This window comes from Streptomyces apocyni (genome assembly GCF_009739465.1).
GTDB classification, from domain to species: Bacteria; Actinomycetota; Actinomycetes; order Streptomycetales; family Streptomycetaceae; genus Streptomyces; species Streptomyces apocyni.
This window is the reverse complement of record NZ_WHOM01000065.1, coordinates 115,218-229,004: the sequence shown is the minus strand read 5'-3', so window position 1 is coordinate 229,004 and position 113,787 is coordinate 115,218. Positions and strand designations below refer to the sequence as shown.

General features: G+C 71.3%; 104 protein-coding genes and 2 tRNA genes (1 of these 106 cut by a window edge). 41 read left to right on the top strand and 65 right to left on the bottom strand.

The window, feature by feature from the left end:
• Positions 1-414 carry the 5' portion of an SOS response-associated peptidase gene (locus GCN81_RS19985; RefSeq protein WP_156725976.1) on the bottom strand. Its footprint begins 402 nt before the window's first position, so the window shows 414 of its 816 coding nt (coding positions 1-414); it begins with the start codon at positions 412-414; the stop codon falls past the left edge of the window.
• 102 nt (positions 415-516) lie between these two features.
• Between GCN81_RS19985 and GCN81_RS19980 the strand changes: the two genes are divergently transcribed.
• From GCN81_RS19980 to GCN81_RS19965, 4 genes are all read left to right on the top strand, one after another.
• Positions 517-1,245: a M50 family metallopeptidase gene (locus GCN81_RS19980; RefSeq protein WP_156725975.1), complete on the top strand. Its 729-nt coding sequence runs from the start codon at positions 517-519 to the stop codon at positions 1,243-1,245.
• A 97-nt stretch (positions 1,246-1,342) separates the two neighbouring features.
• Entirely contained in the window at positions 1,343-2,689 is a 1,347-nt protein-coding gene (gene aroA / locus GCN81_RS19975) for a 3-phosphoshikimate 1-carboxyvinyltransferase (RefSeq protein ID WP_156725974.1), read from the top strand.
• 4 nt (positions 2,690-2,693) lie between these two features.
• On the top strand, positions 2,694-3,704 hold the full coding sequence (rsgA, locus tag GCN81_RS19970) for a ribosome small subunit-dependent GTPase A (RefSeq protein WP_156725973.1): 1,011 nt from the start codon (positions 2,694-2,696) through the stop codon (positions 3,702-3,704).
• 150 nt (positions 3,705-3,854) lie between these two features.
• On the top strand, positions 3,855-4,178 hold the full coding sequence (locus GCN81_RS19965; RefSeq protein ID WP_156725972.1) for a DMT family transporter: 324 nt from the start codon (positions 3,855-3,857) through the stop codon (positions 4,176-4,178).
• 13 nt (positions 4,179-4,191) lie between these two features.
• Here GCN81_RS19965 and GCN81_RS19960 read toward each other — a convergent pair whose 3' ends face one another.
• Positions 4,192-4,779 (bottom strand): TetR/AcrR family transcriptional regulator, encoded by a 588-nt coding sequence (locus GCN81_RS19960; protein ID WP_156725971.1) that lies wholly within the window; start codon positions 4,777-4,779, stop codon positions 4,192-4,194.
• A 124-nt stretch (positions 4,780-4,903) separates the two neighbouring features.
• Between GCN81_RS19960 and hisN the strand changes: the two genes are divergently transcribed.
• Both hisN and GCN81_RS19950 read left to right on the top strand, forming a co-directional pair.
• Positions 4,904-5,704: a histidinol-phosphatase gene (hisN, locus tag GCN81_RS19955; RefSeq protein WP_156725970.1), complete on the top strand. Its 801-nt coding sequence runs from the start codon at positions 4,904-4,906 to the stop codon at positions 5,702-5,704.
• A gap of 173 nt (positions 5,705-5,877) precedes the next feature.
• Positions 5,878-6,285, top strand: coding sequence for a CBS domain-containing protein (locus GCN81_RS19950; RefSeq protein WP_156725969.1), 408 nt, complete (start codon positions 5,878-5,880; stop codon positions 6,283-6,285).
• A gap of 75 nt (positions 6,286-6,360) precedes the next feature.
• Here the strand turns inward: GCN81_RS19950 and GCN81_RS19945 are convergent, their stop codons facing one another.
• Entirely contained in the window at positions 6,361-7,812 is a 1,452-nt protein-coding gene (locus GCN81_RS19945; protein ID WP_156725968.1) for a catalase, read from the bottom strand.
• A 161-nt stretch (positions 7,813-7,973) separates the two neighbouring features.
• On the opposite strand from GCN81_RS19945, the gene GCN81_RS19940 reads away from it, so the two are divergent.
• Positions 7,974-8,393, top strand: a complete 420-nt coding sequence (locus GCN81_RS19940; protein WP_156725967.1) for a Fur family transcriptional regulator — start codon at positions 7,974-7,976, stop codon at positions 8,391-8,393.
• Between the two features lie 136 nt (positions 8,394-8,529).
• Here the strand turns inward: GCN81_RS19940 and GCN81_RS19935 are convergent.
• The 4 genes from GCN81_RS19935 to GCN81_RS19920 form a co-directional block, all read right to left on the bottom strand.
• Positions 8,530-8,603: transfer RNA gene (locus GCN81_RS19935), tRNA-Met, on the bottom strand.
• 125 nt (positions 8,604-8,728) lie between these two features.
• Positions 8,729-10,888, bottom strand: coding sequence for a tetratricopeptide repeat protein (locus GCN81_RS19930; protein ID WP_156725966.1), 2,160 nt, complete (start codon positions 10,886-10,888; stop codon positions 8,729-8,731).
• Positions 10,889-11,106: 218 nt separating this feature from the next.
• Positions 11,107-11,180, bottom strand: a tRNA-Met gene (locus tag GCN81_RS19925).
• Positions 11,181-11,228: 48 nt separating this feature from the next.
• A complete protein-coding gene (locus tag GCN81_RS19920) occupies positions 11,229-14,117 on the bottom strand; it encodes a UPF0182 family membrane protein (RefSeq protein ID WP_156726293.1) in 2,889 nt (962 codons plus the stop codon).
• 146 nt (positions 14,118-14,263) lie between these two features.
• On the opposite strand from GCN81_RS19920, the gene GCN81_RS19915 reads away from it, so the two are divergent.
• The gene (locus GCN81_RS19915) at positions 14,264-14,821 is read left to right on the top strand and encodes a PPA1309 family protein (RefSeq protein ID WP_156725965.1); all 558 of its coding nucleotides are present in this window, start codon (positions 14,264-14,266) and stop codon (positions 14,819-14,821) included.
• A gap of 159 nt (positions 14,822-14,980) precedes the next feature.
• Here GCN81_RS19915 and GCN81_RS19910 read toward each other — a convergent pair whose 3' ends face one another.
• The 4 genes from GCN81_RS19910 to GCN81_RS19900 all read right to left on the bottom strand — a co-directional run bounded on the left by GCN81_RS19910 (position 14,981) and on the right by GCN81_RS19900 (position 18,253).
• Positions 14,981-16,069 (bottom strand): YlbL family protein, encoded by a 1,089-nt coding sequence (locus tag GCN81_RS19910; RefSeq protein WP_156725964.1) that lies wholly within the window; start codon positions 16,067-16,069, stop codon positions 14,981-14,983.
• Positions 16,070-16,164: 95 nt separating this feature from the next.
• Complete coding sequence (locus GCN81_RS31960) at positions 16,165-16,335, bottom strand: hypothetical protein (RefSeq protein ID WP_197287712.1); 171 nt, start codon at positions 16,333-16,335, stop codon at positions 16,165-16,167.
• 186 nt (positions 16,336-16,521) lie between these two features.
• Positions 16,522-16,983, bottom strand: a complete 462-nt coding sequence (locus GCN81_RS19905) for a molybdenum cofactor biosynthesis protein MoaE (RefSeq protein WP_156725963.1) — start codon at positions 16,981-16,983, stop codon at positions 16,522-16,524.
• A gap of 103 nt (positions 16,984-17,086) precedes the next feature.
• A complete protein-coding gene (locus tag GCN81_RS19900) occupies positions 17,087-18,253 on the bottom strand; it encodes an SDR family oxidoreductase (RefSeq protein WP_156725962.1) in 1,167 nt (388 codons plus the stop codon).
• A gap of 193 nt (positions 18,254-18,446) precedes the next feature.
• Here GCN81_RS19900 and GCN81_RS19895 point away from each other — a divergent pair, with 193 nt between their 5' ends.
• Together GCN81_RS19895 and GCN81_RS19890 are read left to right on the top strand one after the other, a co-directional pair.
• Positions 18,447-19,937 (top strand): zinc-dependent metalloprotease, encoded by a 1,491-nt coding sequence (locus GCN81_RS19895; protein ID WP_156725961.1) that lies wholly within the window; start codon positions 18,447-18,449, stop codon positions 19,935-19,937.
• Positions 19,934-20,461, top strand: coding sequence for an NUDIX hydrolase (locus GCN81_RS19890; RefSeq protein ID WP_156725960.1), 528 nt, complete (start codon positions 19,934-19,936; stop codon positions 20,459-20,461). The genes GCN81_RS19895 and GCN81_RS19890 overlap by 4 nt, the downstream gene beginning before the upstream one ends.
• Positions 20,462-20,556: 95 nt before the next feature.
• Here GCN81_RS19890 and GCN81_RS19885 read toward each other — a convergent pair whose 3' ends face one another.
• From GCN81_RS19885 to GCN81_RS19870, 4 genes are all read right to left on the bottom strand, one after another.
• Positions 20,557-21,315, bottom strand: a complete 759-nt coding sequence (locus GCN81_RS19885) for an AIM24 family protein (protein WP_156725959.1) — start codon at positions 21,313-21,315, stop codon at positions 20,557-20,559.
• Positions 21,316-21,331: 16 nt separating this feature from the next.
• Complete coding sequence (locus GCN81_RS19880) at positions 21,332-22,015, bottom strand: AIM24 family protein (RefSeq protein ID WP_156725958.1); 684 nt, start codon at positions 22,013-22,015, stop codon at positions 21,332-21,334.
• 10 nt (positions 22,016-22,025) lie between these two features.
• A complete protein-coding gene (locus GCN81_RS19875) occupies positions 22,026-23,672 on the bottom strand; it encodes a TerD family protein (RefSeq protein WP_156725957.1) in 1,647 nt (548 codons plus the stop codon).
• Between the two features lie 127 nt (positions 23,673-23,799).
• Positions 23,800-24,393: a M48 metallopeptidase family protein gene (locus tag GCN81_RS19870; RefSeq protein ID WP_156725956.1), complete on the bottom strand. Its 594-nt coding sequence runs from the start codon at positions 24,391-24,393 to the stop codon at positions 23,800-23,802.
• A 207-nt stretch (positions 24,394-24,600) separates the two neighbouring features.
• Here GCN81_RS19870 and GCN81_RS19865 point away from each other — a divergent pair, with 207 nt between their 5' ends.
• Positions 24,601-25,791, top strand: coding sequence for a ThiF family adenylyltransferase (locus GCN81_RS19865; RefSeq protein ID WP_156725955.1), 1,191 nt, complete (start codon positions 24,601-24,603; stop codon positions 25,789-25,791).
• A 41-nt stretch (positions 25,792-25,832) separates the two neighbouring features.
• Positions 25,833-27,224 (top strand): ABC1 kinase family protein, encoded by a 1,392-nt coding sequence (locus GCN81_RS19860; protein WP_156725954.1) that lies wholly within the window; start codon positions 25,833-25,835, stop codon positions 27,222-27,224.
• Between the two features lie 34 nt (positions 27,225-27,258).
• Here GCN81_RS19860 and GCN81_RS19855 read toward each other — a convergent pair whose 3' ends face one another.
• The 5 genes from GCN81_RS19855 to GCN81_RS19835 form a co-directional block, all read right to left on the bottom strand.
• Entirely contained in the window at positions 27,259-27,459 is a 201-nt protein-coding gene (locus tag GCN81_RS19855) for a hypothetical protein (protein WP_156725953.1), read from the bottom strand.
• Between the two features lie 138 nt (positions 27,460-27,597).
• Complete coding sequence (locus GCN81_RS19850) at positions 27,598-27,921, bottom strand: hypothetical protein (RefSeq protein ID WP_156725952.1); 324 nt, start codon at positions 27,919-27,921, stop codon at positions 27,598-27,600.
• Entirely contained in the window at positions 27,918-28,289 is a 372-nt protein-coding gene (locus GCN81_RS19845) for a WhiB family transcriptional regulator (protein WP_156725951.1), read from the bottom strand. The genes GCN81_RS19850 and GCN81_RS19845 overlap by 4 nt, the downstream gene beginning before the upstream one ends.
• A gap of 171 nt (positions 28,290-28,460) precedes the next feature.
• Positions 28,461-28,793, bottom strand: a complete 333-nt coding sequence (locus GCN81_RS19840; protein WP_156725950.1) for a hypothetical protein — start codon at positions 28,791-28,793, stop codon at positions 28,461-28,463.
• A 161-nt stretch (positions 28,794-28,954) separates the two neighbouring features.
• Complete coding sequence (locus GCN81_RS19835; protein WP_156725949.1) at positions 28,955-31,207, bottom strand: ATP-dependent DNA helicase UvrD2; 2,253 nt, start codon at positions 31,205-31,207, stop codon at positions 28,955-28,957.
• A 113-nt stretch (positions 31,208-31,320) separates the two neighbouring features.
• Here GCN81_RS19835 and GCN81_RS19830 point away from each other — a divergent pair, with 113 nt between their 5' ends.
• A complete protein-coding gene (locus GCN81_RS19830; protein WP_156725948.1) occupies positions 31,321-31,563 on the top strand; it encodes a mycoredoxin in 243 nt (80 codons plus the stop codon).
• 83 nt (positions 31,564-31,646) lie between these two features.
• Here the strand turns inward: GCN81_RS19830 and GCN81_RS19825 are convergent, their stop codons facing one another.
• From GCN81_RS19825 to GCN81_RS19795, 7 genes are all read right to left on the bottom strand, one after another.
• Positions 31,647-32,108 (bottom strand): OsmC family protein, encoded by a 462-nt coding sequence (locus GCN81_RS19825; protein ID WP_156725947.1) that lies wholly within the window; start codon positions 32,106-32,108, stop codon positions 31,647-31,649.
• A gap of 26 nt (positions 32,109-32,134) precedes the next feature.
• Positions 32,135-33,052 carry an NAD(+) diphosphatase gene (gene nudC / locus GCN81_RS19820; RefSeq protein ID WP_156726292.1) on the bottom strand — a complete coding sequence of 306 codons (918 nt, stop codon included), beginning with the start codon at positions 33,050-33,052 and terminating at the stop codon, positions 32,135-32,137.
• Between the two features lie 182 nt (positions 33,053-33,234).
• Positions 33,235-34,689: a dipeptidase gene (locus tag GCN81_RS19815; RefSeq protein ID WP_156725946.1), complete on the bottom strand. Its 1,455-nt coding sequence runs from the start codon at positions 34,687-34,689 to the stop codon at positions 33,235-33,237.
• A 10-nt stretch (positions 34,690-34,699) separates the two neighbouring features.
• Positions 34,700-38,479: a UvrD-helicase domain-containing protein gene (locus GCN81_RS19810; RefSeq protein WP_156725945.1), complete on the bottom strand. Its 3,780-nt coding sequence runs from the start codon at positions 38,477-38,479 to the stop codon at positions 34,700-34,702.
• 72 nt (positions 38,480-38,551) lie between these two features.
• On the bottom strand, positions 38,552-39,259 hold the full coding sequence (locus tag GCN81_RS19805) for a hypothetical protein (protein ID WP_156725944.1): 708 nt from the start codon (positions 39,257-39,259) through the stop codon (positions 38,552-38,554).
• A 175-nt stretch (positions 39,260-39,434) separates the two neighbouring features.
• On the bottom strand, positions 39,435-42,806 hold the full coding sequence (locus tag GCN81_RS19800; protein ID WP_156725943.1) for an ATP-dependent helicase: 3,372 nt from the start codon (positions 42,804-42,806) through the stop codon (positions 39,435-39,437).
• A 229-nt stretch (positions 42,807-43,035) separates the two neighbouring features.
• The gene (locus GCN81_RS19795) at positions 43,036-43,464 is read right to left on the bottom strand and encodes an MGMT family protein (protein ID WP_156725942.1); all 429 of its coding nucleotides are present in this window, start codon (positions 43,462-43,464) and stop codon (positions 43,036-43,038) included.
• 128 nt (positions 43,465-43,592) lie between these two features.
• Here GCN81_RS19795 and GCN81_RS19790 point away from each other — a divergent pair, with 128 nt between their 5' ends.
• From GCN81_RS19790 to GCN81_RS19760, 7 genes are all read left to right on the top strand, one after another.
• A complete protein-coding gene (locus GCN81_RS19790; protein WP_156725941.1) occupies positions 43,593-46,334 on the top strand; it encodes a lysylphosphatidylglycerol synthase transmembrane domain-containing protein in 2,742 nt (913 codons plus the stop codon).
• A gap of 154 nt (positions 46,335-46,488) precedes the next feature.
• Positions 46,489-46,887, top strand: coding sequence for a TOBE domain-containing protein (locus tag GCN81_RS19785; RefSeq protein ID WP_156725940.1), 399 nt, complete (start codon positions 46,489-46,491; stop codon positions 46,885-46,887).
• A 28-nt stretch (positions 46,888-46,915) separates the two neighbouring features.
• Positions 46,916-47,683: a molybdate ABC transporter substrate-binding protein gene (gene modA, locus GCN81_RS19780; RefSeq protein ID WP_156725939.1), complete on the top strand. Its 768-nt coding sequence runs from the start codon at positions 46,916-46,918 to the stop codon at positions 47,681-47,683.
• Positions 47,680-49,695, top strand: a complete 2,016-nt coding sequence (locus tag GCN81_RS19775; protein WP_156725938.1) for an ABC transporter permease — start codon at positions 47,680-47,682, stop codon at positions 49,693-49,695. The genes modA and GCN81_RS19775 overlap by 4 nt, the downstream gene beginning before the upstream one ends.
• 93 nt (positions 49,696-49,788) lie before the next feature.
• The gene (locus tag GCN81_RS19770; protein ID WP_156725937.1) at positions 49,789-51,345 is read left to right on the top strand and encodes an alpha/beta hydrolase; all 1,557 of its coding nucleotides are present in this window, start codon (positions 49,789-49,791) and stop codon (positions 51,343-51,345) included.
• A gap of 49 nt (positions 51,346-51,394) precedes the next feature.
• Complete coding sequence (locus tag GCN81_RS19765; protein ID WP_156725936.1) at positions 51,395-52,966, top strand: alpha/beta hydrolase; 1,572 nt, start codon at positions 51,395-51,397, stop codon at positions 52,964-52,966.
• A 96-nt stretch (positions 52,967-53,062) separates the two neighbouring features.
• Positions 53,063-54,592, top strand: a complete 1,530-nt coding sequence (locus GCN81_RS19760; protein ID WP_156725935.1) for an alpha/beta hydrolase — start codon at positions 53,063-53,065, stop codon at positions 54,590-54,592.
• A 63-nt stretch (positions 54,593-54,655) separates the two neighbouring features.
• Here GCN81_RS19760 and moeZ read toward each other — a convergent pair whose 3' ends face one another.
• From moeZ to GCN81_RS19725, 7 genes are all read right to left on the bottom strand, one after another.
• Positions 54,656-55,834 (bottom strand): adenylyltransferase/sulfurtransferase MoeZ, encoded by a 1,179-nt coding sequence (gene moeZ / locus GCN81_RS19755; RefSeq protein ID WP_156725934.1) that lies wholly within the window; start codon positions 55,832-55,834, stop codon positions 54,656-54,658.
• 62 nt (positions 55,835-55,896) lie between these two features.
• On the bottom strand, positions 55,897-56,655 hold the full coding sequence (locus GCN81_RS19750; RefSeq protein WP_156725933.1) for a spherulation-specific family 4 protein: 759 nt from the start codon (positions 56,653-56,655) through the stop codon (positions 55,897-55,899).
• Complete coding sequence (locus GCN81_RS19745; protein ID WP_156725932.1) at positions 56,643-57,596, bottom strand: NAD-dependent epimerase/dehydratase family protein; 954 nt, start codon at positions 57,594-57,596, stop codon at positions 56,643-56,645. The genes GCN81_RS19750 and GCN81_RS19745 overlap by 13 nt, the downstream gene beginning before the upstream one ends.
• Positions 57,597-57,738: 142 nt before the next feature.
• Positions 57,739-59,049: a hypothetical protein gene (locus GCN81_RS19740; protein ID WP_231626861.1), complete on the bottom strand. Its 1,311-nt coding sequence runs from the start codon at positions 59,047-59,049 to the stop codon at positions 57,739-57,741.
• Complete coding sequence (locus GCN81_RS19735; protein ID WP_156725931.1) at positions 59,046-60,821, bottom strand: DUF3492 domain-containing protein; 1,776 nt, start codon at positions 60,819-60,821, stop codon at positions 59,046-59,048. The genes GCN81_RS19740 and GCN81_RS19735 overlap by 4 nt, the downstream gene beginning before the upstream one ends.
• A 209-nt stretch (positions 60,822-61,030) precedes the next feature.
• A complete protein-coding gene (locus GCN81_RS19730; RefSeq protein WP_197287711.1) occupies positions 61,031-62,542 on the bottom strand; it encodes a DUF3152 domain-containing protein in 1,512 nt (503 codons plus the stop codon).
• Between the two features lie 7 nt (positions 62,543-62,549).
• Positions 62,550-63,533: an alpha/beta fold hydrolase gene (locus GCN81_RS19725; protein WP_156725930.1), complete on the bottom strand. Its 984-nt coding sequence runs from the start codon at positions 63,531-63,533 to the stop codon at positions 62,550-62,552.
• 195 nt (positions 63,534-63,728) lie between these two features.
• Between GCN81_RS19725 and GCN81_RS19720 the strand changes: the two genes are divergently transcribed.
• The 4 genes from GCN81_RS19720 to GCN81_RS19705 all read left to right on the top strand — a co-directional run bounded on the left by GCN81_RS19720 (position 63,729) and on the right by GCN81_RS19705 (position 65,619).
• Positions 63,729-63,953, top strand: coding sequence for a hypothetical protein (locus GCN81_RS19720; protein WP_156725929.1), 225 nt, complete (start codon positions 63,729-63,731; stop codon positions 63,951-63,953).
• Positions 63,954-64,152: 199 nt separating this feature from the next.
• Positions 64,153-64,818 carry a TetR/AcrR family transcriptional regulator gene (locus GCN81_RS19715; RefSeq protein WP_156725928.1) on the top strand — a complete coding sequence of 222 codons (666 nt, stop codon included), beginning with the start codon at positions 64,153-64,155 and terminating at the stop codon, positions 64,816-64,818.
• 130 nt (positions 64,819-64,948) lie between these two features.
• On the top strand, positions 64,949-65,176 hold the full coding sequence (locus GCN81_RS19710) for a DUF3107 domain-containing protein (RefSeq protein ID WP_197287710.1): 228 nt from the start codon (positions 64,949-64,951) through the stop codon (positions 65,174-65,176).
• Positions 65,177-65,349: 173 nt separating this feature from the next.
• Positions 65,350-65,619 carry a hypothetical protein gene (locus GCN81_RS19705; protein WP_156725926.1) on the top strand — a complete coding sequence of 90 codons (270 nt, stop codon included), beginning with the start codon at positions 65,350-65,352 and terminating at the stop codon, positions 65,617-65,619.
• A 77-nt stretch (positions 65,620-65,696) separates the two neighbouring features.
• Here GCN81_RS19705 and GCN81_RS19700 read toward each other — a convergent pair whose 3' ends face one another.
• A complete protein-coding gene (locus GCN81_RS19700) occupies positions 65,697-66,461 on the bottom strand; it encodes a ferritin-like fold-containing protein (protein ID WP_197287734.1) in 765 nt (254 codons plus the stop codon).
• Positions 66,462-66,941: 480 nt separating this feature from the next.
• Here GCN81_RS19700 and GCN81_RS19695 point away from each other — a divergent pair, with 480 nt between their 5' ends.
• On the top strand, positions 66,942-69,194 hold the full coding sequence (locus GCN81_RS19695; protein ID WP_231626859.1) for a DEAD/DEAH box helicase: 2,253 nt from the start codon (positions 66,942-66,944) through the stop codon (positions 69,192-69,194).
• 128 nt (positions 69,195-69,322) lie between these two features.
• Positions 69,323-70,189: an alpha/beta fold hydrolase gene (locus GCN81_RS19690; protein ID WP_156725923.1), complete on the top strand. Its 867-nt coding sequence runs from the start codon at positions 69,323-69,325 to the stop codon at positions 70,187-70,189.
• 58 nt (positions 70,190-70,247) lie between these two features.
• Here GCN81_RS19690 and GCN81_RS19685 read toward each other — a convergent pair whose 3' ends face one another.
• Entirely contained in the window at positions 70,248-71,159 is a 912-nt protein-coding gene (locus GCN81_RS19685) for an NYN domain-containing protein (protein WP_156725922.1), read from the bottom strand.
• 163 nt (positions 71,160-71,322) lie between these two features.
• Between GCN81_RS19685 and GCN81_RS31955 the strand changes: the two genes are divergently transcribed.
• Positions 71,323-71,475 carry a hypothetical protein gene (locus GCN81_RS31955; RefSeq protein ID WP_197287709.1) on the top strand — a complete coding sequence of 51 codons (153 nt, stop codon included), beginning with the start codon at positions 71,323-71,325 and terminating at the stop codon, positions 71,473-71,475.
• 75 nt (positions 71,476-71,550) lie between these two features.
• Here the strand turns inward: GCN81_RS31955 and GCN81_RS19680 are convergent, their stop codons facing one another.
• The 4 genes from GCN81_RS19680 to GCN81_RS19665 all read right to left on the bottom strand — a co-directional run bounded on the left by GCN81_RS19680 (position 71,551) and on the right by GCN81_RS19665 (position 74,641).
• Positions 71,551-72,156 carry a MarC family protein gene (locus GCN81_RS19680; protein WP_156725921.1) on the bottom strand — a complete coding sequence of 202 codons (606 nt, stop codon included), beginning with the start codon at positions 72,154-72,156 and terminating at the stop codon, positions 71,551-71,553.
• A gap of 99 nt (positions 72,157-72,255) precedes the next feature.
• A complete protein-coding gene (locus GCN81_RS19675) occupies positions 72,256-73,119 on the bottom strand; it encodes a PHP domain-containing protein (RefSeq protein WP_156725920.1) in 864 nt (287 codons plus the stop codon).
• 74 nt (positions 73,120-73,193) lie between these two features.
• Positions 73,194-73,835 carry a DUF6758 family protein gene (locus tag GCN81_RS19670; protein ID WP_156725919.1) on the bottom strand — a complete coding sequence of 214 codons (642 nt, stop codon included), beginning with the start codon at positions 73,833-73,835 and terminating at the stop codon, positions 73,194-73,196.
• Positions 73,836-74,044: 209 nt separating this feature from the next.
• On the bottom strand, positions 74,045-74,641 hold the full coding sequence (locus GCN81_RS19665; protein WP_156725918.1) for a suppressor of fused domain protein: 597 nt from the start codon (positions 74,639-74,641) through the stop codon (positions 74,045-74,047).
• 487 nt (positions 74,642-75,128) lie between these two features.
• Between GCN81_RS19665 and GCN81_RS19660 the strand changes: the two genes are divergently transcribed.
• Both GCN81_RS19660 and GCN81_RS19655 read left to right on the top strand, forming a co-directional pair.
• Complete coding sequence (locus tag GCN81_RS19660; RefSeq protein ID WP_156725917.1) at positions 75,129-76,253, top strand: magnesium and cobalt transport protein CorA; 1,125 nt, start codon at positions 75,129-75,131, stop codon at positions 76,251-76,253.
• A gap of 47 nt (positions 76,254-76,300) precedes the next feature.
• Complete coding sequence (locus tag GCN81_RS19655; protein ID WP_156725916.1) at positions 76,301-76,852, top strand: hypothetical protein; 552 nt, start codon at positions 76,301-76,303, stop codon at positions 76,850-76,852.
• A gap of 28 nt (positions 76,853-76,880) precedes the next feature.
• Here GCN81_RS19655 and GCN81_RS19650 read toward each other — a convergent pair whose 3' ends face one another.
• Entirely contained in the window at positions 76,881-77,648 is a 768-nt protein-coding gene (locus GCN81_RS19650) for a hypothetical protein (RefSeq protein WP_156725915.1), read from the bottom strand.
• Between the two features lie 223 nt (positions 77,649-77,871).
• On the opposite strand from GCN81_RS19650, the gene GCN81_RS19645 reads away from it, so the two are divergent.
• From GCN81_RS19645 to GCN81_RS19635, 3 genes are read left to right on the top strand one after another with little or no spacing between them, the layout of a single operon-like run.
• A complete protein-coding gene (locus tag GCN81_RS19645) occupies positions 77,872-79,179 on the top strand; it encodes a magnesium transporter MgtE N-terminal domain-containing protein (RefSeq protein ID WP_156725914.1) in 1,308 nt (435 codons plus the stop codon).
• Positions 79,169-79,771, top strand: coding sequence for a DUF1003 domain-containing protein (locus GCN81_RS19640; RefSeq protein WP_156725913.1), 603 nt, complete (start codon positions 79,169-79,171; stop codon positions 79,769-79,771). The genes GCN81_RS19645 and GCN81_RS19640 overlap by 11 nt, the downstream gene beginning before the upstream one ends.
• 42 nt (positions 79,772-79,813) lie before the next feature.
• Positions 79,814-80,962, top strand: a complete 1,149-nt coding sequence (locus GCN81_RS19635) for an Mrp/NBP35 family ATP-binding protein (protein ID WP_156725912.1) — start codon at positions 79,814-79,816, stop codon at positions 80,960-80,962.
• Between the two features lie 125 nt (positions 80,963-81,087).
• Here GCN81_RS19635 and GCN81_RS19630 read toward each other — a convergent pair whose 3' ends face one another.
• The 5 genes from GCN81_RS19630 to sigE form a co-directional block, all read right to left on the bottom strand.
• The gene (locus GCN81_RS19630; RefSeq protein WP_231626857.1) at positions 81,088-81,699 is read right to left on the bottom strand and encodes a hypothetical protein; all 612 of its coding nucleotides are present in this window, start codon (positions 81,697-81,699) and stop codon (positions 81,088-81,090) included.
• 168 nt (positions 81,700-81,867) lie between these two features.
• Complete coding sequence (locus GCN81_RS19625) at positions 81,868-82,362, bottom strand: sec-independent translocase (protein WP_156725910.1); 495 nt, start codon at positions 82,360-82,362, stop codon at positions 81,868-81,870.
• 175 nt (positions 82,363-82,537) lie between these two features.
• Positions 82,538-84,169: a trypsin-like peptidase domain-containing protein gene (locus tag GCN81_RS19620; protein WP_156725909.1), complete on the bottom strand. Its 1,632-nt coding sequence runs from the start codon at positions 84,167-84,169 to the stop codon at positions 82,538-82,540.
• A 114-nt stretch (positions 84,170-84,283) separates the two neighbouring features.
• A complete protein-coding gene (locus GCN81_RS19615; RefSeq protein ID WP_156725908.1) occupies positions 84,284-85,231 on the bottom strand; it encodes a zf-HC2 domain-containing protein in 948 nt (315 codons plus the stop codon).
• Entirely contained in the window at positions 85,228-86,013 is a 786-nt protein-coding gene (gene sigE / locus GCN81_RS19610) for an RNA polymerase sigma factor SigE (protein ID WP_197287708.1), read from the bottom strand. The genes GCN81_RS19615 and sigE overlap by 4 nt, the downstream gene beginning before the upstream one ends.
• Positions 86,014-86,155: 142 nt before the next feature.
• On the opposite strand from sigE, the gene GCN81_RS19605 reads away from it, so the two are divergent.
• Positions 86,156-86,872: an O-methyltransferase gene (locus tag GCN81_RS19605; protein WP_156725907.1), complete on the top strand. Its 717-nt coding sequence runs from the start codon at positions 86,156-86,158 to the stop codon at positions 86,870-86,872.
• 127 nt (positions 86,873-86,999) lie between these two features.
• Here GCN81_RS19605 and GCN81_RS19600 read toward each other — a convergent pair whose 3' ends face one another.
• On the bottom strand, positions 87,000-87,167 hold the full coding sequence (locus tag GCN81_RS19600) for a DUF3117 domain-containing protein (RefSeq protein ID WP_003966491.1): 168 nt from the start codon (positions 87,165-87,167) through the stop codon (positions 87,000-87,002).
• Between the two features lie 346 nt (positions 87,168-87,513).
• Here GCN81_RS19600 and chcB point away from each other — a divergent pair, with 346 nt between their 5' ends.
• Positions 87,514-88,314 carry a 2-cyclohexenylcarbonyl CoA isomerase gene (gene chcB / locus GCN81_RS19595; RefSeq protein ID WP_156725906.1) on the top strand — a complete coding sequence of 267 codons (801 nt, stop codon included), beginning with the start codon at positions 87,514-87,516 and terminating at the stop codon, positions 88,312-88,314.
• A 4-nt stretch (positions 88,315-88,318) separates the two neighbouring features.
• Here the strand turns inward: chcB and GCN81_RS19590 are convergent, their stop codons facing one another.
• Both GCN81_RS19590 and GCN81_RS19585 read right to left on the bottom strand, forming a co-directional pair.
• Positions 88,319-88,924, bottom strand: a complete 606-nt coding sequence (locus GCN81_RS19590; RefSeq protein ID WP_231626855.1) for a DNA-3-methyladenine glycosylase I — start codon at positions 88,922-88,924, stop codon at positions 88,319-88,321.
• Positions 88,921-89,433 (bottom strand): DivIVA domain-containing protein, encoded by a 513-nt coding sequence (locus GCN81_RS19585; protein WP_407697992.1) that lies wholly within the window; start codon positions 89,431-89,433, stop codon positions 88,921-88,923. The genes GCN81_RS19590 and GCN81_RS19585 overlap by 4 nt, the downstream gene beginning before the upstream one ends.
• Positions 89,434-89,751: 318 nt before the next feature.
• On the opposite strand from GCN81_RS19585, the gene folP reads away from it, so the two are divergent.
• Positions 89,752-90,621, top strand: coding sequence for a dihydropteroate synthase (gene folP, locus GCN81_RS19580; protein WP_156725905.1), 870 nt, complete (start codon positions 89,752-89,754; stop codon positions 90,619-90,621).
• 53 nt (positions 90,622-90,674) lie between these two features.
• On the opposite strand, the gene GCN81_RS19575 is transcribed toward folP, so the two are convergent.
• Together GCN81_RS19575 and dapE are read right to left on the bottom strand one after the other, a co-directional pair.
• A complete protein-coding gene (locus tag GCN81_RS19575; protein ID WP_156725904.1) occupies positions 90,675-91,427 on the bottom strand; it encodes an LOG family protein in 753 nt (250 codons plus the stop codon).
• Positions 91,428-91,539: 112 nt separating this feature from the next.
• A complete protein-coding gene (gene dapE, locus GCN81_RS19570; protein WP_156726286.1) occupies positions 91,540-92,619 on the bottom strand; it encodes a succinyl-diaminopimelate desuccinylase in 1,080 nt (359 codons plus the stop codon).
• A gap of 97 nt (positions 92,620-92,716) precedes the next feature.
• On the opposite strand from dapE, the gene GCN81_RS19565 reads away from it, so the two are divergent.
• A complete protein-coding gene (locus tag GCN81_RS19565; protein WP_407697991.1) occupies positions 92,717-93,778 on the top strand; it encodes a heavy metal transporter in 1,062 nt (353 codons plus the stop codon).
• Between the two features lie 285 nt (positions 93,779-94,063).
• Positions 94,064-94,507, top strand: coding sequence for an ATP-binding protein (locus GCN81_RS19560; protein WP_156725903.1), 444 nt, complete (start codon positions 94,064-94,066; stop codon positions 94,505-94,507).
• Positions 94,508-94,650: 143 nt separating this feature from the next.
• Here the strand turns inward: GCN81_RS19560 and GCN81_RS19555 are convergent, their stop codons facing one another.
• Both GCN81_RS19555 and fdxA read right to left on the bottom strand, forming a co-directional pair.
• Positions 94,651-95,745 carry a bifunctional succinyldiaminopimelate transaminase/glutamate-prephenate aminotransferase gene (locus GCN81_RS19555; RefSeq protein WP_156725902.1) on the bottom strand — a complete coding sequence of 365 codons (1,095 nt, stop codon included), beginning with the start codon at positions 95,743-95,745 and terminating at the stop codon, positions 94,651-94,653.
• Between the two features lie 116 nt (positions 95,746-95,861).
• The gene (gene fdxA, locus GCN81_RS19550; RefSeq protein WP_030020287.1) at positions 95,862-96,182 is read right to left on the bottom strand and encodes a ferredoxin; all 321 of its coding nucleotides are present in this window, start codon (positions 96,180-96,182) and stop codon (positions 95,862-95,864) included.
• A gap of 140 nt (positions 96,183-96,322) precedes the next feature.
• Here fdxA and GCN81_RS19545 point away from each other — a divergent pair, with 140 nt between their 5' ends.
• Together GCN81_RS19545 and GCN81_RS19540 are read left to right on the top strand one after the other, a co-directional pair.
• Positions 96,323-97,399: a GNAT family N-acetyltransferase gene (locus GCN81_RS19545; RefSeq protein WP_197287707.1), complete on the top strand. Its 1,077-nt coding sequence runs from the start codon at positions 96,323-96,325 to the stop codon at positions 97,397-97,399.
• 42 nt (positions 97,400-97,441) lie between these two features.
• On the top strand, positions 97,442-98,272 hold the full coding sequence (locus GCN81_RS19540; protein WP_156725900.1) for a transglutaminase family protein: 831 nt from the start codon (positions 97,442-97,444) through the stop codon (positions 98,270-98,272).
• Between the two features lie 88 nt (positions 98,273-98,360).
• Here GCN81_RS19540 and GCN81_RS19535 read toward each other — a convergent pair whose 3' ends face one another.
• The 4 genes from GCN81_RS19535 to GCN81_RS19520 form a co-directional block, all read right to left on the bottom strand.
• Positions 98,361-100,541, bottom strand: coding sequence for a hypothetical protein (locus GCN81_RS19535; protein ID WP_197287706.1), 2,181 nt, complete (start codon positions 100,539-100,541; stop codon positions 98,361-98,363).
• Between the two features lie 163 nt (positions 100,542-100,704).
• On the bottom strand, positions 100,705-101,106 hold the full coding sequence (locus GCN81_RS19530) for a DUF6113 family protein (protein ID WP_156725898.1): 402 nt from the start codon (positions 101,104-101,106) through the stop codon (positions 100,705-100,707).
• Positions 101,103-102,065, bottom strand: coding sequence for an N-acetyl-1-D-myo-inositol-2-amino-2-deoxy-alpha-D-glucopyranoside deacetylase (gene mshB / locus GCN81_RS19525; protein ID WP_156725897.1), 963 nt, complete (start codon positions 102,063-102,065; stop codon positions 101,103-101,105). Before mshB ends, GCN81_RS19530 begins: the two co-directional genes overlap by 4 nt.
• A gap of 85 nt (positions 102,066-102,150) precedes the next feature.
• Entirely contained in the window at positions 102,151-102,345 is a 195-nt protein-coding gene (locus tag GCN81_RS19520; protein ID WP_156725896.1) for a hypothetical protein, read from the bottom strand.
• Between the two features lie 198 nt (positions 102,346-102,543).
• Between GCN81_RS19520 and GCN81_RS19515 the strand changes: the two genes are divergently transcribed.
• Positions 102,544-104,751, top strand: a complete 2,208-nt coding sequence (locus GCN81_RS19515; RefSeq protein ID WP_156725895.1) for a S9 family peptidase — start codon at positions 102,544-102,546, stop codon at positions 104,749-104,751.
• A gap of 120 nt (positions 104,752-104,871) precedes the next feature.
• On the opposite strand, the gene GCN81_RS19510 is transcribed toward GCN81_RS19515, so the two are convergent.
• Positions 104,872-105,330, bottom strand: coding sequence for an Lrp/AsnC family transcriptional regulator (locus GCN81_RS19510; RefSeq protein WP_156725894.1), 459 nt, complete (start codon positions 105,328-105,330; stop codon positions 104,872-104,874).
• Between the two features lie 113 nt (positions 105,331-105,443).
• Here GCN81_RS19510 and GCN81_RS19505 point away from each other — a divergent pair, with 113 nt between their 5' ends.
• Entirely contained in the window at positions 105,444-106,376 is a 933-nt protein-coding gene (locus tag GCN81_RS19505; protein ID WP_156725893.1) for an SMP-30/gluconolactonase/LRE family protein, read from the top strand.
• Here GCN81_RS19505 and GCN81_RS19500 read toward each other — a convergent pair.
• The 7 genes from GCN81_RS19500 to GCN81_RS19470 form a co-directional block, all read right to left on the bottom strand.
• The gene (locus GCN81_RS19500) at positions 106,369-107,535 is read right to left on the bottom strand and encodes an ABC transporter ATP-binding protein (protein WP_156725892.1); all 1,167 of its coding nucleotides are present in this window, start codon (positions 107,533-107,535) and stop codon (positions 106,369-106,371) included. The genes GCN81_RS19505 and GCN81_RS19500 overlap by 8 nt on opposite strands.
• On the bottom strand, positions 107,528-108,505 hold the full coding sequence (locus tag GCN81_RS19495) for an ABC transporter ATP-binding protein (protein WP_156725891.1): 978 nt from the start codon (positions 108,503-108,505) through the stop codon (positions 107,528-107,530). Before GCN81_RS19495 ends, GCN81_RS19500 begins: the two co-directional genes overlap by 8 nt.
• 9 nt (positions 108,506-108,514) lie before the next feature.
• A complete protein-coding gene (locus tag GCN81_RS19490) occupies positions 108,515-109,504 on the bottom strand; it encodes an ABC transporter permease (RefSeq protein ID WP_156725890.1) in 990 nt (329 codons plus the stop codon).
• On the bottom strand, positions 109,497-110,420 hold the full coding sequence (locus tag GCN81_RS19485) for an ABC transporter permease (RefSeq protein WP_156725889.1): 924 nt from the start codon (positions 110,418-110,420) through the stop codon (positions 109,497-109,499). The genes GCN81_RS19490 and GCN81_RS19485 overlap by 8 nt, the downstream gene beginning before the upstream one ends.
• Positions 110,421-110,499: 79 nt before the next feature.
• The gene (locus GCN81_RS19480; RefSeq protein WP_156725888.1) at positions 110,500-112,137 is read right to left on the bottom strand and encodes a peptide ABC transporter substrate-binding protein; all 1,638 of its coding nucleotides are present in this window, start codon (positions 112,135-112,137) and stop codon (positions 110,500-110,502) included.
• Between the two features lie 194 nt (positions 112,138-112,331).
• Complete coding sequence (locus tag GCN81_RS19475) at positions 112,332-113,021, bottom strand: hypothetical protein (RefSeq protein WP_156725887.1); 690 nt, start codon at positions 113,019-113,021, stop codon at positions 112,332-112,334.
• Complete coding sequence (locus GCN81_RS19470; RefSeq protein ID WP_156725886.1) at positions 113,014-113,532, bottom strand: SigE family RNA polymerase sigma factor; 519 nt, start codon at positions 113,530-113,532, stop codon at positions 113,014-113,016. Before GCN81_RS19470 ends, GCN81_RS19475 begins: the two co-directional genes overlap by 8 nt.
• Between the last annotated feature and the right edge of the window lie 255 nt (positions 113,533-113,787).

Genomic DNA, 113,787 nt, shown 5'->3' with positions numbered 1-113,787 from the left:
GTACGGCTGTTTACGCGGCCGCTTCTTCTTCCCCTCGACCTCCAGCTGGCGCTCCGTCTCGCCGGTGACCCACTCGTAGTAGCCGTCGGCCGGGAGGATGCAGCGGCGGGCGGTGAAGGCGCGGCGGAAGGACGGCTTCTCGTGGAGGGTCTCCGCGCGTGCGTTGATCATCCGGGCGCCGCCTTCGGGCGTCTTGGCCCAGGAGGGGACGAGTCCCCACTTGAGCCGGCGCAGCTGGCGAACCGGACCGGGGCTCTCGGCGTCCTTAAGGGGGCGGTCCAGGACCGCGTAAACCTCTTTGGTCGGCGCCACGTTGTAATCCGGGGCGAGAGTCTCGTCCGACTCCCACTTATCGATTTCAAAGATTCCCGCGAGATCCTCGGGCCGACGACTCGACGCATACCTACCGCACATACGTGCCACACTGCCAGGCCCACCCGTCGCCCGGCCACCACCCCGCAACGACGGTGCTACGCACCGGCCAATTTTTCTCGCGGCTAGGAGCTCATCCCCCCAATGGACAGCATCACCCTCGCTTCCGCGTCCCTGACCACCCTGTGGGACCGCGTGTTCAGCGCCCAGCCCGACCCGGAACCGTGGCTGGTGTACATCACCGGCGTCGCGGCCCTCGCCGTGGTGATCACCCAGGGGACCTGGCGGATAGCCCGTAACGCGATCACCATCGCCCACGAGGGCGGCCACGGGCTGATAGCCCTGGTCACCGGCCGCACGCTGGAGGGCATCCGGCTGCACTCGGACACCAGCGGCCTCACCGTCAGCCGGGGCAGGCCCACCGGCATCGGCATGATCCTCACCGCCGCCTCCGGGTACACCGCGCCCCCGCTGCTCGGCCTGGGCGGCGCCTGGCTGCTCGCCGCGAATCACATCACCCTGCTGCTGTGGCTGGCGACGGCCCTGCTCATCGTGCTTCTGGTGATGATCCGCAACGTCTACGGCGCGCTCACCGTGGTCCTGACCGGGGGTACCTTCCTGCTGGTGTCCTGGCTCGCCGACGCCGAGGTGCAGGCCGGGTTCGCGTACGCCGTGGTGTGGTTCCTGCTCATCGGTGGTGTACGACCGGCGTTCGAGCTCCAGGCGAAGCGGAGCCACAGCGGCGCCTCGGACTCGGACGCCGACCAGCTGGCGCGTCTCACCCGGGTACCCGCGACACTGTGGCTGTTCTTCTTCCACGTCGTCTCGGTGTGCTCGCTGATCGGCGGCGGTCGCTGGCTGCTCGGCTGGTGACCTGGCTACCCGGACAGCTACCTGGGCACTGTTTCGACAGGGTTTCGCCATGTTTGATCAAGATCCGGTGTCGGTGCGAGCCATTAAAGTAAGAGGCATGACCGAGAACCCGGCGCACTCCGCCCTCTGGCCCGCCCCGCTCGCGAGCGGAGCCATCCACGCGACGGTCCCCGTGCCCGGCTCGAAATCGGTCACCAACCGCGCCCTGGTCCTGGCCGCGCTCGCCGCCGAGCCGGGCTGGCTGCGCCGCCCGCTGCGCTCCCGCGACACCTTGCTGATGGCCGGGGCACTGCGCGCCCTGGGCGTCGGCATCGAGGAGACCGTCTCCTCCAGTTCGTCGGCCACGGGCGCGAACGGCGCGGGCGAGGCCTGGCGGATCATCCCCTCCGGACTGCACGGCCCGGCCACCGTCGATGTCGGCAACGCCGGTACGGTCATGCGCTTCCTGCCGCCGGTGGCGACCCTCGCCAACGGCGACGTCCGGTTCGACGGCGACCCCAGGTCGTACGAGCGCCCGCTGAACGGCGTGATCGACGCCCTGCGCGGCTTGGGCGCCAGGATCGACGACGACGGTCGCGGCGCGCTGCCGATGACCGTGCGCGGCGGCGGTGCGCTGGAGGGCGGCCAGATCGAGATCGACGCCTCCTCGTCCTCCCAGTTCGTCTCCGCGCTGCTGCTTTCCGCCCCGCGCTTCAACCAGGGCGTGGAGGTGCGCCATGTGGGCGGCCGACTGCCCTCCATGCCGCACATCCGGATGACGGTCGACATGCTGCGCGCGGTCGGCGCCCAGGTCGACTCACCCGAGTCCGGTGGCGAGCCCAACGTCTGGCGGGTCACCCCCGGCGCGCTGCTCGGCCGCGATCTGGTCATCGAGCCCGACCTGTCCAACGCCCAGCCGTTCCTGGCCGCCGCCCTGATCACCGGCGGCCGGGTCACCATCCCGGACTGGCCCGAGCGCACCACCCAGCCGGGTGACGCGCTGCGGGAGATCTTCACCGAGATGGGTGGCTCCTGCGAGCTGACCGAGCAGGGCCTGACGTTCACCGGTTCCGGCGCGATCCATGGCATCGACGTGGATCTGGGCGAGGTCGGCGAGCTCACCCCGGGCATCGCGGCGGTGGCCGCGCTCGCCGACTCCCCCTCGACGCTGCGCGGTGTCGCGCACCTGAGGCTGCACGAGACCGACCGCCTCGCGGCGCTCACCAAGGAGATCAACGAACTCGGCGGTGACGTCACCGAGACCGCCGACGGTCTGCACATCCGCCCGCGCCGACTGCACGGCGGGATCTTCCACACCTACCACGATCACCGCATGGCCACCGCGGGCGCGATCATCGGCCTGGCGGTCAAGGACGTACAGATCGAGAACGTCGCCACGACGGCGAAGACTCTCCCGGACTTCCCCGGCCTCTGGACGGACATGCTCGGGGCCCGGAGCAACTGACACCATGCGCCGCTACGGCAAGAACCCCGACGAGGACGACATCCGGGTCCGCCCCAACCGCAAGGGCAACCGGCCACGTACGAACATCAGGCCCAAGCACGAGGACGCGGCGGACGCCATGGTCCTCACCGTGGACCGGGGGCGGCTGACCTGTCTCGTCGAGGACCGCGTCGTGATGGCGATGAAGGCGCGTGAGCTGGGCCGCAAGGCCGCCGTGGTGGGCGACCAGGTCGCCCTCGTCGGTGACCTGTCCGGCAAGAAGGACACCCTGGCCCGGATCGTCCGGATCGAGAAGCGCACCTCGGTGCTGCGGCGCACGGCCGACGACGACGACCCGTACGAGCGCGTGGTCGTCGCCAACGCCGACCAGCTGGCGATCGTCACCGCGCTCGCCGACCCCGAGCCCCGGCCACGGCTCATCGACCGCTGTCTGGTGGCGGCCTATGACGCGGGCCTCGAACCCCTGCTGATCCTCACCAAGGCCGACCTGGCTCCGCCGGACACGCTCCTCAAGGCGTACGGCGCGCTCGGTGTCCCGTACGCCGTCACCAGCCGGGAGGAACTGGCGGGCGGCGAGGCGGCGGCACGGGTCAAGGAGCTGCTGGACGGCCATGTCACCGCGTTCGTCGGGCACTCGGGCGTCGGCAAGACGACCCTGGTCAACGCGCTGGTACCAGAGGAGCGGCGGCGTAGCACCGGCCATGTGAACGCGGTCACCGGCCGTGGCCGCCACACCACCACATCCGCCCTCGCGCTTCCGCTGACGGACTCCGAGGGCTGGGTGATCGACACTCCGGGCGTACGGTCCTTCGGGCTGCACCACGTTGATCCCTCGCGGGTCATCCACGCCTTCCCCGATCTGGAACCCGGCACCGAGGGCTGCCCGCGCGCCTGTAGCCACGACGAGCAGGACTGCGCGCTGGACTCCTGGGTCGCCGACGGTCACGCGGACCCGGCACGGCTGTACTCACTGCGCAGGCTGCTGGCCACCAGGGAACGACGCGAGGGCGACTGATCCCGCTTGATCCCGCTGATCCCGCTTGATCCCGCGGGTGTTTACCCCCACACGCCGACGGTAAGGGCATAATCTCAACTGACGATCCAGCGATCTGAAGCCCCGCCGGGCGGGCGCAGAGCGGTCACTTGAGCTCGGGAGGGACACACCATGGCGTGGCTGCTGGTCATTGTCGCTGGCCTACTGGAGACCGGATTCGCGGTGTCTCTCAAGCTCTCCCACGGTTTCACCCGGCTCTGGCCAACGATCTCCTTCGCGGCTTTCGCGCTGAGCAGCTTCGGGCTGCTGACCCTCGCCCTGAAGCGACTGGATGTCGGTCCCGCGTACGCGGTGTGGACGGGCATCGGTGCCGCGGGGACGGCGATCTACGGCATGGTCTTCCTCGGCGACGTGGTCTCCACACTGAAGCTGGTCTCGATCACGCTGGTCATCGTCGGCGTCATCGGCTTGCAGCTTTCGGGCGGCGCGCACTAGGGGGACGCCCCCCTTAGGCCCGCAGAGGCAGCAGGTCGCCGACGAGGCGGGCCGCCCCGCCGTCAGCCGGGGCCACCACACAGGACAACGCGAGCCGCATCGCCAGCTCGCAGGTCCGCGCCAACTCCTCCGCCTCGGACCGCGTCGCACCCGGCTGGCCGAGCGCGGCCACCGCACGGTCCCGTACGAGTGCCATCAGCTCCCCCGGTGCCGGAAGCGCGCCGTCCACCCGGCGCTGGGCCGGGACGGCGGAGCCGGACGGCACGGCCGCCAGCGTCGGCGCGGGCAGTCGCGGCCCCCAGCAGCCCGTGAGGATGGCGTACACCAGGGCGTTGTCCCGGCCCATGGCCGCCGTCCACTCCGCCGCGGCCTCGAGTCCGCCGTGGCCGAGCGCCCGGTCGAGCCCGGCCAGGTAGCCGTCGGCCTCCCGGCGCACCAGGGCCCTGGCCAGCCCGTCCTTGCTGCCGAACTCGTTGTACAGGGTTTGCCGGGAGACCCCGGCGGTGGCGGCGACGTCAACCATCCGCACGGCACTCCACGGGCGGTGCAGCAGCGCGGTGTACGCCGCTTCCAGTAAGGCTTCGCGCGCTGCGGGCATCATCGCCTCCCAGCCGATCGGCTCCGCGGCTCGGTGCCAGAGTTGACGCGCCTGACGGCACTGTCAAGGGGCACGACAGGGTCGGGGCCATGTGGCTGACGTGGACGGCGCTCGATACTGTTCGGCCATGTCCGACTTCCACGATGACCTCCGCCTCGCCCATGTGCTGGCCGACGCCGCCGACCGCGCGACCATGGAGCGCTTCAAGGCGCTGGACCTGAAGGTCGAGACGAAGCCGGACATGACGCCGGTCAGCGAGGCCGACAAGAACGCCGAGGAATTGATCCGCGGGCAGTTGCAGCGCGCCAGGCCGCGGGACGCGATCCTGGGCGAGGAGTACGGCATCGAGGGCACCGGACCGCGCCGCTGGGTGATCGACCCGATCGACGGCACCAAGAACTACGTACGCGGCGTTCCGGTCTGGGCGACGCTGATCTCCCTGATGGAAGCGGGCGAGGGCGGCTACCAGCCGGTGGTGGGCGTGGTCTCCGCACCGGCGCTGGGGCGCCGCTGGTGGGCGGCGAAGGGCGCGGGCGCGTACACGGGCCGCAGTCTGACGTCCGCGACCCGGCTGCACGTCTCCCAGGTGTCGCGGATCTCCGACGCCTCGTTCGCGTACTCCTCGCTCAGTGGCTGGGAGGAGCAGGGGCGCCTTGACGGCTTCCTCGACCTGACGCGCGCGTGCTGGCGCACCCGTGGCTACGGCGACTTCTGGCCGTACATGATGGTCGCCGAGGGCTCGGTGGACCTCTGCGCCGAGCCGGAGCTCTCGCTCTGGGACATGGCGGCGAACGCGATCATCGTGACGGAGGCGGGCGGCAGTTTCACCGGCCTGGACGGCACGCCCGGCCCGCACAGTGGAAACGCGGCGGCCTCCAACGGCCAGCTCCACGAGGAACTGCTCGGTTATCTCAACCAGCGGTACTGAGAGCGCGGGTGCGGACAGCCCGGGTACCGAGAGCCCCGGGTACTGAGAGCGCGCACTCCCACTTGTTGCCGTTCCGTTTGCCTGCCACTCTAAGAGCGACCCCACTTGTGAACTTGTGAATCCATTCCCTAGGGGTCTAAGGGATGGGTTCACCAAGGAGGTGGCTCCAGCCCATGCTCGTCCGCGACGCCATGAGCACCCTGGTCCTGACCCTCGGCCCCGACCACACCCTCCGCCAGGCCGCCCGACTGATGTCCTCGCGCCGGGTCGGCGCGGCGGTCATCCTCGACACCGACGCCAGCGCCCTCGGCATCCTCACCGAGCGCGACATCCTCAACTCCATCGGAGCAGGTCAGGACCCTGACCTGGAGACAGCAGGCGCCCACACCACCACCGACGTCGTCTTCGCCGCCCCCGTGTGGACCCTGGAGGAGGCGGCCGAGGCCATGACACACGGAGGCTTCCGACACCTGGTCGTACTGGACGACCGGGAGCCGGTCGGGATCGTGTCCGTACGCGACATCATCCGCTGCTGGACACCCAGCCGACAGCATCACTCGGCGACACTGGCGACGAGCTGAGCGCGACGGCGCCCGGGGGGATCAGGTCCCCCCCGGGCGCCGTACGAACCGGGCGGGTCAAGCACGCGGGGCGGCTCAGGCGCGCAGAGCGGTGACCGCGGCCTCGAGACGCTTGCCGAAGTCGCCGTCCGCCTGGCGGAAGTTGTTGATCGCGCGCTCGGCGATGTCGTCACGGGAGACGCCCGCGATGTTCCCGGCGAGGTTCTCGATCAGGCGTGCCTGCTCGTCCGCCGACATCATCCGGTAGAGATCGCCCGCCTGGACGAAGTCGTTGTCCTCGGCGTGGCTGGGCGCCTCGTGGTTGCCCGTGTCACCGGTGACGGTGACCGGCTGCCAGAGCGGCCTGTCGGTCTGGAACGGGCCGCCGAAGCTGTTCGGCTCGTAGTTCTTCGCGCCCTTGTGGCGGCCGTCGTACAGGTAGCCGTCGCGGGAGTTGGTGCGCGCCTCGGTGGCGTGCGGGCGGTTCACCGGCAGGTGGTCGGCGTTGATGCCGACGCGGTAGCGGTGCGCGTCGCCGTACGCGAAGAGGCGGCCCTGGAGCATCTTGTCCGGGGACGGGCCGATACCCGGCACAAAGTGCGCGGGGCTGAAGATCGACTGCTCGACCTCGGCGAAGATGTTCTCCGGGTTGCGGTTGAGCTCCAGCTTGCCGATCTCGATCGGCGGGTAGTCCGCGTGCGGCCACACCTTGGTGAGGTCGAACGGGTTGAAGCGGTAGCTGGCCGCGTCGGCCGCGGGCATGATCTGGACCTGCACGGTCCAGGACGGGAAGTCACCGCGCTCGATCGACTCGCGCAGGTCGCGCTGGTGGCTGTCCGGGTCCTCACCGGCGAGCTTGGCGGCCTCGGCGGCGGTGAGGTTCTTGATGCCCTGGTCGGTCTTGAAGTGGTACTTGACCCAGAAGACCTCACCGGCCGCGTTGTTCCACTGGTACGTGTGGGAGCCGTAGCCGTTCATGTGGCGCAGCGTGGCCGGAATGCCGCGGTCACCGAAGAGCCAGGTCACCTGGTGCGTGGACTCGGGGCTCAGACCCCAGAAGTCCCATACGTTGTCCGCCTCCTGGGAGCCGGTGTACGGGTCGCGCTTCTGGGTGTGGATAAAGTCCGGGAACTTGATGGCGTCCTTGATGAAGAACACCGGGGTGTTGTTGCCGACGAGGTCATAGTTGCCCTCTTCGGTGTAGAACTTCAGCGCGAAGCCGCGCGGGTCGCGCACCGCGTCCGCCGAGCCGAGGTTGCCCGCGACGGTGGAGAAGCGCAGGAACGTCTCGGTCTGCTTGCCGACCTCGGAGAGGAACTTCGCCCGGGTCCACCGCGAGACGTCACGGGTGAGGGTGAAGGTGCCGTACGCGCCGGCGCCGCGGGCGTGCACGATGCGCTCCGGGATGCGCTCGCGGTTGAAGTGCGCCAGCTTCTCGAGCAGCGACTGGTCCTGGACCAGGACGGGGCCGCCGACGCCCGCGCTCTCACTGTTCTGGTTGTCGGCGACCGGCGCCCCGGCCTCTGTGGTGAGCGGTCCCTGCGTCATGTGCGCCTCCTGCGTCGTCTACTGCGAAGCCTGTCCCTGGCTAATACCGGTTTCGATCCTACAATGGACAATGTCTAAGTCAAGCAAGCATCCACATCGAGGAAGCATCCAGACTCACACCTGTTCAGGACTTAGGCCCCTTGGCTGCTAGGCTGACCCCCATGAGTGACCTGTTGGAACGACTGCGCGGACGCGGCTGGCGTATGACCGCCCAGCGGCGTGTCGTGGCCGAGGTCCTCGACGGCGAGCACGTCCATCTGACGGCCGACGAGGTCCACGCGCGTGCTGTGACGAGACTGCCCGAGATCTCCCGGGCGACCGTCTACAACACGCTGGGTGAGTTGGTCACACTCGGTGAAGTACTCGAGGTATCGACCGATCGCAGAGCCAAGCGCTACGACCCGAACGCGCACCGGCCGCACCACCACCTGGTCTGTGCCCAGTGCGGCGCGATCCGGGACGTCCACCCCTCGGGTGACCCGCTCTCCGACCTCCCGGCGTCCGAGCGCTTCGGCTTCACGATCTCGGGCGTCGAGATGACCTACCGCGGCGTCTGCCCGAACTGCGCGGCCGCCGCCTGAGCCTTCGGCCTCCCGGCCACCGCGAAGCCCCCCCGCACCGGACTGGTGCGGGGGGGCTTCGTCGTCCGTACAGACGCGTGCCGGGGTACGACTAAGGCCCGGATTCTCTTACGAGAATCCGGGCCTTAGCCTTCAGTAGCGGGGACAGGATTTGAACCTGCGACCTCTGGGTTATGAGCCCAGCGAGCTACCGAGCTGCTCCACCCCGCGTCGGTGAACACCACACTACGCGAGGCCTACGACCAGCGCAAATCCCTTCCGGACAGCCCGCGGCGCGGTGTGACGGCGGGCAGGGGCGACCTCTCCCGGCCGCCCCTTGGCTGCTCCTCGCGCCGCTACGCGGTCAGCTCCTGCTGGAGCGCCTCACTCAGCCGCGCCGCCCGCTCGGCCACCTCCGCGGGACCGAGGTCCACGGCGCGATCGCACCAGCGCTGCCCCTCGGCCAGCTCGCCACGGCGCGCGCAGAGCAGCGCGAGGCGGAGCGCCGCGCGCCCGTGTCCCGCCTCCGCCGCGCGGGTCCACCACAGCAGCGCCTCCGGCTCGCTGCCCTCCCGGGCCAGCAGCAGACCGAGGTTGAAGGCGCCGTTGCGACTGCCCGCCTCGGCTGCCGTGCGGTACCAGTGGGCCGCCTCGACCACGTCACCGCGGGCGGCCGCGAGCATGCCGACCCGGACCTGGGCGCGCCGGTGGCCCTGCTCGGCGGCGCGCTCGTACCACTCCTCGCACTCCGATTTCCCGGTGACCGCCTCGCCCAGTACGACATCCGACTGCGCGTGGCAGTCGAGCAGCGTGCCGAGTCGGTAGGCGGCCTCGGGGCTGCCGCCGCCCGCCGCGCACCGCAGATGGCGCTCGGCTCCCTGCCGGTCACCGTCGCGGAGCCGGGCGATGCCGACCTGCAGCGCCGCCTCGGTGTGACCGGCCGTGGCGGCCCGCTCGTACCAGCTGAGAGCGGAGCTCTCCTCGCCCCGGCCCGCGTGCAGGATGCCGAGGTTGAACGCCGCGTCCACGCTGCCCGCCTCGGCGGCCTTGGAGAACCAGGGTTCCGCGCCCGCCGTGTCGCCGACCTGCAGCAGCAGGACAGCCAGCGCGTTGGCCGCCTCACGGTGCCCCGCGTAGGCGGCGCGGCGGTACCACTGGTCCGCCTGGACGGTGCGGCCCTGCCCGGCACAGAGCAGCGCGAGGTTGTACGCGCCGTTCACGTCGCCCGCGTCCATCGCGGCGCGGTACCAGCGCTCGGCGGTCTGCGTCTCGCCGCGCTCGGCGTGCAGCGCGCCCAGCGCGTTGGCGGCGTTGCCGTCGCCGTCCTGGGCCGCCTTGAGCCACCACACGGACGCGCTCTCCTCGTCGCCCGCGTCGCGCAGCAGGAAGCCGAGCGCGCAGGCGGCGCGCGATTCGCCGTCCCTGGCCGCGGACAGGTACCAGCGTCCGGCGTCCCTCAGCTCGCCGCGCTGCTCCAGGATCGCGCCCAGGTGCAGGGCGGCCCTGCGGTGGCCGCGCGCGGCGGCCTGGCGGTACCACTGCTCGATCTCCTCAGCGAGAGTGAGCCCGGCGGCGCCAGGCGCGCCGTGCGCGCCCGTGGCGTGCGACCCGGTCCGGGGTCCCCTGGGGTGGGGGCCGGTCTGATGCGATCCGGTCTGATGCGCTCCAGACTCGTGCCCTCCGGACTGGTGCGCACCGGTCGGCTGCGAACCGGTCCGGTGAGAAGCCGCCGCCTGCGTGAGGCCAGCAGTCGCCCGCAGTCCCCCAGAGACCCGCCCGGGCCCCTGTGTCGCGCCCCGCGCGGGATCGGTGGGCACCGCGGGGTCCTCGACCCCCGCGCCCGGCGCGCCGTCGACGACCACCTGCGCGGTGCGCAGCAGTTCGGCGCCGAACATGACGGCGCGACCCGCCGCGCGGTCCGGTGCGCCACGGCGCACGGTCGGGCGCTCGCGCCCGGCGGGCTCGGCGGCGGCCCGCCGCTCCAGCGCGCGGGCCAGGCGGTACGCGGCCTCCCGGTGGCCGCGCTCGGCGGCGGTGCGCATCCAGCGCTCCGCGCCGACGTCGCTGCGGTGCTCCAGCAGGTCGGCCAGCGCGTAGGCGCCCAGCACATGGCCCTGCTCGGCGGACTGGCGCAGCCAGTACTCTGCGGCGGGCTCGTCGCCGCGCTCGCGGTGATAGCGCCCCAGCGCGTGCGCGGCGGCGGCGGAACCCGCGACGGCGGCGATCCGCCACCAGCCGGCCGCCTCGTCCCCGTACCCACGCTGGTGCAGCAGGACGCCGAGGTTGTTCGCGGCGGCGCGGTCGCCGTCGGCGGTGGCGGCCCGCAGGTAGGACTCGGCACCGTCAAGGTCGCCGCGGCGCAGCAGCAGTGCCCCGAGAACGCTCATGGCAGCGGTGTCGCCCGCCTCGGCGGCGCTCCGATGGCGCGCCTCATCCTCGGCCGCCTCACCGGGGTCCTCCCGGTCGGCGGACCGCGTAAGTCGCCCTGTCTCCAACAGAGTCGTCCTGTCCCCCATACCATCCATCGTCGCACCACCTGCAACCTGGGTACACCTGGTATACCGCGGCCAGTGAGGTCACTTCAGCGTTTTGTCGACATGCCCACAGAGAGATAAGTCAAACACAGATCTGCCAACTGACGGGTGAGCGGCGGCCGTACGGTCGCGCACCCAGGTGGTCACGCACAAGACGAAGGCCCGGATTCTCCGTTGAGAATCCGGGCCTTCGTCGTCAGTAGCGGGGACAGGATTTGAACCTGCGACCTCTGGGTTATGAGCCCAGCGAGCTACCGAGCTGCTCCACCCCGCGCCGTTGTGTTCAAACCGTACCACGGCGCGAGGGGGAGCTCAGACCGCGTCAGTCGCCGCCTGACCCGTCCTCCTTGTCACGGGCCGCGCGACCCCGCTCAAGGGCCTTCTCCAGCTCGTCCATCGCCTTGGCGTACCCGGCCAAGTCGCCGTCCTTCAGCGCCTTCTGGCCCTCCTCGTACGCCTTCTGGGCGTCGTCGAAGGCCTTCTCGACCGTCGGGTCCTGCGGCTCCTCGGCACCCGGCTCCTCACCGGGCTCGGCTGGCTCCTTCGGCTCTTCCGGCTCCTTCGGTTCCTCGCCGTTGGCGCCGAAGACCTTGTCGAGCGCGGACTTCAGGTCGTTCTCGAAGGCCGTCTCGCCGCCGTAGGACACCGCGACCTTCTTCAGCAGCGGGTACTGGGCGTTGCTGCCCTGGACGTAGATGGGCTCGACGTAGAGGAAGTCGTCGTCCATCGGCACGGCGAGCAGATTGCCGAAGATCATGTTCGACTTCGACGTCTCCGCGTTCCGGATGAACTCCTGTACGTCCGGCCGTGAACTGAGCTTGCTCTGCCACTGGACCGGACCGTCGACATTGTCACCCTTGACCCGCAGCAACCTTATGGTGCCGTAGTCCTCGCTGTTGGCATCCGCGTCCACCGCCATGTAGGAAGCCAGGTGTGGGCGTCCACTGGGGGTGTAGGTGCTGGTCAGCGAGAACTTCTGCGCGTCGTCACCGGGCATCCGCAGCGACAGGTAGTACGGCGGGACGGCCGTGTCACCCTTGCTCGTCGGGTCGTTGGGCACCTGCCACACGTCACTCGCGTTGTAGAACTGCGTGGCGCTGGTGACGTGGTAGGTGCTCAGCAGCTCACGCTGGACCTTGAACATGTCCTGCGGGTACCGCATGTGCTCCTTGAGCTCCGCGGGGATGTCGGCCTTGTCCTTGACCGTGCCCGGGAACGCCTTCTTCCAGGTCTTCAGGAGCGGGTCCTTCTCGTCCCACTCGTAGAGGCGCACCGTGCCGTCGTAGGCGTCGACGGTGGCCTTCACCGAGTTACGGATGTAGTTGACCCGGTTCTCCTGGGCGACGACGGCCCGCTGGCTGTCGTCGTCGGTCAGCGAGTCCGCGGTGGTGTCGCCCAGGGTGGTGCGCGACGAGTACGGGTACTGGTTGCTGGTGGTGTACGCGTCGACGATCCACTGGACCTTGTTGCCGATCACCGCCGGGTAGGCATCGCCGTCGATGGTCAGCCACGGGGCGACCGCCTCGACACGCTCCTTGGGCGTGCGATTGTACAGGATCTCGGAGCCCTCACCGATCGCTCCCGAGTACAGGATCTGCGGCTCGCTGAAGACCGCCGCGTACGCCGCGCGGTTGAGCGGGTTCGAGAGGTCGATCCCGCCCTTGCCGGTGTAGCTGTAGGTCTTCTGGCCACCTGCCTGTTCGAAGTCGAGCTCCTTCTGGGGCCCGCCGACGATGGAGTACTGGGTGGTCTTCTCGCCGAAGTAGATCCGCTGCTGGTAGTCCTCGGCGAAGTCGCCGGTGGTCGGCAGACCCGACGACGTGAAGTCCGGGGTCCCCTCGGAACCTTCCTGGATGTCCGTGCCCTTGGCCGCGACCGCGCCGTAGCCGTGGGTGTAGATGAAGTGCTGGTTGATCCAGTTGCGCTGGTCGACCCGGTCGAGGTCCAGCTCACGCAGACCGATCACGGTGTCCTGGCCGTTGTACCGGTCCACGTCCAGCGTCGTCGGGAACTGGTAGTACTTACGCTCCTGCTGGAGCTGCTGGAAGGTGGGCGAGACGATGTTCGGGTCGTTCAGGCGGTAGCTGGCCGTCCCGTCGGCGGTCTTTCGCAGCTCCTCCGGGTCCCGCTTTCCTCCCTCGTCCGCGTAGTCCTCCGCCTTCACATCGGCGATCCCGTAGGCCTCACGGGTCGCGTCGATGTTCTTCTTGATGTACGGCGTCTCCTTGGCCTGCTCATTCGGCTTGACCTGGAACTGCTGCACGATCGCCGGGTACAGGCCACCGATCAGCAGGGCGGAGAGCACCATCAGGCCGAAGCCAATCAGCGGAAGCTGCCAGGTGCGCCGCCACAGGGTGGCGAAGAAGAGCACCGCGCAGATGATGGCGATGAAGAACAAGATCGTCTTGGCTGGCAGGTAGGCGTTGGCGTCGACGTACCGCAGGCCCACCCAGTTGTCGGCGTTCTTCAGGTCGCCCGACTTGACCACCAGGCCGTACCGGTCGAACCAGTACGCGATGGCCTTGAGCGCCACGAAGATGCCGAGCAGCACCGAGAGGTGCCCGGTGGCGGCCGCCGTGGCCCGCGATCCCGGCGTGGTGATCCGCAGCCCGCCGTACAGGTAGTGGGTCAGCGCGGCGGCGATCAGCCCGAGCACCGTGGCGGCGAACCCGAAGCCGAGCAGGAAGCGGTACCAGGGCAGGTCGAACATGAAGAAGCCGATGTCCATGTTGAACTCGGCGTCCCGCTGACCGAAGGCCGTGCCGTTCACCCACAGCATCCAGGTGCGCCACTGGCCCGAAGCGGAGGCACCGGCGATCAGCCCGACCAGGGCGGTGATCCCGAGCAGAATCCACTTCTTGTACGGCGCGATGCTCATGCGGTAGCGATCGAGGCTCTGCTGCTCCATCGACATGGCGCTCAGCGGCGGCCGCAGTCGGTGGGCAAGCCAGATGTTGACACCTACGGCCGCCGCCATCAGCAGCCCGAAGACGGTGAACAGCCCGATCTTGGTCCACAGGGTCCTGGTGAAGACCGAGGAGTACTCGACGGACCTGTACCACAGCCAGTCCGTCCAGAAGCCCGCGAACATGACGAAGAGCATGGCCAGGACGGCCAGCACGCCCAACGTCAGGAGCAGGTTCCGGACCCGACGGGAGGGTCGGCCCACTTTGATCCGTGGCCCGGAGGGGCCTCCGCCGCGGTCCGGCATCTGGAAAGCCAAGGTGCGCACCTCTAAGTTCGCTGTGGAGTCGCTATGGGTGGAGCAGGCTCAGCGATCGTAGAGCCCACTCATGCAACTTACCGAAGCTTTACTCAGTTCCCGTTCCCGGGGCCGAACCAGGCAGGATGTGGGTTATGCCCAACCATTCCCCCTCCGGTCCCCCGATGGCCGCGAGCCCACTCACCCGTGCCGTGCTCGAGATCGACGACTACATCGCCGGACTCGGCTGGGATCAGCCCGCGCGGCTGTTCGCCCTTGTCGACAGTGCGCGGCTGCGTACCCAGGAGCCGGGACTCGCCGAGCGCCTCGGCCTGACCGGCGACGAGTCCGCCGCCAGCCTCACCCCCATCGAGCAGGAGGAGCTCCCGGCCGGGAGCCCTCTGGACGAGTTCCTCGGCACCATCGCCTGGCCCGACGCGGTCGCTGGCTGCGCCCTCACCGTGGAGCGGATGATGCTGCCGCCGTCCGCTGAGGCCTCGGTGCCGGACGGACTGAGCGAGGCGCAGCTCGCCAAATGGGTCGCCAAGCACCCGGACCGCCAGGAGGTCCGGATGACGGTCGCAGTGCTCCGGGACGGCGCGCGCGAGTCGGCGCTGCGGCTGCGCGAGAAGGACTCCCCCACCGAGGTGCTCACCGGGGCGGACCTGGTCCCGGGGCTCGCCGACGCGCTGGCCGCGACGTTCGCCTCATAGGACGTTCGCCTCGTAGCGGGTGGCGGTGTACCCGGCGGGTTCCTCCTGCCGCGTAGACCGCCACTTTCCGGCCTGCCGACTCTCTAGCTCTCCGGCTCTCCGGCTCTCCGGCTCTCCGGCTCTAGCTTTCTGGCTCTCTGGCTGGCCTTCGGGCTCGGGCTAGCCCTTGGTGCACTGGGGCAGCTCGGAGATCTTGCCCTTGGCGATGTCCTCGACGGACTTCCGCGCGTCGTCGATCGTCTTGACCTTGACCAGGGTGAGCCCGTCGGGGACGTTCTTGAGAGCGTTGGTGCAGTTGTCCTCGGGGGTGAGGAAGTACTCGGCGCCGCTGTCGCGCGCGCCCACGGTCTTCATCCCGATCCCGCCGATCGGGCCGACCTTGCCGTCCTCGTCGATGGTGCCGGTCCCGGCGACGAACTTTCCGCCGGTGAGGTCATCGGGCGTCAGCTTGTCGACGATGCCGAGCGCGAACATCAGGCCCGCGCTGGGTCCGCCCACGTCGGGCAGCGTGATGTCGATGGTGAACGGGTACGTGTAGTCCAGGCCCGCCCGGATGCCGACGAGCGCGCGGTCGTCGTCCTCGGCCTTCTGCGTGGTGATGGTGACCTGCTTGGTCTCCGTGGGCTCCCGGTCTTCCTTCTCGGCGGCGGCCGCCTCCTTGGCCGGGACGATGGTGAAGGAGACGTCCTCACCCGGCTGGTGCTTGGTGACCAGCTTCGCCACGTCCGACGGCTCCTGCACCGCCGTACCGTCCACGTTCTTGATCACATCGCCCGCGTGCAGCTTTCCCTGGGAGGGACTGTCCTTGACGACCGTGGCGACGACCACCTGGGACTGCACGGGGATGTCCAGCTCCCGCAGGGCCGCGACCTTGGCGGACTCCTGGGACTGCGTGAACTCCTCGGCATTCTCCTGGGTCGACTCCTCCTCCGTCTTGCCGTCGGGGTAGAGCGTGTCGTGCGGCACCACGAGGTTGTCGTCCGCCAGCCAGCCGTAGAGCGCCTTGAACAGGGTCATCGTGTAGTCGGCGCTGGTGACCCGGACGGTGGTCATGTTGAGATTGCCGGTCGTCTCGTAGGACTCACGTCCGGTGATCTTGATGACCGGCTCGCCGCGCTTCTCACCCAGGGTGTTCTCCGTCGGTCCCGGGCTCATCTCCGAGTACGGCGTCTGGATGAGCAGTCCCGCGATCAACAGGGCGATCAGCATCAAGGTCGAGGCGAGCATCGTCGCGGTGCGGCGTGGCATGGAATGACAGTACGGGACAGGCCTGCGCGCGCACGGTCGGGGCCGGTCCGTCGGTGGTCGGCTGCCGCGCTCCGCGCCGGGCCCCACGGCGCGCCTCAGCCGGCGTCCGAGCCCGATTCCGGCTTCTCCATGGCCGCCCGGAACCGCGCGTATCCGTCGAGCTCCGCGCCATCGCCCGTGCGGCGATGGCTGGCCGCCCAGCTACCCCACATCCCGGCGCCAACCGCAGCGACCAGCGGAATCAGCAACCACGCAAGTACTGCCACGCCGTCCTCCCGACCCCCTGAGCGAACGCAACCGACTGATCAGCAGATAAACCCTCCGCACAGTCAACGCTCACCGTCGTCTTCCGGTTACGCAACCGGAAGCCCGGCCAGAGGTGGGCGGCCATCCGGCGCAGCAGGCGCCCACCCGCCCTCCCGTCGCCCGACCACCACCCCTCAACGACAGCGCTACGCGCCGACCCATTCATCTGTGCCGTCCGAGAACGTCTGGTGCTTCCAGATCGGCACCTCGTGCTTGAGGTCGTCTATCAGCTGACGGCAGGCGGCGAAGGCCTCGGCCCGGTGCGGGCAGGACACGGCGACGACCACGGCGAGGTCGCCGACCACCAGGTCGCCTACCCGGTGCACGGCGGCCAGCGCGCGCACCGGGTGCTCGGCGACGACCTTCTCGGCCACCCGGCGCAGCTCGGCCTCGGCTGAGGGATGGCAGGAGTAGCCGAGCGCGTCGACGTCTGCGCCGCCGTCGTGGTTACGCACCGTGCCCACGAAGAGCGCGGTGCCACCCGCGGCGTCGTCACCGGCGGCCTTGAAGACCTCGTCGAGCGAGAGCGGGGTGTCGCGGATGGCAAGCAGCCGGATCGGGTCCTGTGCTGCCTGCTCGCCGGAGTGGTCATACCGTGCTGCTGCCATGTGGACCATGGTGCCGTACGGGACTGACATCGTGGAATAGCGCTTTCGACCGGCCTGCGGTCCCGGCCTATGGAGCCTCCTACAGAATTCCCCGCGGACGCCGCTACATGCCGCGCCGCTTGCGGACCTTGCGCACCAGCGCGGCGGTGCCCAGCAGCGCGACCGTCGCACCCGCCGCACCCGCGGCCGTCGCGTCCTTGCGGCCCAGCCGCCGACCGGCGACGGTGTGCCGCCCGGCGACCTCTTCGAGCAGCTCCGCGAGGACCTCCTCGTTGGTCCACCGCGGCCGCCAGCCCGCGTCGTGCAGGCCGGTGACGCTGACCACCCAGGGGTGCATCGTGTACGCCAGGTCACCAGCGGGTGACGGAGTGAGGCCGATGCGGTGCAGCCGGGCGGCGGCTCCCAGGGCGACCGCTGAGGGCAGCTCCATACGGCGGATTCCGCTGAGCTCCTCGACCTCCTCCTGCTCCAGCCATCCGTCGCAGCCGACGGCCAGTTCGCCCTCGACCTTCTCGAGCACGGCGTACTCCAGGGCGCTGCACAGGTCCTCGACGTGGCAGAACTGCCACACAGGGCGTGAATCGGCCACGACCAGCAGGCGCGGCGACTCGAAGTAACGGGTCAGCGCCGTGTCGGTGCCGCCCACCAGAACGGTGGGCCGCAGCACGGTGACATTGAGCCCGGGGTGCGCGCGGGGGGCGCGGCGGGCCAGGCGCTCGATCTCCAGGAGATCGGCCACACCGGTGGCCTCCGCGGTCGCGCGCAGCTCGGCGTCCTCGGCGAGCGGCAGCTCGTTCTCCGGGTGGGCCCCGTAGACCATCGCCGATGTGCACAGCACCACCCGGTGCACCCCGGCCGCCGCCGCGGCGGTGAGCACGGTCTGGGTTCCCCGGACGTTGTAGGCCGTACGGGCCGCGGGGTCGGTGTCCAGGTCGAGATCGACGGCGAGGTGCACGACCACGTCCGCGCCGCGCAGCTTCTCGGCAATGGCTGGATCGCGGACGTCGAGGATGTGCCACTGCGCCGCCGCGCACTCCCCTCTCCGTTCGTCGATGGCCATGACCTGCTTGATCTCGTCGGATGCGGCGAGGCGCTCGGTCAGGAGCGCGCCGACCCCGGACGCGGCACCCGTCACGGCCACGACCGGGCCACGCGCGGGCACAGAGCCGCCGGAGCGCGGTGGCTCGGCCGAGGGCTGGTGGCCGGATGTCGCGTGGGTAATAGTTGAGTGGTTTCGCGCTGCGCGAACCTGCGGATCTGGGGAACTCACCGGGCGTCTCCAGCGGTTGTCTTCAGTACGTACGTGAAAGTCACGTACGTACCAGGTGGCGTCCATCCTGCCGCAGCCCGCGAGGCAGCGGAGCACCGAGCCCCGAAGCTGCTCGGGTGTCTACGCTGGGTGGCGAAAGTCGGGCAGCCGCCGTCGGCCAGTCGGTCGACGGCCCTACGAGCCGAGGATTCCCGTGAGTGACACCCCATTCGGATTCGGCCTTCCGCCGGAGGAGCCGGACGACGGCGACGAGGGCAAGAAGAAGGACACCCCCGGTGGGGGGCAGGGCGCCGGTGGCCCGGCGGGGCCGTTCGGCTTCGGTGGTGCGGGTGGCGCCGGTGGCGACAATCCCTTCGCCGCGATGTTCGGCTCCATGAACCCGAACGACCTGGGCGCCGCCTTCCAGCAGCTGGGCCAGATGCTGTCGTACGAGGGCGGCCCGGTGAACTGGGACATGGCCAAGCAGATCGCCCGCCAGACGGTTTCCCAGGGCACCGCTGACGGCACCAAGGACGCGAGCGTCAGCCCGGCCGAGCGCTCCGGTGTCGAGGAGGCCGTACGCCTCGCGGACCTGTGGCTGGACGGCGTGACGTCGCTGCCCTCCGGGGCCGGTACGGCGGTGGCCTGGTCCCGCGCCGAGTGGGTCGAGGCGACGCTGCCGGTGTGGCAGGAGCTGGTCGACCCGGTGGCTGAGCGGGTCGGGGCCGCGATGGGTGACGTACTGCCCGAGGAGATGCAGGCCATGGCGGGCCCGCTGCTCGGGATGATGCGCTCCATGGGCGGCGCGATGTTCGGCCAGCAGATCGGGCAGGCCGTGGGCGTACTCGCGGGCGAGGTGGTCGGTTCGACCGACATCGGGCTCCCGCTGGGCCCGGCGGGCAAGGCCGCGCTGCTTCCGGTCAACATCGCGGCGTTCGGCAAGGACCTGAGTGTGCCGCAGGACGAGGTGCGGCTGTATCTGGCCCTGCGCGAGGCGGCCCACCAGCGGCTCTTCGCCCATGTGCCGTGGCTGCGCTCGCATCTGTTCGGCGCGGTCGAGGGCTACGCGCGCGGCATCAAGGTTGACACCTCCAAGCTGGAGGACGTGGTTGGCCAGTTCGACCCGCAGAACCCCGAGGAGCTGCAGAGCGCGCTGCAGCAGGGCATGTTCCAGCCCGAGGACACCCCGGAGCAGAAGGCCGCCCTGGCCCGTCTGGAGACGGCGCTCGCGCTGGTCGAGGGCTGGGTGGACGCGGTGGTGCACGAGGCCGCCAAGGACCGGCTGACCTCGGCTTCGGCGCTGCGCGAGACGCTGCGCAGGCGCCGTGCCACCGGCGGCCCGGCGGAGCAGACGTTCGCGACGCTGATCGGGCTCGAACTGCGGCCGCGTCGACTGCGGGACGCTTCGCGGCTGTGGGCGTCGCTGACCGACGCGCGCGGGGTGGACGGCCGGGACCACCTGTGGGAGCACCCGGACATGCTGCCGACCGCCCAGGACCTGGACGACCCGGACGGCTTCGTCCACCACGAGCAGCTGGACTTCTCCGAGCTGGACAAGATGCTCGGCGAGGCGGCGGGCGGCGGCCCCAAGGCCAAGCCTGACGCCGAGAAGCCGGACCTCAAGAAGGACGACGACGGCAAGGGCGACGACGGCAAGGGCGACGACGGCAAGGGCGACGACGGCAAGGGCGACGACAGCGAGTGAGCCTGCACGACGACGCCGTCCTCGTACTGAAGGGCTACGAGGACCAGGAAGAGCTGACCCGGATCTATCTCGACCATCTGGCCGCCCACCCGGACGGCATGTGGAAGTCCTGCGAGTCCGGGCATCTGACGGCGAGCGCCCTGGTCATCGACCACGCGCGGGGGCGCGTCCTGCTGACCCTGCACAAGAAGCTGCGGATGTGGCTGCAGATGGGCGGACACTGCGAACCCCAGGACGCCACCCTCGCCGACGCCGCGTTGCGCGAGGCCACCGAGGAGTCGGGAATCTCCGGGCTGACTCTGCTGCCCGGTGGCCCGGTGACGCTGGACCGGCATCCGATCCCGGCGCCCTGTCACTGGCACCTCGATGTGCAGTACGCCGCGCTGGCTCCGGCCGGTGCGGTCGCGGAGATCAGCGAGGAGTCGTTGGATCTGCGCTGGTTCGCCCACGACGAGGTGGCCGATGTGAGCGACGCGTCGGTACTGCGGCTGGTGGCGGCCGCGCGCGCACGCCTTGAGGCGTAGGGGGCATGGGTAAGGGGCGGTCGCCCATGCGACCGCCCCTTACCTCACCTCGTTCGACCTACCTCGTTCGACCTACGTGTTCGCCCCCGGTGGGGTCAGCTCCAGGCGTTGCCCTGGTTCTGGCCGTGTACGCCCTGCTGGCCCATGCCGAACTGCGCGGCCAGGCCCTGCCCCTGAACCATCGCGTTCTGCGGCGGCAGCATCTCGCTGGGCTGGACGAGGGCGAAGCCCTGCCCCATAAAGCTGAGCTCCCAGCCCTCCCCCGTGTTGCCACGGCGGCGCCAGACGCCGGACGAGCTCGTCTGGGACTGCATCTGCACCCGCAGCGACGTGGACCAGGCAACCACCGCGTCAGCGTCGGCGTTGACGTACTTCTCGGGTGTCACCTGCATCATCAGGGGCTGCCCCGAGGTCATCAGGGCCACCTTGCCCTGTCCGCTGATGGCCAGGTTGTACTTGCCGGAGCCGGAGATCCCGTACTGGCTGTCGACGTTGATGACGTCCCAGTGCAGATGCGAGTCCAGGGCCAGGACGTAGGCGCCGTCGACGGTCAGACCATCGTGATCCACATCGACGATGTGGATGCTCTGGGCGAGATTGGCGAGGTAGACGGTGCCCTGCCCTGAGCAGCGCATCAGGCTCAGGCCCTCGCCCGTCATGGCGCGGGCCCGCTGCTGGCCGCCGGTCTGGTACTCGCCGTCGAACTCGAGCATCCCCTGATAGGCGACCATGCTGCCCTGGCGGGCCAGGATGTCCTCGTGGCCGTTCAGGGAGACGCGCAGCAGTTTGTCGTTCTGGAGCGCGTAGCGGTCCTGGCTCTGGACCTCTGTGTGTGCGAAAAGCGGGCTCTGCATGGTGTGTTCGCTCCCCTCAGCCGCGTGCCCGGAGGCGGTCGGCGCTGTCCTCGCTGGGCTGTACGACGACGAACCCCTGGCCCGAGAAGCCCAGCTGGTAGGCCTCGCCGCTGCCGCGGCCGATGATCGATGAGGCCTTGAAGCTGCGCTTGCCCTTGACCTTGAGGTTCGTGGACCAGGCGACGAGGGCGTCCGGGTCGACATAGGTCTCGTCCTCGCCGCGGCCGCAGTCGACCACGATCGGGATGCCGCGGGAGGTCAGAGCGACCCAGCCGGTGCCCGAGATCGAGACGTTGAACAGCCCCTGTCCGGCGAACTTGGCCATGCCCTTGACCCGCTCGACCTGCCACTGGAGCTGGGCGTCGAAGGCCAGCACGTTGGTGCCATTGACGGAGAGGCTGTCGCCCGCCAGGTTGAGGACGACGACATCGGCTCCGTAGTCCGCGAGGTAGAGCAGTCCGTCACCGTGGCAGCGCATCAGCGGGGCGCCTTCTCCGGTGAGCCACTGGGAGGCCATCTGACGGACGGCGGGCGGATTGGGCTCGTACTGCACAAAGCCCTCGTACGCGACCATCGAGCCGGTGCGGGCGAAGAGGTCGTGGCCGCTCTGCATGGCGACCTTGAGCATGTTGCTGCCGTGGTTCTCCATGCGCTGGGCAGGTGGGGTCGGGGCGAAGCCCGCGATCGGCTGCTGAGTCATGACGGGCTCCTCAGACCTCGTAGGGCTGGACGACGATGAAGTTGCCGGGCGCGCCGCGGAACTGAAGGTTCACGCTCTCGCCGCTGTGTCCGGGGTAGGCCTGTCGGCGCAGCCGCACCTGGCTGGAGACGATCACCTGTGAGGCGGCCGACCAGGCGACCACGGCGTCGGCGTCCGCGAAGGTCGTCGGGGTGACCGGGAGGACGACCGGGGTGCCCTTGGTCTTCACGACGACGGTGCCGGTGCCCTGGAACTGCATGGTGTAGAGCGCGCCACCGGGGATGCCGTGGCCCTCGATGCGGCGCACCTCGTGCTGCAGCGCCTCGTCGAAGGCGAGGACGTTCTCCGCGGAGACGCAGATCGCGTCGCCCTGGAGCTCGATGGGGTGCAGATACGCGGCGTCCTCGGCGAAGAACACCTGACCGCCGCCGGTGCAGCGCATGAGCTGCATTTCCTGGCCGGTGGCGTTGCCGGTGATACGGCCGCTGAATCCGGCGCCCTTGTAACTGAAGTCGACCTTGCCCTGGTAGAGGACCATGCTGCCCTGCCGGGCGAGGACGGGTTGCGGGTCGACGCCGAGGTCGGCGCGGGCGAGTTGGCCGTTCTGCAGGGCCCAGCGCTGGCCGGTGGGCGCCTCGCGGTACTTCTCCAACGTGACGCCGAGTCCGGCGCCAGGGCCCTGGGGCATTCCCTGGGGCATCCCGTGAGGCGCACCCTGCGGCATCTGCTGCGGCATCTGCTGCGGTGGCATCCCCTGGGGCTGTCCGTACGGGGCCGGGGCTGGGGTGGGGGCCGGGGGCTGGCCCGGGGCCTGGCCGAACTGCGGCTGCTGGGGCGGCTGGCCGTACGGGGCGGGAGGTGGCGGCGAGGGCGGCGGCGTGGCGCCGCCCTGGGGGGCCAGCGGCACAGCCATCATCGTCGGCGCGCCGTGCATGTCCGGTGCGGCGGGAGCGGGCGCGGGCGCCGGGGGGGCCTGTGCCGGAGGCGGTGCGGCGGGCTGTCCGGGTACGGGCGCCGCTGGGGCGGGCTGGGCGGGCGCGCCGAAGGACGGGGCGGGAGCAGCGGCCTGTGCTGGCGGGGCGAAGCCGGGGGCGGCGCCCTGCGGCTGCTGGGGAGCGGCCGGTTCCTCCTCGGCGACCTCGCCGCCGAAGTTCTTCAGCAGCGCCTCGAGCCCGCCGTCGAAGCCCTGACCGATCGCGGCGAACCGCCAGACGTCCTTCATATAGAAGTCGCCCAGCATCACGGCGCGTTCGGTGGAGAACTCCGAGCCGTCGAAGGAGTACCGGACCACCTCCTCGCCACCCGCGACGATCCGGATGTACCCGGGACCGATCTGGGACATCTGGCCCGCGCCGTCGAGCGTCGCGGTGAACGACAGCCGCTGGATCTGCGGCGGAACGCGGTCGAGCGTCACTCGGAACGACTCGGTGTCACCCGCCTGGGCTCCCAGCAACTGCAGGGACTCCTCGGGGGACTTCGGCTGGTTGAAGAAGATGAAGTAGCGGTCGTCCGAGAGCTGCTCGGAGGCGTCCAGACCAAAGCAACTGATGTCGAAGGTCAGCCCCGGACCGGAGATCTGCACACCGACGTACAGATCCGTACCTGCGGTGAGGTCGCTCACTTTGGCCTTGTGGCCTCGTTGGAATTGCCTGCTCATGCGTACCTACCGTTCCCCACTCCTGACTGTGAACCCGGCACGCCAGGCTAACGGCAAGCAGCGACAACGAGCCAAGCCGGGACATGCTCGGTACAGAACCGTCGCTCAGACCGCCGCTCAGACTGTCTCACTCGTCGCGTGCGGCGGGCAGATGCGGCAGCCGGTCGGCCGCGACCACACCTTCGAGGAATCCGCGGGCCCGCTCGGTCCGTGGGTACGCCTCAAGGAGCTGCCAGAACCCGGCGCCGTGCCCGGGCACCAGCAGGTGCGCCAGCTCGTGCAGGAGGACGTAGTCGACGACGTACTCGGGCATGCCCTGCAGCCGGTGGGAGAGCCGGATGCTGCCTTCGGCAGGAGTGCACGAGCCCCAGCGGGTGTTCTGGTTGGTGACCCAGCGGACCGAGGTGGGCCGGGCCCGGCTGTCGAAGTACTGCTCGGACAGTTGCTCCGCGCGCTCGGCCAGTTCGGCGTCACCGAGCAGCCGCTTGCTCTCTTGCGCGGCCAGCTTGTCCAGCATGACGCCCACCCAGCGTTGTTCCTCCGCCTCGGACATCCGGGCGGGGATGAGCACGATGGTGCGGTCACCCTCGCGGTACGCGGAGACCGTTCTCCGTCGCCGTGCGCTTCTGCGCACCTCGACCGCGCTCACCGCTGAGCCGCGTGGCGGCGGGCTTGTCGCGCTGCGCTGCGGGCTTCCGGCATGCAGTGGATCGGCGGGCACGCCCTGACGTTACCCGCTGGCAGCCGGGGAAGTCCTCACTCCGCGGGGGTTCGCGACCGATCGACCGGCCACACGCATGGCTTGTATGACCATCACCCACCGCCTGTGGATAACTTCGCGCGGACTCTCGGCCGGACGGGCAAGCTGAAGGCGGATCGCAGGTAAGGCGCGAGCACGCACATCCGCACCATGCACGGGGGAGCGACCATGCACAACACCATCAGGCATCCCATGCTGAAGCCCGCTCTGCGGCGCGGCTGGCGGGATCTGCGGACCGCCCAGTTCGGGGTCACGCCCGCACACGCGATAGTGCTGGGACCGCTGGACACCGCCACGGCGAGGCTGCTGCACCTGCTCGACGGCACCCGCGGGCTGCCGTTGCTGCGCGAGGAGGCCAGCAGGATGGGTCTGGCCGACGGGCAGGTGGACCAGTTGCTGGCACGGCTGGTCGCGGCGGGTCTGCTGGACGACGCGACCGGCGGGGGCGAGGCGGCGCAGGCGTTGCGGGAGCGGGGTGGTCCCGCGCTGGACCGGCTGCGTCCGGACCTGGCGGCGCTGTCGATGGTCAGCCGTGAACCGGGCGGTGCGCTAGGGCGGCTGGCGGCCAGGCGCACCACGCGGGTGCAGGTCCGGGGGCTTGGGCGGGTCGGCGCGGCGGTGGCGGCGATGCTCGCCGGGGCGGGCGTGGGCGGAGTCGATGTGCGGGACGGCGGCTGTGTCGAGCCGTGGGATGTGGCGCCCGGCGGACTGCCGCCGGAATCCGTCGGGGGGCGCAGGGAGGAGGCCGCACGACGGCTGGTGCGTCGATGCGCACCCGGCCGGCTCCCCCGGCTGATACGGCCAGGGCGCTCGGCGTCCGCGCCAGGGCCAGGGCCGGGCAGACAGCCACGTACGGAGCCCGGGTTCTCGCTGGTCGTACTGGCGCCGCGGGAGGGACTGGACGGATACGCACCCGATCCGGCCGCCGCCGAGCACCTCATGGCGGCCGGGACACCTCACCTGTACGCGGGGGTGATCGAGGGCACGGGCGTGGTGGGGCCGCTCGTCCTGCCGGGCGCGTCGGCCTGCGCGAACTGCCTCGAACTGGGCCGTGCGGAGCGTGATCCCGACTGGCCGCGGCTGGTGGCGCAGTGGCGCTCGGGCCCGTCGCGGCCCGTGCCCTCTGGTGAGCTCGCGCTGTCGACGGCGGTGGCGGGGCTGGTCGCGGGCCACGCCCTGGCCTTTCTGGACGGGGAGTCACCGGCGAGCACGGGGGCGCGTTGGGAAGCGTCCCTGCCCGATCTGGCCTGGTCGGTGCGGCGAGTGGAGGCGCATCCGGACTGTCGATGCGGAGCGTCTGGGGGTGGTGAGGGGGGCAGCCATGACGTTCGGGAGCAGCACGAGACAATGGCCGGGTAACCGCCCGACAGGGCGCGGCTGTCTGGGTTTTGGAGGGGCGTATGTCTGATCTACCCCGGAAAGCGGTCACCCGTACCGCCAAGCTGGCCGCGCTGCCGCTCGGCATCGCAGGCCGGGCGACATGGGGTCTGGGCAAGCGGATCGGCGGCATGTCGGCCGAGATCGTGGGGCGTGAGCTGCAACAGCGCACGGCGGACCAGCTGTTCAAGGTGCTCGGTGAGCTCAAGGGCGGCGCCATGAAATTGGGGCAGGCGCTGTCCGTTTTCGAGTCCGCGCTTCCCGAGGAGGTCGCCGGGCCCTACCGGGCCGCGCTGACCAAGCTGCAGGAAGCGGCGCCGCCGATGCCCACCAGCACGGTCCACTCGGTGCTGACGGAGCAGCTCGGTACCGACTGGCGGGAGCGGTTCCTGGAGTTCGAGGACAAGCCGTCGGCCGCGGCGTCCATCGGCCAGGTGCACCGGGCCGTCTGGCACGACGGGCGGGAGGTCGCGGTCAAGGTCCAGTACCCGGGTGCTGGGGAGGCGCTGATCTCGGACCTCAACCAGCTCGCCCGGTTCTCCCGGGTGCTGGCGCCGCTCGTTCCGGGGATGGACATCAAGCCGCTCATCGCCGAGCTGCGTGACCGGGTGTCGGAAGAACTCGACTACGGCCTGGAGGCCCAGGCTCAGCGGGCGCACGCCGAGGAGTTCGCCGCCGACCCGGATGTGCGGGTGCCCGATGTGGTGCACCAGGCGGAGCAGGTGCTGGTGACGGAGTGGATCGACGGGATACCACTCGCCGAGGTGATCACTGACGGCACGGACGAGCAGCGCGACCGTGCGGGGCAGTTGCTGGCCCGGTTCCTGTTCTCGGGGCCCGCGCGTACCGGGCTGCTGCACGCCGATCCTCACCCGGGGAACTTCCGGCTGCTGCCGATAGGCGCGGAAGGCGAGGACGGGTGGCAGCTGGGGGTGATGGACTTCGGCACCGTGGACCGGCTCCCCGGCGGGCTGCCGCAGCCGATAGGTGAATCGCTGCGCATGGCGATCGACGGTGAGGCCGACGCGGTGTACAGCAAGCTGCGCCAGGAGGGGTTCATCAAGGAGTCCATCGAGCTCGACCCGAACGAGGTCCTGGACTGCCTGCTGCCGATGATCGAGCCGGTGTACGCCGAGGAGTTCGACTTCAGCCGGGAATGGCTGCGCGCGCAGGCGACGCGGATCGGTGACCCCCGCAACCCCGCCTACCAGATGGGCAAGCAGCTGAATCTGCCGCCGGCGTATCTGCTGATACACCGTGTGACGCTCAGCACGATCGGGGTGCTCTGCCAACTCGGCGCGCGGGTGCGGCTGCGGGACGAGCTGGAGGCGTGGGTGCCCGGGTTCCTGGCTGAGGCGCCGGGAGTGGCGGACAAGGCCGGACCGGAGGCGGAAGCCACCGCCGCCGGGGCCTGAGCGCGTCGCGCGGTGTGGGCCGGAGGCGGGTGGCTCACCACCAGGGGGAGTCGAGTCTGCCTTCGATCGCTCTGAGGTTGGCGCGGGCGCAGTCGTCGCAGAAGTAGCGACGGATGCCGTTCTCGACGGAGCAGGTCCAGGTCAGCTGGGGGCCTTCGGCCACGGCGCCGCAGCGGGAACACACGATGCTCTCGGCACCCGGCTGCCGCGCAGGGTGATGAGTGGGCTGGTTCACTGGGCGACGATATCGCCGCGACGGCGGATCTGGGAGCGCAACGCACCGCGGGGGCCGCTCCGTTCGGTAGCGGCCCCCGCGGGGTGGTGTGGCAGGTGCTCAGCGGCCCCCGTGCCGGGGGCCGTCAGGGCGTGCTGGTCAGTTCATGACCGCCATGGCCAGGGCACGGCGAGCCCGCAGCGACGCGCGCTCGGCGCGGCGCTGCATCCGCCGGGCGGTCACCAGGCTCAACGCCCGGCGCTCGGTCTCGGCCGCGCGCAGTTGGTCGTGCATATGCGCACGGGCCAGGGCTTCTGGTTGGAGTTGCATTTCTCGGGTCCTGTTCTGGCGCGAGGCGTTCGCACCGGTGTGGCTGGTATCGGGGGTCGCGGAGCCGACGGGCTCACAGCTGACGGGCTTCATCGGGGCCTGCTTCATGGGGTCGTGCGTGTGGGGGCGGTCGATGGTTCCGGCGGCGTTCATGCGGCGACCGGGTTCTTGCGCGGGCGACCACGCGGCCGCTTGCGGGCGACGACCACGCCCTGGACGAAGAGCTCGCCGCCCCAGACGCCCCAGGGCTCACGCCGCTCCTTGGCGCCGGAGAGGCAGGCCTCCATCAGCGGGCAGGTGCGGCAGAGGGACTTGGCGTACTCGACGTCGGCCGGGGACTCGGCGAAGAAGACCTCCGGGTCGTAGCTACGGCACGGGACGGGCTCGCCAAGGTTCTCGATGGCGTCGTCGAGGGCGGTGAGCGGAGTGAGCGGGCTGAGCGAAGTCAAGGGGTTCTCCAGGCCAGGGGGCGGGTTCGTCTCTGAAGGCGGTACGGACGGGGCGTGCGTTTCGGTCTGCACGGTGGCGTCTTCCTCGTCTGGTCGTTCCGGCCGGTTGGCCGGGTGGCGGCTGGTACCAGGTACTGCTTGTCCGATGGCCCCTTCGCTCCGTCCTCCCCGTTCGGGCAAAACAGAAGGGCCGCGGATCCCGGGTGGGGTTCCGCGGCCCTGAAGGCGCCGGCCTGATCTGGATCAGGCTGGATCACTCCAGGGTTCGAGCCCGCGGTAGGCCCACATGTACTGCTGCGTCGTCTGCTTCCGGAATCCGGCACCGGCTGCCGCAAAGGCGTAGGCATGTGCCTGTGCCGTTGCTACTGCTGCCGCCGATGCCTTGGTCGGTCGCTCATTGCCCTCGCTGACCGGCAGGACCGGGAGAAGGGAGAGAAGCTCCGGGCGCGGTTCCGGACGCACGGCGCTGACGCCGGACAGACCGGTGGCCTGGATCGAGATACCGAGCGGGCAGGTGGCGACGACCGAGCGATCGACGTCGGTCATTTTGATGGTGCTGGCGTTGATGTTGATCACTGGGCTCGCCTCCTCTCGGCGTCTCGGGGACCGCTGTGAGCGGTCCGAAGGTCTTCAAGTACAGCACGGAGCCAGGGCTTCAGAGAAGTCGCTGTTCCCGTGGTTAAGAACCTATGGGGATTGTCGGGGCGGGCGCAAACTATTTTTTCGACGAGTTTGTATCAGTCGTCGTCTACGGCATCCGTGGACTCCCCAGCCAGCTCCTGACCTGCGCAGATAGCCAGCACATCGGCTCCGAAACGATCGAGCTTGCGCACCCCGACTCCCGGGATGCGGGCAAGCTCGGCGTCGGCCTCCGGCGCGGACTCGGCGATCGCCATCAGCGTCTTGTCGGTGAAGACGCAGAACGCGGGCTGCCCGAGCTGCCGCGCCCGGTCCGCGCGCCAGTCGCGCAGCCGCTCGTAGATCCCTTCGTCCATGTCGGACGGGCAGCCCTCGCAGCGCATCAGCTTCATCTCGCCCGCGTCGGTCAGGGTCCGCCCGCACACCCGGCAGGACACCGGGCCACGCGCCCCGCGCCTGGCCCGCCTCGCGCCGCCCCGTTCAACCGAGCCGGAGCCGCCGACGGAGCCGGGGGCGGTGGCAGCCGAGCCGGGCCGCAGGCCGTTCAGGAAGCGGCTGGGGCGACGCGAGGCACGGCCACCGGGCGAGCGGGACAGCGACCAGGAGAGCGACAGGTGCAGCCTGGCCCGGGTCACCCCGACATAGAGGAGCCGGCGCTCCTCCTCGACCTGTTCGTCGGTCTTGGCGTAGGTGATCGGCATCATGCCTTCGGTCAGGCCGACGACATAGACGGCGTCCCACTCCAGGCCCTTGGCCGCGTGCAGCGAGGCCAGGGTGACCCCCTGGACGGTGGGGGCGTGCTGGGCGGCGGCGCGCTCGTCCAGCTCCGCCACCAGGTCCGGCAGGGTCGCGTCGGGCTTGGCCCGGGTGAAGTCCTCAGCCAGCCGCACCAACGCCGCAAGCGACTCCCAGCGGTCCCGGACCGCCCCAGAACCGGCTGGCGGCTTGGTCGTCCAGCCCTTGGTGGAGAGCACCGCGCGGACCTGGGACGGCACGTCCACCGTGTCGTCCAGGAGGGCGTCATTGGCTCCGAAACGGGCCGCGCCCCGCAGCGCGGCGCCCGCCTCCCGCACCTCGGTGCGCTCGAAGAACCGCTCGGCGCCGCGCAGCTGGTAGGCGATACCGGCGTCGGCGAGCGCCTGCTCGTAGAGCTCGGACTGGCCGTTCGTACGGAAGAGCACGGCGATCTCGCCCGCCGGGACGCCGGAGGCGATCAGGTCCCGGATGCGGCGGGCGGTGCCTTCGGCCTCGGCGGGCTCGTCGGCGTACTCCGTATAGCGCGGGTCGGGGCCCGGCTCGCGCTGGGAGCGCAGCTCCAGGCGGTGCTCGGCGGCGCGGCCGCGCGCCTGGGCGAGCAGGCCGTTGGCGAGCTGGACGACCTGCGGGGTGGAGCGGTAGTCGCGGACCAGCTTCACCACCGTCGCCTGGGGATAGCGGCTACGGAAGTTCAGCAGGTGGTCGGGGGTCGCGCCGGTGAAGGAGTAGATCGTCTGGCTGGCGTCGCCGACCACGCAGAGGCTGTCCCGCTCACCGAGCCACAGGTCGAGCAGCCGCTGCTGGAGCGGGCTGACGTCCTGGTACTCGTCCACCACGAAGTGCTGGTACTGGGAGCGGACCTGCTCGGCGATGTCGTACCGGTCCTGTAGGACACCGACGGTGAGCAGCAGCACGTCCTCGAAGTCGATGACCGAGCGGTCCTGCTTGAGCTGCTCGTACATCGCGTAGATCTGTGAGATCTCGGCCGCGTCGCGGGGCAGGTCGCGGCCCGCCTTGGCGGCCGCGGCCGGGTAGTCGGCGGGCACGGTCTGGGTGACCTTGGACCACTCGATCTCGCCCGTCACATCACGCAGCTCGTTGCGGTCCAGGCGGATGCGGCAACGGGCCGCGGCCTCGGCGACCAGCTGGACCTTCCGTTCGACCAGCCGCGGCAGCTGCCCGCCGACCGCCTTGGGCCAGAAGTACTGGAGCTGGCGGAGCGCGGCGGAGTGGAACGTACGCGCCTGGACGCCGTGCGCGCCGAGCTGGCGCAGTCGGCCGCGCATCTCGCCCGCGGCGCGGTTGGTGAACGTGACGGCCAGCACGCTCGCGGGCTGAAGGATGCCCGCACGCACGCCGTACGCGATCCGGTGGGTGATCGCGCGGGTCTTGCCCGTGCCCGCCCCCGCGAGGACGCACACCGGCCCGTGCAGGGCGGTGGCGACCTCGCGCTGCTCCGGGTCGAGCCCGGCCAGCACGGCGTCGGGGGAATCCGGCACCTGCGGGAAGAGAGTGGAGTGCGTTGCTGCTGTCACCCTGCCATGCTGCCAGGTCGCCCGGGACCCCTGAGCCGGTTGTCCACAGGGGAGCGGCATTGTTCGTACTAATGCGGGAATGGTGGCCGGGTCCCGTACGTTCCAGTCAGGTGCGCGCCGGTATCCGCCAGCGCACCCCCTGTCCGCCAGCGCACCCAAGGAGCACCCACGACATGCAGGGCACTGTGACGATGTACAGCACCACCTGGTGCGGCTACTGCCGTCGGCTGAAGAGCCAGATGGACCGCGAGGGCATCGCGTACACGGAGATCAACATCGAGCAGGACCCTGCTTCCGCGGCCTTCGTCGAGAAGGCGAACGGCGGCAACCAGACGGTACCGACCGTGCTCTTCCCGGACGGTTCCACGCTGACGAACCCGTCGTTGGCCCAGGTCAAGCAGAAGGTCGGCGTCTGAGGCCGCGCGCCTGCGTACCTACGGAGCGCTGAACCCGCGCGCCCCGCGAGAGCCCCCGCCCTGGTGCGGGGGCTTTCGTGTGCTCAGCCGCCGGTGAAGCCGGTGGTGCCGTCCGGGAGGATCGCCTCGACCTGGGCGCCGTGCTCCACCGTGCGGCTGACCGTGCAGTGCTTTTCGTGGGTCAGGCGGACTCCGCGGGCGAAGACCTCGGCGGCGCGGCCGCCGTTCGCGTCCTCGGGGATGTCGAGCTCGTAGGTGATACGGACCTTGCCGACGCGGCCGTCGTCACCGTCGTCGCCGTCGGCGGCGGCCGGGACGGTCTCGACGACGATGCGCAGGTCGTCGTGGTCGACGGCGCGGGCGGTGCGGTCGAGCACCAGGCCGCCGCAGCCGCCCAGTGCCGCGAGCAGCAGCTCGACGGGCGTGAAGGACGGCTGGGCGCCCGCGTCGTCGGCGGCTGCCATCCGGACCTCGGCGCCACGGTCGTTACGGGCCGTCCAGTTCCGGTAGCCGGTGCGGACGGTCTCGATGCGGTAGTCGGCCATTTGGTGCCTCTCGTCCGTTTCCCGGGTCAGGGTACGGGCCGGGGCAGTGGCCTGCCGTACCAGAGCTCGATCAGCCGGGCCGCGATGGAGATGCCGTACGGCGGCAGGACCTCGCCGGACTCGAAGGCAGCGGCGAGTTCGTCACGGGAGAACCAGCGGGCCTCCTCGATCTCCTCGCCGTCGACCGTGATCTCCGACGAGGTCGCCCGTGCCATGAAGCCCAGCATCAAGCTGGACGGAAACGGCCAGGGCTGGCTGGCCACGTACTCGACCTCGCCGACCTTCACGCCCGCCTCCTCCCAGACCTCGCGGCGGACCGAGTGCTCGATCGACTCGCCGGGCTCGACGAAGCCCGCCAGGGTCGAGAAGCGGCCCTCCGGCCAGTGCACCTGGCGGCCGAGCAGCGCGCGGTCGTGCTCGTCCGTGACCAGCATGATCACGGCCGGGTCGGTACGCGGGTAGTGCTCGGCACCGCACGCGGGGCAGCGGCGGATGTGGCCGGCGGCCGCGATGGCCGTGCGCTCGCCGCAGCGCGAGCAGAAGCGGTGCAGGCGCTGCCAGTTCTCCAGCGCCACCGCGTGCACCATCAGACCCGCGTCCTTGGGCGAGAGCAGCAGTCCCGCCTCGCGCAGGCCCGCGGGGCGCGCGGACTGGTCCATGCGGCCGGGCAGCACGTCCTTCTGGAGCGCGAAGTAGCTGATGCCGTCCTCGTCCGTACCGAGGAAGTAGCGGTGGGTCTCGGTGACCGGGGCCTCGAAGGCCGGGGTGGTCACCAGTTCCGTACGCCCGTCGGGGGTGTCGTCGATCAGCACCTGTCCACCGGAGACCACGAAGACGCGGGTCGTGGGGTGGCTCCAGGCCGCGGCGAGCCACGCCTCGTCGAGGCGGTGGTGGGCCGCGCGGTCGATGCCGCTTGGTGCGGTCAGCGAGAGGGGCCGGTCCAGCGCCCCGTCGGCGGTGGGGGTGGTGTCGGAGGTGGTGGCGTCGACGGTGGGATCGGTGGTGGTGGAGTCCGTGGTGGTGCGGTCGGTCCAGGTGGTCACTGGTGCTTGCAACTCCCCCGATGGGATGGGTTCTCGGCAGGTGGTGCGGGTGCGGGGTGGCGCTCCATGAGCCTTACGCGGGTTCAGGGGGCCGCGGGCGCGGGCCAGTGCTCGGCGAGGTCGCCCCAGAGGTAGGCGGTGGCTTCGACGCCCTTGAGGAGCAGATCGAGCTCGACCTTCTCGTTCGGGGCGTGCCAGCCGTCGGACGGTACGGAGATCCCCAGGAACAGCACGGGGGCGGCGAGGACGTCCTGAAGGTCGGCGGCCGGGCCCGAGCCGCCCTCGCGGGTGAAGCGGACGGGCTGTTCGAAGGCGCGGCCCATGGCCCGGGCGACGGACCGCAGGGCGGGGTGTTCCAGCGGTGTCAGACAGGGGCGCGTGGCGCCGGTGAAGGTCAGCGTGTGACGGATGCCTGGCGGGATCTGCCCGGCCACCCAGTCGCGTACGGCCGCTTCGATGTGCTGCGGGTCCTGGCCCGCGACCAGCCGGAAGGAGAGCTTCAGCAGCGCCGACGACGGGATGATCGTCTTGCCGCCCGCGCCCTGGTAGCCGCCGCCGATGCCGTTGACCTCGGCGGTCGGGCGGGCCCAGACGCGCTCCAGGGTCGTGTAGCCGTCCTCGCCGTGAGCCGCGTGCGACCTGGCCGTGCGCAGCCACGCGTCCTCGTCGAAGGGGAGCTCGGCGAACAGCTCGCGCTCGCGGTCCGTGAGCGGGGTGATGCCCTCGTAGAAGCCGGGGATCGCCACGCGCGCGTGGTCGTCGTGCAGGGCCGCCACCAGGCGGGCGGCGGCGGTCGCCGGGTTCGGGACGGCACCGCCGAAGGAGCCTGAGTGGACGTCCTGGTCCGGGCCGCGCAGCTCGATCTCGCACTCGACCAGGCCGCGCATGCCGGTGCAGACGGTGGGGGTGGTCTCGGACCACATACCGGTGTCCGAGACGATCGCGACGTCCGCCGCGAGGCGGGCCCGCTGCTCTTCGACCAGGGCGCGGAAGTGTGGGGAGCCGGACTCCTCCTCGCCTTCGATCAGCAGCTTGAGGTGGACGGCGGGGGTGGTGCGGCCGGTGGCGGCGAGGTGGGCGCGTACGCCGAGGGTGTGGAAGAAGACCTGACCCTTGTCATCGGCCGCGCCGCGCGCGTAGAGGCGGTTGCCGCGGATCACCGGCTCGAAGGGGTCGGTCTCCCAGCCGTCCTCGCGGGCCGCGGGCTGTACGTCGTGGTGGCCGTAGACCAGGACGGTGGGCGCGTCCGCGTCGTCCGACGGCCACTCGGCGAAGACGGCGGGTGCGCCAGGTGTCTGCCAGACCTCGGAGGTCGGGAAGCCGATGTCCTTGAGCTGGGCGGCGAGCCAGTCGGCGCTGCGCCGCACGTCGGGCGCGTGCTCGGGCTGGGCCGAGACGGACGGGATACGCAGCCAGTCGGCGAGGTCGTCGAGGAAGGCGGTGCGGTGGGTCTCGATGTACGCGCGGACCGCGTGGACTGCGCCGCTGGCACCGCCCGCGCTGCCCGCACTGACCGCGTTGTCACTGGGCTGGCTCATGGCCTTGAGCCTAACCGGAGGCCGGGGGTGGCTCGGCGCCCGGTTCAGCCAGCAAGATGCGTTCGAGTCCCGCGCGATCCGGCAGGTCCGCTGGGCGTACGGTCTCGCCGCTGCGTACGTGGACGAACGCGGCCCGGACCGCCTGCGGGGGCAGGCCGTGCTGTTCGGCCCAGGCCAGCCGGTAGATCGCCAGCTGGAGGGGGTCGGCTGTGTGCGCGGGACCTGTCTTCCAGTCGACGATCTCGTACACGACGCGGCCGGGCTCGTCCCCGTGGTCGGTCGCGTGGTCGGCGGCGTGCTCGGCGGCGGCCTCCTCGCGGTAGACCGCGTCGATACGGCCCCGGATGACGCGGCCCGCGATCGCCAGCTGGAAGGGCGCCTCGACGCGGTGCGGGGTGCGGTGGGCGTACGGGGTGCGCTCGAAGGCCTCCTTGAGGGCTTCGAGGTCGCGCTCGTCGGCGATCTCGGCCGCGTCAGCCGCGTCGGCCGTGCTGCCCGGAAGCTCGTCGGGGTCGAGCATCGGGAGTTCCAGCGCCTCGAAGCGGGACTCCACCCAGGCATGGAACCGGGTGCCCCGGCGAGCCCCGGAGCGCGGTGGCTTGGGCATGGGCCGGGCCAGCTCGCGCGCGAAGTCGTCGGGGTCGGCGGCGAGGTGGAGGACCTGCGACGCGGTGAGGGCTGGTGGCAGGTGCACTTCACGCACCGCCTCACGGGAGCGGTGCAGCTCGGCGGCGAGCGCCTCCAAGTCACGGTCCCAGGAGTCCACGGTACGGAGCTCTTCCGGGTTGAGGCCTTCGCCCATGGGGTCGTCTGCCATGGGGTCGTCTGCCATGGGGTCGTCGCTCGTGGGGTCGTCGGCGGGGGCCTCGGCGAGGCGAGCGCCGGGCACGGGGGCGACGGGGGTGGCCGCGTCACCGGTGGGAGTTGCGGGGGACGGTACGCGGTGGGGGCGGTGTGGGGAGTAGGTGTCCCAGGCGGTGGGGTCGTCGGCCGTGGTGTGTTCGGTTGCGTAGGGGGGCTCCCCGTACGGGTCCTCGTCGTACGGGTCCTCGTCGTCTGGCGGCGGTGGCCAGTCGGGGTCGTACGCGTCGTCGACGGGCGCCGGACCCGCGGCGCCCGAGGGCGCGCGCGTCGGCGACGCCTGCGCGGCGGAGGCGCCGTGCGTCGCGGGGTGCGCCTGGTCGTGGGTGGTCGAACCGGCGGGCTCGGGCTCCGTCCCAGGTGCCACACGGGCGGGCTCGGTTCCGGGGGCCGGGAGGCGGTCCAGGTGGGCCAGTACGGCGGCCCCCGCCGCGCGACGGCGTGCCAGGGACGCGGCGTCCAGCGGGAGCGGCCAGGCGTGGTCCGTGGCGGCCTCGCGCAGGGCGGGGTTCTCCTCGTCGTCGGCGGGCGCGTCGGACCAAGCCTCGATCTCGCCGTGGCCCGCCACGCAGTGGTCGTACAGGGCGAGGAGGAAGTCCGAGGGGCCGCGGGGCTTCTTCTGGGAGGGGCCCCACCAGTGGCCGGAGCCCAGGAGGAGCGAGCGGGGGCGGGTGAAGGTCACATAGCCGAGCCGGAGTTCCTCGGTGCGCTGGTGGTCCTTCATCGCCTCGTGGAAGGCCTTCAGGCCCTTGCTGTCCCAGGCCTCGACATCGGGCAGGGTGGCCGCGTCGCCGCGCAGCGCGTGCGGCAGGACCTTCGCCTGGGCGGTCCACTTCTCGCGGCCCTGGCTGCTGGGGAAGGTCCCGGTGACCAGGCCGGGGACCACCACGACGTCCCACTCCAGGCCCTTGGCCTTGTGGGCGGTGAGCACCTTGACGGTGTTCTCACCGCCGGGCAGGGAGTTGTCCAGGCCCTTCTCGTACTGGGCCGCGGTGCGCAGGAAGGCCAGGAACGCCAGCAGTGAGGCCTGGGCGTCCTGCGCGGCGAAGGACGCGGCGACGTCCAGGAAGTTGCCGAGGGTCTCACGGCGGCGGGCGGCGAGCGCGTGCGGGGACGCGGAGAGCTCGACCTCCAGGCCGGTGACGGACAGCACCCGGTGCAGCACGTCCATCAGCGGATCGGCCAGGGAGCGACGCAGGTCACGCAGCTCGGCGGCGAGGCGCGCGAACCGTACGCGCGCGTCGGGCGAGAACGGCAGATCGTCAGCGCTGCCACCGCCGCTCCCCCCGCCACTCCCGCCGCCGCCCGCACCGTCCAGGAACGTGTCCAGGGCATCGGCGAGCGAGATGATCTCGGACGGGTCGACGCCTTCGACCGCCTCGGCCAGACGGCGGTCCCGCTCGGCCTCGGGGGCGTCATCGGCGTCTACGCGCGCGTGCCGCACGAGCAGCCGGGCGCGCCGCCCCAGCAGCGCGAGGTCACGCGGGCCGATGCGCCAGCGCGGGCCGGTCAGCAGCCGTACCAGCGCGGCGTTCGCCCCGGGGTCCTGGAGCACCTCGCAGACGGCGACGAGGTCGGCGACCTCCGGGAGGTGCAGCAGCCCGGACAGGCCGACCACCTCGACCGGGATGTCGCGGGCGACCAGTGCCCCCTGAATCTGTGCGAAGTCGGTCGCCGTGCGGCACAGGACGGCGATCTCGCCAGGTGCCGTGCCCGTGGCCACCAGGTGGGCGATGGAGTCCGCGAGCCAGTCGAGCTCTTCGGCGTGGGTGCGCAGCAGGGCGCAGCGCACGACGCCCGCCTGCTCCTCGCCGGGTGCCGGGCGCAGCGCCTCGACGCCCTCGTGCAGGGCGCGCAGCGGGGCCGCCATACCGTTGGCCAGGTCGAGCAGACGGCCGCCGCTGCGGCGGTTCTCGCTGAGTGCGTACCGGTCGGCGGGGCGGCCGTCGGCGTGCGCGAAGTGCTCGGGGAAGTCGTCCAGGTTGGCGACGGACGCGCCGCGCCAGCCGTAGATCGCCTGGCAGGGGTCGCCCACGGCGGTCACCGCATGGCCGGTGTCGCCGCCGAACAGGGAGGCGAGCAGGATGCGCTGGGCGACGGAGGTGTCCTGGTACTCGTCCAGGAGGACGACCCGGAACTCGTCCCGCAGAATCCGTCCGACCTCGGGCCGGGTGCGGGCCAGGGTCGCGGAGAGGGCGATCTGGTCGCCGAAGTCGAGCCGGTCGTCGGCGCGCTTCGCCGCGCGGTACCGGCCGGTGAGCTCGGCGAGCTCCAGGCGGGCGGCGGCGGCTTCGGGGACCTTGCGCAGGTCGGCGTTGCCGAGCTTGACGCCGTCCAGGGCGGCGAGGAGCTCGGTGTCGTACGCGCGCAGTCGCTCGGGGCTCGTGAGGTGCTCGGCGAGCTCGCCGTCCAGCGCGAGGAGGTCGCTGACCAGGTCGGCGAAGGAACGGGTCAGCGACGGGTACGGCCCGGGCGCCTCGCGCAGGACGCGCGCGGCGAGCTGGAAGCGGGTGGCGTCGGCGAGCAGCCGGACCGTCGGCTCCAGGCCGATGCGCAGGCCGTGGTCGGTGAGCAGGCGGCCCGCGAAGGAGTGGTACGTGGAGATGACCGGCTCACCCGGGGGGTGGTCGGGGTCGATGGCGTCCGGGTCGGTGACCCCGGCCTTGACCAGCGCGGTCCGTACGCGCTCGGCGAGCTCGCCCGCCGCCTTGTTGGTGAAGGTCAGCCCGAGCACCTGCTCGGGCGCGACCTGTCCCGTGCCGACCAGCCACACCACGCGCGCGGCCATCACCGTGGTCTTGCCGGACCCGGCTCCGGCCACGATGACCTGCGGGGCGGGCGGCGCGGTGATGCAGGCCGTCTGCTCCGGGGTGAACGGGATACCGAGGAGCTCTTTGAGCTGCTCGGGGTCGGTGATACGTACGGACACCCCAGAGAGGCTAGCGGCGGCCACTGACAACCGGGGCTCGCCGGATGCCGGTGACCGCTGTGACGTCCTGGGTCAGGAGCCCTTGATGAGGTCCTTCAGTTCTGAGATCTGGTCCGCCGGTGGGGCGGTGACCTGGAACTTCTTTCCGAAGTCGGAGATCGTCAGCGTGGTCGGCCCGGTGGCGCTCTTGCTGTCGATCCGTACGAAGTACGGATCGCCCTCGGTCGCGACGTGGTATGTGACCTTCTCGCCGCTGGCCCCGTCCTTGACGAGGGTGGCCGTCTTCTTGCCGTTGACCTCGGAGTCGTCGCCGCGTTCGGCGCCCTTCAGGTCGGATGCCTTGAACATGGCGTCCAGGTCGCAGGTGGCCTTGGCCTGCTCGTCGGGGGCCTTCAGCCACTTGCCCTCGGACTTCTTGGCGGCCTCCTTGTCGCCCCCCAGGACGCGCTCGCGGTAGGCATCGCCGCCCCTGGTGTAGGACGCCTTGTCCACGGCGATCAGCTCGACCTTGCCGACGTCCGCCATGTCCATGGTGCCCTTGCAGACGCCCGACGCGGCGACCTCGTAGCTGACCTTGCTCTGCTTGCCGTTCTCGGTCGCGTTGATGTCGATCTTGAGGGACTTGGCTCCGCTGGTGGCCTCGCTGGCCTCCTTGGCGATGGCGTCGGCGCTCTTGCCGTCGAACGCGTCCTTGGCGTCGTCGCTCGCGCAGCCGGTGACGCCGACGAGCGCGGCCGCGCAGACCACCGCCGCCGCCAGGTACTTCCGGTGGGCTGCCATGTGTTTCTCCTAGCCGATACGTCGGTCGTGTTCGTCGGTCGTGTTCGTCTGTCGGTTGTCTTCGCGAACCTCGGGCACTTTACGGGGGTTCCGGACCCCGGGCCCGGCTCCCCCGTCTCCGTGTGAACGGGATCACCCGGTGTGGGGTCACCCCATCCGGCACCCCCCGTCCGGGTTACTCGACGATGTGGCGGCCCTCCGGCCGGGCGCTGCACGAGGCACGGAAGGCGCAGTGGGTGCAGTGCTGGCCGGTGGCCGGGGTGAAGCGTTCGTCGAGCACCTTGCCCGCCGCTGTGGCGAGCAGCTCGCCGACCCAGTCGCCGGACAGCGGCTCCTGGGCCTGCACCTTCGGCAGGGTGTCGCCGCCGTCGCGTTTGGCCGCGGCCTGGCGCAGCTGCACCAGTTCGGCGCCGCCGGGCGGCGGGCGCAGACCGTCGAAGGACTCGTCGAGCGCGCCCTCACGGACGGCCAGCTGGTAGACGGCGAGCTGGGGGTGGCGGGCGACGTCGGCGGCGGTGGGCGCGTGCTTGCCGGTCTTGAAGTCGACCACGTAGGCGCGGCCCTCGGCGTCGGTCTCCACACGGTCCATGGAGCCGCGCACCCGTACCTCGTACGGGCCCGCGCCAAGGGTCACATCGAAGTCCCGCTCGCTGGCGAGCGGGGTGCGGCCCGCGCGGTCGCTCACATGCCACTGGAGGAAGCGTTCAAGCGCCACGCGCGCGTGGTCTTTCTCCTGAGCCGACTTCCAGGGGGCGTCGAAGGCGAGCGCGTCCCAGACCGAGTCCAGCCGCTCCATGAGGACGGCGAGGTCGGCGGGGGTACGGCCGGACGCGACCTCGTCGGCCAGTACGTGGACGACGTTGCCGAAGCCCTGGGCGGCGGTCGCCGGGGCGTCCGCCTTGACCTCGCGGCCGAGGAACCACTGGAGGGAGCAGGTGTTGGCGAGCTGGTCCAGGGCGCTGCCGGAGAGTGCGACGGGCCGGTCCCTGTCCCGTAGCGGGATCTCGCTGTGCGTCGGCTCGTACATGCCCCACCAGCGGTACGGGTGCGCGGACGGCACGAGGGGGCGGCCCTCGTCGTCGCTGAGCGCGGCCAGCCGGGCGAGGCGCCGCGCGGCGGCCTCGCGCAGGGGGCCGGAGACCCGGGGGTCGACGGTGGTGGCGCGTAGCTCGGCGACGAGCGCGGCGACGGACAGCGGGCGGCGGGGGCGGGCCGTGACGTCCTTCGGGGTGACGCCAAGTTCGGTGAGGAAGCGTGAGGGCTGGTCGCCGTCGTCCGCCGGGGCCTTGACGGCGGTGACGACCAGGCGCTCACGCGCGCGTGTGGCGGCGACGTAGAACAGGCGGCGCTCCTCGGCGAGCAGCGCGCCGGGGGTGAGCGGCTCGGCGAGACCGTCGCGGCCGATCCGGTCCGCTTCGAGGAGCGAGCCGCGGCGTCTGAGGTCCGGCCACAGGCCCTCCTGGACGCCCGCGACGACCACGACGCGCCATTGCAGGCCCTTGGCGCGGTGTGCGGTCATCAGGCGTACGCCGTCAGGGCGTACGGCGCGCTGGGTGAGGGTGTCGGCGGCGATGTCCTGCGCCTCGACCTCCTCGAGGAAGTTGAGGGCGCCACGGCCACCGGTGCGCTCCTCCGCGCGCGCCGCGGTCGCGAACAGGGCGCACACCGCGTCGAGGTCGCGGTCGGCGTTGCGCCCCGCCGCGCCGCCGCGGTGTGCGGCGCGCTGTAGGCGGTTTGGCCAGGGGGTGCCGTTCCACAGCTCCCACAGGGCCTCTTCCGCCGTGCCGCCCGCGGCGAGCAGCTCGCGGGCCCCGCGGAGCAGTTCGCCGAGGCGCTGCGCGCCGCGCGCGTAGGTGGGATCGTGCGCGGTCAGCCGCTCCGGCTCGGCGACCGCCCGCGTGAGCAGTTCGTCGGACGGCGGCGGCAGACGATTCCCGGCGGCCCGCTCCTCCTCGCGCAGCGCCCGCCCCAGCCGACGCAGGTCAGCGGCGTCCAGCCCGGCGAGCGGAGAGCCAAGCAACGCGAGAGCGGTCTCGGTATCCAGCCATGACCCGGCAGCCTCCGGGGCGGGTTCTGGGGCTGCGGCGGTGGCGGTGGCTGTCGCCGTGGCAGTGGCGGCGGTAGCGGTGGCGGTGGCGGCTGCGCGGAGGGCCGTCAGGAGGGGGGCGACCGCTGGCTCGTGGCGCAGGGGAAGGTCGTCGCCGTCGATGTCCAGGGGGACGCCCGCCGCGGTGAGGGCGCGGCGGACCGCTGGGATGGTGCGGCCGCCCGCGCGGACCAGGACGGCCATGTCGCGCCAGGGGACGCCGTCCTCGAGGTGGGCCCGGCGGACGATGTCCGCGATGTTGTCGAGTTCGGTGCCGGGGGTGGGGTACGTGTAGACCTCCACCGTGCCGCCGTCCCTGACCGGGGTCAGCTCACGGTGGCGGCGGACCCGCTCCGCGGGCAGCCGGGTCATCGGCATCCGGCGCGTGACCAGGCGGGTCGCGGCCAGCAGCCCCGCGCCCGCGCGGCGCGACGTGGTCAGGACCTCGACCGGCGCCGGGCTCCCGTCCGCGCGGCGGAAGGCGTCGGGGAACTCCAGGATGCCGTTCACATCGGCGCCACGGAACGCGTAGATCGACTGGTCCGGATCGCCGAACGCGACCAGGGTCCGCCCGCTGGACCGCGTCGCCCGGCCGCCCGGCGCGAGGCCGGTCAGCGCGTGCAGCAACCGCACCTGGGACGGGTCGGTGTCCTGGTACTCGTCGACGTACACCGCGTCATAGCGGGCGGTCAGCTGCGCGGCGACCTCGGCGCGGCGGGCCAGCAGCACCGCGCGGTGGACCAGCTCCGCGTAGTCGAGTACGCCCTGCGCGTCGAGCACGTCCAGGTACTCGGCGAGGAAGGCCGCGGCCGCGTCCCAGTCCGGGCGTCCGATACGGCGGGCGAAGTCGGCCAGCGCCCCGGGGCCGAGCCCCAGCTCACGGCTGCGCGCCAGCACCGCGCGCACCTCGTCCGCGAACCCGCGCGTCGTCAGGCACGCCCGCAGCTCGTCAGGCCACCGCACGCGCGCGTGGCCGTCTTTCGCCAGCTCCACCTCACCGGCCAGCAGCTCACGTACGACGACGTCCTGCTCCGGGCCCGAGAGGAGGCGGAGCGGCTCCCTGAACAGATCGGCGTCCTGGTGCGCACGGACCAGCGCGTAGCAGAACGAGTGAAACGTGGTCGCCTGCGGAGCGGACGCCGCCCCGATCCGCAGCGCCATCCGATCCCGCAGCTCGGCCGCGGCCTTGCGGCTGAAAGTCAGCACCAGCACACGCTCCGGGTCCGTACCCTTGGCAATCCGCGCGGCCACGGCCTCCACCAGCGTGGTGGTCTTCCCCGTTCCCGGACCGGCCAGCACCAGCAGCGGGCCGTCCACATGGTCAACCACAGCCCGCTGACCCGCGTCCAGACGAGGGGGGCCCGCCTGGATCGGCGGTGTGCGCACCAGTCGGTACGCGCTGGGGCTCCCCTGCCGTGCGGAGGGGTGCGGCAGGCGCCGAGTGGAAGAAGAGGAGCTCACTGTGGTTCGCCGGTCCTGGTGGGTGTACGGGGTGCGGAGCGGCCCCGCGCGCGGTGGCGGCCTGGTGACCGTGGGGCGCGGGGCGTCCGGTGTGCGGGGCGGCGGTGGAGTGACCGCCGGGCTCGACGCTACGCCAGTCGGGGGGTGGGATGCGGCGCTTCGGCCGCCTTCGCCAGTTCGCCCGGACGGGCCACCGATCGCCCGTACGGGGTCGGGATGGCGGAAGCTGTCAGGTGTGAACCTGCCCGCCGCCGTCCGCCCCGCCGTCGTCTGCCTCGCAGCCGTCCGCCCCGCCGTCGGGCGCCCCGCCGCCGTCACCGCCACCCGCGCCGTCCCAGCGCGCCCGGCGCATGTCGATGCGGTGCCCGCCGTCGCCCGTGGTCCGCAGCGGGGTGGCCTCGGCGCGGTACCGCTCCAGGGCGCGCACCTCGTGGCTGGGCAGCGGTACGCCGTCCGCCCGGACCACGCGCCACCACGGCACGGCCCCGCCGTAGAGCGCCATCACACGCCCCACCTGGCGCGGGCCGCCCGCGCCGAGCCACTCGGCGATATCTCCGTACGTCATGACGCGCCCGGCCGGGATCAGCTCCGCGACCTCCAGGACCCGCTCCGCGTACTCCGGCAGCTCTGGCGGTTCCGACGGGCGCTGCTCGCTCATCCGACTTATCCTTCCGTAGCCTCATCAGTATTCCGACAGTGTGGCCAGCAGCACATCAGGGCCCACGAACGCCCCCTCGAGGCCACGTCCCACGACGGGTCGTGCCACCATCGTGCGGGCGGTGACTGGTGATACGAAAGCAAGAAGAGACAGAGCGGACTCAGGGCGAGCCGTCTCGCGACAGCGAGCGCACCCCTGAGGCTCTGCCGCGCCCGGACCGCGACGACTGCGACCACCGCGACCACCGCGACGACCGCGACGACCAAGGGGAACGGGGCGAACCCGAAGCCCGCATCGACCAGCTAGAGCGCGACGAGCCCCTGCTGCCCGCACGCGTCCACCGACCGTCCGACCTGATGCGGATGCTCGTCGGCCTCCTCGGGATCGCCCTGGTGCTGGCCATCGCCGGGTTCGCGCACGGCACCGCCGCGGGCCTCGAAGAGGACATCACCAAGGGGACCGGGCGGGCTCCCGACCTGCTGAGCAAGTTCGCCGGGCTGGCCTCCAGCATCGCCGTACTGCTGGTCCCGGTCGCCTTCGCCATCGAGCGGCTGATCAAACGCGACGGGCTGCGCATCGCCGACGGCGTGCTGGCGGCGGTCCTCGCGCACGGCGTGACGCTCGCCACCGACCTGTGGGTGACCCAGGGCGCTCCGGACGCGATCCAGGACGCCCTGACCCGCCAGTCACCGACCGGCGCCATAGGCGACCTGACCGCACCGGTGCACGGCTACCTCGCGCCCGTCATCGCCTATATGACGGCCGTCGGCATGGCCCGCAGGCCGCGCTGGCGGGTGCTGCTGTGGACGGTGCTGCTGCTGGACGCGGTGTCGATGCTGATCGTCGGCTACACCACACCGTTCTCGATCATCCTCACGGTGCTGATCGGCTGGACCGTCGCCTACGGGACGATGTACGCGGTCGGCTCCCCCAATGTCCGGCCCACCGGCCAGCACCTGCTGGCCGGGCTGCGGCACGTCGGCTTCCACCCGATCAGCGCGGTACGCGCCGAGGACCTGCCGCACGCGCCCGACCTCGGCGACCGGGGCAGACGGTACTTCGTGACCCTGGAGGACGGTCCACCCCTGGACATCACGGTGGTGGACCGGGAGCAGCAGGCCCAGGGATTCTTCTACCGGGTGTGGCGCCGCGTCACGCTGCGCGGCATCACCACCCGGCGCAGCCTGCAGTCCCTGCGCCAGGCCCTGGAGCAGGAGGCACTCCTCGCCTACGCGGCGATCGCGGCCGGTGCCAACGCGCCCAAGCTGATCGCGACCTCCGAGCTGGGCCCGGACGCGGTGATGCTGGTCTACGAGCACCTCGGCGGCCGCTCCCTCGACCAGCTCGGCGACGACGAGATCACCGACGGGCTGATGCGCGACACCTGGCGGCAGGTGAAGGCGCTCCAGTCACGGCGTATCGCGCACCGCAGGCTGGAGGGCGACGCGATCCTGGTGGATCGTTCCGGCAAGGTCATCATCACCGATCTGCGCGGCGGCGAGATCGCCGCGGGTGACCTGCTGCTGCGGATGGACATCGCCCAGCTGCTGACCACCTTCGGGCTGCGTACGGGGGCGGAGCGCGCGGCCGACGCGGCGCTTGAGGTGCTCGGCCCGGACACGATCGCCGACTGTATGCCGCTGCTACAGCCTCTCGCCCTGTCCCGGCACACCCGCTCCACGCTGCGCAGGCTGGGGCGCGAGCGGGCGCAGCGTGAGCGTGAGGCGGTCCTCGAGGCGACGGACCGAGCGAAGAAGGCGCGCCACGGCGAGCACGGCACGCTCGATCGTAAGGCCCTGAAGGCGGAGAAGGCGCTCGAGAAACGGGCGATGGAGGCGGCGCTCAGCGAGGCCCGCGAGGAGGATCTGCTCACCCAGATCCGCCACGAGGTGCTGCGGATCAAGCCGCAGGCTCCGGTCGAGCCCGCCCGGCTGGAGCGGATCAAGCCGCGCACGCTGATCAGTTTCATCGCCGGTGCGTTCGGCGCGTACTTCCTGCTCACCCAGCTGACGGACATCGACTTCGGCGAGCTGTTCGCCCAGGCCAAGTGGGGCTGGGTGGCGGCCGCCGCGTTGTTCTCGGCGCTGACCTACTTCGCGGCGGCGACCAGCCTGCTGGGGTTCGTGCCGGAGCGGGTGTCGTTCCTGCGGACGGTGTCCGCGCAGGTCGCCGGGTCGTTCGTCAAGATCGTGGCACCGGCCGCGGTCGGCGGCGTCGCGCTGAACACGCGCTTTCTGCAGCGGTCCGGGGTGCGCTCCGGGCTCGCGGTGGCGAGTGTCGGCGCCTCGCAGCTCTTCGGGCTCGGCTCGCACATCGTGCTGCTGCTGACCTTCGGCTATCTCACCGGGGTGGAGAAGACCCCGGACTTCGCGCCGTCCCGCACGGTGATCGCCGGGCTGCTGACGGCGGCGGTGCTGGTGCTGGTGGTGACCGCGATTCCGTTCCTGCGGAAGTTCGTGGCCACGCGCGTACGGTCGCTGTTCGCCGGTGTGGTGCCGCGCATGCTCGACGTATTCCAGCGGCCGCAGAAGCTGCTGGCCGGGATCGGCGGGATGCTGCTGCTGACCAGCCTGTTCGTGATGTGCCTGCACGCGTCGATCAAGGCGTTCTCGCCCGAGGGCGCCGCCTCGGTCAGCCTCGCCAGCGTCGCCGTGGTGTTCCTCGCGGGCAACGCGCTGGGATCGGCGGCGCCGACACCCGGCGGTGTGGGCGCGGTTGAGGCGACGCTGACGTTCGGTCTGATCGCGGTCGGGCTGCCCAAGGAGGTCGCGGCGCCCGCGGTGCTGCTGTTCCGGCTGTTGACGCTGTGGCTGCCGGTGCTGCCGGGGTGGCTGTTCTTCAACCATCTGACGCGTAAGGGCGCGCTCTAGGGACTGACGCGCTCTAACGGAAGGGCGCGCTCCGAAGTGGGGCAGGTGCACGCCGGGTACGCCTGGTGGCTTCGTACGATGGGCACCGCAGCTGCCAGGAGCATCACCCAGTCTTCCTTGCAGATGCGAGGCACACCTGCCTACATTGCCGCACATGCGGTCCTACACCACGCAGCAGGCGGCTCGCCTCCTCGGCGTCAGTCCGGACACCGTCCGGCGCTGGGCCGACGCCGAGCGGATTCCCACCCGCAGGGACGACTCCGGCCGACGGCTGATCGACGGACCGGACCTGGCCGCGTACGCCGTCACGCTCGCGCGGCAGGCAGCCGACGACGGCAACGACGAGCCGTACACCTCGGCGCGCAACGCCTTCCCGGGGATCATCACGGGCGTGCGGCTGGGCGATGTCGCCGCGCAGGTGGAGATCCAGGCCGGTCCGCACCGGCTGGTCTCGCTGCTGACCCGGGAGGCCGTGGAAGAGCTTGGGCTTGAGGTCGGGATGGAGGCGGTGGCCCGGGTGAAGTCGACAAACGTCCACATCGACCGCGTCTGAACCAGGAAATCCGAGCGAGGAAGCCCCCATGCGCCGCACCACCGCCGCCTCCGCCTCCGCCGCCCTGGCCGCCGCCCTGCTGCTGCCGCTCGCCGCCTGCGGCGGCCAGCAGAACACCGGCGACGGCCAGGACGGGAAACTGACCGTGCTCGCTGCGGCCTCGCTCACGGACGTGTTCAAGACGGCGGGAGCGGCGTACGAGAAGGACCACCCGGGCACTCGCGTGGCGTTCTCCTTCGCGGGCTCGCAGGAGCTGGCCGCACAGGTCCGCCAGGGGGTGCCCGCGGACGCGCTGGTCACCGCCGACACCGCGACCATGGACGGACTGAGGTCCGAGACGGGCCCGCCGACCGTGATCGCCAAGAACCGGCTCACCATCGCCACCGCCCCGGGCAACCCGGAGCGCGTCACCGGCCTCGCTGACCTGGCCAGGAGCGGCCTGAAGGTCGTCCTGGCGGCGCCCGAGGTGCCCGTCGGCCGCTACAGCCAGCAGATTCTCGACGCGCGGGGCGCGCAGGTGAAGCCCGTGTCCCAGGAGCCGAGCGTCCGCGCCGTGCTGAGCAAGGTGGAGCTCGGCGAGGCCGACGCCGGGATCGTGTACGCCACCGACGCGGCCTCCGCTGGCGACACGATCTCCACCGTGAGCATCCCGGACGACCAGAACGCGATCGCCTCCTACCCGGCGGCCACCCTCACCAGCTCCCGGAACGACGAGGCAGCGGGTGAATTCGTGCGGTGGCTGTCGTCCGACACGGCGCGGCGGCTGCTGCGTGACGCGGGGTTCCAGGCGCCATGACCCCGTCACGGACCGACACCCGTACACGGACCGGCCCCCGGCGGCCCCGGTCGTCCGGAAGGCCGCGCCGCCAGGCCCCCCTGGCGCTGGCGCTGCCGGGCGTGCTCGCGGTCGCCTTCCTGCTCCTGCCGCTCGCGGGCGTGCTCGCCGGAGCCCCCTGGCAGTCGCTGCCCGAGCGGCTGACCGCGCCCGAGGTGACCGAGGCGCTGGGTCTCTCGCTGGTGGTGTCCGGCTGGGCGCTGCTCCTCTCGCTGGTGCTCGGGGTGCCGCTGGCGTGGCTGCTGGCCCGGGTGGAGTTTCCGGGCAAGGCGCTGATCCGGGTCCTGGTGATGCTGCCGATGGTGCTGCCGCCGACGGTGGCCGGTGTGGCGCTGCTCGAGGGGTACGGGCGGCGGGGTCTGCTCGGCCCGTGGCTGGCGGACCTGGGGATCACGCTGCCGTTCTCGACGGCAGGTGCGGTCGTCGCGTCCGCCTTTGTGTCGATGCCGTTCCTGGTGATCAGCCTGGAGGGGGCGCTCGCCTCACTCCACGAGCGGTACGAGGAGACGGCGCTGTCCCTGGGCGCGTCTCCCCTGCGGACGTTCTTCACGGTGACCGTGCCGATGATCGCGCCCGGCCTGATCGCGGGCGCGGCGCTGTGCTGGGCGCGCGCGCTCGGGGAGTTCGGCGCGACGATCACCTTTGCCGGGAACCTGCCCGGCACGACCCAGACGCTGCCGCTCCAGGTGTATCTGCTGTTGCAGAACGACCCGGACGGCGCGGTGGCGGTCTCCCTTCTGCTGCTGGTGGTCGCTACGGCGGTACTGCTGGCTCTGCGAGGACGCTGGCTCGGCGGCGGAGCAGCGGCTGGCGCCGGGGCGGGCGCCACGCCCCGTACGAACGGAGAAACGAACGCGGGCGCCGACGAGTTCCTCGAATCCCCCGACACCCAGGCCCCGTCGGGGCACCCGGACGACGCAGCCGGTGCCACCGACGCGGGCTGGCCGCTCACCGCCGACGTCACCGGCTCTACGCAGGTGTCCCTGACCGCCGCCCCCGGCACCACCATCGCCGTCGTCGGCCCCAACGGCGCCGGAAAGTCCACCCTGCTGCGCGCCCTCCTCGGCCTCACCCCACGCGCCGACGCTCACCCGCTGCGACTCGGCGCCCTCACGGTCGACGGCCTGCCCGTACACCGCCGCGGCATCGCCTGGGTGCCGCAGGACGGCGCACTGTTCCCGCACCTCACCGCGCTCGCCAACACCGCGTACGGACCGCGCGCCCAGGGTGTGCCCAAGCACCACGCGCGCGTAGCGGCACAGCGGTGGCTCGACCGGCTCGGCGTCGGCCACCTCGCGCACCGCAAGCCGGGCGAACTCTCCGGCGGCCAGGCGGGTCGCGTCGCCCTGGCCCGCGCCCTGGCCGCCCGACCGCGCCTGCTCCTCCTGGACGAACCGCTGGCCGCGCTCGACCAGACGACCCGGGCCCGGGTACGGCACGCGCTGCGCGCGCATCTGAGCGGGTTCGACGGGGTCTGCCTGATCGTCACCCACGACCCGGTGGAGGCGGTGGCGCTGGCCGACCACGTCCTCGTACTGGAGGAGGGACGCTGCGTGCAGTACGCCGAGACCGCCGAGGTCGCCCGGCACCCCGGCTCCCCCTGGGTGGCCCGCATGCTGGGCCGCAACGCCTGGCCGGGCACCGTACAGGCGGACCACCTGGAGCTCACCGGCGGCGGCCGCCTGGTCTTCGCCGACCACGCGCTCTCCGATGGGACGCCCGCGATGGGGGTGGTCGGCCCCGAGGCGGTCTCACTCCACCGCGAACGCCCCTCGGGCAGCCCGCGCAACGTCTGGCCGGGCGTGGTCCGTGAACTGGCCGCCCACGGGGGACGGCTGCGCGTACTGGTCGACGCGGTTCCGGAGGTCGTGGCGGAGGTGACCCCCGGGGCTGCCGCGGAACTGGGCCTCGCCGAGGGCGTCGACGTATGGGTGAGCGTGAAGGCCACCGAGGTCACCCTGGTGGGCCTGTAGGCCTGGCGTTCAGAGGCAGGCTCCCAGGCCGGGACGTAACCCTTACGGCCGCGGCCCCGCGCGCCCCGCACAGGCCGCCCGCAGGATGGACCCATGCCGACCCCGCCCCCACCCGCGAACCGCCCGCGAACCGCCGTACTGGGCATGGCACTCCTGCTGGCGCTCGCCGCCACCACCCTCACCGCCTGCGGCGATGACCAGCCCACGGACCTGCCGACCCAGAACCTGTCGTGGAAGTCCTGCCCGGACCCGGACTCCGCGCAGGGCGGCGGGGAAGCCCCGTCGCCGCTCCCGGACGGGGGCGAGTGGCAGTGCGCCACCATGAAGGCGCCGCTGGACTGGGACGAGCCCGAGGGTGACACGATCGGCATCGCCCTGATCCGCGCTGAGGCGGTCGGCGAGCAGAACCGCATCGGGTCCCTGATCTTCAACTTCGGCGGCCCGGGCGGCTCGGGCGTGGCCACACTGCCCGCCTTCGCCGAGGGCTACGAAACCCTGCGTACCCGCTATGACCTGGTCAGCTTCGACCCGCGCGGGGTCGGTCGCAGCGCCCCGGTGACGTGCGAGGACGAAGAGCGCCTCGACGAGCTGAACCAGGAGGACTCCACACCGGACACCCCCGCCGAGGAGAGGACGCTCGTCGAGATCACACAGACGTTCGGCGCGGCCTGTGAGCAGAACTCCGGCGAGGTGCTGCCGCACGTCCGCACCACCGACGCGGCCCGCGACCTGGAGCTGCTGCGCCAGGTACTGGGCGACGACGCACTGCACTACTTCGGCATCTCGTACGGCACCGAACTGGGCGGCGTCTACGCCCGCCTGTTCCCCGAGAAGGTCGGGCGCGCCGTGTTCGACGCGGTCGTCGACCCCACTCTGACGCCCGAGGAGGGCTCACTCGGCCAGGCCAAGGGCTTCCAGCTCGCACTGGAGAACTACGCGAAGGACTGCACATCGAAGGTCGAGGACTGCCCGGTCGGCGACACGCCCCAAGAGGTGCAGGACCGCATCGCCGAGCTGCTGCGGGACCTCGACGCCAACCCGCTGCCCGGCAGTGGTGAGCGCGAGCTCACCCAGACCGCGGCCACCGGTGGAATCGCCCAGTCGCTGTACTCGCAAGACTTCTGGGAGTACCTGACGGAGGGGCTCCTGGAGGCCTACGCGGGCAGCGGCCAGATCCTGATGTCGCTCTCCGACGCCATGAACGGCCGCAACCCCGACGGCACCTACAGCAACATCCAGGCGGCCAACACGGCCATCAACTGCGCGGACGCCAAGCCCAGGTACAGCGTGGCCGATGTGAAGGCGAAGCTGCCCGAGTTCCGCGAGGCCTCGCCGATCTTCGGTGACTACCTGGCGTGGGGCATGCTCGGCTGCCGCGACTGGCCGGTGGAGGGCGCCGCCGACCACCCGGACGTGAGCGCCGGGGGATCGGCCCCGATCCTGGTCATCGGGAACACGGGTGACCCGGCCACTCCGTACGCGGGCGCGAAGAGGATGGTCGAGGCGCTGGGTGAGGGCGTCGGCGTCGAGCTGACGTACAAGGGCGAGGGACATGGCGCCTACGACAGTGGCAACGCGTGCGTGCAGAAGGCCGTGAACGGCTATCTGCTGGACGGCGAGACCCCGTCATCGGGGACCGTCTGCTCGTAGAACGGGCGCCGTAGGATGACCAGACCGGTGGCAGAGGGGGAAGTCGTTCATGGCAGATATAACGGGCAAGGTGGGCGGGTCGGTCGGCCGAGGCCTGCGCGCGGTCGCCGCGACGCTGACGGTGGCCGTCATCGCCGCGGGCTGCACAGGCGGCGGCGCCGCCCCCGACGCCAAGAGCCCGCGGTCCAGCCCGGCGGCGAACGGCCCTGACGGCTCACCGCTGCCCGCCGCCCTCACCGGTCAGAAGCTGGACTGGGGCCGCTGCGAGGCCCCCGCCTCCGGCGAGAAGCCGGGCAGCAAGTGGGAGTGCGCCACCATGAAGGCGCCGCTCGACTACGACAAGCCCGCGGGCAAGACCCTCGACATCGCCCTGATCCGCACCAAGGCCAGTCAGCCGTCCAGCAAGATCGGCTCACTGATCTTCAACTTCGGCGGCCCCGGCGGCTCCGGAGTCCAGCGGCTGCCGTCGTTCGGACCCGCCTACACGAAGCTCAACACCCGCTACGACCTGGTGAGTTTCGACCCGCGCGGGGTAGCCGCCAGCCAGGGCGTGCGCTGCCGTACGGACGCCGAGACGGAGCAGGCGCACACCGACGTCGACCTGACACCCGACACCCCGGCCGAGGAGGACGCGTACTTCCAGGACGCCGCGGACTTCGGCGCGGGCTGCGCGCGCGACTCCGGTGACGTCCTGCCGCACGTCCGCACCAGCGACGCGGCGCGCGACATGGACCTGATGCGCCAGGTGCTCGGCGACAAGAAGCTGCACTACTTCGGCTTCTCGTACGGCACCCAACTGGGCGGCGTCTACGCCCACCTGTTCCCGAAGAACGTTGGCCGTCTGGTCCTGGACGCGGTGGTCGACCCGGACGCGGACATGATCGGCCACGCCAAGCACCAGACCCGGGGCTTCCAACGGGCCCTGGACAACTACCTGAAGTCCACCGGCGCCGACCCCAGGACCGGCACCCGCGAGCTCGCCGACCTGCTGTCCCGGATCGACCGCGAGCCGCTGCGGGCCTCAGGCGACCGCGAGCTGAACGAGAACCTCGCCACCACCGGCATCGTCCAGGCGCTGTACTCCGAGCACTTCTGGCCGACACTGACCAAGGCCCTGTACGCGGCCCGCAAGGGAGACGGCAGCGGCCTGCTCGACCTGGCCGACCAGTACAACGACCGCGATCCCGCGGGCCGTTACAGCACCGCGCAGCACTCCCAGCGCGCCATCTCCTGCTCCGACACCCGGCAGCGCCCCACACCTGCCGAGGCCAGGAAGCTGCTGCCCGAGTTCCAGAAGATCTCTCCGGTCTTCGGCCCCTTCCTGGGCTGGGACACGGCGGGCTGGTGCCACAAGTGGCCGGTCGAAGGCGAACACGACACCACCCCGGTGAGCGCGCCAGGCGCCGCCCCGATCCTGGTGGTCGGCACGACGGGCGACTCGGCCACGCCGTTCGAGGGGTCCAAGACGATGGCCACCGCGCTCGGCGACGGCGTCGGCATCCACCTCACCCACGAGGGCGAGGGACACGGCGCGTACGGCAGCAACCTCTGCGTGAACGACACGATCGAGGGCTACCTCCTGGACCACAAGATCCCCGAGAGCGGCAAGGTCTGCTCCTAGCCCGTAGCCCTCCGCAGCCTCCGCACCCCTCCGTAGCCTCCGTAGCCCTCCTCAGCGCTCAGCTCGCACACCTCTCCGCACGAAAGCAGGACAGGCATGCCCCACCCTCACTCCATACGCGCGGGGGCCGCCGCCCTCCTGACCGCCGCACTGCTGGCAGGTTGCACCAGCGGATCGGACGACTCCAAGGACAGCGCCCCCGACCCCAAGGCCGAATCGGGCACCGAGACCGCGGGGAGCACCTGGTCCACGTGCCCGGCCCCCTCCGTCGCCCAGGGCGGCGGCAAGGCCCCAGGCAAGGCCTGGGAGTGCATCGACATGAAAGCCCCGCTCGACCACGCCAAGCCGGATGGCGAGATCATCGACATCGCGGTGATCCGTAAGAAGGCCACCGGGAGCGCCAAGGACCGGCTCGGCTCGCTGGTCTTCAACTTCGGTGGCCCCGGCGGCTCGGGAGTCTCCACGCTGCCCCTGGCCGCCGAGGACTACCGCACCCTCAACAAGCGCTACGACCTGGTCAGCTTCGACCCGCGCGGGGTGGGCGAGAGCGCCACCGTGGACTGCGTGGACGACAAGGAGATCGACGAGGAGTACGCCTCCGACGAGGGCCCGCCGCGCACCGACGCCGAAGTCCGCGAGATGCTCGCCGACCACAAGGAATCCGTGGCGCAGTGTGAGAAACGGTCGGGCAAGGTGCTGCCGCATGTGCGCACCACCGACACCGCCCGCGACCTGGACCTGATGCGCGACCTGCTCGGCGACGACAAGCTCAACTACTTCGGCATCTCCTACGGCACCGAACTGGGCGGCGTCTACGCCCACCTGTTCCCGAAGAACGTCGGCCGTACGGTCTTCGACGCCGTCGTGGATCCGACGCAGGGCACCGTCGACGGGTCACTCGGCCAGGTCAAGGGCTTCCAACTGGCCCTGGAGAACTACCTGAAGTCTCCGGGCCCGCACGCCTACCCGACCAGTGAGGACATCGCGGCGCTGCTGAAGCGTCTGGAGGACGATCCGCTGCCGACGCAGGACGGCCGCGAACTCACCCACGGCCAGGCACTCACGGGCATCGCCGCGTCGCTGTACTCCGAGGAGTCCTGGCAGTACCTGAAGCAGGGGTTGACCGAGGTGAAGACGGCAGGCTCCGGGAACGTCCTGCTGGCCCTGGCCGACTACTACAACGGCCGTGACGACAAGGGCCGTTACGACAACAGCAACGAGGCCGGTGCCGCGATCCGGTGCGCCGACTCCAGCGAGCGCTTCACCACCGCCGACGTGAACAAGCACCTGGCCGAGTTCCAGCAGGCCTCCCCCGTCTTCGGGGAGCCGCTGGCCTGGGGCCTGCTGGGCTGTGACAGCTGGCCCGTGCCGGGCGAGGGCGAGACCCCTGAGGTCAGCGCCGACGGCGCGGCCCCGATCGTGGTCATCGGCAACACCGGTGACCCGGCGACCCCGTACGAGGGCGCGCGGAAGATGGCCGACGCGCTCGGCGACGGCACCGGCATCCATGTGACCGTCAACGGCGAGGGCCATGGCACGTACGGCGTGAACGACTGCGCCACCAAGCTGGTCGACCAGCATCTGCTGGACGGCAAGACCCCGGCCGACGGCACGACCTGCTCGTAACTCCCCACGGCACGACGAAGGGTCCGGCCCCCATCCCGCGGGGGCCGGACCCTTCAGTACGTGTCAGTAGATCGGCTTCTCCGGCTCGATCTGGTTGACCCAGCCGATCACGCCGCCGCCGACGTGCACCGCGTCCGAGAAGCCCGCGGACTTCAGGACCGCCAGCACTTCCGCGGATCGGACACCCGTCTTGCAATGCAAGACGATCTTCTTGTCCTGCGGCAGGTCCTGGAGGGCGGCACCCATCAGGAACTCGCCCTTCGGGATCAGCCGGGCGCCGGGGATCGAGACGATCTCGTACTCGTTCTGCTCGCGTACGTCGATGATGTCGATCTTCTCGTCCGCGTCGATCCACTCCTTGAGCTGCTTGGGAGTGATCGTCGCGCCGAGCGCCGCCTCCTGCGCCTCGTCGGAGACGACGCCGCAGAACGCCTCGTAGTCGATGAGCTCGGTGACGGTGGGGTTCTCACCGCAGACCGCGCAGTCGGGGTCCTTGCGGACCTTGACCTGGCGGTACTGCATCTCCAGGGCGTCGTAGATCATCAGGCGGCCGACCAGCGGGTCGCCGACACCGGCGAGCACCTTGATGGCCTCGGTGACCTGGATGGAGCCGATGGAGGCGCAGAGCACGCCCAGGACGCCGCCCTCGGCGCAGGACGGGACCATGCCCGGCGGCGGGGGCTCCGGGTAGAGGCAGCGGTAGCAGGGGCCGTGCTCGCTCCAGAAGACGCTGGCCTGGCCGTCGAAGCGGTAGATCGAGCCCCAGACGTACGGCTTGTTCAGCAGCACGCAGGCGTCGTTGACCAGGTAGCGGGTAGCGAAGTTGTCCGTGCCGTCGACGATCAGGTCGTACTGGGAGAAGATGTCCATCACGTTCTCGGCTTCGAGCCGCTCTTCGTGAAGGATCACGTTGACGTACGGGTTGATGCCGAGGACCGAGTCCTTGGCCGAGGCGGCCTTGGAGCGGCCGATGTCCGCCTGGCTGTGGATGATCTGGCGCTGCAGGTTCGACTCGTCGACCTCGTCGAACTCCACGATGCCCAGGGTGCCCACACCGGCCGCGGCCAGGTACATCAGGGCCGGCGAGCCAAGGCCGCCGGCGCCGACACACAGCACCTTGGCGTTCTTCAGCCGCTTCTGCCCGTCCATCCCGACATCCGGGATGATCAGGTGGCGGGAGTACCTGCGAACCTCGTCGACGGTGAGCTCAGATGCTGGCTCGACCAGGGGTGGCAGCGACACGGGGACTCCGTTGGTCGGTATTCGGAACAGTTGTTCAGTCGGTAACGCTGCCACACCCTTCTTCATTCCGAGACACCACGTCCGATCCGCGAGACGATTTCGTCCCAGTACCCGGGCAGCCCCGCGAACGGGTCGGCCTCACCGCCCCAGGCGGTGCGGTCGGTGAAGTAGACGGTGGCCGCGCCCTGCCAGCGGGCGATCCGCAGCGCCTCCTCCAGATGGCCGCGCGGCACCCCGTACACGAAGTGACAGAAGCGTTCCGGGGGATGGTCCGCGGTCCACTCCGCGACCTGGGACCAGCGGTAGTCCGACCAAGCCCCGGAGAACGTCACCAGCTGGTCGGCGGTCTCCGCGTAGCCGGGGTGCGGATGGGCCCCGTGCCCGAGCACCAGGTGGCCGTTGTCACACAGGGCCCGCAGGGTCGCGGTGATCCGGCTCACCTCGGCGAGAGCGGTCCGCTCGGTCGGGCAGCGGTCCAGGTAGAAGCCGTCGAGTCGGTACCAGTCCAGGAAGCGGTGCGCGTCCCGCACCAGGTCGCCGAAGGGCCGTGCGCCGTACGCCAGGTCCAGGCGGCCCAGGACCCGCACTCCGGCGTTACGGAGCCTGCCCGCGGCCACCAGGCAGTGCGGGTCAGGGCGGACACCGGGACCGCCCGCGACGTCCAGCACGATCCAGTGGGTCGCGCTGGCCGCGGACGTGGCCGTCGCCGTGGCCCACTCGGCGGGCGCCACCAGAGGGTGCGCGTAGCCCGGGATGCCGAGCCCGACGGCCGACTCGGACTCGGCCGGGCGGCTGGTGGCCGGGGAGATCAGATGCGGCACGCCGCCTCCATCCAGATGTCGGCCAGCGACTCCTCGAGGTTGATCCGGGGCCGCCAGCCCAGCCGGTCGCGCGCGGTGCGCACATCGGCCTGCTGCCAGCTGCCGCAGCCGTCGGGGTACGGGTAGACGGCCGGGCCGCCGTGCTCGGGCTCGGCGCGCGGGTGGCCGAGCGCGGCGCGGCCCTGGGCCCCGTCCAGCTCGTGCAGCGCGCCGCCGTATCCCGCCACCCTGGCCAGTACGGCGGCGGCGTCCCGGAGCCGGACGGCGCGCCCGGAGCCGATGTTGACCACGCCCTGCGCGGCCGACAGTGAGGCGGCGTGTACGGCGCGGGCCACGTCCCGTACGTCCACGAAGTCCCGCTGTACGCCGAGCCCGCCCAGCTTGAGCTCGCCGTCGCCGGACTGCATGGCGCGGCGCAGCGCCTCCGCGAGCCGCCCCAGCGGGGAGCCCGCGGGGGTGCCGGGGCCCGCGGGCGAGAACACCCGGAGCACCACGGCGTCCAGGCCAGCGCCCAGCACCAGCTCGGTCGCGGCCAGCTTGCTGACGCCGTACGGGCCGCCGGGGCGGGGCACCGCGTCCTCGGCGGTCGACGAGCCGGGCTGGCTTGGCCCGTACTCGGCGGCGCAGCCGATCTGGACGAGCCGCGCCCCGCAGCCGCTGCGGCGCAGCGCCTCGCACACGGTGGCGACGGCCACGGTGTTGTGCCGGGTCAGGTCGCGGGCGCCGCCTCGGGTGGCGCCCGCGCAGTTGACGACGACGCCGGGGTGCACCGCGTCCAGGAAGCGGGTCAGCGCGCCGGGGCTGCCGCCCGCGAGGTCGAACCGTACGTCCGCGTCGTCGCCGCGGCCCAGCGCAGTGAGCTGCACGGCCGGGTCGGCCAGCAGTCGGTCGGCGACGAACCGGCCCAGATATCCATTGGCTCCGAGCAGCAGCACCCTCATCGGGCGGCCCCCGGGGTGGAGGCCCGGCGGTGGCCGGGGGGAGGGGTGTTCATCGTGCCTTCTCCTTCAGGTGGTGCCATGGGTCTCGTGTGGTGCCCGCGGTGTCGGTCCCGCGGGAAGGTCATGAGGGCGGTGACGCGGCTCATCGGGTGGTCTCGGGGCGCGCGTGCGCCGAGGCCCGGGTGAGGGTGCGGGCCGCGTAGGCGAGGAGGGCGAGCGCGGCGGCGCCGCAGGCCACTGCGGGGACGACCGGGGCGCCCCAGGCCCGCACCGCGGCGTCCACGGGGGCGGCGATGAACCCGCAGCCCGGCAGGTGCCCGGCGAAGGCCGCGGCGAGGGCCAGGGCCTGGGCGGCACAGGCACCGCCGAGCACGGCGGCCGGGATGCCCGGGAAGCCGTACACGGTCAGCAGCCGGGCCAGCAGCAGGAGCGCGCCGAGCGCCCCGGCGGCGGCGAGCGCGCCGCCCGCGCCCCCAGCTCCAGTCCCGGCACCGGCCCCAGCCGCGCCCGCGCCGTCGCCGAGCAGGTGGCCGGTGAGCAGCAGCAGGCCGGTGAGCGCGGCGAGGAAGAGCAGGAACACCCCGATCAGCAGGGGCCACACGGCGGCCGCGAAGTCCTCCAGCCCCCGGCTCACGGCGAGCCTGCGCCCGGCCTGAGCGCTGAACAGCCGGGCGCACCACACGGCGGGCCCGACGGCCAGGGCGAGCCCCAGTACGGCGGCGGGCCGCGTCGGCCAGGGCCCCTCGGCCCCTCCGGCGAGCGCGGCCCGCAACAGCCCGTCGCCGAGCAGGGCGTACCCGAGCAGCCAGCAGACCCACAGCCGGGTCACGGGCACCGTGCGCCCGACGGCGCGCAGCGGCCCGTACCGCAGGACCATCCGCAGCGCACCCGCGACGGCGAGCGCGGCCACCAGCGCGGCGCTGATCCGCGCCTGGCCCGAGGTCAGCGGCACCAGCGTGACGGCGAGCGCACAGACGGCACCCGGCACCAGCGCCAGCGCCGCCCACCCGCCGGGGAGCGCCGCCGACGCGGCGGACCCGGCCGAGGCGGGCGCCCCGGCTGAGGCGGGCGACGGCGCGTCGGCCTGGGGCGCGCTGTCGCGCGGCACGCGCGCGTACATCTCCTCGGCGAGCGAGAAGACGTCCCGGTGCCGGAATCGTGCGGCGGTCCTGTCCGTCATCCCGTGCGCCTCAAGCCCGGCCGCGATGTCCAGCGGATCAACGGCCCGCGCGCACAGCGCCTGGTAGCGGTGCATCAGCGCCTTGACCGGGTCGGCACCCGCCCGCCTGCCCGCCGCCCGCGAGGCCGGGGAGGCCTGGGAGGCCTTCGGGGTGCCGGGCGCCTTCACCGGCTCGGTGAGCGCCTCGTCCGAGCGGGTGTCCCAGGCTCCTGGGCTGAGGGGGGTCGATGGGGCATCCGAAGTGGTCGCGCCCCCTGCGGGGTTGGTGTTCATGCCTCCGCCTTCCCGGAGCCGACCGGCTCCGCCAGCTCCACCGGCTCCGCCAACTCCACCGGCTCCACGCGATCAGCCGCGTTGACCACCCAGCTCGGCCTGTTGGCGCCCCAGCTCGGCCTGTTGGCGCCCCAGTTCGGCCCGTTGGCCACCCGGCTCGGCACGTCAGCCGCCGTCGCCGCCCTCGCCGCCCACCGCCCCGGAACATGTGACTCCGCCGGGTGCGCGAAGGGCAGGGGCGCTCCCGCCGCGTCCACCGCGTCACGCCGTACCGGGCAGTGCGAGACGATCTCCAGGTAAATGCTGCGAAACGCCTCGATGTTCTGTTCGACCGTGAAGAGTTCCATGGCACGCGCGCGTGCCGCGGCGCCGAGCCGCGCCCGCCTCTCCGGGTCACGCAGCAGCGCGACACAGGAGTCGGCGAGCGCCCGCGGATTGCGCGGCGGGACCACCAGACCCGTGCCTCCGATGATTTCGACGACGGCGCCCACATCCGTGGAGACCGTGGCCCGCCCGCAGAACATCGCTTCGACCAGGCTGATCGGGAAGCCCTCGACGACGCTGGAGAGCACCACGATGCCGCCCGAGGCGTACGCGTCGGCGAGTTCGGAGACCTCGGGGCCGCCGATCTCGTCGAAGGAGACCGGGTTGGCGCCCACCGCGTGCGCGCCGTCGGCCTCGTCCGGGAAGAGCTGCGCGGCGAGCGCCCGGCAGTGGGCGAGATAGGCGGCCGCGTCGGGGCCTTCGGCGGGCGCGCCGATGATGCGCAGCCGAGCGCCGGGCTCCTGCTTGCGCACCTCGGCGAAGGCGTGCAGCAGGGCGATCAGGTCCTTGGCGGGCTCGATCCGCCCGACCCAGACCAGCGTGTCGGCGTCGTCGAGCACCCCGCTCTCGCCCACGTCGGCGAACCGGGCCGCCGCCATGCCCGGATAGACGGTACGCAGTTTCGCGCGGTCGGCACCGCAGCGCTCCTGCCAGCGTCGGGCGTGGGTGTTGCCCGGCGTGACCAGCGTCGCCTGGCGGTACACCTCGGTGGCCAGCCTGCCATGGAAGGAGGCGAGCAGGGCGCGCGCCGGGGCGCTCAACTCGCCGGACACGCCCAGGTAGTGCGCCCGCAGCGGAACGCCGTACTCGGTGACGAGCAGCGGCACGCCCGAGAAGTGCTGGGCGAGCAGCCCGGGGAGCGCCGCCGTACCACCGGAGGCCGCGTGGCACAGGTCGACGGCGCCGAGGCAGCCATCGGCGTCCTCGTACCAGTCGAGCGACAGCGGCCGCAGGGCGCGCTCCAGGAGCCCGGCGACGGCGAGCAGGTCAGGCACCCGCGCCTGCCGCCCGGTACGCAGCGCTCCCGGCGCGCGGCAGGCACGTTCCAGCGTGCGTACGGCCAGCTCGGAGCGGAGCGCCACGGGCAGGCCGCCCTCGTCGCGGGCGAGGTCGGCGAGGCCGTACAGCGCGTAGGCGAAACGGTCCGCCTGGTCTCCGGCGGAACAGATCGCGGTCGCGAGTTCGCCGAAATGCTGGGCGAACCGGCGCCGCCCACGGCGGCCGTACACGACACCGTCGTCCTCCGCCGTCCACAGCGGAGCCGTACGGACCCGGTGAACCTGGGGCGGGAGTTCGATCCAGCCCTGTTCTTCCTGGCGCGCACTCCGGCTGAGCGCGAAGACGTCGAACGCGTGCTGTTCGAGCCCGCGCACGAGCCGGTCACACCAGAGTCTTGCCTCACCCGTCACATACGGGTAGCCACCCTCTGTAAGCAGTCCGATGCGCACTCGTACACCCCCGCTCTCCCATGTGGGGGGCCACCGTTGGTCCGGCGGCCCGCAGCGGGAAGAACGTAAGCGGTACGGGCGGTGGCGCGACGGACGGTTGTCCATCGCACCACCAGAAGGGGTGAACGGTCGTAACTTTCCCGCGCAGGTCGCGTTCTGCCGCGCTAGGAAGGCCGCCAGGAGGGCATTAGCGCCACATGGGGGGCGGCTCAGCGACCGGGGTAGGCCCAGGGGTTGCGCTTGCAGGCGATCCCGTCACGCTCCAGGAATTTCGTCTGCTGCTGCATGACGGGCGCCAGAGCGCCGTCCCGGGAACAGTTCACATGTCCGAAGCCGAGCCGGTGGCCCACTTCGTGGTTGATCAGCATCTGGCGGTACTCGTGGATCGCATCGCCGTACGTCTTGGCGCCCCGCGCCCACCGATAGGCGTTGATCATGATGCGCTCGGTCGACGCGGAGTCGCAGGACACATTCTCCTGGGTCGTGTCGAGCCCGGACTTCGCGCACCAGACTCCGGTCGTCCCCGGGCTGGCCAGCGTGATCACGAAGTCCGGCGTACCGCTGGTGATCCGCTCGAAGGTACGGCCGCCGCCGTGCGACCAGCTGCGGTCGTCGTTGAGGGTCCGGTGCACGGCCTCGGCGAAGAGGGTCCCGTCCAGCCCGATGCCCTTCTCGACGTCGACGCGGTAGCGGAACTTCTGCCCCTTGCCCGGCGCCTTCTCGAACCCACCCATCGCCGCGAACTCGCCGCCGCCCTTCAGCTTGGGGTCGAAGGGGTTCTTCGTGTCCATCTTCTGCTCGTACGTCGCCGGGGCGGGGTCCGCGTCCGGGTCGGCCGGTGAGGGGTCGGCTGGTGAGGAGTCCGCCGGGGTCGGCCGCTCGTCGGACCGCGAGGCCGAGTCGTCGTCGCGGTCCGCCTGGTCGGCGTCGGCGGCCTGCGTCTGGCCATCGCCGCTCGGGCCGTCGGCCACCTGTCCGGCCACGACGACGGCGAGCACGGTGGTCACCGCGGCGGCGGCGATGCCGGTGAAGGCGCGGCCCTTGCCGCCGCGGGGTCTGGCGGGTTCGTCGGACGAGGGCTCGTCGGGGTCGTCGCCGTACGGGTCGCCCGGCCCGCCCGGGTCCGCCCGGTCGGTGTCGGGGCTGGGTACGCCGTAGTCCCAGTCGGTGACGGACGCGTACGGGTCCCGGCCGCCGCGCTGGGGCGCGCCCGCGGCGAACACATCGTCGGCGGGGTCCGCGACGTTGGTGCCGGTGCCGGTGCCGGTGTCACCGTCGAACGCCGCGAGGTACTCCTGCCGCGGCCCCGGTACCGACGCCCGACGCCCGCTACGTACGGCCCCGGGCATCGCGTCCCCGGGCATCGCGTCCCCGGCCGCGCCACCGACGGCGCCCCAGCCGCCCCCGGTTTCCCGCTGCTCCGGGTGCCCGCCTCGTACGCCCGGAGGCGGAAAACCGGGGGTGCCCTGTGCGGGCGTGCCGTGCGCGGGCGCGCCCTGCCGCGGAATCCGCGGCGCCTGGCTGAACCCCTGCGGCGGTGTCGCACCAGGCGGAATCCGCGGCAGCCCCTGCGCCGGGGTGCCTTCCTGCGGCCGGGTACTGGGCGCCGGGGGCCGCGGACGCTCCGCGCCCGGCCGCCCCTCATCGCCTGCCGGCCGCACGGGTATGCCTCCGGTGTCACCCGTATTCGTACCCGTCGCCCCGCGCCTGTGACGTCCCACCCGCCGCTCAGCCTCCCGATCCTGAGCCGAAGCCCAACTCGCCGGTTTCGGCGAGCAGTTCGCGGATCGCCGCGGCCACCGTATCCGGGTACTCCATCATCGCCACATGCCCCGCGTCCGGCAATGTCAGCAGCCGCGAGCCAGAGAAGGCGCGTGCCGCCTTCCCCGCCATACGGTACGAGACGAGCTGATCCCGCCCGCCGTACACCAGCAGCGTCGGCGCCAGCACCCGCTCCGCCTGCCGCCACAACCCGTGCTGCCCTCCCAGGGTGTACGCGTCCACGACGCCGCGCGCCGAACGCGCCATCGCGTCCCAGAAGTACGGCAGCCGCATCCGCCGCTCCATCTCGTGCACCGCGTTCGCGAAGCCCTCCGCCGTGACCCGCCGGGGGTCTCCGTAGCAGAGCCCCAGCACCCCGCGGACGCGCTGCTCCGCGGTCATGTCCCTGGTCAGCCGCGAGAAGAGCGACGTGATGCCCGGCACCGCGAGCAGCGCGGTCGGCACCGCCGTGCGCTGCACCCGGATCTCCGGCAACGCGGGCGAGACCAGCGTCAGCGTCCGTACGAGATCGGGCCGCGCCGCGGCGACCCGGGTGGCGACCGCGCCGCCCAGGGAGTTACCAATGAGCTGCACGGGCCCGCGGCCCGACGCGTCCAGATAGCGGATGACGGCGCGCGCGTGCCCGGCGACCGAGTAGTTCCCGTCATCGGGCGGTGGCGAGTCGCCGAAGCCCGGCAGGTCGATCGCCTCGCCGTCCACCACGTCCTCCAGCAGCGGCATCAGCGTCGACCAGTTCTGCGATGACCCGCCGAGCCCGTGCACGTACAGCGCGGGCGGCAGTCCGGCGCGGACCGACGGCCTGGCGCGTACGGCCAGGGTCAGCCCCGGCAGGGTGATCGAACGCAGCCGCTCCCCCTCCGCGACCCGGACCGGAAGCGGCTCATGGGGAGCCGTTGTGGCCAGGATTCCCGGCTGCTCGGTCGAAGACATGCGGGCAATGTTACGAGACGATCACGCGGTAGCTCATGTGTTCGCGGTCACAGATCCGCGGAGATACGACTAGCTCTGCGTGGATCCTCGGAGATCCGCGTGGATCCACGTAGCGTCCGGCATCGGTGTCTCCTAGGCTCGGAGGAGAGGGCCCGCGCCCCGGCCTCCTTTTTCTTCCCTCAGAGAGCGGGAGCCATGACTGTCGACCCGACCGACCCGGAGACTTTCGTGGAATCCGAGGAAACCGACGCCGAATCCCTCGACGCGGAGACCCCGGAGGCGGACGCCGCCGAGCAGCACACCGAACTACGGCAGCAGCAGGACGAACCAGCTCCGCACTACGACCCGGCTACGGCCAACCCCGCCGACGCCGCCGAGCAGGCCCGGGTCGTCGAGCTGGACGAGGACGACTACCGCTGAGCCGTGAGCGGCGGCCACCGCCCGACAGCACGGCCGTCAAATACCACGGTGGCCGCTATTCGAGCATGTGAGACGCGCCAGCGTTCCGTCGCTCCGTGAAATATTCTGCGCCCGCACCGCGCACACCAGGGTTACCGAAAAGTACGATGGCGACGCGGCGCTCACCGCACAAGCGAAGTTCACCAAAGTGGGAGGCGGCGTGACAGCCATCGAGCAGACAGAGGCAGCGCGCCCGCGAGGCACGCGCCTGCCGCGCCGGGCCCGCCGCAACCAGCTCCTGGGCGCGGCCCAGGAGGTCTTCGTCGCCCAGGGCTACCATTCGGCCGCGATGGACGACATCGCCGAGCGCGCGGGCGTCAGCAAGCCGGTGCTCTACCAGCACTTCCCGGGCAAACTCGACCTGTACCTCGCCCTGCTCGACCAGCACTGCGAGTCCCTGCTGCAAGCGGTCCGTACGGCCCTGGAGTCCACCACGGACAACAAACTCCGGGTCGCGGCCACCATGGACGCCTACTTCGCGTACGTCGAGGACGAGGGCGGCGCCTTCCGGCTGATCTTCGAGTCCGATCTGACCAACGAACCCGCGGTACGCGAGCGCGTCGAGAAGGTCACCCTCGAGTGCGCCGAGGAGATCGCCGACGTGATCGCCGAGGACACCGGGCTGCCCAGGGACGAGGCGATGCTGCTGGCCGTCGGCCTCGGCGGGGTGTCCCAGGTGGTGGCCAGGTACTGGCTGCACAGCGAGAGCACCGTGGACCGCGACAAGGCGGTCCAACTGCTGTCCTCGCTCACCTGGCGCGGCATCGCGGGCTTCCCGCTGCACGGCGCCGAGCAGCAGAACGAAGCGCGGGACGAGCAGTCCTGAGGGTATTCCGCGAACGTGTTCGCTGCGAGCGTGCGGTGCCGCGGACTGACGCGTCCCCTCACCGGGCTAATGTGTCGCATGTACGGCGCGGACGGCCGCGCACAGCACTGACCGTCGGAGGGACATAGCCGTGGAGGTCAAGATCGGCGTGCAGCACGCGCCCCGCGAGATCGTTATCGAGAGCGGAGAGACGCCCGAGCAGGTCGAGAAGGCGGTGTCCGAGGCGCTGACCGGTAAGTCCGAGCTGCTCTCCCTCGTGGACGACCACGGCCGCAAGGTCCTGGTAGCGGCTGACCGGCTCGCGTATGTCGAGCTCGGCGAGCCGACCGCGCGCAAGGTGGGCTTCAGCGCGCTCTGAGCAACGAGGCTCGGCAAGCATTGACGGGAGCGGTCCGGTGGTCAACCACCGGGCCGCTCCCGTCGGTTGTGTGCGGATGGTTGCGTTTCGCTCACCCCGGGTAGGACCGCTAGGGCGAAACACGCCCCTAGGACTGATTCGCACCTGGCCGCTGGCCGCACTCGGGAGGGCTCATGATCCTTCAAGCGCTCGGCTCCATCCTGCTGGGACTGGGCCTCGCCTGGCTCGCGGCCCGGCGGCTGCCAGACCGGCTGCCCTCGCTGCCCCTGGTCCTGGCCACCGGTGCCACCGGCGCCCTGCTCGGCGCTCTCGTCACCCACTCGGCGCTGACCACGTCCCCCGTAGCCACGCTCGTCGGTGCCCTCGCCCTGTCGGTGACGCTGCTGTCGTTGCTGCTGCGCCCGTCAAGGGGCCTGCGTCGATCACGATCAGCGACGGCGTAGCGGGGACCGCGCGAAACGACGGTCCCGCCCCTAGCCGCTCTACGCGTACGCCGCCCCAGGCCTGAGCCGCGCTACGCCTACGCGGCCAGCCCCAGCGCCGCCATCCGCTTGGTGTGCGCCTCGGTGATCCGCGAGAACATCCGCCCGACCTCCGCCAGGTCGAACCCGTCCGCCACCCCGCCGACCAGCATCGTCGACAGCGCGTCCCGCTCAGCGACCACCCGCTGCGCCTGCGACAGCGCCTCGCCCATCAGGCGCCGCGCCCACAGCGCGAGCCGCCCGCCGACCCGCGGGTCCGCCTCGATGGCCGCCCGTACCTTCTCCACCGCGAAGCTGGCATGCCCCGTGTCGTCCAGCACGCCAAGCACCAGAGCGCGGGAGTCGGAGTCCAGCCGGGCCGCGACCTCCCGGTAGAAGTCGCTCGCGATCGAGTCGCCCACGTACGCCTTGACCAGGCCCTCCAGCCAGTCGGACGGCGCGGTCAGCCGGTGGAACTCGTCCAGCGCGGCGGCGAACGGCTCCATCGCCGCGGTCGGCTCCGCGTCAATCTTCGCGAGCCGGTCCCGTAGCTGCTCGAAGTGGTGGAACTCGGCCGACGCCATCGCGGCCAGCTCCGCCTTGTCGCCGAGCGTCGGCGCCAGCTTGGCGTCTTCGGCGAGCCGCTCGAAGGCCGCGAGCTCGCCGTACGCGAGCGCCCCGAGCAGGTCCACCACCGCGGCGCGGTACTGCGGTTCGGCGGAGGCGGTCGCCCAGTCCTGGGCGGCGATCCCGGTGAGTCCTTCGTCTGCGGCGGCTGCGTCTTTGGCGTTGCTGGCGTTGTCAGGCGTCTCCATATGCCGCACCATAGCCCGCTGGGCACTCTACGGAAGTACCTGGTCAATCACTGTGACGACGGTGACGTGACCAATTCGGCCGACACGCCTGCGCCGATCCGGGGTACAGTGATAAAGCGCCTGCCGAGTACGCACGTACATGTCGGCGGGCCATCCCGTATGAGGATGCCCGGTCGGTGGCCCGATCGGCTCCGACCCGACAGCCCTCCCGGCGGCGGCGCACAGCGTGCGTGCCCCACAGGAGGGACCCTCAGCGGCACGAGCGCTCGAGCGACGGCAGTGGTCCCGCGCCACCCGGCCTCGCGTAGATGCGGCCGGATGCGACTTTCCGCAGCTGGCGGCACGGTCACGACCCCCAAGCGTTCGCCTCGCGCCGCGTCTCACAGAAGAGGCAGCACCCTGACTACGTTCCGAGAGCTCGGGATTCTTCCCGAGACCGCCGAAGCCCTTGAAGCCGTCGGCATCACGTCCCCCTTCCCCATCCAGGAGATGACCCTCCCCGTCGCCCTCACCGGCACGGACGTCATCGGCCAGGCCAAGACCGGCACCGGCAAGACGCTGGGCTTCGGTCTGCCGCTCCTGGAGCGCGTCACCGTCCCCGCGGACGTCGAGGCGGGCCGGGCGACCCCCGACAAGCTCACCGACGCCCCGCAGGCGCTGGTCGTCGTCCCCACCCGTGAGCTGTGCCAGCAGGTCACCAACGACCTGCTCACCGCGGGCAAGGTGCGCAATGTGCGCGTCCTGGCCATATATGGCGGTCGCGCCTACGAGCCCCAGGTCGAGGCCCTCAAGAAGGGCGTCGACGTGATCGTCGGCACCCCGGGGCGTCTGCTCGACCTGGCCGGTCAGCGCAAGCTGGACCTGAGCCACATCCGCGGGCTCGTCCTCGACGAGGCCGACGAAATGCTTGACCTGGGCTTCCTGCCCGACGTCGAGAAGATCATCAACCAGCTTCCGGCCAAGCGTCAGACCATGCTGTTCTCGGCCACCATGCCGGGCGCCGTCATCGGTCTCGCACGCCGCTACATGTCGCAGCCCACGCATATCCGCGCCACCTCGCCCGACGGCGAGGGCCAGACCGTCGCGAACACCAAGCAGTTCGTGTACCGCGCGCACAACATGGACAAGCCGGAGATGGTCTCCCGCATCCTGCAGGCCGACGGCCGCGGGCTGGCGATGATCTTCTGCCGTACGAAGCGCACCGCGGCGGACATCGCCGAGCAGCTGGAGCGCCGTGGCTTCGCCTCCGGCGCGGTCCACGGCGACCTCGGCCAGGGCGCCCGCGAGCAGGCGCTGCGCGCCTTCCGCAACGGCAAGGTGGACGTACTGGTCTGCACCGACGTCGCCGCGCGCGGCATCGACGTCGAGGGCGTCACGCACGTCATCAACTACCAGTCCCCCGAGGACGAGAAGACCTACCTGCACCGCATCGGCCGTACCGGCCGCGCGGGGGCCTCAGGTAAGGCGATCACGCTGGTCGACTGGGACGACATCCCGCGCTGGCAGCTGATCAACAAGGCACTTGAGCTGGGCTTCCCCGACCCGGCGGAGACGTACTCCACCTCCCCGCACCTCTACGAGGAGCAGGGCATCCCCGCGGGCACCAAGGGCACCCTGCCGCGTGCCGAGCGCACCCGCGCCGGGCTGCGGGCGGAGGAGGTCGAGGACCTCGGCGAGACCGGTGGTCGTGGTGCTGGTGGCCGTGGTCGCGGCCCCCGCCGTGACGCGGAGGAGGAGCGCCCGAAGCGTACGCGCACTCCGCGGCAGCGTCGCCGTACGCGCGGCGGCGCCGGGGTCGACGAGGCGGCGGCCGCACCGGTCAGCCCCGCGCAGCCCGCCACGGACACCACGAACAGCGCGGACAGCACGGACAGCGACGCACCCGCCGAGCCGCGCACCCCGCGCCGTCGTCGCCGCACCCGCGTCGGCGCGTCCACGGCGGTGGCGGCGGTACCAGAGCAGGCAGCCGAGTCGGCCCTGGCCACGGCGGAGGCCGAGGCCCCCGCCCGCCGTCGTACCCGCACCCGCAAGTCGGCGGAGACCGCCGCGGCACCCGCCGAGGCGGCGGTCGCCACGGCCGAGGGCACCGTCACGGCGGACGCGGACACCGAGGCGAAGCCCACCCGTCGCCGTACGCGCAAGGCAGCCGAAGCCCCCGTGGCCGACGCCGCCACCGAGCCCGACGCGGCCGAGGCCAAGCCCACGCGGCGCCGGACCCGCAAGGCAGCCGAAGCCGCCGTCGACACGGCCGAAGGCACTGTCACCGTCGACGCGGACACCGAGGCGAAGCCCGCACGTCGCCGCACGCGCAAGGCAGCGGAAACCCCCGTGGCCGAGCCCGACGCGACCGAGGCCAAGCCCGCACGTCGCCGCACCCGCAAGGCAGCCGAAGCCGCCGTCGACACGGCCGAAGGCACCGTCACAGCGGAGGCGGAGGCGGAGGCAGAGCCCAAGCCCGCGCGGCGCCGTACGCGCAAGACCGCCGAAGCCGCTGAAGCCGCGCCCGCGGCCGAGGCGACCGACGCGGCCGAAGCGAAGCCCACCCGTCGCCGTACGCGCAAGGCAGCCGAAGCCCCCGTGGCCGACGCCGCCACCGAGCCCGACGCGGCCGAGGCGAAGCCCGCACGTCGCCGGGCCCGCAAGACGGCGGAAGCGGCCGTCGACACGGCCGAAGGCACCGAGGCCAAGCCGCGCCGCCGGGCACGGGCCGCGAAGCCCGCGACGGAGCAGGCCGAGGCCTGACCTCCCGCGCAGCGATGGCCCGGCTCCGAGGGGGAGCCGGGCCATCGTCGTGTCAGCGGGTCGGGAGCGGGGCCGGGCGGAGCGGGCCTGCCCGGTGTGATCCAGCGGGCAGGCCCTAACCTCGTGCCATGAGCAGGCCACCGACCTTCACCCCGCCGCCTTGCGCCCGCGCCCGGCAACTGCGCACGGAGCGCGGCACGTTCGCCGCGCTCGACGCGCACCCGAACCCCACGCCGACGGAGCACGCCAGCCACACCGTCCTGCTGCTGCCCGGGTACACCGGGAGCAAGGAGGACTTCATCGCGCTGCTGGAGCCGATCAGTGCCGCCGGGTACCGCTGCGTCGCGGTCGACGGTCGCGGGCAGTACGAGTCCGAGGGGCCACGGGACGACGTATCGGCTTACGCCCAGCAGGAGTTGGCGCGCGACGTGCTCGCCCAGACCGCCGCCCTGCGTGCCGACGGACCGGTCCACCTCGTCGGGCACTCACTCGGCGGGCAGATCGCCCGCGCCGCCGTACTGCTCGACGCCGCGCCCTTCGCCTCGCTGACGCTGATCTCCTCGGGCCCGGGCCGGATCTCGCCGTCCCAGCAGGAGCGGGTGAAGCTCCTGGGCGACGCGCTCGCGGCGATGGACCTCGCCGAGGTCTGGGAGGCGATCCAGGCGATGGAGCCCCCTGAGGAGACCGACACCAACGGCGGCTCCGACGACGACCTGCGGACCCGCTGGCTGCGCAACAGCCCGGCGCAGCTCGCGGCCACCGGGCAACAGCTACGCACCGAGCCGGACCGGGTCGCGGAACTGGCCGCCGTGCCGATCCCCAAGCACGTCCTGTCCGGCGAGCACGACGACACCTGGCCGGTGCCGCTCCTTGACGAGATGGCGCTACGCCTCAAGGCCCGCCGCACCGTGATCGCGGGCGCCGACCACTCCCCCAACACCGACCGCCCGGCGGTCACGGCCGAGGCGCTCATCCGGTTCTGGGACGACCTCTGAGCCTAGGGCCAGACCCCAGGCCAGACCCCAGGGCCAGACCCCAGGGAGGCGTCTCCCGTCAGTACTGCGTGTGCAGATGGTCCCAGAAGCCGTCCCGCAGCGCCCGGCGCAGGTCCGCCTGTCCGCGGAGCGAGTACTGGAGCAACTGCTCGGCCTCGACCAGCAGTTCCTGGTCCACCGAGCCCGGGAGGTACGGGTGCCCGGGCAGCAGCTGCACCAGCGTCTCGCGGCCCCGCGCGACGAGCCAGGTGGCGGCGATCTGGGCGCCGACGAACCGCACCTCGTCCCGGGTCGGGCGGGGCGCGGTCGGGTCGTAGGTGGTGGCGGTGCGCCGGGTGACGTACGGCTTGAAGAAGTCCAGGTCGAAGGTGCGCTGACTGTCGACCTCCCACAGCAGCGGTTCGGCTTGGTTCCGCCCGTCCGGTGCCTCGATGCCCCACAGGTGCACCCGCGCCCCGTAGCCCTGGGCCGCCTCGACCGCGGAGACCAGGTCCTCGTCGCCGCCGATCAGCGCGGCGTCGCTGATGGCGCGGTGCCGGGCGAGGGACTCCAGGTCGGTGCGGATCAGGGAGTCGACGCCCTTCTGCTGGTTGTTGGCGTTGAGGTTGCCGAGGCGGACCTTGACGTCCGGTAGTTCGGCGATCGACTGCTGCTCGGAGGTGTGGATGCGGCGCCGGGCGCCGTCGTACCAGTAGACGCGGAGCAGCCTGCTGTCCGCGAAGATCGTCCGGGCCTTGTCGATCAGCGCGTCAATCAAACCCTCGGCGTCCAGGTCGAAGGCCCTGCGGTCCTCGGTCCCGGCGGCGAGGCGGCCAGCGGCGGCGTACAGATACCCGGCGTCCACGAAGATCGCGTGGGTCGATGGCGTCTTGGCCACCTCGGCGAGCATGCGGTGGAGCAGCTCGTTGGTGCGGTCGATGCGGGCACCGATCTCAGCGAGCTCTGCGGCGTTGGCCAGGTCATCGTTCATATGCCTCCCATTGTCCGGGCGGTGACACAGCGAACACAAGCGACCGCGATACCGGCGAGTAGTTAGGTTCGCGAAAAATTTCCTTAGCGTAGGGAATGTTTGTACGGTGCACCTCGTTATCACTTCAGAACAACACGAGGAGTCAAACGAAGGGAGAAGCCCTGTGCGCTTCGAGATCATGCGCCTGGACGACGTCAACGGCACCGCCGTGGACAGCACCGTCGTGGACGCCGCCTCCGCCAACCAGATGGTGCGGCAGGCTGCCGCGATAGGCCAACGCATCTACATCCGCCCGGCCCAGAACACCCCCTCCTAGTCCGGTAGTCGGGGGTCCAGCCGTCCGGGGGGTCGGGGGTCCAGCTGTCCGGGGGGCCGGGGTCCGTGGGCGGGGTCAGGTGCCCTGGATCACCTGGGTGACTCCGTTGATGATCTGCTGCACGGCGATCGCGGAGAGCATCATGCCCGCGAGCCGGGTCACCAGCACCACGCCACCGTCCTTGATGACCCTGATGATCAGCAGCGAATAGCGCATGACCAGCCAGAGCACGACGTGCATCGCGACGATCGCCGCCCAGACGGAGACCTGTCCCTTGGCTCCGTCCGCGTTCTGCACCGCGAGGATCACCGAGACGATCGCACCGGGCCCGGCGAGCAGCGGCATCCCCAGCGGCACTAGGGCGACATTGACGTCCTTGGTCTGCTTCGGCTCGTCGGTCTTGCCGGTGAGCAGGTCGAGCGCGATGAGAAGCAGCAGCAGGCCACCCGCGATCATCAGCGCGGGCACCGAGACATGCAGGTAGTCCAGGATCTGGTGGCCGACCAGGCCGAAGATGGTGATCACGCTGAAGGCGACGGCGACGGCCTGGAGTGCCATCTTCCGCTGCACCTTGGCCGGACGGCCCGAGGTCAGCGCGAGGAAGATCGGGGTGACCCCAGGGGGGTCCATGATCACAAAAAGGGTGAGAAAGAGGGAACCGAAAACGGCAGCGTCGAACACAGTGAGGCCTTGCGAGAGAGGGGTGAAAGAAAAGCAAAGATGGGGAGGCACGACCATCTGGAACCCAGACGGCGGCTGAACCTGGACGGTGGAGGGGAGCTAGGCTCCCTGACCCCCCGCGCCGGGGACGGGGAACGCCCCGGCCGCGCGGCGGGTGATCTCGCCGTAGATCTCGGGGTCGGTGGTGAACTCACCGAGCACACAGGTCTTACGGCTGCCGTGGTAGTCGCTGGACCCCGTGGGCAGCAGCCCGAAGTCCGAGGCGAGGCCGCGCAGCCTGGCGCGGGTCGCCGGTTCGTGGTCCATGTGGTCGACCTCGATGCCGTCGAGGCCCGCCGCGGTCAGCTCCGCTATCACCGACTCGGGGACCACCTCGCCACGCTTGACGGCGAGCGGGTGCGCGAAGACCGTCACCCCGCCCGCTGCCTTGACCAGGCGGATCGCGTCGAAGGGGTCGAGTTCGTGCTTCTCGACGTAGGCCCGGCCGCCGTCGGCGAGCCAGTCGGGCGTGAAGGCGTCGGACACCGTGCGTACGACGCCGAGCTCGACCAGCGCCTCGGCGATATGCGGGCGCCCGACCGAGCCGTCCCCGGCGATCCGCGCGACGTGCTCCCAGGTCACCGGGACATCGAGCTCCCGCAGCTTGCCGATCATCGCCTGGGCGCGCGGCACCCGGTCGTCCCGTACCAACTCGCGCTCGCGGAGCAGTTCCGGCTCGTCGGGGTCGAAGAGGTACGCCAGCATGTGCAGCCCCACGCCGCCGAGGCGGCAGGACAGCTCGGCGCCGGTGACCAGGGTGAGCCCGGCGGGCAGCGCGGCGATGGCCTCGGCGTGTCCACGCGTGGTGTCGTGGTCGGTCAGCGCGACCACGTCCAGACCCACGGCGGCGGCGTGACGCACCAGCTCGGCCGGGGTGTCCGTACCGTCGGATGCCGTGGAGTGGGTGTGCAGATCGACGCGCACGCGGCTACTCCTGACTCGACGGGACGTACGGGGGACGCTCAAGGATAACGTCCGCGACGGCCCGTCCCGCCCGCTCAGACGCGCAGCAGACGTGGGGACAGCGCCCCGCACGGCACCAGCTCCACTTCGGCGCCCGCGTCCCGCAGATCCGTCAGCACCAGCTCGTCGTACATCAGCAGCCCCGACTGCTCCGGCCACACGACCGCCCACAGCCAGAGCCCGCGCGCCTCGCCCGCGAAGACCGCCCGGTCTTCGGGTGCGCCGGAGACATGCCAGAGCGGGGTCGGCCGCCCGGCGGCCAGTACCTTCGCCTGGGGCGGCTTCTCGACGTTCATATACGGGCCAGGGTCGGGTCCCTCGATGCCCGCGTACCGTGCGCCCAGGCCGACGCCGCTCTCCTCGGCGACCAGCACCAGCTCCCCCACACCGCCCAGTGGCCCCGGCCCCGTACAGGCGACGGCGGTGGCGCGGCCGCCGCTGCGGTCGTCACCCGCGCAGGCGACTCCGGTGAACAGCCAGCCGACGGGAAGTGGCCACGGCATCCACACCGGCACCTGCGTACGGTGCACGACGACGCCGAGCGCCTCGACGCTGGGCGGGACGACGGGCTGTAGGGGGTGCACGACCCCGTGCACATCACACTGCCAAGTGTCGGCGAAGAGGCCGGGAGCCCTGACCCGGCCACCGCACTTCGGGCAACTGGGTTCGCCCCTCATAGCGCCCAACAGTCCTCCCCGGCCGTCGCCGCGTCAAGGACGATCACCCGTCCGGGGGCCCTGAGAGCCTGCCTCTGAACCCCCGCCTGCGCAGCGACGCCCGGCTCTCACGTTCGGGCCGCCGCGACCGGCCGACCCGGTTTCTTCCACGGTCGCCTGACAGGGCCGCGCGGTCAAGACCGCCGCCACCGGCGCGCCGCGTCAGACGCTCAGTCGAGCGGTACCGACCGCCGCCCCGGGTCGCGTAGGTCCGTGCCGTGGGCCAGCCACCGCTCCTGGAGCGCCGCCGCTCCGTGCACCCGCTTGTACGCCGCCTCGTTCGAGGTCATCGGCAGCAGCGGAAGGAAGGCCACCGGCTCCATCGGCTCCGGGAGCTCCAGGTCCTCCACCAGACCACCGGGCTCCGCGACCAGTACGGAACTGAACTGCGCGCCGGGCCACAGCGGTTCGCCCACGTCGAGCGACGCGCCAGGCACCACCACCAAGCCCTCCACCTGCGGCGACACGGCGAGTACGGCCAGCGTGCGGAGCACCTTGTCGGTGTCGGCGACGCCTCCGCGCACCGTGAGCACCAGCTCGGCGCGCGGGCCGCGCACCGGATCGGCGAGCGCGGCGGTGGGGTCCGTCATCGGCTGCCCGGACATCCCCAGGGTGGCGTACCGGACCACGGGGCTGTCCGCCTCGTGGTCGACGAAGCGCAGCACCTCCATACGGTCGGTGCCAAGGAACGTCACCGCGGCTCGCGCGTCGGGTTCCCCGAGTGCGCTACGGAGTCGGGCTTCCACGAGTGCGAGAACATCAGCCATACGGCGAGCATAGAACTCGTACGGAACGCGCAAAGCGGCGCGTTGACGCGCCAGTCGGCTGATAGTCTTGGCCGCTGGTCAGGGCAGCACGCTGAAGCGTGGCCTTCGAGGGCTCGGCTTCCGAGCCCGCCAGAGGATCTCCCCTACGGGGGACCGGCCGGAGGAGGTGGGGCTGATGGATCGAAGTCGACCGTGCAGTACCACCCGTTCTTCCGCCAGGTGACCGCTCCTTCTCACCGAGGCTTCCCGTACCCGGCCCACGGCCGGGTAAACACCTGGGGTCCCGTGGCGCATCGCATGACGGAAGAGCATCTCGTTTTCGCCTGATCCGTTCCGCTTGATCTGTGCTTGATCTGTGTCAGTAGCGAAGCTGCCGCCGCGATGGTGCGGTGCCGCCCGCTTTGGCGACGTGGCCATGAGCCGTACGTCCCCATTCCGGGCTGTGCCAACCCCGGCGGGCAGCGCGCTGCGCGCGAAGGAGCCTGCCATGTCGATGATCCGCGACCTGCGTGCCGCCGTCCGCCCGTCCCTGCGCAAGAGCCGCGCCCCGTACAGCCCCTACAGCCCGTACGACACCACCCGCGACCCCGGTGTCGGCACGGCGGTCGTCGACTGCGCCGTCTACCGCGACGGCCGCCGCCTGGAGAGTGAGAGCACCCTCACCCCGCGCGAGGCGATGCTGCGGGTGCGCCGCGACGGCGGCTTCGCCTGGATCGGGCTGCACGAGCCCACCGAGGCCGAATTCGCCGGTATCGCCGTGGAGTTCGGGCTGCACCCGCTGGCCGTGGAGGACGCCGTACACGCCCACCAGCGACCCAAGCTGGAGCGGTACGACGACACGCTGTTCACGGTCTTCAAGACCATCCACTACGTCGAGCACGGCGAACTCACCGCCACCAGCGAGGTCGTGGAGTCCGGCGAGGTGATGTGCTTCACCGGGCGGGACTTCTTCATCACCGTGCGGCACGGCGGTCAGGGTTCGCTGCGCGCCCTGCGGCACCGGCTCCAGGACGACACCGAGCTGCTCGCCAAGGGGCCTTCCGCGGTGCTGCACGCCGTCGCCGACCATGTGGTCGACGGCTATCTCGCGGTCGCCGACGCGCTTCAGGACGACATCGACGAAGTCGAGATCGATGTCTTCTCCGCGCACCGCAAAGGCAGTTCGCGGAGCGCCGACGCGGGGCGGATCTACCAGCTCAAGCGGGAAATACTGGAGTTCAAGCGGGCCGTCACACCACTGCTGCGGCCGATGCAGCTGCTGAGTGAGCGGCCGATGCGGCTGATCGACCCGGACATCCAGAAGTACTTCCGTAACGTCGCCGACCACTTGGCGCGGGTGCAGGAGCAGGTCGTCGGCTTCGACGAGCTGCTCAACTCGATCCTGCAGGCGAACCTCGCGCAGGCGACGGTCGCCCAGAACGAGGACATGCGCAAGATCACCTCCTGGGCCGCGATCATCGCCGTCCCGACGGCGATCTGCGGTGTGTACGGCATGAACTTCGACCACATGCCGGAACTGCACTGGAGGTACGGCTACCCGATGGTGCTGGCCGGCATCGTCGGCACCTGCCTGGCCATCCACCGCACCCTGAAGCGCAACGGCTGGCTTTGAGGCGACTGTCCGATGGCCTGGCGAAGAGCAGGCTCTAAGCTGCCCGCATGACTGCCGCACCGGCCGCCGAGCCGACTCCCGAGCCGACGCCCGAGCAGCTCCTCGACCGTGCCCTGGTCGAGGAGGCCACCAAGAAGTCCAGCCTGATCTGGGTACGGGGCGCCGGGCGGGAGCGCGCGCTGTGGCACGTATGGCATGACGGCGCCGCGCATCTGGTGGGCGACGGGCCCGGTGAGCAGCCGCTGCCGGACATCGCTGGCGGTACGGCCGTGACCGTCACCGTACGCAGCAAGGACAAGGGCGGCCGGATCGTCAGCTGGACCGCGCGGGCGGCCGAGCTGGCGCCCCGGTCAGCCGAGTGGGACGCGGCCGTCGCGGAGCTCCAGGGCAAGCGGCTGAACGCGGTGGACAGCGACCAGCTCACGGAGCGCTGGGCCCGCGACTGCCGGGTCCTGCGCTTGGAGCCGGACGCCATCTCTACCGACCTGCCGTCCGACTCACTCGCCATACCCCCGATGGCCACCCCCGCGACCACCCGCGAGCCCGCGCCCGCGGCCCTTCCCCGGCTGCTGCGCCGGGGCCATGCCAAGCGGGCCTAGGGCAGGTTCTGACTCGGCAGACCGCGCCTCATGACGTGGGGAGTTGCTGGCCGTAGTCGACCGTCTCGTCCTTGTCCGGTTCTTCGAGGGCGACGTCCTTGCCCCAGTCGGTGAGGCGCAGTGAGCCCGCTCCCCCGGCGCGCTCCATGAGCAGCGGGTACGGCGTGCCCTCCAGGGACACCGCGAGCGTGCCGCCCGCTCCGGCGTCCCCGCTGATCCTGATGGCGCGCTGCCCCGCGACCTCGGAGCGCTCGCCCGTCGCCAGCTTGCCGTGCAGCGTGAGCAGACCCTTGAGCAGCTTGTCCTTGTCGGTGAACCCGCTCAGCTGCTGATACGCCGGGTCGCCCTGCGGCACCTTCACGTACTTGCCGTCCAGCTTGTCGGACACTCCGGCGCCGCCGCTCTTCCCGTCCTCACCACCGCGGGTCCAGAACGCGGCGTCGGCCTTCAGGAAGAGCTGCTTCCCGATCCGCAGCAGGTGGAACATCCGGTCCTGGGACGTGACCTCACCGCTGCCGCCGTCGCCCGTCAGCGCCATCTCCAGCTTGTACGTCTGCCCCTTGCTGACCAGCGACCCGGAAAGGCGGACCGAGTCCGCCGCCGCGGCCGCCTTCAGCGACCTGCTCTGGATCTTCGTCGCGGAGAGCTTGCCGATGCCGTTGGTTCCCTTGTCCGGGTCCGGAGGCGGCGGCGGGCTACTGCATCCCGCGAGCCCCGTGATCCCGGCGACCAGCCCCGCGCACACCGCGCTCACGAGTGCCCTGCGGCGGGAACGGCCCTGCGGGATGACGATCACTGTGCGGCACTGCCTCTCATTCGGGTGTCCGGGGCGGCAGTACGGCAGCGTACCCGTGTCGCCTACGTCACTCGGCAGAGAGCCTTCCAGACGCTCCACCAGGGCGGACCTGACCAGGACGGGCTAGCCTGAATCCCGTATTCCCGGCACACGGACACACGGACACACGGACACACGGACAGTCGGGCAGGCGGGCAGGCGGACAGACGAGGAGGCGCGCGGTATGGCGGGAGGCGTCCCTCGGATCTTTGTGTCGCACCTCGCCGGGATCGCCGTCTTCGACCCGGGCGGTGACTACGTGGGCCGGGTGCGCGACCTGGTCGCGATGCTCCGCGTAGGGCAGCGCCCGCCCCGGCTGCTCGGGCTGGTCGTCGAGCTCTCCACCCGGCGCCGGATCTTCCTGCCCATGACCCGGGTGACCGGCATCCAGTCCGGCCAGGTCATCACCACCGGCGTGCTCAACGTACGGCGCTTCGAGCAGCGGCCCACCGAACGGCTGGTGCTCGGCGAACTGCTGGACCGCCGGGTGCGGCTGCTGGAGTCCGGTGAGGAGGTCACCGTCCTGGACATCTCCGTACAGCAACTGCCCGCACGCCGTGACTGGGAGATCGACCGGGTCTTCGTCCGCAAGGGCAAGGGGGGCGCGCTGCGGCGCAAGGGGGAGACGCTGACCGTCGAGTGGTCGGCGGTCACCGGGTTCTCGCTAGAGGAGCAGGGGCAGGGCGCCGAGAGCCTGCTGGCCACCTTCGAGCAGCTGCGCCCGGCCGACCTCGCCAACGTGCTGCACCACCTCTCCCCCAAGCGGCGCGCGGAGGTGGCCGCCGCCCTGGACGACGACCGGCTGGCCGACGTACTCGAAGAGCTGCCCGAGGACGACCAGATCGAGATCCTCGGCAAACTCCAGGAGGAACGGGCCGCCGACGTCCTGGAGGCCATGGACCCGGACGACGCGGCCGACCTGCTCTCCGAGCTGCCCGAAGAGGACACCGAGCGGCTGCTCACCCTGATGCGCCCGGAGGAGGCCGCCGACGTGCGGCGGCTGATGGCGTACGAGGAGCGGACGGCGGGCGGGCTGATGACCACCGAGCCGATCGTCCTGTCACCGGACGCCACGGTCGCCGACGCACTCGCCCGGGTACGCAACCCGGACCTGTCCCCCGCGCTGGCCGCCCAGGTGTACGTGTGCCGCCCGCCGGACCAGACCCCGACGGGCAAGTACCTCGGCACCGTGCACTTCCAGCGGCTGCTGCGTGATCCGCCGTTCACGCTGGTCGGCTCGATGCTCGACAAGGATCTGCAGACCCTCACCCCGGAGACCTCGCTCCCCTCGCTGACCAGCTTCTTCGCCACGTACGACATGGTGGCCGCCCCGGTCGTGGACGAGAGCGGCTCGCTGCTCGGCGCGGTGACGGTGGACGACGTACTCGACCATCTGCTGCCCGATGACTGGCGCGAGACCGAGTTCGAGGAGTCCGCCCACGGACCGCACGGGCCCGCCCACGGACCGCAGGAGTCCGCGCATGGGCGGTGAGGGCGGGCTCGGCGACCGCGGTGAGCCGGGCGGGCAGAAGGAGCGCGGGCCTGGCGGTCCTGGCGCGCTGACCCGCGCGCGGGTGCGGCTCGACCAGCCGCTGCCCCGGCGCCGGTTCAAGGTGCTGCCGGAGTGGGACCCGGACGCGTTCGGGCGGATGTCGGAGAAGATCGCCCGCTTCTTGGGCACCGGGCGTTTTATCGTCTGGATGACGGTCGCCATCGTGCTGTGGCTCGCGTGGAACGTCCTCGCGCCCGAGGAGCTGCGGTTCGACGAGTTCCCGTTTATCTTCCTCACCCTGGTGCTGTCGCTCCAGGCCTCGTACGCCGCCCCGCTGATCCTGCTCGCGCAGAACCGGCAGGACGACCGGGACCGGGTCAACCTGGAGCAGGACCGGAAGCAGAACGAGCGGTCCATCGCCGACACCGAGTATCTGACCCGGGAGATCGCCGCGCTGCGGGCGGGGCTCGGCGAGGTCGCCACCCGGGACTGGATCCGTTCGGAATTGCAGGATCTGGTCAGGGACATGGAGGAGCGGCGGACGCTATTCCCGTCCGAGGCGCGTGTGCGGCGTGACGAAGGCGACCGCTGATCCTCCTTATTTCCCGCGCGCGCACGGCCGTACCATTCCTGTATGGCTACCGACACGTATCCGACCGAAGAAGCGGTGCATGACGCGCTCGCGACGGTCAACGACCCGGAGATCCACCGGCCGATCACTGAGCTCGGCATGGTCAAATCGGTGGAGATCGGCGCCGATGGTGCGGTGGCCGTCACCGTCTACCTCACGGTCTCCGGCTGCCCGATGCGCGAGACCATCACGAAGAACGTCACGGACGCCGTCGCCGCCGTCGAAGGCGTCACGCGCGTCGACGTCACGCTGGACGTGATGAGCGACGAGCAGCGGCGCGAGCTCGCCGAGTCGCTGCGCGGCGGCACGGCTGAGCGCGAAGTACCCTTCGCCAAGCCTGGCTCGCTGACCAGGGTGTACGCGGTCGCCTCCGGCAAGGGCGGGGTCGGCAAGTCCTCGGTGACGGTGAACCTGGCCGCGGCGATGGCCGCCGACGGACTGAAAGTCGGTGTCGTGGACGCCGACATCTACGGCCACTCCGTGCCCCGCATGCTGGGCGCCGACGGCCGCCCGACCCAGGTCGAGAACATGATCATGCCGCCGTCCGCGAACGGCGTGAAGGTCATTTCGATCGGCATGTTCACCCCGGGTAACGCCCCGGTGGTGTGGCGCGGCCCGATGCTGCACCGCGCGCTCCAGCAGTTCCTCGCGGACGTCTACTGGGGCGACCTGGACGTGCTGCTGCTCGACCTGCCGCCGGGTACCGGCGACATCGCGATCTCGGTGGCCCAGCTGGTGCCGAACGCCGAGATCCTGGTGGTCACCACGCCCCAGCAGGCCGCGGCCGAGGTCGCCGAGCGGGCCGGGTCGATCGCCGTACAGACCCACCAGAAGATCGTCGGTGTGGTGGAGAACATGTCGGGTCTGCCCTGCCCGCACTGCGACGAGATGGTGGACGTCTTCGGCACGGGCGGTGGCCAGCAGGTCGCCGAGGGTCTGACGAAGACGACGGGCGCGCATGTGCCGGTGCTGGGCTCCATCCCGATCGACGTCCGGCTGCGCGAGGGCGGCGACGAGGGCAAGCCCGTCGTCCTGACCGACCCGGAGTCCCCGGCGGGCTCGGCGCTGCGGGCGATCGCGGGGAAGCTGGGCGGGCGGCAGCGCGGCCTGGCGGGGATGTCGCTCGGCGTCACTCCCGCGAACAAGTTCTGATCGTTCAGATCGGTTTTCGGTCTGAACGGTCTGATCGGTTTTCGGGCGTACGCGGCTGGGGCCGCCCCTCACCAGGAGGGGCGGCCCCAGCCGCGTACTGCTGACTCGTGCCGACCCACCGCCGCTTACGCGTAGTCGGTGATGTCCTTGACCGCCGAGAAGCCCAGCCCGTACGCGCTCATGCCCCGCCCGTACGCGCCCAGGTGTACGCCACCCTGGGTGGACCCGGCGAGCACCCAGCCGAACTCCGACTCGCGGTAGTGGAACGGCGTCGGGACGCCGTCCACGGGCAGCGACAGGGTCGTCCAGTCGGCGCCCGTCAGATCGTCCGCCAGGACCCACGCGGTCTCGGTCTGCTGGTCCAGCCAGTCGTCGCGCAGGCCGTGGTCCATCTGGCCCGGCCAGGTGAAGCTGAGCAGCCCGACTCCGGCCAGCCACGCGGCCGATGAGACGGAGGTGGCCTCCATCACACCGGTGCCGTCGGCGCTGCGCCGCAGCGGGCTCGTGGGCACCGTCACCACGACCGCGAAGCGGTCCCGCTCGGAGCCCCCGTCCGTACGCAGCGTGGGCTCGTCGCCGTGTCCGGTCGAGCCGTGCGCCACGGTGCCGTCGGCCGCGCTGCCGACCTGCATCAGCCAGCGTGGCCCCGTGAAGGCCTCATCCAGGCCGTACCAGGGGAACGGCGCCAGCAAGTAGCCGTCGACCGTGCGTGCTCCTGCCTGACTCGTCGTCTTCATCAACCCGGCCGCCTCCTCGATCTCCGTCGGTCCGGAGGGCCCACCCCCCTCGGGCGTCCTCAAGTCCGGACAACAACAGAGCAGAATAGCCATACCCGTTGTCGGAGGCGGATCTCCCTGCTCTGTGCGGGTCGCTCACCGGCCACCGCGGGGGTTCAGGACAGGCTCTCAGGTGGCGTCCGCGTCGAACGGCGGGCGCTCGACCGCGGCGGGGGCCGCGCCGCCCTTGTCAAGGTTCGGGCCACCGCTCTTGCGCAGGTCGGGGCCGCTGTTCTTGGTCAGGTCCGGGCCGCTGCCCGTCGACGAGGACGTCGACGTGGACGGCATCGGCTTGCCGGGGTCGAGGCTGCGCGTGGCGTCCGTAACCTCGGCCATTTCCTTTTTCAGGTCGAAGCCGTTGCGGATCTCCTTCAGCCCCAGTTCGTCGCTTTCCAGCTGCTTGCGGATGAACGTCTTGGGGTTGAGGTCCTCGAACTCGAAGTCCTTGAACTCCGGGCCCAGCTCCTCACGGATGTCCTGCTTGGCGCTGTCCGAGAAGGCGCGGATCTTACGGATGAAGCCCGCCACGTCCTGGATGACCTTGGGCAGCTTCTCCGGGCCGAACAGCAGCACGGCCAGGACCAGCAGGGTCAGTACCTCAAGACCGCCTATGTCACTGAACACCTGGTGGCCCCTTTCGATGTCCGCGGCCGTGGGCAGAAGGTCCCGATCTGAGATCCGGGCTGGTCCACAGTACCGGGCGATGCTGTCCGGCCGGTACTGTCCGGGCGCCGTGGGGCCGACGCCCGGGTGGTGGGTGGGTGACCGGGCGAACGGGCACCCACCCAGCCGACGTTGGTCATCGGGCGTCGGCGGAGCCGAGTTCCAGGGACAGGGTCTGCTTGGCGCCGTCCCGTTCGAGGGTGAGCTCCAGGCGGTCGCCTGGGCGGTGGGCGCGGATCTTGACGATCAGCTCCTGGCCGGTACGGACGCGCTGGCCGTCGACGGCGGTGATGATGTCGCCCGGCTTGACCCCGGCCTGGTCAGCGGGGCCGCCTGGCTTGACCGCCGGGCCGCCGTCGCGGGTCTCGTCGGCGACTCGGGCGCCTTCGCCGGTGAACTGGGTGTCCAGGGTGACCTCGATGACCGGGTGGGTCGCCTTGCCAGTGTTGATCAGTTCTTCGGCGACCCGCTTGGCCAGGTTCACGGGTATGGCGAAGCCCAGGCCGATGGAGCCCGCCTGGGCGCCGCCGCCGTCCGGGGCGCCTCCGCCGCCGCCCGCGGAGCGGATGGCGCTGTTGATGCCGATGACGCGGGCCTTGGAGTCGACCAGGGGGCCACCGGAGTTTCCGGGGTTGATCGGGGCGTCGGTCTGCAGGGCGTCGACGTACGACACATCGCTGCCGTCGCCCTCCTCGCCGCCCGCGGTGATCGGCCTGCCCTTGGCGCTGATGATCCCGGAGGTGACGGTGTTCGACAGGTCGAAGGGGGCGCCGATGGCCACCACCGGGTCGCCAACCTGGACGTTGTCGGAGTTGCCGAGTGGCAGCGGCTTGAGTCCTGAGACGCCGGTGACGCGGACGACGGCGAGGTCATAGCCCGCGTCCTTGCCGATGAGCTTGGCCTTGGCGCTCTCGCCGCCGCTGAACGTGACCGTTATCCGGCCGTCCGACCCTGCGGGGTCCACGACGTGGTTGTTGGTGAGGATGTGCCCCTTGTTGTCCAGCACGAAGCCGGTGCCGGTGCCCTGCGCGCCGCCGCCGCTCACATGCAGGGTGACCACACTGGGTACGGCGCTCGCGGCGATCCCGGCGACGCTCTCCGGGGCGCGGCCCTTGTCCTCGCGGTCCGCCTGCGGAAGGCTCACGTCGGTCAGGCCGCCCTTGCGCTCCACGTACGCGCCGACGCCGCCGCCCACGGCGCCCGCGAGCAGGGCGATGGCGAGGGCTCCGATCAGCAGCGCGCCGCGCCGTGGCTTACGGGCGGGGGCGGGCTCGGCACCGGTGGGATGCAGCAGCGGCTGCGGCTGCGGGGAGCTCCACGGGTCGTACTGCTGCCAGGCGCCGGTGGGTGCGCTGGCGGGTGCGGCGGTGGGTGCGCTGGCGGGTGCGGCGGTGGGTGCGCTGGCGGCGCCGCCTGGCGCGCCAGCACCGGCGTTCAGCCCCGTCTGTGTGGCGGCGGGCGGTACGGCGGTGCCGTGGGCCGGGGTGGCCCGGGGGTGCTGGACGGGCGGCGCGAGGGCCCAGGGGCCGGGCTCACCGTAGGGCGGTGTGCCGTACGGGTCGGGGGCGTGCAGCGGGCGGCGCTCGGCGTCCGCGGCGCTCTCCGAAGGCTCCAGGGCCTCCGGGTTCTCCGAGGTCTCCGAGACCTCGGAGATCCCGGGCTGCGGCGACGGGTCCGGTGACGGTTCAGTGGCGGCGGCACCCTGCTGGCCTTGCCGAGGACGGCTCCACCATTCCGTCTTCGACCCAGTGGGCTTCCCCTCGTCCATGTTCTCCCCACAGCTGGTGCACGGCGCGGCCAACGGGCCAGGAGGCCCCCGCATTGGCGGGCGTAGCCCACCAAAGAATTCAATCAGGTTTACGAGGGTGCGTGCAGCGGCCGGTCAGCCACCGGCCGCGCGGGTGTCGCCCAGGGGCGCCGACGGGGCTGGTGCCGCCGAAGGGGACGGACGGGTCGGGTGCGGTGATGCCGCCTCGGCACCGCCGCGTATCAGAGGCCAGAGCGCGGCGTCCGAGGCGAACAGCGGATAACCGCTGCTGGAGAGCAGCGGTGCGGTGTACGGGCGGGTGAGCGCCTGCGGCGAGCGCTGCTGGACGCCGGGCACCGCGGGGCCCGTGACGCCGGGCGACGCGACGGGTGCGGCGAGCACGCCGAAAGCCTGCCCCTGGGACGCCGCGAGCTGACCGCCGCGGCGCCGCTGGGTCTCAGCACCGCTGGCGGCGCCACTGCCCGGCGCGCGCTGCTGCGGGCTCGCCTTCGCGCCCCGTGCCTCGGCGGACTCGGCCGGTGTCGGGGCGCCGGTTGACACGCCGCCGAGCGCGAGCGCGGCCAGCGACACCGCCCCCGCGGCCGCGAAGGCGAACCTTCGCCCGCGCGACCCCCCGGAGCGCTCCGCCGCCCCGGAGCGGCCGACCTCATGGATACGGAAGCCCCGCTCGGCCGCCGGGCCGGACACGAGACCGCCGTGGGAGCGAGCGGGGCCGTATCCGAAGCTGTCCTGGCGCACGGCGAAGACGCCTTCGGCTCTCCCGAAGGCGTCGGTGGCGAGGAGACCGTCCAGCGGCGCGCCCGAGTCCCCCCGCCCATCGCCGCCGTCGGAGGGGAGCCCCTGGAGCCGGGCCAGGAAGCTGGCGGACGGGCCAGGGGGCGCGGTCGAGGCGAAGACCGTTTTCAGACGGCGTTGGGCATCCGCCTCGGCCTTGCATTTGGGGCAGGTCGCGAGGTGCGCGAGAACCCGCTCACGGGTGTCATGGCCCAGCTCGCCGTCCACCAGGGCGGCGAGGCGGTCTCCGAGATGCTGCTCGGCAGGCGTCGGACAGGAGCCGTTCACGCGGTCGCGCCCCCTCCCTCCAGAGCTGCCCCGGCGGCGGAGACGGCGAGCGAGCGGCGCTCCGCACGGGCCTGGGGCGAACGGTGCTGCAGGGCCTTGCGCAGCTGGGACCGGCCGCGGTGGATACGGCTGCGGACCGTGCCCAGCTTGACGCCCAGCGTCGCGGCGATCTCCTCGTACGAGAGCCCCTCGATGTCGCAGAGGACCACGGCCGCGCGGAACTCGGGTGCCAGGGTGTCCAGCGCGTGCTGGACGTCCGCGTCGAAGTGGGTGTCCTGGAAGACCTGCTGCGGGGACGGCTCGCGGCTGGGCAGCCGCTCGGCGGCGTCGTCTCCCAGCGCGTCGAACCGGATCCGCTGCTTACGGCGGACCATGTCCAGGAAGAGATTGGTGGTGATGCGGTGCAGCCAGCCCTCGAAGGTGCCGGGCGTGTACGTGGACAGCGAGCGGAAGACGCGGACGAAGACTTCCTGCGTGAGGTCCTCGGCGTCGTGTTGGTTACCCGTCAGACGGTAGGCGAGGCGGTATACCCGTGCGCTGTGCGTGCTGACGATCTCCTCCCAGGTGGGCGGAGTCCACGCCTGCGAATCCGCGTCGGCGGCAAAGGTCGCGGTCTGAGCGGAGTCGGGAAAGCGGGAACGGACGTCAGCGGTGTTGGTCACGGATTTCGGCTCGCCCGCCGACCTGAGAAGGCGCCGCCAGCGCGGCACTCCGCCCCGGTCACCGGCCGCAGCCGCACCTCCCCTGTCGGCTCTGGTGGTGTCCAGTGGAGCCCCTACCATAGCCACCTCGCCCGTTAGCTCCGGATAAGCGTTTTTACGTGAATTTGGAAGTCCGCGGCGCGGCTCGGCCCCGCTGACGGGTCGCTTCCTCTTCACCTCCTCATAACGCCCGGTCCCATCTGCGGGTTCCCGGCGCCAACGGATACAGTCACGGGCGGGTCAAGGCCGTCGTACAGCCGCCGTACGACCGCCGGGCTACCGCCGACCACGGGGACAGGAGAGGCTCATTACCGCCAACCGGCAGACGAGCTGGGCGTTCGCCGACGCCTTTGTCGCCGAGGACGAAGCGCTGCTCTGGGCCAGGGACCGGGCCATCGAGTCAGGGCTGCGCGCGGTGTCGCCCGGCACGGGCGCCGCGCTGCGGATGCTCGCGGCGACCGCGGACGCCAAGGCGGTGGCCGAGATCGGCACCGGGACCGGAGTGTCCGGCATCCATCTGCTGCGCGGAATGCGCCCCGACGGCGTCCTGACGACGGTCGACCCGGAACCCGAGCGCCAGCAGTTCGCCCGTCAGGCGTTCCGTGAGGCCGGGTTCGCCAGCAACCGCGCGCGGTTCATCCCGGGCCGCGCCCTGGATGTGCTGCCCCGCCTCGCGGACAGCGGATACGACCTCGTCTTCTGCGACGGCGACCGGTTCGAGTGCCTGGAGTACCTCGCTGAATCGTTGCGCCTGTTGCGGCCCGGCGGTCTCGTCTGCTTCGAGGGCGTCTTCGCTGACGACCGTACGGTCGACTCGGGGCCACAGCCCGCCGAGGTGGTCAAGCTACGGGAACTGCTGCGGGCCGTGCGGGAGAGCCCGGACCTGGTGTCCTCGCTGCTGCCGGTGGGCGACGGGCTGCTCTGCGCGGTCCGGCGCTGACCGGGCGCTCCCTGAGCTGACCGAACGCTACCTGGCAGGCGCGCTCCGGCCCTGACGAGCCGGACACAGCACCGCCCCGGCACCCTGTTAGGGTGCCGGGGCGGTGAAAAGTGAAGGGCGCTTTCGCTCAGCCGACGACCTTCTTGAGGGCGTCACCGAGCGCGTCGGCTTCATCCGGGGTCAGCTCGACGACAAGCCGACCGCCGCCTTCGAGCGGAACGCGCATGACGATGCCCCGCCCCTCCTTGGTCACCTCGAGCGGGCCGTCGCCCGTCCGCGGCTTCATGGCCGCCATGCTCGTTCCCCTTCCTGAAACCAGCTCATCGCAGCCGGCGGCCCCATGAGAGGTGCTGTGTCACCGGCATCGAACACATTGCTTCCAGGTCATTATCCCGCATCGCGGGACCCGATGAACAACATCAGTCTGCATCGCTTGCGCAACGCGCTTGAGCAAAACCACACAATTCGGCGATGTGGCTGCGATACTGCGCCCCTTCGGGCACCTGGCCGCCCCCGAAATGTTTGACGCAGGTCACACCCTCGGGCGTCTGCCACCGCCGTGGGGTCTCCGTCATGCTGTGCTCTGCACGCATTTGATCTCGATCGACGCCGACTGATCCCGACGAAGGAGACTCCCCACCATGGCCGACACCGTGCTCTACGAGGTGACCGACGGGCTCGCGACGATCACGCTCAACCGTCCCGACGCCATGAACGCCATGAACACGGAGGCCAAGGTCGCCCTGCGGGACGCGGTCCAGGCGGCCGCGGCGGACTCGGCGGTGCGCGCGGTGCTGCTGACCGCGACCGGGCGGGCGTTCTGTGTCGGGCAGGACCTCAAGGAGCACATCGGCACCCTCGCCGCCGACCGTGAGGCGGGCACCGGCGACACGATGAGCACCGTACGGGAGCACTACAACCCCGTCGTCCGGGCGCTCACCGAGATGCCCAAGCCCGTGGTCGCCGGGGTGAACGGCGTCGCCGCCGGTGCGGGCTTCGGCTTCGCGCTGGCCGCGGACTACCGCGTCGTCGCGGACACCGCCTCCTTCAACACCTCCTTCGCCGGGGTCGCCCTGACCGCGGACTCCGGGATCTCCTGGACGCTGCCACGTGTGGTGGGGCCCGGCCGGGCGGCTGACCTGCTGCTGTTCCCGCGCTCCATCAAGGCCCAGGAGGCGTACGAGCTGGGCATCGCGACCCGGCTGGTACCGGCGTCTGAGCTGGCGGCTGAGGCGGCGAAGGTGGCCCGCGAGCTCGCCGCGGGCCCGACACTCGCCTACGGGGCGATCAAGGAGTCCCTCGCGTACGGGGCGGGCCACACGCTCGCCGAGACGCTCGAGAAGGAAGACGAGCTGCAGACCCGGGCGGGCGCGTCCGACGACCACGCGATCGCCGTCCAGGCCTTCATCGCGAAGGAGCAGCCGAAGTACCTGGGACGCTAGGAGGTCAGGCCTTGCCGCGGAACGCGCAGGTCTCCAGGTGGTCGTCGACCAGGCCGCAGGCCTGCATCAGGGCGTAGGCCGTGGTGGGCCCGACGAAGCGGACACCGCGCTTCTTGAGGGCCTTGGCGAGGGCCGTGGACGCGTCCGTGGTCGCGGGGACGTCGGAGATCCGCTGGGGGGCCGGGCGCGTCGCGGGGTCGGGAGCGTACGACCAGATGAGCGCGTCGAGCTCGCCGGTGGGCCAGTCCGCGAGCACGCGCGCGTTGGCGAGGGTGGCCTCGATCTTGGCGCGGTTGCGGATGATGCCGGGATCGGCGAGCAGCCGGGCCGCGTCCTGGTCCGTGAAGGCCGCGACCGATGCGATCTTGAAGTCGGCGAAGGCACGGCGGAAGCCCTCGCGGCGGCGCAGGATCGTGATCCAGGACAGGCCCGACTGGAAGGCCTCCAGGGACAGCCGCTCGAACAGGGCGTCGTCACCGTGGACCGGGTGGCCCCACTCCTGGTCGTGGTAGGCGATGTAGTCGTCCGCCGAGAGGGCCCAGGGGCACCGCGGCCTGCCGTCGGGGCCCTCAGGGGCGGGTGCGGGTGTCAGCGCGGGCGCGTCGCTCACGGCTGGCCATCCTCAGACGGACCGGAGGGAGCTGGCGGACTGGACGGAACTGGCGGACCGGACTCCGCCTCCGGGGCCGAACCTGAGGCAGGACCAGAGGCAGAACCAGCTGCCGGGCCATCCGCCGGTCCTGGCACCGCGTCCTGCGGAGAGTAGTCGTCGAAGAGGCCCGGGCCGCTGACCGCCGTCGCCTGGGACCCGGCCAGCGCCGCCTCCAGCTCGGCGATCCGCGCGTCCCGCTCGGCCAGCTCCGCGCCGAGGCGGTCGAGCGCGTCGTCCACATCCGCCATGCGATAGCCGCGCAGGACCATCGGCAGGCGCAACGCCTGGACGTCGACCCAGCCGACCGGGCGGCCCGCGGGCAGCGGGTCCGCGACAAGCTCGGGCGCCGCGTCTTGGAGCGGCGCCGACTCGCCGCCGCCCAGTACGGCCAGGGCGACCGCGGCGACGACCACCACCAGCGCGATGAGCAGGAACCAGAACACGACCATCTCCCGGGAGCGCGCCACTTTCTACTGTCCAGGTCCGATCGTGCCATGCGCCACCGACAGTTAGGGTCTGCCCGGCGGATCAGACCGGGCTGGACGCTCGGTGCGCTGTCTGTGCTGCTGAGCGGGGCGTGGTGCGTGCAGCTGCAAGGCGGAGGATTGAGGCGACGCGGAGCGTCGGTGATGGACGACAACGCCGAGGGGGTCCCTCCCTCCCGCCCGAGCTGAACGAAGCGAGTTCGAGGGTGGGGGCGCGCGTGCCACGCCCCGCGACCCCGGCATGATCCGCCGGACAGGCCCTAAGGTCACAGGGCGACCGATGCGAGGAGGAACCAGGGCATGCAGAGCCCGCTGCGGCTTGGACGGCGTGAGTTCGGCGCCCACGAGCCAGTGATCATGGCGATCGTCAACCGGACCCCTGACTCCTTCTACGACCAGGGCGCCACCTTCCGTGACGAGCCCGCGCTCGCCCGGGTGGAGCAGGCAGTGTCAGAGGGTGCCGCCATCATCGACATCGGTGGCGTCAAGGCCGGTCCAGGCGAGGAGGTGACGGCCGAGGAGGAGGCCCGGCGTACGGTCGGGTTCGTCGCCGAGGTGCGCCGCCGCCACCCGGACGTGGTGATCAGCGTCGACACCTGGCGGCACGAGGTCGGTGCGGCGGTCTGCGAGGCGGGCGCGGACCTGCTCAACGACGCGTGGGGCGGGGTCGACCCCCGGCTCGCCGAGGTCGCGGCGCGCTACGGGGTGGGGCTGGTCTGCACCCACGCCGGAGGCTCGGAGCCGCGGACCCGGCCCCACCGGGTCACGTACGAGGATGTGATGGCCGACATCCTCACGGTGACCCTGGGGCTGGCCGAGCGGGCCGTCGCGCTGGGCGTGCCCCGGGAGTCCGTACTGATCGATCCGGGGCATGACTTCGGGAAGAACACCCGGCATTCGCTGGAGGCGACGCGACGGCTCGGCGAGATGGCCGAGACGGGCTGGCCGGTGCTGGTCTCCCTGTCCAACAAGGACTTCGTCGGGGAGTCGTTGGACAAACCGGTCAAGGAACGGGTGCTCGGGACGCTCGCGACCACGGCGGTCTCGGCGTGGCTGGGTGCCCGGGTCTACCGCGTACACGAGGTCGCGGAGACCCGGCAGGTCCTGGACATGGTCGCGTCGATCCAGGGCCACCGGGCACCCGCGGTGGCCCGTCGCGGGCTGGCCTGACCCACCGGGCCCCATGACCCGCCGGACGCCCCCTAGGGCCTGTCAGACAGGCCCTAGCGGCCGACCTCCTTGGCCACCATGGAGACCGCCTCGTCGACGTCGTCCGTGACGTGGAAGAGCAGCAGGTCGTGCACGGAGGCCTTGCCCTGGGCCACGACGGAGTCGCGTAGCCAGTCGACGAGGCCGCTCCAGTACTCCGTGCCAAACAGCACGATCGGGAAGCGGGTGACCTTGCGGGTCTGGACCAGGGTGAGTGCCTCGAAGAGCTCGTCCAGGGTGCCGAGGCCGCCGGGGAGCACCACGAAGCCCTGCGCGTACTTCACGAACATCGTCTTGCGGACGAAGAAGTAGCGGAAGTTCATCCCGATGTCGACATGCGGGTTGAGTCCCTGTTCGAAGGGCAGCTCGATGCCGAGGCCGACCGAGATGCCCTTGGCCTCCCGCGCGCCCTTGTTCGCCGCCTCCATCGCGCCCGGCCCGCCGCCCGTGATCACCGCGAACCCGGCCTCCGCGAGCGCCTTGCCGAGCCGCACGCCCGTCTCGTACTCAGGTGAGCCGACGGGGGTGCGCGCGGAGCCGAAGACGCTGATCGCGCTGGGGAGTTCGGCGAGCGCGCCGAAGCCTTCGACGAACTCCGACTGGATGCGCATCACCCGCCAGGGATCGGTGTGCACCCACTCGGAGTCGCCACCTTCGGTGTCGAGCAGCCGTTGATCCGTGGTGCCGGGCGTGACTTGGTCGCGCCGCCGCACCACAGGGCCCAGGTACTGCTGCTCCGGCGGGCCCTGCTCCTCTGGAATGGCCATGGAGAACACCTTCCGCTGACGGTCTTGGTTCAGGGTAGGACGGGTGAGGTGGGGAGCGAGGCAATTAACGGATACGAAGGGATACGAAGGGCTACGTCGGGAGGCCGGGAGGTCAGGAGGTCAGCCAGCCGCGCAGCCGCTCTTCGGCGATCGGGATGTCCGAGGCGCGTACCCGTTCGTCCGCCTTGTGCGCGAGCAGCGGGTCCCCGGGGCTGTAGTTCACCGCGGGCACCCCGAGCGCGCTGAAGCGGGACACGTCGGTCCAGCCGAACTTGGGCCGGGCCAGGCCGCCGACGGCCGCCATGAAGGCCTTGGCGGCCGGGTGCGTGAGCCCGGGGCGGGCGCCGCCGGTGTGGTCGTCGACGATGAACTCGTCGATGTCGCAGTCCGCGAAGTAGTCACGGACGAACGCGACGGCCTCCTCCTCGCTCCGGTCGGGGGCGTAGCGGAAGTTGACGGTCACAGTGCAGGAGTCGGGGATGACGTTGGTGGCGACGCCCCCCTCGATGCGTACGGCGTTGAGTCCCTCGTGGTACTCGAGGCCGTCCACGACCGGCTTACGGGGCTCGTAGGCCGCCAGCTTCGCGAGGATCGGAGCGGCGGTGTGGATGGCGTTGGAGCCCATCCACGCGCGCGCGGAGTGCGCTCGCTCCCCCTTGGTGCGCAGCAGCACCCGCAGGGTGCCCTGGCAGCCGCCCTCCACCTGGCCGTCCGTCGGCTCCAGGAGGACGGCGAAGTCGCCCGCCAGCCAGTCGGGGTGGGCGGCGGCGACGTGTCCCAGGCCGTTGAGGTGCGCGGCGACCTCTTCGTTGTCGTAGAAGACGAAGGTCAGGTCGCGGTTGGGCGCGGGCACGGTCGCGGCGATCCGCAGTTGTACGGCGATCCCGGACTTCATGTCGCAGGTGCCGCACCCCCAGAGCACCCCGTCCTCGTCCAGCCGCGACGGCACGTTGTCGGCGATCGGCACGGTGTCGATGTGCCCGGCGAGGATCACCCGCTCAGCGCGGCCCAGGTTCGTACGGGCCACCACGTTGTTGCCGTAGCGGTCGACGGTGAGGTGCGGCAGGGTGCGCAGCGCGGCCTCGATCGCGTCGGCGAGTGGCTTCTCCTGGCCGCTCACGGACGGGAAGTCGACGAGCCGGGCGGTCAGGCGCGCGGCGTCCAGCGTGAGGTCAAGCGGGGTGTCAGGCACGTTCTCAGGCGGGGTCTCAGGCATGGCTGTGACCCTAGCGTTCCGGTTCGATCGCTGAGGCTTTGGCCGAATCCCGGACTCCAGTACGGTGGGCCGCGTGTCCGAACAGCCCTCCTCTTCCATCGGGCGCGGCCGTCTCCTGAGGATGGGGGCGGCCGTCGCCGTGCTGCTGGCCCTCGCGGGCTACCTGGCAGCCCACTACACCGGCGGCGGCAAGCGCGCCCCCCGGTGTGTTGTCGTGTCCGCCGCCGGTGACGGGGGGACCTATGAGTTCGGCGTCGATCAGGCGGTGAACGCCGCGACGATCTCGGCGGTCGGCACCGCGCGCGGGATGCCGGAGCGCGCGGTGACGATCGCGCTGGCGACCGCGCTCCAGGAGTCCGGGCTGCGGAACATCGACTACGGCGACCGTGACTCGCTCGGCCTGTTCCAGCAGCGGCCCTCGCAGGGTTGGGGCACCAAGAAGCAGATCATGGACCCGGCGTACTCGGCGGGCGAGTTCTACAAGCACCTGGCGGAGATCCCTGGCTATACGCAACTGCCGCTGACGGACGCCGCACAGCGGGTGCAGCGCAGTGGCTTCCCTCAGGCGTACGCCAAGCACGAGCCGGACGCCGCGCTGCTGGCCGCGGCGTTGACCGGCCGGGCCGCCGCCTCGCTGACCTGCGGGGTGAGCGAGGGCTCGGGCAGCGGGGACGCGGGGCGGGTGCGCGAGGCGCTGACCCGCGACTTCGGGCGCGAGGTACTGGCGGGCACCGGGGCGGCGGACGACGGCAAGAGCGGCAACACCGCGCCGGACGCGGGTGGCACGGGTAGCACGGGTGGCTCGGGTGGCGGCGGTGACTCGGCCGTCGCAGGCGACGCGGGCGGGGACGCGGCAGGGCGCACCGTGTCCGTACCGGTGGCCGTGGCGGACGGGGACGGCGGGGACGGCGACGGCGGGGCGCGGCGCGGCTGGGAGGTGGCGCAGTGGGCGGTGGCCCAGTCGTCCGTCCTGCACATCGAACGGGTCGTGTACGCGGGCCAGGAATGGACCGCCGCGAGCGACCTCGGCCGGAAGTGGCGCAGGACGAAGAACGCGGAGTCAGCGTCAGGGACGGGCACGGGCACGGGCAAGGGGGCAGGGTCGGACGAGGTTCTGCTCGTCATGTTCAGGTGATCGCGGTTCCCTCGATCGGGGGAAGCGGATCACACGAGGACGACGTTCCGCACGGAAGTTGACGCCCGCACGCGACCGTCCGCCACAGTCCGACGAATCCCTTGGGAACACGGGCCTGTGCGGATTTTCGACCCTCCGAAGACCGCCCCGTTCGTCCGCTTTTCACCGCAGGTGATTATGCGATGCATTACCAACTCTTTACGTTGTCTTACCGCAACCTTCGGCGACTTCGGGCGGTAGTCACGGCGTCCGTACGCCAGTCTTCCCTCCGTCCGAAGGAGCAACATGTCCCTCCCCCTGACCCGTCGAATCGCCCGCGCCGCGCTGCTCGTCGCCGCAGGAGCGGTACCCGCGGTCGGTGCTGCCGGTACCGCGAGCGCCGTCGAGCTCCCGGCCACCGACAACCTGGGCGGACTGACCCAGCTGGACAACGCCGCTGGCACCGTCGACGGCGCGGCCCAGAGCGTCACCGAAGTCGCGGGTGAGGCCGGTGGCAACGCCGTCAAGAAGTCCGCTCCCACCGCGGGCAAGACCGGCGGCAAGGCCGTCAGCAGCACCGCGCCGCTCGCCCAGCAGGCGGGTGGCGGAGCCGCTGAGGTGGTCGGCGAGACCGCGCAGTCCGCCACCGACGGCGGGCTGCCCACGGAGTCGCTCATGGGCGGGCTGCCCGTCGGTGGCGGTGGCCTGCCCACCGACCAGCTGCCGGTCGGGAGCCTGCCGGTCGGCTGAGCCGCACCCCCTGCGGCGTACCACCCGCACGGAGAACGCGCGGAGAACGCACGGAGCGGGCCCGGAGTGCACAACTCCCGGGCCCGCTCCGTGCGTTCGCGCAGGTACGCGCAGGTACGCGCAGGTTTCGCGCGAGTGCCTGGCTACCCCAGGCGCTCCACGGCCGCCGCGACCCGTTCGTCCGTGGCCGTGAACGCCACCCGTACGAACCGGTCCCCCGCCGGGCCGTAGAAGTCCCCCGGAGCCACCAGCACACCCAGCTCGGCGAGATGGGCCACAGTGTCCCAGCAGGACTCGTCGCGGGTCGCCCACAGATACAGGCTCGCCTCACTGTGCTCGATACGGAAGCCGTGCCGCACCAGCGCCGCACGCAGAGCGCCACGGCGGGCCGCGTACCGGGCCCGCTGCTCGGCGACATGGGCGTCATCCCCGAGCGCCGCGATGGTGGCCGCCTGCACCGGGGCGGGCGTCATCATCCCGCCGTGCTTACGGATCTGGAGCAGCTCGCCGAGCACCGCCGCGTCACCCGCGAGGAACGCGGCACGGTACCCGGCCAGGTTGGACCGCTTGGAGAGCGAGTGGACGGCGACCAGGCCCTCATACGAGCCACCGCAGACATCCGGGTGCAGCACCGAGACCGGCTCGGCCTCCCAGCCCAGCTCCAGATAGCACTCGTCGGAGACCAGCAGGACGCCGTGCTCCCGCGCCCAGGCCACGATCCGGATCAGCTCGTCCTTGGCCAGCACCCGACCGGTGGGGTTCGATGGCGAGTTCAGCCAGAGGAGCTTCAGACCGTCCGGATCGAGCTCGGTGGGGTCCTCGTACGAGACGTACTCGGCCCGCGCCAGCCGGGCGCCCACCTCATACGTCGGGTAGGCCAGCCGCGGATAGCCGACCCGGTCGCCCGGACCCAGGCCGAGCTGGGTCGGCAGCCAGGCCACCAGCTCCTTGGAGCCGACGACCGGCAGCACGTTCTGGTGCGCGACGCCGCGCGCCCCGAGCCGCCGCCCACACCAGCCCGCGATCGCGTCCCGCAGCTCCGCCGTACCCCACACCGTCGGATAGCCCGGCGAGTCCGCGGCCGCGACGAGTGCCTTCTGAATCAGCTCGGGGACCGGGTCCACGGGCGTACCGACCGAGAGGTCGACGATGCCCTGCGGGTGGGCGGCCGCGGTGGCCTTGTACGGCTCGAGCTTGTCCCAGGGGAAGACCGGAAGGCGGTCGGATACTGCGGACACAGAGGGCAACCTTCTTGTATCGGGCGGATGTACGGAGGACGGGGGCGGGCTGCGGAAACGCCTCGGTCCCGTACGGCGGTGGGTGCCGTACGGGACCGAGGCGGCGCGCTACGCCGTTACTGGTTCTGCGGCGGCAGCGCGGCGATGAACGAGTGATCCCGCTCGATCAGGCCGAGCTTGCTGGCACCACCGGGCGAACCGAGCTCGTCGAAGAACTCGACGTTCGCCTTGTAGTAGTCCTTCCACTCTTCAGGAGTGTCGTCTTCATAGAAGATCGCCTCGACCGGGCAGACCGGCTCACAGGCTCCACAGTCGACGCATTCGTCCGGGTGGATATACAAGGACCGCTTGCCCTCGTAAATGCAATCGACCGGGCACTCCTCGATGCACGCCTTGTCCTTGACGTCGACACAAGGCTGCGCGATGACGTAGGTCACGCTGTCGTTCCTCCTCGGTAGGGCGCCGGCGGGCCTCCTCAGGCTCCGCCGCCTGGCGCGCGGGAGCGCGGCGTCGTCGATGCCCGCACCTAGTATCTCCGTTCCTGGCCATGATCCGAACAGGAGGGGTGGACCGAGCTGTGGAAATCATCGGAGGCGGCCGCCTTGAAGTCCACATTACCGCTGCTGACGTGGGAAAACGTGTCTCAGTGCGATGCTTGAGCGGTGGTGGAACCGCGGGCGGGAAGTTCACCGACACCGTAGGCGTGCTCACATCGTGGGACAACGGCGTGTTGTACATCACACGAAAGTCCGGGGACGGCGTCCGCATCGTGGAATCGACGCTGGTGGCCGGGAAGGTCGTACCGCCTGCTCCGGCCCGGCGGCGCGGCCCCGCCGCCTCCTTCGCGGAGCTGGCGCGGGTGTGCGCGCGGGGCTGGCAGCCGGTGGAGCACGAGCGGCTCGGCGCGTGGGAGCTGCGGGCCGCGTCCGGGTTCACTCGGCGGGCCAACTCCGTACTTCCGCTCGGCGATCCGGGGATGCCACTGGACGACGCGCTGGGCCGCGTACGCGACTGGTACGCCGCTCGGGAGCTGCCCGCGTACGTACAGGCGGCCACCGGGGCCGAGGGCACGCAGGAACTGCTCTGCGCGGAGCTTGAGCGGCGCGGGTGGACGCGTGAGGTGAGCGTCGAGGTCCGGGTCGGTGGGCTGGCGGCGGTCGGTGACCTGGACAGCCCGGCCGCGGGGCTCGTGCGGCTGTCGCGGTCGGTCGACGCGGGGTGGCTGCGGCGGTACCAGCGGTTCGGTGTGGGTGGGGTGCCCGAGGCGGTGGTGACGAAGGTGCTGGAGAGTGGGCCTTCGGTGTGGTTCGCGTCCGTGCCGGGAGAGTCGGGCGAGGCGGGCGTGCCGGGCGAGGCGGGAAAGGCGGGAAAGGCGGGAGAGGCGCCCGTGGCGATCGGACGGTGTGTGGTGGACGGCCGGTGGGCCGGGTTCATGGCGGTCGAGGTGGCGCCCGGGCGGCGGCGCGAGGGCCTGGCCACGGCGGTGATGACGGCCCTCGCCCAGCGGGCCCTGGAAGAGGGCGCGTCGGCGGCCTGGCTCCAGGTCGAGTCGGACAACACGGGGGCGCTCGGGCTGTACGAGGGGATGGGCTTCGCGGCGCATCACCGCTACCACCACTACCGGGCGCCGGTGGACGCGCCCCCGGTGTCGTAGCGCCGGGCACTAGCGATCGCACGGAGAGGGCACCAACGACGTATGCACCCCCCAACGCCCGACTGGCGGCGGCGGTTCGCCGAGGAAGCCAGGTCCGAGCGGCCGGACCTGGCACTGCTGTGCCTGCTGGTGGGCGCGGAGGCGGACCCGGCTCTCGACGAGGCGGGGATCGACGCGGCGCAGATCGAGCTGGACCGGCTCGCCGGGCTGCTGCCGTTCAAGCCGGGTGGGCCGCGCGCGTGGGCGCGGGCCGTGGGTGAGCTGCTCGGCGCGCGCTGCGGCTTTCGCGGCTCACCGGCCGACTACCAGCGCCTTGAGTCGTCGCTGCTGCACGCGGTGCTGCGGCGTCGGCGCGGGCTGCCGATCCTGCTGTCCGTCGTCTGGCTGGAGGTCGCGCGGCGGGCCGGGGCGCCGGTGTACGGGGTGGCCCTGCCGGGGCACTTCGTGGTCGGGTTCGGGCCCGCCGACGACCAGGTGCTCGCCGACCCCTTCGACCGTGGGCGGGTGCTCTCAGGTGGCGACGCGGAGCTGCTGGTGGCGGGGGCCACCGGGGCGCCGCTCGACCCGTTGATGCTGCACCCCGCGGACCCGCTGGACATCGTCCTACGCGTCCTGAACAACATCCGCGCCTGGGCCGCGACCCGGCCCGAGCGCTCCGACGTATCGCTGTGGGCGGTGGACCTGTCGCTGCTGCTGCCCTCGCACCCGGCGCGGCTGCGCTACGAGCGGGCCCAGTTGCTGGTCCAGCGCGGGGAGTTCCGTACGGGAGCGGCCGAGTTGGACGCGTACGCCGATGTGGTGGACCCGGTCGATGCGGCGGCCGCCGAGAGCATCCGACGGCAGGCGCGGGCGGCACGGGCGATGCTCAACTGAGAGCCTGCCGGTGAAACCGGGTAGGGACGGACGCTGAACCGCCCCCTCGGCAGGAGGGTGCCGAGGGGGCGGTGGTGCGGGCGGCCGGTCAGCTCGGGTTCGTCGAGATGGTGACGATCCGCTCCTCGGGCGTCTTGCCGACCAGGGCCTTACCCGCGGCGGCGGCCACCTCCTGCACGCTGAGCGGCTTCTTGGTGCCGTCGCCCTTGGTGACCATGACGCCGTCAAAGGTCGTTCCGTACAGCTTCCGGAGCTCCTCCAGGTCGTACTTCTGGGTGAGCTTGCCGTCCTTGTCCGCGACGACGCTCACGAACTTGGGGATCGACTTCTCCGGGCTGAACGGAATCGCCTGCCCGGTGTCCGTACGTACCGTAATCAGTCCGGACATCGCGGGCTCGGCGAACTCCTTCATCATCCGGTCGACCTCGGCCTTGCTGACCTTGGGGTCGGCGGCCACCACGGGGAGTTCGACCGGCGCGGCCTTGCCGGTCTCCACCTGGGTGCGATAGGCGGCGTCGACGGCCGCGACGGCGCCCTGGATGTTGACCTGGTTGCCGGGCTTTCCGTAGACCGGAATCGCCTTGCCCGCCTCGAACTTGATACCGCCGTCGTTCGACGGGCCCTGGCCGCCGACGAGCCGCTCCAGCGCGTCCGCCAGCTTCTCCTCGTCGGTGGGCATGTCCGGCTCCACCGACCGCTCGCCGCCGAACAGGGAACCGATCACCGATACGGGGTTGTAGTCGCTGACCGCCGCGGCGCGGACCGTGGCCTGGTCGTCCAGGCTGAGGCCCGCCTGGGCGGGGGTGAGCTCGACCTGCTTGCCGTCCAGCGCGAGCTGGATCGGCTGGTTGGCCCGGTCGCCGAGTGCGGCGTCCAGCTTCTTGACGGCCTCGTCGTGGGTGCCGCCGCCGATGTCGACGCCGAGCACGGTGGTGCCCTTCGGTACGTCCGAGTGGTTCATCAGCAGCCCGGCGCCGTACAGGCCACCGGTCACGACGAACACGGCGACCGCGGCGAGCATCAGCTTGCTGCGGCCCTTCTTCTTGGGCGCGGGGCTCGCGGGCGCGGAGGCGGAGGCGGACGGCTGGGGCGCGGACGCGCCTCGCTGCGCCGGGGGGCCGTCCTGCGGGCCGGGCGGGAAGGCGCCCTGACCGGGCGGCACTACGGGGATGCCGCTGTTCAGGGTGTCCCCGGAGACACGGGCAACGGGTCCTGGCACGGGGACGGGGGGCTGCGGGGTGAGCTGTGCGGTGTCGTCGCTCATACGGGGCGGGCCGCCGGCAGGGGGGCCGCCCCGCGCGAACGCAGGGCCCTCGCCGGTCGCGGGGCCGGTAGTCGGGCCCGCGGGTCCGGGCTGACCCGTGCCGGTGCCAGGGCCGGTGCCGTAGAGGGAACCGCCGTGCAGGGCGTCGAACTCAGCGCCGGGCCCCCCGGCGCCCGGTCCACCGATGCCGGGACCGCCAGCACCGGGACCGGGCTGACCCGGACCGCCAACGCCCAGCGCGCCGCTGCCAGGAACACCAACACCGGGACCGCCGCTACCCGGGCCACCGTTGCCCGGACCGCCAGAACCAAGACCAGGACCGCCCTGGCCCGGACCGCCAACGCCCGGCGCGCCGGTGTCAGGCCCGGCCGTGGGGCGGGGCCCAGCCCCAGGCCCGTACGGACCGTTGCCGCTGCCGCTGCCGCTGCCCTGACCTTGCGCCTGGGCCGCGGCGCCCGCGCCGAAGCCTCCGGCCGCGCCGCCAGGACCGCCAGAACCGACGCCCGTACCCCGCGCGGGGGTGGGGGCAGGGGACTTGCGGGGGGCGAACCAGTCGCTCGTCTTCTCCGCTGCGGGTTCATCGGCGGCCCCGGCACCCGCGCCGCCCTCACCGCCGCCCGACGCCTCGCCGCGCCCCGCGGAGCCAGCCCCGGCCGCGCCGCCCGGGCCAGAGCCCCCGGACGTACCCGACCCCTGGGGCGCGCCCGCGTCCCTCGTACCCGCGTCACGGGACCCGGTCCCCGGCTTGTCGCCGTCGTTCATCGGCGTACGCATCACCACAGGAGGGATGGGCCGCGAACCAGGGATGTTGATGCGGACGCGTGTGGTCAGCGTCGTCTGCGTCTCCGACGACTCATCGGACTGCGTCTCGGCAGCCTGCTGTTCCGCGTCCACGCCCGCGTCGCGGGCTCCCGATGGCGTGCCATAGGGCGGCGTCCCCGAGGGGTAGGCGGCTCCTCCGCGCCTCTGCGGCCCGGGGGACGAACTGTCAGTTTCACGACTCAAGGCTGGTTCTCCCGATCGGCTCCGCCGCCCGCCATTTCTTGATCACTAAGCCACAGCACCGTGCGCGGGCAGCTCGGCGGCGCGCACCACCATACTGGCCGCACCCGGCCGCCATCCCGTGACCGTCACCAAACCCGTGCCGCACGGGGTCCGAAGTGGTATGTCACTTCCCAAGTCGGGCGCCCGGCCCACCTGGTTGCCGCGGCAGCCAGACCGTGGCACACATCACAGCGACGCCGATGCCACCCAATAGATAGAGATACGTACCCAATTCGACGGCGAACAGGAAGTCACCCTCGGGCCTGCTGGTCATCAGCAGGAAGGCCGCCAGCAGCCAGCCCGCCGCGGGCGCGAGCACCCCGCCCATCCCGCCGAGCACCAGCGCCCCACCGCGGAACAGACCGGCCACGCCTACCAGTGCGAGCAGCAACCCACCGGGAAACCACGCGGCCTGCACCAGCGCCCCGGCAGCGCCAGCCAGCGCCCCGAGCACGACCAGCACCGCATAACCAGCGACTCGTCCCGCTTTGACCGGTTGTGTCAGAAACTCGCCAGGCGCGCTCACGACGACACCACCGGCCCCAGACCGCGACCGCCATCGCCACCCGAGCCGGGCCCCAGCCCAAGCCCCAGCCCCAGCCCCGCGAACAGGTCCGTCTCCCGCTCACCAGGCGCCGACGCCCGCTCCCCCCGCACCAGTTCGTAGTACTCGACGCCGAACAGCGGCTGGGCCAGCTCGTTCGACAGCGCGAATAGCGGCTCCGCCACCTCGACCTGGGTGGCGTGCGCGGCCATCGCCGCCGCCTTGGCCGCCACCGCGGACTCGCCCCCGTCGATCTCGGTGGTGACCTGTCCGTCGTCCACCACGCCCGGTACGTCACCGATGCTCGCGGCCCGCGCGAACGGCGAGGTCCGCAGCTGCTCGGGCAGCCGCGCGAAGGCCTCGGCCACCACCGAGCGCGGCGCGCGGTTCCAATAGACCTTGGCGACGCGGTACGGATCTCCCAGATCGCGCCGGAAGGCGGGCTCGGCGGCCAGGTCCACGGCCCGCATCGCCACCCGGTGCGCCTGGATGTGGTCGGGGTGGCCGTAACCGCCGTCGGGGTCGTAGGTGACCAGGACCTGAGGGCGCACCTCACGGATGATCTCGACCAGCGGCGCGGCCGCGTCGTCCACGTCAGCGGCCCAGAAAGCGCCCTCGCGGTGGTTCTGCTCGGTACCCATCATCCCGGAGTCGCGATAGCGTCCCGGGCCGCCGAGGAAGCGGTGGTCGGTGACGCCCAGCTCCTTCATCGCGGCGGTGAGCTCGGCGACCCGGTGGGCGCCCAGGGCGTCGTCGCGGTCGGCTGCGAGATGGGCGAGCGAGGGCGGGATGACCTCGCCCTCCTCGCCGCGTGTGCAGGTCACCAGCGTGACCCGAGCGCCGTCCGCGGCGTACGCGGCCATGGTGGCGCCGTTGTTGATCGACTCGTCGTCGGGGTGGGCGTGCACCAGGAGCAGACGCCGCTCGGGCAGTTCGGTCATGCCCCCAGACTACGAGCTCGCCGGGCCGGAACCGGGTCAGAGCCGGGTCGGAGCCAGGCCAGATGCGTCAGAACCGTCAGGACCGTCAGAACTTGATGTCTCCCAGCATCCCCGCGACATTGGTGGTCAGCTCGTTGATGGTGGGAGCGACGGAGGAACTGGCCAGGTAGAAGCCGAGAAGCACACAGACGATCGCATGCCCCGCCTTGAGGCCGGACTTTTTGATCAGCACGACGACGAGGACCAGGAACAGCACCACCGCCGAGATCGAGAGCGCCACGGCAGTCCACCTCCAAGACAGCCAGATCTTCCAGTAACGACAAGGGCCCGAACAGCAAAGGGTCGTACGTCAACACAACTATCGGCGGAGGTATACCCACCGACCGCTATGGATCATAACTTTCCGTGTGTGGGCATGGATCGGTGCATCGCGGCACGAGGGGGCGCATGACCCGCTCTGGATCAGTAGCCTCGGGGAATGACCACCGGACAGCATTCCTTCCCGCGTCGGCACGCACGCACCCAGCGCTTCACCCTGGGCGCCCCGCACGCGTTCACGGTGTCGCCTGACGGCGCCCGTGTGGCCTTTCTCCGATCCGGGTCCGGCACGGATCGGTCTCATCAGCTATGGGTACTCGACGTTGACGGCCCGAACTCCGGTGCCGGTCGGGAACGGGTCGCGGCCGATCCGCAGGCCCTGCTCGGCGGCCGGGCCGAGGAGTTGTCCGCCGAGGAGCTCGCCCGCCGGGAGCGCAGCCGGGAGAGCGGCGCCGGAATCGTCGGCTACGCGACGGACGCGGCGGTGGAGTTGGCGGCGTTCGCGCTGTCCGGGCGGCTGTTCACGGCGGAGCTGCGGGCGGGCACCGCGCGGGAACTCTCCGTACCGGGACCGGTGATCGACCCGCGCCCCTCGCCGGACGGGCGTCATGTGGCGTACGTCGCCGGGGGCGCGCTGCGGGTGATCGGCGCGGAGGGCGACGCGGACCGCGCGCTGGCCGACCCTGAGCAGGAGCCCAAGGAGGGGCCCGAGCAGGAGGCCGAGCGGGCACCCGGGCAGGCGCCGGAGAGCGGGCTGGTCAGTTACGGCCTGGCGGAGTTCATCGCCGCCGAGGAGATGGGCCGTTCGCGCGGCTTCTGGTGGTCACCCGAATCGGACCGGCTGCTGGTCGCCCGGGTCGACGACTCCCCCGTACGACGCTGGTGGATCGCCGACCCCGCGCACCCGGACCGCGAGCCCGCGCCGATCGCCTATCCGGCGGCCGGGACGCCCAACGCGGACGTACGGCTCTTCGTGCTCGGCCTGGACGGCTCGCGGCGGGAAGTGGTGTGGGACCGGACGCGCTATCCGTATCTGGCCCGTGCGCACTGGTCGGCCGCCGGAGCCCCGCTGCTCCTGGTGCAGTCCAGGGACCAGGGCAGCCAGGTGTATCTGGCGGTGGACCCGGACTCCGGCACGACCCGGATGGTGCACGCCGACGCGGCCGACGCGGGCGACTGGCTGGAGCTCAGGCCCGGCGTACCGGCCTGGACACCGTCCGGGCAGCTGGTGCGGATCGCGGACGAGGGCGGGGCGCGGGTGCTGACGGTCGGCGAACGTCCGCTGACCGGCCCGCAGTTGCACGTATGCGCGGTGCTGGACGTCGCGGACGACGACGTACTGATCGCCGCCTCCGCGGGTGGCGCCGCGCCCAGCGCCGAGATCGGCGAGACCCATGTCTACCGGGTCAACGAGCTGGGCGTGGAGCGGGTCTCGCAGGAGCCGGGCGTGCACTCGGCGGTGCGGTCCGGCAAGGTGACGGTGCTGGTCTCCGCACACCCCGAGCACCCGGGCGCACAGGCGCGGGTGCTGTCCGGGGGCAGGCAGACGGCGCTCATCGTGTCGCACGCGGAGCTGCCGGGCATCACCCCGCGCGTGACGCTGACCGAAGCGGGCGAGCGGCGTATCCCGTGCGCCGTACTGCTCCCCACCGGGTATCGCGACACGGACGGCCCGCTGCCCGTACTGCTCGATCCGTACGGCGGTCCGCACCACGCGCGCGTGGTCGCCGCACACAATCCGTATCTGACCTCACAGTGGTTCGCCGACCAGGGCTTCGCGGTACTCGTCGCCGACGGCCGCGGCACTCCGGGCCGTACCCCCGCCTGGGAGAAGGCGATCCGCGACGATCTCGCCAGCGTGGTCCTGGACGACCAGGTCGACGCGCTGCGCTCGCTCGCCGACGCGTTCCCCTTCGACCTGTCCCGGGTCGCGATCCGCGGCTGGTCGTTCGGCGGCTATCTGGCGGGGCTCGCGGTGCTGCGGAGACCTGATGTGTTCCACGCGGGCATCGTCGGCGCCCCGGTCACCGACCAGCGGCTGTACGACACCCACTACACGGAGCGCTATCTGGGCGACCCGCGCGAGCAACCCGCGGTGTACGCCGCGAACTCGCTGGTCACCGACGACGGTCTGTCGGGCGCGGTGGAACCGGCCCGCCCGATGATGATCGTGCACGGTCTCGCGGACGACAACGTGGTGATGGCGCACAGCCTGCGGCTGTCGTCGGCGCTGCTGGCGGCGGGGCGCCCGCACGAGGTGCTGCCCCTGTCGGGGGTGACGCATATGACGCCGCAGGAACAGGTCGCGGAGAATCTGCTGCTGCTTCAGGTGGACTTCCTGAAGCGGTCGCTGGGCCTGGCTCCCTGACCTAGCGCCGGGGCCTCGGGGCGACCGGCCGGAGCGACATGGCGACTCCGGCCGGTCTACGGCACCCGCACGGCCGTACGCCCTTCAGGGTGTCTTGCCCTCATATCGGACGTGAATCGTTCAAGTTGCCGACGTGTTAACGCGGTTGACGGCGACAGGACGTTCGAAGAACGTCTCCAGCGCCACCGTCGCCTGAGTGCCGCTGACGCCCTCGATCTCGTACAACCTCCGTAGTACGTCCTGGAGTTGCTCGGTCGTCGCCGTCCTGACCTTGACCAGGACCGACGCGCTGCCCGCGATCACATGGGCCTCCTGGATCTCGGGAATGGCGGCGAAGCGCCCGCCCGACTCCCCCATCCACGCCGACGACTCGACCATCACGAAGCCCAGCACCCCACCGCCCACGGCGGCCGGGTCGACATCGATGGTCGTCCGGCGGATCACGCCCGCGTCACGGAGCTTACGGACCCGCTCGTGTGCGGCGCCCGCCGAGAGCCCGACCGCCTTCCCCAGTGCCGAGTAGGCCTGGGTGGCATCCTCCTGGAGCAGGGCCAGCAGCGTCCGATCGATGGCATCCATGGGTGAATCTCCTTCCTCAATCCCTGGACATGACCATACGTCATCCTGCAATACTCAAGATCGAGCGAACACAGTTCGGAACTTTGGTGATTGAAGGGGGAGGGGACGGGGACATGGCACACGGCCGACCCGACGTGTACGAGGTGCTCGACGACCGGTTCCGTACCGAGAAGTGCGGCGCGGGCGACGAGCGGCTGGAGACGCTCTACGAGGGCTGCCGCTGGGCGGAGGGGCCGCTCTACATCCCGGCCTGGCGCCAGCTCATCTGGAGCGACATCCCGAACGACCGCATGCTGCGCTGGGACGAGACCACCGGCGCGGTCACTGTCTTCCGCTCCCCCGCCGGGCACTCCAACGGCAACACCCTGGACCGCGAGGGACGCCTCATCAGCTGCGAGCAGGGCAATCGCCGCGTCACCCGCACCGAGCCGGACGGCTCGATCACGGTCCTCGCCGACCGTTACCAGGGCAAGCGGCTGAACAGCCCGAACGACTCCACGGTGCGCTCCGACGGCTCGATCTGGTTCTCCGACCCGGACTTCGGGATCACCAGCGACTACGAGGGCCACCGCGCCGAGAGCGAGATCGGCGCCAACAACGTCTACCGGATCGACCCGGCGAGCGGCGAAGTACGCCTGGTGGCCGACGGCTTCGGCGCACCGAACGGCCTGGTCTTCTCGGCCGACGAGCGCGAGCTGTACGTCTCCGACACCAGGAAGAACCAGATCCGCGTGTTCGACGTACGCGAGGACGGCACGCTCTCCGACGGCCGGGTCTTCACCGAGGGCACCAAGGAGGGCCGCTTCGACAACATCCGGTTCGACGACACGGGCCACCTGTGGGCGGCGGCGATGGACGACGGCGTGCACTGCTACGCCCCGGACGGCACCCTGCTCGGCCGCGTCCTGGTCCCGAACACGGTCTCCAACATCCGCTTCGGCGGCGCGAAGCGCAACCGCCTCTTCATCACCGCCGGTGACACGCTCTACTCGCTGGTCATGGGCGTCACCGGGCTACCGCCGCTGCCGGGCGGCGGCCTCAGGTAGCGTCCTGCTCCTCGTCGCCGGGCGGCGCGTCGGGCGGCGCGTCGGGCGCCGCCTGCGGCTTAGGCTTCGGCTGCGGCTTCGGCTTCTCCTCAGGCGGTACGACCTGCTTCTCCTCCGCGAAGTGGCAGGCCGACGGATGCGCCGCCGGCCCCTCCGTGAGCCGGAACTCCGCCGGTACCGCCAGCAGCGGCACCTCCAGCGCGCACCGGTCCTGCGCCTTCCAGCAGCGGGTGCGGAAGCGGCAGCCGGAGGGGATGTTGGCCGGGGACGGCACATCGCCGTACAGGATGATCCGCTCCCGGTGGTCGCGCGCCGCGGGGTCGGGCACCGGGACCGCGGAGAGCAGCGCCTGCGTGTACGGGTGGGTCGGATGGTCGTAGATCTCCTCGTCCGTGCCGATCTCGACGATGCGGCCGAGGTACATGACGCCGACCCGGTCGGAGATGTGCCGCACGATCGACAGGTCGTGGGCGATGAAGATGTAGGAGAGGTTGAATTCGCTCTGGAGCTTCTCCAGCAGGTTGATGACCTGGGCCTGCACCGAGACGTCAAGCGCCGAGACCGGCTCGTCGGCGACGATGATCTCCGGGTTGAGCGCCAGTCCCCGTGCGATACCGATGCGTTGGCGCTGGCCGCCGGAGAACTGGTGCGGATAGCGGTTGATGTACTCCGGGTTGAGGCCGACGACGTCCAGCAGGTCCTGGACCCTGCGGCGCCGGTCGCCCTTCGGCGCGACCTCGGGATGGATCTCGTACGGCTCCCCGATGATGTCGCCGACCGTCATCCGGGGGTTCAGGGACGTGTACGGGTCCTGGAACACCATCTGGATGTTGCGCCGAACGGCCTTCAGCGCCCGCCCGGACAGCCGGGTGACGTCCTCGCCCTTGTAGAGGATCTCGCCCGCCGTCGGCTGCTCCAGGTTCACCAGCAGCTTGGCGACGGTCGACTTGCCGCAGCCGGACTCCCCCACGATGCCGAGCGTCTCTCCCTGGGCGAGGGAGAAGTCGACGCCGTCGACCGCTTTCACCGCGCCGATCTGCCGCTTGAAGAGGATGCCCCGGGTGAGCGGGAAGTGCTTGACCAGGCCGCGTACTTCGAGGATCGGCTCGCCGTCGCCGACCGGGGTGGCCTCCTCGGCCTCCTTGGTGAGCTCAGGCATCGCGCAACGTCTCCTTCCAGAAGTGGCAGGCGCTCCGCCGCTCCTCGGACACCCGGAACAGTGGCGGATCGTCGGTGTGGCAGATGTCCTGGGCCCTGGGGCAGCGGGGGTGGAAGGGGCAGCCGGAGGGGATCGCGGTCAGGTTCGGCGGCAGGCCCTTGATCGCGTACAGCTCCTGGCCCTTCTGGTCCAGGCGCGGGATGGAGTCGAGCAGGCCGCGGGTGTAGGGGTGCGCGGGGGCCTTGTAGATCTCGTGGACGGGGGCGGTCTCCACGATCCGGCCCGCGTACATCACCGCGATCTTGTCCGCGACATCCGCGACCACGCCCAGGTCGTGGGTGATCAGGATCAGGCCCATGTTCAGCTCGCGCTGCAACTCCGCGAGCAGCTCCATGACCTGGGCCTGGACGGTGACGTCGAGTGCGGTCGTGGGCTCGTCGGCGATGATCAGGGCGGGCTCCAGGGCCATCGCCATGGCGATCATGATGCGCTGACGCATCCCGCCGGAGAACTGGTGCGGATACTGCCCGACCCGCTCTCTGGCGCCCGGGATACGTACCCGGTCCATCAGCTCGACCGCCTTGGCCCGCGCGTCCTTCTTGGACATCCCGCGATGCACGATGAACATCTCGGCGAGCTGGTCGCCCACCGAGAGCACCGGGTTCAGCGAGGACAGCGCGTCCTGGAAGATCATGGCCATCTCGGCGCCGCGGACCTTGCGCCGCTCCTCCTCCTTGAGGGGCAGCAGGTCCCGGCCCTGGAAGATGATCTCTCCGCCGGTGATCTTGCCGGGCGGCATGTCGAGGATGCCCATGATCGCCTGCGCGGTCACCGACTTCCCGGAGCCCGACTCGCCGAGCACGGCCAGGGTCTCGCCCGCGCTGACGGAGTAGTTCACGCCGTTGACGGCCTTGGCGATCCCGTCCCTCGTACGGAATTCCACATACAGATCGCGTACGTCGAGCAGCATGGCGTCGCGTCACCTCAGCTTGGGGTCGAGGGCGTCGCGCACCGCGTCGCCGAGCATGATGAAGGCGAGCACCGTGATGCTCAGCGCGCCCGCGGGATACAGCAGCATGTGCGGGGCGTTGCGGATCTGCGGGGCGGCGTTGGAGATGTCGATGCCCCAGGAGACGGTCGGTGGCCTGAGCCCCACGCCGAGGAACGACAGGGTGGCCTCCAGGGAGATATACGTGCCGAGGGCGATGGTCGCCACGACGATGACCGGGGCGACGGCGTTGGGCGCGACATGCCGCAGCAGCATCCGTCCGCTGCCCGCGCCGAGCGCGCGGGCCGCCTGGACGTAGTCGTTCTGCTTGGCGGTGATCACCGAGCCGCGGGCGATACGGGCGATCTGCGGCCAGCCGAGCAGCACGATGAAGCCGACCACCGGCCAGACCGTGGAGCTGGTCACCACGGACAGGAAGACCAGCCCGCCCAGCACCACCGGGATACCGAAGAACACGTCCGCGATACGTGACAGCACCGCGTCCCACACCCCGCCGAAGAACCCGGCGAACCCGCCGAGCAGCGAGCCAAGCAACGCGGCGCCGAGTGTCGCGCAGACGCCGACGGTGATCGAGGCGCGCGCCCCGTACACCGTGCGGGTGTAGACGTCGCAGCCCTGGGTGTCGAAGCCGAAGGGGTGGCCCGGCTGCATGCCCTGCTGGGACTTGGAGAGCTGGCAGAACAGCGGGTCGCGGCTGGCGATGAGCTGGGGCCAGATCGCGATGATGACGAGAAAGAGGATCAGCAGCCCGGAGACGATGAAGATGGGGCTGCGGCGCAGCTGGTGCCAGGCGTCGGACCAGAGGCTGCGCGGCTTGCCGGTCGGTCCGGTGCCCTCGGGGCCGCCGGGGGTCTTCTCCAGCGTCTCGGCCTCGTCCATGGCGAGGTCCATCGGTCCCCCCGAGCCGGCGGGTGTGATGGCCTGCCGTCTGATCTCTTGTGGGTCGTACGCCTCAGGCATAGCGAATCCTCGGGTCCAGGACCGCGTACAGCAGGTCGACGAGCAGGTTCGCCACCAGGAAGACGATCACCAGGATCGTCACGAAGCCGACGACCGTGGGGGCGTTGTTGCGCAGGATGCCCTGGTAGATCTGGTAGCCGACGCCGTGGATGTTGAAGATCTTCTCGGTGACGATGGCGCCGCCCATCAGGAAGCCGATGTCGGCGCCGATGAAGGTGACTACCGGGATCAGCGAGTTCCGCAGCAGGTGACGGCTGATGACCCGGCGTCTGGGCAGTCCCTTGGCGATGGCGGTGCGTACGTAGTCGGCGCGGACGTTCTCCGCGATGGACGTACGGGTGAGCCGGGTGACGTAGGCGAGAGAGACCAGGGCGAGCACGACACCGGGCAGGATCAGCTCGCTGAACGGCGCCTCCGACGACACCGACGGACGGATGATCCCCCACTTCACCCCCAGCAGGAACTGCAGCACATAGCCGCTGACGAAGGTCGGGATCGAGATCACCAGGAGGGTCATCAGCAGCACCGAGTTGTCCACGACCCGGCCGCGCTTGAGGCCGCTGGCGACACCGAGGCCGATGCCGACGATCAGCTCGATCACGATGGCGACCAGGGTCAGCCGCAGGGTCACCGGGTAGGCGCTGGCCATCAGTTCGGTGACCTTCTGGCCGTTGAAGGCCGTGCCGAAGTCGCCCTGGAAGATCTGGCCCATGTAGAGGAAGTACTGCTTCCACAAGGGCTCGTCGAGATGGAGTTCCTGGCGGATGCGGGCGGCGGTGGCGGGGTCCGGCGCCTTGTCGCCGAAGAGGGCCGCGACCGGGTCGCCGAGCGCGTACACCATGAAGAAGATCAGGAACGTGCTGCCGATGAACACCGGGATCATCTGGAGCAGCCGCCGGATCACATAGCGTCCCATGGGGGCTCCGGAGGTAGGACTGAAGGCCGTTGCCCGGGGAGTACTCTCCTACTCTCCGGGAACGGCCTTCAGTGGGCGGTCAGTTGACCTTGATCTGGTCGTAGACCGGAACGCTGAACTGGTTCAGGGTGACGTCCGAGACGCTCTCCGAGTAGCCCGCGCTGCCGTTCTGGTACCAGAGCGGGATGGCGGGCATCTGCTCGGCGAGGATCTCCTCGGCCTCCTGGAACGCCTCGATGGCGTCTTCCTCGTCGGTCTCCTGGTTGGCCCTGTCGACGAGCGCGTCGAACTCCTCGTTGCTGAACTTCCCGTCGTTGGACGAGGCGCCGGTGTAGTAGAGCGGCTGAAGGAAGTTCTGAATGAGCGGGTAGTCCGCCTGCCAGCCAGCCCGGAACGGCCCGGTCATCCTGTCGGTGGTCACCTGGTTCCGGTAGTCGGCGAAGGTGCCGACCGGGTTGACCGTGCAGACCGTGCCCTCGTCCAGCGCGTTGTTGATGCTGTTGCAGACGGCGTCCATCCACTCACGGTGCGAGCCGGTGTCGACGTTGGAGGTGAGGGTGACCCTGCCGCCGGGCAGCCCGCCGCCCTCCTCGATCAGGGCCTTCGCCTCGTCCGGGTCGAACTCGCAGGCGTCACCGCAGGCGTCCTCGTCGTACCCGCCCTGCTCGCCGAGTGCCGGGGACGTCCAGTCCTTGGCCGGGGTGCGGGTCTCCTGGAAGATCTGCCGGGTGATCTCCTCGCGGTTGATCGCCATGGACAGCCCGCGCCGGACCTTCTCCATGCCGTCCTGCGACCAGTCGTCCTGGTAGAGCGGGAAGGTGATCGTCTGGATGATGAGGGCGGGCTGGTTGATGTACCGGTCCCCGAGGTCGCTCTCGACGTTCTGGAGCTGCTGCGCGGGAATGTCGTCGACGAGATCGAGGTTCCCCGCGATCAGGTCGGTGTAGGCGGTGTTGTTGTCGGTGTAGACGCGGAGGTCGACTCCGTCGTTCTGGGCCTCGTCGTCCCCGGTGTAGTCGTCCCACTTGCGGAGCTGCATGCTGGAGCCTCTGGAGTACGAGTCCACCGTGTACGGCCCGTTGCCGATCGGCTTGGCCAGCCAGGCGTCATGGTCGCTGAAGAACGCCTCGGGCAGCGGCGAGAACGCCTGGTACCCCAGGGTTTCCGGCCAGGTGGAGAACTTCTCCTTCAGCTCGACGGTGAACGTGAGGTCGCCCGTGACCTCCAGGCCGGACATCTCCTCGGCAGTGGCCTCACCGGACTCCGGGTGGACGTCGTCGTATCCGACGATCGACGAGAAGAACGGCGCGTTGTTCTGCGTGTTGTCGATGTGCGCGCCGTAGTTCCAGGCGTCGACGAAGGACTGCGCGGTGACGTCCTCGCCGTTGCTGAACTTCCACCCTTCCTTCAGCGTGACGGTGAAGTTCTGCGAGTCGTCGGTCTCGATGCTCTCGGCGACCATGTCCTCGGCCTCGCCGGTCTCCGGGTCGTACCGCTTCAGCCCCCGGAAGATCATGTCGAGGACCTTGCCGCCCTGCACCTCGTTGGTGTTCGCGGGCTCCAGCGGGTTCTGCGGGTCACCCCACGAGGACCGTACGATCCCGGAGCCGTCACCGCCGCCGGTGGCGCCGCCGCCGTTGTCATCGCCGCAGGCCGTGGCCGCCAGGGCGACGGCGACCGCGCATGCGGCCCACTTGGCGTGTGTGGCTCCACGCATGGAGTGCCTCCTAGGGTCCCTAAGTCCGACTTAGCCCCAAATACACCCCATCCGGTGACGCACCGCACTTCTAAAGCGCCCGTCCGCGCGCGTCGCGCCAGAGAACCCCCGGATGCCGGAGCGGGCCCGCGAGCCATCCGAGCCCGCGCGCCCGCTTGGCTCACGTGCCCGCTCGGCTAACGCGCCCGCTTGGCTCACGCGCCCTTCGCGACGGTCTGGATCTCCACTACGGAGACCCACCGTGCGCCGAACTCGATGTCCACGCGCATCCAGGCCCCACCCGCGGCCGTCTCCCCTTCATAACGTGAGTCCGCGCCCCCGCGCGGGCCCGTGCCGGAACCGGTCCACTCCAGTCCACAGGACTCGATCTGCCTACGGAGGCTGGACAGCTCGGCGGACGCGGCGTCGGCGCTCTCGTAGGTGACGAGGCGGTGACGAGCCCGGGAGTCCTCCTTACCGACAAATTCCGAGGTGAACCGCTCCTGATTCCCGCGACCATGGGTGGCCTCGTTGGCCTCGGATGCGGGGCAGACCCCATCGAAGCCCACTTGCGGAAGTGCGACCCTCCTGGGCGCGCTCGTCCCGAGACTCCACGCCCACCTCTCGAACAGGGGAATCTCATGCGCGTCACGCAGGGCAGTCACATTGCCGTCCTGATAGGGGTTCGGCTCCTTGACCACGGTCGGCGTCGGCCCTGCTGGCCGCTCCTGATGCCCGCCGCCCCCCGGCGCCAGCATCCAGGCCGCGCCCGCCACGCAGGCCACGGCGGCGGCCACCAGAGTGCCCCGTCGCCGGGCGCGCCTGAGGTCACCGCGACGGCGCACCTGAGCGGCGCTCGGTGTCCGCAACACGACATCGTCCAGCAGTTCCTCCAGCTCAGCCATGCCCGACCACCCTCTCCGTCAGCCGCCTCGGCCTCGTGTCGGCGAGCCGCTCGCCGAGCGTCCTGCGAGCCCGGCTGAGCCGGGTGCGTACCGCCCCATTGGACGCACCCACCTCCCGGGCGACCTGCTCCACCGGCAGATCCAGCAGGTGATGCAGAACCACCACCTGCCGCTGCCGAGGCGGCAGTTCCCGCAGGGCATCGATCAGGGCCACCCGATCGGCCGACAGCGCGGGCACGTCGGTGTCCGGCCCGTGCCTCAGCTGCGCCAGCAGGCGATTGCGGGTTCTGCGCCAGGTACTGATCGCCAGCCGTACGGCGACCGTGCGCACCCAGGGCAACGGGTCCCCTTCCCGTGTCAGCCGCTCCCACCGCTGCCAAGCCCGTACATACGCCTCCTGCACGGCATCCTCGGCCTCCGCCAGGTCACCGGTCACGGCGTACACCGTGGCGACCAGACGTTTGGCCGTGGCGGTGTAGAACGCGTCGAAATCCTCCGACCGCGTCGGCATCTGTCCCGTTCCCCCCGTTCCCGGTCCGCTTCTCGGGACCGGTCGTTCCGGCCCTCCGCCTTGAACACGCTCGGGGCCCCGGGGATGTTACATACGGTTCGTTCGTGGGCGGCGTACGAGCGTGCCCGACATGACAAGGGGCGGCGGGCAGCGTCCCGGCCGCGCGGGTGAACGGCGGCGGCCGAGGTGTGTTCGTACGGTCCTGCCGTCCGGGGGTTCCGCACAGTGGGCTTGCCCGCCGTTCCTCACCCGGAA

What these genes read in the sequence shown, in the direction of transcription:
- GCN81_RS19940 (WP_156725967.1), top strand. Translation starts at nt 7,974, where the DNA reads ATGAGTGACCTGTTGGAACGACTGCGCGGACGCGGCTGGCGTATGACC.
- GCN81_RS19655 (WP_156725916.1), top strand. Translation starts at nt 76,301, where the DNA reads ATGACTGCCGCACCGGCCGCCGAGCCGACTCCCGAGCCGACGCCCGAG.
- GCN81_RS19725 (WP_156725930.1), bottom strand. Translation starts at nt 63,533, where the DNA reads ATGTCTTCGACCGAGCAGCCGGGAATCCTGGCCACAACGGCTCCCCAT.
- GCN81_RS19495 (WP_156725891.1), bottom strand. Translation starts at nt 108,505, where the DNA reads ATGCTGCTCGACGTACGCGATCTGTATGTGGAATTCCGTACGAGGGAC.
- GCN81_RS19670 (WP_156725919.1), bottom strand. Translation starts at nt 73,835, where the DNA reads ATGAGGGGCGAACCCAGTTGCCCGAAGTGCGGTGGCCGGGTCAGGGCT.
- GCN81_RS19705 (WP_156725926.1), top strand. Translation starts at nt 65,350, where the DNA reads ATGATCCTTCAAGCGCTCGGCTCCATCCTGCTGGGACTGGGCCTCGCC.
- GCN81_RS19765 (WP_156725936.1), top strand. Translation starts at nt 51,395, where the DNA reads ATGGCAGATATAACGGGCAAGGTGGGCGGGTCGGTCGGCCGAGGCCTG.
- sigE (WP_197287708.1), bottom strand. Translation starts at nt 86,013, where the DNA reads ATGGTAGGGGCTCCACTGGACACCACCAGAGCCGACAGGGGAGGTGCG.
- GCN81_RS19930 (WP_156725966.1), bottom strand. Translation starts at nt 10,888, where the DNA reads ATGGGGGACAGGACGACTCTGTTGGAGACAGGGCGACTTACGCGGTCC.
- hisN (WP_156725970.1), top strand. Translation starts at nt 4,904, where the DNA reads ATGTCCGACTTCCACGATGACCTCCGCCTCGCCCATGTGCTGGCCGAC.
- GCN81_RS19885 (WP_156725959.1), bottom strand. Translation starts at nt 21,315, where the DNA reads ATGCAGAGCCCGCTTTTCGCACACACAGAGGTCCAGAGCCAGGACCGC.
- GCN81_RS19875 (WP_156725957.1), bottom strand. Translation starts at nt 23,672, where the DNA reads ATGAGCAGGCAATTCCAACGAGGCCACAAGGCCAAAGTGAGCGACCTC.
- GCN81_RS19770 (WP_156725937.1), top strand. Translation starts at nt 49,789, where the DNA reads ATGCCGACCCCGCCCCCACCCGCGAACCGCCCGCGAACCGCCGTACTG.
- GCN81_RS19920 (WP_156726293.1), bottom strand. Translation starts at nt 14,117, where the DNA reads ATGCCGGACCGCGGCGGAGGCCCCTCCGGGCCACGGATCAAAGTGGGC.
- GCN81_RS19850 (WP_156725952.1), bottom strand. Translation starts at nt 27,921, where the DNA reads ATGAACGCCGCCGGAACCATCGACCGCCCCCACACGCACGACCCCATG.
- GCN81_RS19760 (WP_156725935.1), top strand. Translation starts at nt 53,063, where the DNA reads ATGCCCCACCCTCACTCCATACGCGCGGGGGCCGCCGCCCTCCTGACC.
- GCN81_RS19475 (WP_156725887.1), bottom strand. Translation starts at nt 113,021, where the DNA reads ATGGCTGAGCTGGAGGAACTGCTGGACGATGTCGTGTTGCGGACACCG.
- GCN81_RS19480 (WP_156725888.1), bottom strand. Translation starts at nt 112,137, where the DNA reads ATGCGTGGAGCCACACACGCCAAGTGGGCCGCATGCGCGGTCGCCGTC.
- GCN81_RS19660 (WP_156725917.1), top strand. Translation starts at nt 75,129, where the DNA reads ATGTCGATGATCCGCGACCTGCGTGCCGCCGTCCGCCCGTCCCTGCGC.
- GCN81_RS19630 (WP_231626857.1), bottom strand. Translation starts at nt 81,699, where the DNA reads ATGAAGACGACGAGTCAGGCAGGAGCACGCACGGTCGACGGCTACTTG.
- GCN81_RS19490 (WP_156725890.1), bottom strand. Translation starts at nt 109,504, where the DNA reads ATGCCTGAGGCGTACGACCCACAAGAGATCAGACGGCAGGCCATCACA.
- chcB (WP_156725906.1), top strand. Translation starts at nt 87,514, where the DNA reads ATGGCCGACACCGTGCTCTACGAGGTGACCGACGGGCTCGCGACGATC.
- GCN81_RS19905 (WP_156725963.1), bottom strand. Translation starts at nt 16,983, where the DNA reads ATGGCAGCAGCACGGTATGACCACTCCGGCGAGCAGGCAGCACAGGAC.
- GCN81_RS19950 (WP_156725969.1), top strand. Translation starts at nt 5,878, where the DNA reads ATGCTCGTCCGCGACGCCATGAGCACCCTGGTCCTGACCCTCGGCCCC.
- GCN81_RS19635 (WP_156725912.1), top strand. Translation starts at nt 79,814, where the DNA reads ATGGCTACCGACACGTATCCGACCGAAGAAGCGGTGCATGACGCGCTC.
- GCN81_RS19795 (WP_156725942.1), bottom strand. Translation starts at nt 43,464, where the DNA reads ATGAGCGAGCAGCGCCCGTCGGAACCGCCAGAGCTGCCGGAGTACGCG.
- GCN81_RS19965 (WP_156725972.1), top strand. Translation starts at nt 3,855, where the DNA reads ATGGCGTGGCTGCTGGTCATTGTCGCTGGCCTACTGGAGACCGGATTC.
- GCN81_RS19540 (WP_156725900.1), top strand. Translation starts at nt 97,442, where the DNA reads ATGCACCCCCCAACGCCCGACTGGCGGCGGCGGTTCGCCGAGGAAGCC.
- GCN81_RS19815 (WP_156725946.1), bottom strand. Translation starts at nt 34,689, where the DNA reads ATGAGCCAGCCCAGTGACAACGCGGTCAGTGCGGGCAGCGCGGGCGGT.
- mshB (WP_156725897.1), bottom strand. Translation starts at nt 102,065, where the DNA reads ATGACCGAACTGCCCGAGCGGCGTCTGCTCCTGGTGCACGCCCACCCC.
- GCN81_RS19860 (WP_156725954.1), top strand. Translation starts at nt 25,833, where the DNA reads ATGTCTGATCTACCCCGGAAAGCGGTCACCCGTACCGCCAAGCTGGCC.
- GCN81_RS19645 (WP_156725914.1), top strand. Translation starts at nt 77,872, where the DNA reads ATGGCGGGAGGCGTCCCTCGGATCTTTGTGTCGCACCTCGCCGGGATC.
- GCN81_RS19910 (WP_156725964.1), bottom strand. Translation starts at nt 16,069, where the DNA reads ATGCCACGCCGCACCGCGACGATGCTCGCCTCGACCTTGATGCTGATC.
- GCN81_RS19690 (WP_156725923.1), top strand. Translation starts at nt 69,323, where the DNA reads ATGAGCAGGCCACCGACCTTCACCCCGCCGCCTTGCGCCCGCGCCCGG.
- GCN81_RS19600 (WP_003966491.1), bottom strand. Translation starts at nt 87,167, where the DNA reads ATGGCGGCCATGAAGCCGCGGACGGGCGACGGCCCGCTCGAGGTGACC.
- GCN81_RS19915 (WP_156725965.1), top strand. Translation starts at nt 14,264, where the DNA reads ATGCCCAACCATTCCCCCTCCGGTCCCCCGATGGCCGCGAGCCCACTC.
- GCN81_RS19515 (WP_156725895.1), top strand. Translation starts at nt 102,544, where the DNA reads ATGACCACCGGACAGCATTCCTTCCCGCGTCGGCACGCACGCACCCAG.
- GCN81_RS19620 (WP_156725909.1), bottom strand. Translation starts at nt 84,169, where the DNA reads ATGGACGAGGGGAAGCCCACTGGGTCGAAGACGGAATGGTGGAGCCGT.
- rsgA (WP_156725973.1), top strand. Translation starts at nt 2,694, where the DNA reads ATGCGCCGCTACGGCAAGAACCCCGACGAGGACGACATCCGGGTCCGC.
- GCN81_RS19745 (WP_156725932.1), bottom strand. Translation starts at nt 57,596, where the DNA reads ATGAGGGTGCTGCTGCTCGGAGCCAATGGATATCTGGGCCGGTTCGTC.
- GCN81_RS19500 (WP_156725892.1), bottom strand. Translation starts at nt 107,535, where the DNA reads ATGCCTGAGCTCACCAAGGAGGCCGAGGAGGCCACCCCGGTCGGCGAC.
- folP (WP_156725905.1), top strand. Translation starts at nt 89,752, where the DNA reads ATGCAGAGCCCGCTGCGGCTTGGACGGCGTGAGTTCGGCGCCCACGAG.
- GCN81_RS19835 (WP_156725949.1), bottom strand. Translation starts at nt 31,207, where the DNA reads ATGCCGCTCCCCTGTGGACAACCGGCTCAGGGGTCCCGGGCGACCTGG.
- GCN81_RS19945 (WP_156725968.1), bottom strand. Translation starts at nt 7,812, where the DNA reads ATGACGCAGGGACCGCTCACCACAGAGGCCGGGGCGCCGGTCGCCGAC.
- GCN81_RS19685 (WP_156725922.1), bottom strand. Translation starts at nt 71,159, where the DNA reads ATGAACGATGACCTGGCCAACGCCGCAGAGCTCGCTGAGATCGGTGCC.
- GCN81_RS19830 (WP_156725948.1), top strand. Translation starts at nt 31,321, where the DNA reads ATGCAGGGCACTGTGACGATGTACAGCACCACCTGGTGCGGCTACTGC.
- GCN81_RS19505 (WP_156725893.1), top strand. Translation starts at nt 105,444, where the DNA reads ATGGCACACGGCCGACCCGACGTGTACGAGGTGCTCGACGACCGGTTC.
- GCN81_RS19825 (WP_156725947.1), bottom strand. Translation starts at nt 32,108, where the DNA reads ATGGCCGACTACCGCATCGAGACCGTCCGCACCGGCTACCGGAACTGG.
- GCN81_RS19695 (WP_231626859.1), top strand. Translation starts at nt 66,942, where the DNA reads ATGACCCTCCCCGTCGCCCTCACCGGCACGGACGTCATCGGCCAGGCC.
- GCN81_RS19575 (WP_156725904.1), bottom strand. Translation starts at nt 91,427, where the DNA reads ATGGCCATTCCAGAGGAGCAGGGCCCGCCGGAGCAGCAGTACCTGGGC.
- GCN81_RS19865 (WP_156725955.1), top strand. Translation starts at nt 24,601, where the DNA reads ATGCACAACACCATCAGGCATCCCATGCTGAAGCCCGCTCTGCGGCGC.
- GCN81_RS19510 (WP_156725894.1), bottom strand. Translation starts at nt 105,330, where the DNA reads ATGGATGCCATCGATCGGACGCTGCTGGCCCTGCTCCAGGAGGATGCC.
- GCN81_RS19485 (WP_156725889.1), bottom strand. Translation starts at nt 110,420, where the DNA reads ATGGGACGCTATGTGATCCGGCGGCTGCTCCAGATGATCCCGGTGTTC.
- GCN81_RS19880 (WP_156725958.1), bottom strand. Translation starts at nt 22,015, where the DNA reads ATGACTCAGCAGCCGATCGCGGGCTTCGCCCCGACCCCACCTGCCCAG.
- GCN81_RS19665 (WP_156725918.1), bottom strand. Translation starts at nt 74,641, where the DNA reads ATGGCTGATGTTCTCGCACTCGTGGAAGCCCGACTCCGTAGCGCACTC.
- GCN81_RS19805 (WP_156725944.1), bottom strand. Translation starts at nt 39,259, where the DNA reads ATGGCAGCCCACCGGAAGTACCTGGCGGCGGCGGTGGTCTGCGCGGCC.
- GCN81_RS19785 (WP_156725940.1), top strand. Translation starts at nt 46,489, where the DNA reads ATGCGGTCCTACACCACGCAGCAGGCGGCTCGCCTCCTCGGCGTCAGT.
- GCN81_RS19470 (WP_156725886.1), bottom strand. Translation starts at nt 113,532, where the DNA reads ATGCCGACGCGGTCGGAGGATTTCGACGCGTTCTACACCGCCACGGCC.
- GCN81_RS19640 (WP_156725913.1), top strand. Translation starts at nt 79,169, where the DNA reads ATGGGCGGTGAGGGCGGGCTCGGCGACCGCGGTGAGCCGGGCGGGCAG.
- GCN81_RS19960 (WP_156725971.1), bottom strand. Translation starts at nt 4,779, where the DNA reads ATGATGCCCGCAGCGCGCGAAGCCTTACTGGAAGCGGCGTACACCGCG.
- GCN81_RS19740 (WP_231626861.1), bottom strand. Translation starts at nt 59,049, where the DNA reads ATGAACACCAACCCCGCAGGGGGCGCGACCACTTCGGATGCCCCATCG.
- GCN81_RS19560 (WP_156725903.1), top strand. Translation starts at nt 94,064, where the DNA reads ATGTCCCTCCCCCTGACCCGTCGAATCGCCCGCGCCGCGCTGCTCGTC.
- modA (WP_156725939.1), top strand. Translation starts at nt 46,916, where the DNA reads ATGCGCCGCACCACCGCCGCCTCCGCCTCCGCCGCCCTGGCCGCCGCC.
- aroA (WP_156725974.1), top strand. Translation starts at nt 1,343, where the DNA reads ATGACCGAGAACCCGGCGCACTCCGCCCTCTGGCCCGCCCCGCTCGCG.
- GCN81_RS19720 (WP_156725929.1), top strand. Translation starts at nt 63,729, where the DNA reads ATGACTGTCGACCCGACCGACCCGGAGACTTTCGTGGAATCCGAGGAA.
- GCN81_RS19775 (WP_156725938.1), top strand. Translation starts at nt 47,680, where the DNA reads ATGACCCCGTCACGGACCGACACCCGTACACGGACCGGCCCCCGGCGG.
- GCN81_RS19980 (WP_156725975.1), top strand. Translation starts at nt 517, where the DNA reads ATGGACAGCATCACCCTCGCTTCCGCGTCCCTGACCACCCTGTGGGAC.